General features: G+C 64.6%; 113 protein-coding genes, 1 tRNA gene and 1 pseudogene (1 of these 115 cut by a window edge). 65 read left to right on the top strand and 50 right to left on the bottom strand.

Annotation, left to right across the window (positions count from 1 at the left end; all coding sequences use genetic code 11):
* Positions 1-43 precede the first annotated feature (43 nt).
* From ACGFNJ_RS07355 to ACGFNJ_RS07320, 8 genes are all read left to right on the top strand, one after another.
* The gene (locus ACGFNJ_RS07355) at positions 44-940 is read left to right on the top strand and encodes an aromatic prenyltransferase (protein ID WP_393444480.1); all 897 of its coding nucleotides are present in this window, start codon (positions 44-46) and stop codon (positions 938-940) included.
* Positions 941-1017: 77 nt separating this feature from the next.
* Complete coding sequence (locus tag ACGFNJ_RS07350; RefSeq protein ID WP_393444478.1) at positions 1018-2787, top strand: sugar-binding protein; 1770 nt, start codon at positions 1018-1020, stop codon at positions 2785-2787.
* A gap of 226 nt (positions 2788-3013) precedes the next feature.
* Positions 3014-3799, top strand: coding sequence for a Rossmann-like fold-containing protein (locus ACGFNJ_RS07345; RefSeq protein ID WP_393444476.1), 786 nt, complete (start codon positions 3014-3016; stop codon positions 3797-3799).
* 155 nt (positions 3800-3954) lie between these two features.
* A complete protein-coding gene (locus tag ACGFNJ_RS07340; protein WP_393444474.1) occupies positions 3955-4161 on the top strand; it encodes a hypothetical protein in 207 nt (68 codons plus the stop codon).
* Positions 4158-5351, top strand: a complete 1194-nt coding sequence (locus ACGFNJ_RS07335) for a hypothetical protein (protein WP_393444472.1) — start codon at positions 4158-4160, stop codon at positions 5349-5351. Before ACGFNJ_RS07340 ends, ACGFNJ_RS07335 begins: the two co-directional genes overlap by 4 nt.
* A gap of 161 nt (positions 5352-5512) precedes the next feature.
* Complete coding sequence (locus tag ACGFNJ_RS07330; RefSeq protein WP_393444470.1) at positions 5513-7765, top strand: TIM-barrel domain-containing protein; 2253 nt, start codon at positions 5513-5515, stop codon at positions 7763-7765.
* Positions 7766-7885: 120 nt separating this feature from the next.
* The gene (locus tag ACGFNJ_RS07325) at positions 7886-8545 is read left to right on the top strand and encodes an RraA family protein (protein WP_393444468.1); all 660 of its coding nucleotides are present in this window, start codon (positions 7886-7888) and stop codon (positions 8543-8545) included.
* 98 nt (positions 8546-8643) lie between these two features.
* On the top strand, positions 8644-9429 hold the full coding sequence (locus tag ACGFNJ_RS07320) for a VWA domain-containing protein (RefSeq protein WP_393444466.1): 786 nt from the start codon (positions 8644-8646) through the stop codon (positions 9427-9429).
* Between the two features lie 8 nt (positions 9430-9437).
* Here ACGFNJ_RS07320 and ACGFNJ_RS07315 read toward each other — a convergent pair whose 3' ends face one another.
* Complete coding sequence (locus ACGFNJ_RS07315; RefSeq protein WP_393444464.1) at positions 9438-10862, bottom strand: pyridoxal phosphate-dependent decarboxylase family protein; 1425 nt, start codon at positions 10860-10862, stop codon at positions 9438-9440.
* A 155-nt stretch (positions 10863-11017) separates the two neighbouring features.
* Between ACGFNJ_RS07315 and ACGFNJ_RS07310 the strand changes: the two genes are divergently transcribed.
* Both ACGFNJ_RS07310 and ACGFNJ_RS07305 read left to right on the top strand, forming a co-directional pair.
* Complete coding sequence (locus tag ACGFNJ_RS07310; RefSeq protein WP_393444462.1) at positions 11018-11497, top strand: MarR family winged helix-turn-helix transcriptional regulator; 480 nt, start codon at positions 11018-11020, stop codon at positions 11495-11497.
* 5 nt (positions 11498-11502) lie between these two features.
* Entirely contained in the window at positions 11503-12084 is a 582-nt protein-coding gene (locus ACGFNJ_RS07305; RefSeq protein ID WP_393444459.1) for a TerD family protein, read from the top strand.
* A 184-nt stretch (positions 12085-12268) separates the two neighbouring features.
* Here the strand turns inward: ACGFNJ_RS07305 and ACGFNJ_RS07300 are convergent, their stop codons facing one another.
* The gene (locus ACGFNJ_RS07300) at positions 12269-13021 is read right to left on the bottom strand and encodes a PIG-L deacetylase family protein (RefSeq protein ID WP_393444457.1); all 753 of its coding nucleotides are present in this window, start codon (positions 13019-13021) and stop codon (positions 12269-12271) included.
* Between the two features lie 564 nt (positions 13022-13585).
* On the opposite strand from ACGFNJ_RS07300, the gene ACGFNJ_RS07295 reads away from it, so the two are divergent.
* Together ACGFNJ_RS07295 and ACGFNJ_RS07290 are read left to right on the top strand one after the other, a co-directional pair.
* Positions 13586-15148: an ABC transporter substrate-binding protein gene (locus ACGFNJ_RS07295; protein WP_393445882.1), complete on the top strand. Its 1563-nt coding sequence runs from the start codon at positions 13586-13588 to the stop codon at positions 15146-15148.
* 198 nt (positions 15149-15346) lie between these two features.
* A complete protein-coding gene (locus tag ACGFNJ_RS07290) occupies positions 15347-16954 on the top strand; it encodes an ABC transporter substrate-binding protein (RefSeq protein WP_393444455.1) in 1608 nt (535 codons plus the stop codon).
* A 55-nt stretch (positions 16955-17009) separates the two neighbouring features.
* Here ACGFNJ_RS07290 and ACGFNJ_RS07285 read toward each other — a convergent pair whose 3' ends face one another.
* Positions 17010-17759, bottom strand: coding sequence for an SDR family oxidoreductase (locus ACGFNJ_RS07285; protein ID WP_393444453.1), 750 nt, complete (start codon positions 17757-17759; stop codon positions 17010-17012).
* A gap of 170 nt (positions 17760-17929) precedes the next feature.
* Between ACGFNJ_RS07285 and ACGFNJ_RS07280 the strand changes: the two genes are divergently transcribed.
* From ACGFNJ_RS07280 to ACGFNJ_RS07270, 3 genes are all read left to right on the top strand, one after another.
* Entirely contained in the window at positions 17930-18520 is a 591-nt protein-coding gene (locus tag ACGFNJ_RS07280) for a DUF6801 domain-containing protein (RefSeq protein ID WP_393444451.1), read from the top strand.
* A gap of 68 nt (positions 18521-18588) precedes the next feature.
* Positions 18589-19452, top strand: coding sequence for a helix-turn-helix transcriptional regulator (locus ACGFNJ_RS07275; RefSeq protein ID WP_393444449.1), 864 nt, complete (start codon positions 18589-18591; stop codon positions 19450-19452).
* 64 nt (positions 19453-19516) lie between these two features.
* The gene (locus tag ACGFNJ_RS07270; protein ID WP_393444447.1) at positions 19517-20695 is read left to right on the top strand and encodes an acyl-CoA dehydrogenase family protein; all 1179 of its coding nucleotides are present in this window, start codon (positions 19517-19519) and stop codon (positions 20693-20695) included.
* Here the strand turns inward: ACGFNJ_RS07270 and ACGFNJ_RS07265 are convergent.
* A complete protein-coding gene (locus ACGFNJ_RS07265; RefSeq protein WP_393444445.1) occupies positions 20692-21186 on the bottom strand; it encodes a GNAT family N-acetyltransferase in 495 nt (164 codons plus the stop codon). The genes ACGFNJ_RS07270 and ACGFNJ_RS07265 overlap by 4 nt on opposite strands.
* Positions 21187-21304: 118 nt before the next feature.
* Between ACGFNJ_RS07265 and ACGFNJ_RS07260 the strand changes: the two genes are divergently transcribed.
* Both ACGFNJ_RS07260 and ACGFNJ_RS07255 read left to right on the top strand, forming a co-directional pair.
* Complete coding sequence (locus ACGFNJ_RS07260; RefSeq protein ID WP_393444443.1) at positions 21305-21907, top strand: ClpP family protease; 603 nt, start codon at positions 21305-21307, stop codon at positions 21905-21907.
* A 2-nt stretch (positions 21908-21909) separates the two neighbouring features.
* The gene (locus ACGFNJ_RS07255) at positions 21910-22503 is read left to right on the top strand and encodes a ClpP family protease (RefSeq protein WP_393444441.1); all 594 of its coding nucleotides are present in this window, start codon (positions 21910-21912) and stop codon (positions 22501-22503) included.
* A 3-nt stretch (positions 22504-22506) separates the two neighbouring features.
* Here the strand turns inward: ACGFNJ_RS07255 and ACGFNJ_RS07250 are convergent, their stop codons facing one another.
* Both ACGFNJ_RS07250 and ACGFNJ_RS07245 read right to left on the bottom strand, forming a co-directional pair.
* Positions 22507-22905, bottom strand: a complete 399-nt coding sequence (locus ACGFNJ_RS07250; protein ID WP_393444439.1) for a helix-turn-helix domain-containing protein — start codon at positions 22903-22905, stop codon at positions 22507-22509.
* Between the two features lie 68 nt (positions 22906-22973).
* Positions 22974-23384, bottom strand: a complete 411-nt coding sequence (locus ACGFNJ_RS07245; RefSeq protein WP_393444437.1) for a pyridoxamine 5'-phosphate oxidase family protein — start codon at positions 23382-23384, stop codon at positions 22974-22976.
* 122 nt (positions 23385-23506) lie between these two features.
* Between ACGFNJ_RS07245 and ACGFNJ_RS07240 the strand changes: the two genes are divergently transcribed.
* The 7 genes from ACGFNJ_RS07240 to ACGFNJ_RS07210 all read left to right on the top strand — a co-directional run bounded on the left by ACGFNJ_RS07240 (position 23507) and on the right by ACGFNJ_RS07210 (position 28567).
* Positions 23507-23857, top strand: a complete 351-nt coding sequence (locus tag ACGFNJ_RS07240) for a hypothetical protein (RefSeq protein ID WP_393444434.1) — start codon at positions 23507-23509, stop codon at positions 23855-23857.
* 197 nt (positions 23858-24054) lie between these two features.
* Positions 24055-24963 (top strand): DMT family transporter, encoded by a 909-nt coding sequence (locus ACGFNJ_RS07235; protein WP_393444431.1) that lies wholly within the window; start codon positions 24055-24057, stop codon positions 24961-24963.
* Positions 24964-25039: 76 nt separating this feature from the next.
* Positions 25040-26188 carry a hypothetical protein gene (locus ACGFNJ_RS07230; RefSeq protein WP_393444429.1) on the top strand — a complete coding sequence of 383 codons (1149 nt, stop codon included), beginning with the start codon at positions 25040-25042 and terminating at the stop codon, positions 26186-26188.
* A 141-nt stretch (positions 26189-26329) separates the two neighbouring features.
* A complete protein-coding gene (locus tag ACGFNJ_RS07225; RefSeq protein ID WP_393444427.1) occupies positions 26330-26749 on the top strand; it encodes a hypothetical protein in 420 nt (139 codons plus the stop codon).
* A gap of 228 nt (positions 26750-26977) precedes the next feature.
* Positions 26978-27316, top strand: coding sequence for a hypothetical protein (locus tag ACGFNJ_RS07220; protein WP_393444425.1), 339 nt, complete (start codon positions 26978-26980; stop codon positions 27314-27316).
* Between the two features lie 121 nt (positions 27317-27437).
* Positions 27438-28094, top strand: a complete 657-nt coding sequence (locus ACGFNJ_RS07215) for a VC0807 family protein (protein ID WP_393444423.1) — start codon at positions 27438-27440, stop codon at positions 28092-28094.
* Positions 28095-28216: 122 nt separating this feature from the next.
* Positions 28217-28567 carry an HPF/RaiA family ribosome-associated protein gene (locus ACGFNJ_RS07210; RefSeq protein ID WP_393444421.1) on the top strand — a complete coding sequence of 117 codons (351 nt, stop codon included), beginning with the start codon at positions 28217-28219 and terminating at the stop codon, positions 28565-28567.
* 44 nt (positions 28568-28611) lie between these two features.
* On the opposite strand, the gene ACGFNJ_RS07205 is transcribed toward ACGFNJ_RS07210, so the two are convergent.
* Positions 28612-29073 (bottom strand): hypothetical protein, encoded by a 462-nt coding sequence (locus tag ACGFNJ_RS07205; RefSeq protein ID WP_393444419.1) that lies wholly within the window; start codon positions 29071-29073, stop codon positions 28612-28614.
* A 153-nt stretch (positions 29074-29226) separates the two neighbouring features.
* Between ACGFNJ_RS07205 and ACGFNJ_RS07200 the strand changes: the two genes are divergently transcribed.
* From ACGFNJ_RS07200 to ACGFNJ_RS07190, 3 genes are all read left to right on the top strand, one after another.
* Complete coding sequence (locus ACGFNJ_RS07200; protein ID WP_393444416.1) at positions 29227-30186, top strand: GlxA family transcriptional regulator; 960 nt, start codon at positions 29227-29229, stop codon at positions 30184-30186.
* Between the two features lie 94 nt (positions 30187-30280).
* Positions 30281-31003, top strand: a complete 723-nt coding sequence (locus ACGFNJ_RS07195; RefSeq protein WP_393444414.1) for a class I SAM-dependent methyltransferase — start codon at positions 30281-30283, stop codon at positions 31001-31003.
* 82 nt (positions 31004-31085) lie between these two features.
* Complete coding sequence (locus tag ACGFNJ_RS07190; RefSeq protein WP_393444412.1) at positions 31086-31700, top strand: dihydrofolate reductase family protein; 615 nt, start codon at positions 31086-31088, stop codon at positions 31698-31700.
* Here the strand turns inward: ACGFNJ_RS07190 and ACGFNJ_RS07185 are convergent.
* From ACGFNJ_RS07185 to ACGFNJ_RS07160, 6 genes are all read right to left on the bottom strand, one after another.
* The gene (locus ACGFNJ_RS07185; protein ID WP_393444410.1) at positions 31694-32407 is read right to left on the bottom strand and encodes an SGNH/GDSL hydrolase family protein; all 714 of its coding nucleotides are present in this window, start codon (positions 32405-32407) and stop codon (positions 31694-31696) included. The two genes, ACGFNJ_RS07190 and ACGFNJ_RS07185, sit on opposite strands and share 7 nt — an antisense overlap.
* A gap of 55 nt (positions 32408-32462) precedes the next feature.
* The gene (locus tag ACGFNJ_RS07180; RefSeq protein ID WP_393444408.1) at positions 32463-33395 is read right to left on the bottom strand and encodes a hypothetical protein; all 933 of its coding nucleotides are present in this window, start codon (positions 33393-33395) and stop codon (positions 32463-32465) included.
* 14 nt (positions 33396-33409) lie between these two features.
* Entirely contained in the window at positions 33410-33949 is a 540-nt protein-coding gene (locus tag ACGFNJ_RS07175; RefSeq protein ID WP_393444406.1) for a thioredoxin family protein, read from the bottom strand.
* Positions 33950-34053: 104 nt separating this feature from the next.
* Positions 34054-35001: a threonine/serine dehydratase gene (locus tag ACGFNJ_RS07170; protein ID WP_393444403.1), complete on the bottom strand. Its 948-nt coding sequence runs from the start codon at positions 34999-35001 to the stop codon at positions 34054-34056.
* A gap of 9 nt (positions 35002-35010) precedes the next feature.
* The gene (locus ACGFNJ_RS07165) at positions 35011-36405 is read right to left on the bottom strand and encodes a bifunctional lysylphosphatidylglycerol flippase/synthetase MprF (RefSeq protein ID WP_393444401.1); all 1395 of its coding nucleotides are present in this window, start codon (positions 36403-36405) and stop codon (positions 35011-35013) included.
* A gap of 213 nt (positions 36406-36618) precedes the next feature.
* Positions 36619-37389, bottom strand: a complete 771-nt coding sequence (locus ACGFNJ_RS07160; protein WP_393444399.1) for a dienelactone hydrolase family protein — start codon at positions 37387-37389, stop codon at positions 36619-36621.
* Between the two features lie 172 nt (positions 37390-37561).
* On the opposite strand from ACGFNJ_RS07160, the gene ACGFNJ_RS07155 reads away from it, so the two are divergent.
* The 3 genes from ACGFNJ_RS07155 to ACGFNJ_RS07145 all read left to right on the top strand — a co-directional run bounded on the left by ACGFNJ_RS07155 (position 37562) and on the right by ACGFNJ_RS07145 (position 39951).
* Positions 37562-38065: a hypothetical protein gene (locus tag ACGFNJ_RS07155; protein ID WP_393444397.1), complete on the top strand. Its 504-nt coding sequence runs from the start codon at positions 37562-37564 to the stop codon at positions 38063-38065.
* Between the two features lie 63 nt (positions 38066-38128).
* Entirely contained in the window at positions 38129-39085 is a 957-nt protein-coding gene (locus ACGFNJ_RS07150) for an alpha/beta fold hydrolase (protein WP_393444396.1), read from the top strand.
* A 59-nt stretch (positions 39086-39144) separates the two neighbouring features.
* Positions 39145-39951 (top strand): helix-turn-helix domain-containing protein, encoded by an 807-nt coding sequence (locus ACGFNJ_RS07145; RefSeq protein ID WP_393444394.1) that lies wholly within the window; start codon positions 39145-39147, stop codon positions 39949-39951.
* Here the strand turns inward: ACGFNJ_RS07145 and ACGFNJ_RS07140 are convergent.
* From ACGFNJ_RS07140 to ACGFNJ_RS07130, 3 genes are all read right to left on the bottom strand, one after another.
* On the bottom strand, positions 39882-40283 hold the full coding sequence (locus tag ACGFNJ_RS07140) for a VOC family protein (RefSeq protein WP_393444391.1): 402 nt from the start codon (positions 40281-40283) through the stop codon (positions 39882-39884). The genes ACGFNJ_RS07145 and ACGFNJ_RS07140 overlap by 70 nt on opposite strands.
* A gap of 71 nt (positions 40284-40354) precedes the next feature.
* Positions 40355-40768, bottom strand: coding sequence for an arsenate reductase ArsC (locus ACGFNJ_RS07135; RefSeq protein WP_393444389.1), 414 nt, complete (start codon positions 40766-40768; stop codon positions 40355-40357).
* 341 nt (positions 40769-41109) lie between these two features.
* On the bottom strand, positions 41110-42021 hold the full coding sequence (locus tag ACGFNJ_RS07130; RefSeq protein WP_393444387.1) for an oxygenase MpaB family protein: 912 nt from the start codon (positions 42019-42021) through the stop codon (positions 41110-41112).
* 124 nt (positions 42022-42145) lie between these two features.
* Here ACGFNJ_RS07130 and ACGFNJ_RS07125 point away from each other — a divergent pair, with 124 nt between their 5' ends.
* A complete protein-coding gene (locus ACGFNJ_RS07125; RefSeq protein ID WP_393444384.1) occupies positions 42146-42889 on the top strand; it encodes an NAD-dependent deacetylase in 744 nt (247 codons plus the stop codon).
* 3 nt (positions 42890-42892) lie between these two features.
* On the opposite strand, the gene ACGFNJ_RS07120 is transcribed toward ACGFNJ_RS07125, so the two are convergent.
* On the bottom strand, positions 42893-44188 hold the full coding sequence (locus ACGFNJ_RS07120) for a D-arabinono-1,4-lactone oxidase (protein WP_393444382.1): 1296 nt from the start codon (positions 44186-44188) through the stop codon (positions 42893-42895).
* Positions 44189-44240: 52 nt separating this feature from the next.
* Positions 44241-44915 carry a TetR/AcrR family transcriptional regulator gene (locus ACGFNJ_RS07115; protein WP_393444380.1) on the bottom strand — a complete coding sequence of 225 codons (675 nt, stop codon included), beginning with the start codon at positions 44913-44915 and terminating at the stop codon, positions 44241-44243.
* Positions 44916-45032: 117 nt separating this feature from the next.
* Here ACGFNJ_RS07115 and ACGFNJ_RS07110 point away from each other — a divergent pair, with 117 nt between their 5' ends.
* Positions 45033-46532, top strand: coding sequence for an MFS transporter (locus ACGFNJ_RS07110; RefSeq protein ID WP_393444378.1), 1500 nt, complete (start codon positions 45033-45035; stop codon positions 46530-46532).
* Positions 46533-46611: 79 nt separating this feature from the next.
* On the opposite strand, the gene ACGFNJ_RS07105 is transcribed toward ACGFNJ_RS07110, so the two are convergent.
* Positions 46612-47787, bottom strand: coding sequence for a lipase family protein (locus ACGFNJ_RS07105; protein WP_393445879.1), 1176 nt, complete (start codon positions 47785-47787; stop codon positions 46612-46614).
* A gap of 341 nt (positions 47788-48128) precedes the next feature.
* On the opposite strand from ACGFNJ_RS07105, the gene crcB (ACGFNJ_RS07100) reads away from it, so the two are divergent.
* The 7 genes from crcB (ACGFNJ_RS07100) to ACGFNJ_RS07070 all read left to right on the top strand — a co-directional run bounded on the left by crcB (ACGFNJ_RS07100) (position 48129) and on the right by ACGFNJ_RS07070 (position 54049).
* Positions 48129-48530: a fluoride efflux transporter CrcB gene (crcB, locus tag ACGFNJ_RS07100; RefSeq protein WP_393444376.1), complete on the top strand. Its 402-nt coding sequence runs from the start codon at positions 48129-48131 to the stop codon at positions 48528-48530.
* Between the two features lie 5 nt (positions 48531-48535).
* The gene (locus tag ACGFNJ_RS07095) at positions 48536-48898 is read left to right on the top strand and encodes a DUF190 domain-containing protein (protein WP_393444374.1); all 363 of its coding nucleotides are present in this window, start codon (positions 48536-48538) and stop codon (positions 48896-48898) included.
* Positions 48895-49257, top strand: coding sequence for a fluoride efflux transporter CrcB (crcB, locus tag ACGFNJ_RS07090; RefSeq protein WP_393444372.1), 363 nt, complete (start codon positions 48895-48897; stop codon positions 49255-49257). Before ACGFNJ_RS07095 ends, crcB (ACGFNJ_RS07090) begins: the two co-directional genes overlap by 4 nt.
* Positions 49258-49304: 47 nt before the next feature.
* The gene (gene pgm, locus ACGFNJ_RS07085) at positions 49305-50945 is read left to right on the top strand and encodes a phosphoglucomutase (alpha-D-glucose-1,6-bisphosphate-dependent) (RefSeq protein WP_393444370.1); all 1641 of its coding nucleotides are present in this window, start codon (positions 49305-49307) and stop codon (positions 50943-50945) included.
* 7 nt (positions 50946-50952) lie between these two features.
* Complete coding sequence (locus ACGFNJ_RS07080; protein WP_393444367.1) at positions 50953-52326, top strand: MFS transporter; 1374 nt, start codon at positions 50953-50955, stop codon at positions 52324-52326.
* 113 nt (positions 52327-52439) lie between these two features.
* Positions 52440-53141: a DsbA family protein gene (locus ACGFNJ_RS07075; RefSeq protein WP_393444365.1), complete on the top strand. Its 702-nt coding sequence runs from the start codon at positions 52440-52442 to the stop codon at positions 53139-53141.
* Positions 53142-53245: 104 nt separating this feature from the next.
* A complete protein-coding gene (locus tag ACGFNJ_RS07070; protein ID WP_393444363.1) occupies positions 53246-54049 on the top strand; it encodes an SAM-dependent methyltransferase in 804 nt (267 codons plus the stop codon).
* Between the two features lie 1103 nt (positions 54050-55152).
* Here the strand turns inward: ACGFNJ_RS07070 and ACGFNJ_RS07065 are convergent.
* The gene (locus ACGFNJ_RS07065; protein WP_393444361.1) at positions 55153-56553 is read right to left on the bottom strand and encodes a DUF222 domain-containing protein; all 1401 of its coding nucleotides are present in this window, start codon (positions 56551-56553) and stop codon (positions 55153-55155) included.
* 121 nt (positions 56554-56674) lie between these two features.
* Here ACGFNJ_RS07065 and ACGFNJ_RS07060 point away from each other — a divergent pair.
* Positions 56675-56747, top strand: a tRNA-Ala gene (locus ACGFNJ_RS07060).
* A 153-nt stretch (positions 56748-56900) separates the two neighbouring features.
* Here ACGFNJ_RS07060 and ACGFNJ_RS07055 read toward each other — a convergent pair.
* Positions 56901-58052: a helix-turn-helix domain-containing protein gene (locus ACGFNJ_RS07055; protein WP_393444358.1), complete on the bottom strand. Its 1152-nt coding sequence runs from the start codon at positions 58050-58052 to the stop codon at positions 56901-56903.
* Between the two features lie 457 nt (positions 58053-58509).
* Here ACGFNJ_RS07055 and ACGFNJ_RS07050 point away from each other — a divergent pair, with 457 nt between their 5' ends.
* From ACGFNJ_RS07050 to ACGFNJ_RS07035, 4 genes are all read left to right on the top strand, one after another.
* Positions 58510-58647 carry a hypothetical protein gene (locus ACGFNJ_RS07050; RefSeq protein ID WP_393444356.1) on the top strand — a complete coding sequence of 46 codons (138 nt, stop codon included), beginning with the start codon at positions 58510-58512 and terminating at the stop codon, positions 58645-58647.
* Entirely contained in the window at positions 58648-58842 is a 195-nt protein-coding gene (locus ACGFNJ_RS07045) for a hypothetical protein (protein ID WP_393444353.1), read from the top strand.
* Positions 58843-58935: 93 nt separating this feature from the next.
* Positions 58936-59442, top strand: coding sequence for a hypothetical protein (locus ACGFNJ_RS07040; protein ID WP_393444350.1), 507 nt, complete (start codon positions 58936-58938; stop codon positions 59440-59442).
* Between the two features lie 27 nt (positions 59443-59469).
* Entirely contained in the window at positions 59470-60507 is a 1038-nt protein-coding gene (locus ACGFNJ_RS07035; RefSeq protein WP_393444348.1) for a hypothetical protein, read from the top strand.
* A 466-nt stretch (positions 60508-60973) separates the two neighbouring features.
* Here ACGFNJ_RS07035 and ACGFNJ_RS07030 read toward each other — a convergent pair whose 3' ends face one another.
* From ACGFNJ_RS07030 to ACGFNJ_RS06995, 8 genes and pseudogenes are all read right to left on the bottom strand, one after another.
* Positions 60974-61231 carry a hypothetical protein gene (locus ACGFNJ_RS07030; protein ID WP_393444346.1) on the bottom strand — a complete coding sequence of 86 codons (258 nt, stop codon included), beginning with the start codon at positions 61229-61231 and terminating at the stop codon, positions 60974-60976.
* A 3-nt stretch (positions 61232-61234) separates the two neighbouring features.
* The gene (locus ACGFNJ_RS07025) at positions 61235-62146 is read right to left on the bottom strand and encodes a hypothetical protein (RefSeq protein WP_393444344.1); all 912 of its coding nucleotides are present in this window, start codon (positions 62144-62146) and stop codon (positions 61235-61237) included.
* Between the two features lie 114 nt (positions 62147-62260).
* Complete coding sequence (locus ACGFNJ_RS07020) at positions 62261-63040, bottom strand: hypothetical protein (RefSeq protein ID WP_393445943.1); 780 nt, start codon at positions 63038-63040, stop codon at positions 62261-62263.
* Positions 63041-63274: pseudogene (locus tag ACGFNJ_RS07015) on the bottom strand (HNH endonuclease); the annotation flags it as partial. It abuts the gene before it with no gap.
* 827 nt (positions 63275-64101) lie between these two features.
* The gene (locus ACGFNJ_RS07010; RefSeq protein ID WP_393444342.1) at positions 64102-64656 is read right to left on the bottom strand and encodes a hypothetical protein; all 555 of its coding nucleotides are present in this window, start codon (positions 64654-64656) and stop codon (positions 64102-64104) included.
* Between the two features lie 59 nt (positions 64657-64715).
* Positions 64716-64970, bottom strand: coding sequence for a hypothetical protein (locus ACGFNJ_RS07005; RefSeq protein WP_393444340.1), 255 nt, complete (start codon positions 64968-64970; stop codon positions 64716-64718).
* Between the two features lie 376 nt (positions 64971-65346).
* Positions 65347-65907 carry a hypothetical protein gene (locus ACGFNJ_RS07000; protein ID WP_393444338.1) on the bottom strand — a complete coding sequence of 187 codons (561 nt, stop codon included), beginning with the start codon at positions 65905-65907 and terminating at the stop codon, positions 65347-65349.
* Positions 65904-68822 (bottom strand): hypothetical protein, encoded by a 2919-nt coding sequence (locus ACGFNJ_RS06995; RefSeq protein WP_393444336.1) that lies wholly within the window; start codon positions 68820-68822, stop codon positions 65904-65906. The genes ACGFNJ_RS07000 and ACGFNJ_RS06995 overlap by 4 nt, the downstream gene beginning before the upstream one ends.
* Before the next feature lie 1153 nt (positions 68823-69975).
* Between ACGFNJ_RS06995 and ACGFNJ_RS06990 the strand changes: the two genes are divergently transcribed.
* Positions 69976-70458 carry an ester cyclase gene (locus tag ACGFNJ_RS06990; RefSeq protein ID WP_393444334.1) on the top strand — a complete coding sequence of 161 codons (483 nt, stop codon included), beginning with the start codon at positions 69976-69978 and terminating at the stop codon, positions 70456-70458.
* Positions 70459-70575: 117 nt separating this feature from the next.
* On the opposite strand, the gene ACGFNJ_RS06985 is transcribed toward ACGFNJ_RS06990, so the two are convergent.
* Together ACGFNJ_RS06985 and ACGFNJ_RS06980 are read right to left on the bottom strand one after the other, a co-directional pair.
* Positions 70576-70995, bottom strand: a complete 420-nt coding sequence (locus ACGFNJ_RS06985; RefSeq protein WP_393444332.1) for a hypothetical protein — start codon at positions 70993-70995, stop codon at positions 70576-70578.
* A gap of 109 nt (positions 70996-71104) precedes the next feature.
* Positions 71105-71326 (bottom strand): hypothetical protein, encoded by a 222-nt coding sequence (locus ACGFNJ_RS06980; protein WP_393444330.1) that lies wholly within the window; start codon positions 71324-71326, stop codon positions 71105-71107.
* Between the two features lie 41 nt (positions 71327-71367).
* On the opposite strand from ACGFNJ_RS06980, the gene car reads away from it, so the two are divergent.
* The 4 genes from car to ACGFNJ_RS06960 all read left to right on the top strand — a co-directional run bounded on the left by car (position 71368) and on the right by ACGFNJ_RS06960 (position 77915).
* Positions 71368-74862, top strand: a complete 3495-nt coding sequence (gene car / locus ACGFNJ_RS06975) for a carboxylic acid reductase (protein ID WP_393444327.1) — start codon at positions 71368-71370, stop codon at positions 74860-74862.
* 131 nt (positions 74863-74993) lie between these two features.
* Positions 74994-76202 carry a hypothetical protein gene (locus ACGFNJ_RS06970; RefSeq protein ID WP_393444325.1) on the top strand — a complete coding sequence of 403 codons (1209 nt, stop codon included), beginning with the start codon at positions 74994-74996 and terminating at the stop codon, positions 76200-76202.
* 247 nt (positions 76203-76449) lie between these two features.
* Positions 76450-76851, top strand: a complete 402-nt coding sequence (locus ACGFNJ_RS06965; protein WP_393444323.1) for a hypothetical protein — start codon at positions 76450-76452, stop codon at positions 76849-76851.
* Between the two features lie 476 nt (positions 76852-77327).
* Positions 77328-77915 carry a hypothetical protein gene (locus ACGFNJ_RS06960; protein WP_393444321.1) on the top strand — a complete coding sequence of 196 codons (588 nt, stop codon included), beginning with the start codon at positions 77328-77330 and terminating at the stop codon, positions 77913-77915.
* 37 nt (positions 77916-77952) lie between these two features.
* Here ACGFNJ_RS06960 and ACGFNJ_RS06955 read toward each other — a convergent pair whose 3' ends face one another.
* Positions 77953-78936: a helix-turn-helix transcriptional regulator gene (locus tag ACGFNJ_RS06955; protein ID WP_393444319.1), complete on the bottom strand. Its 984-nt coding sequence runs from the start codon at positions 78934-78936 to the stop codon at positions 77953-77955.
* A gap of 94 nt (positions 78937-79030) precedes the next feature.
* On the opposite strand from ACGFNJ_RS06955, the gene ACGFNJ_RS06950 reads away from it, so the two are divergent.
* Both ACGFNJ_RS06950 and ACGFNJ_RS06945 read left to right on the top strand, forming a co-directional pair.
* Entirely contained in the window at positions 79031-79819 is a 789-nt protein-coding gene (locus tag ACGFNJ_RS06950) for a VOC family protein (RefSeq protein WP_393444317.1), read from the top strand.
* 24 nt (positions 79820-79843) lie between these two features.
* Positions 79844-80176: a TfoX/Sxy family protein gene (locus ACGFNJ_RS06945; protein WP_393444315.1), complete on the top strand. Its 333-nt coding sequence runs from the start codon at positions 79844-79846 to the stop codon at positions 80174-80176.
* A gap of 7 nt (positions 80177-80183) precedes the next feature.
* On the opposite strand, the gene ACGFNJ_RS06940 is transcribed toward ACGFNJ_RS06945, so the two are convergent.
* From ACGFNJ_RS06940 to ACGFNJ_RS06910, 7 genes are all read right to left on the bottom strand, one after another.
* The gene (locus ACGFNJ_RS06940; protein WP_393444313.1) at positions 80184-80579 is read right to left on the bottom strand and encodes a PPOX class F420-dependent oxidoreductase; all 396 of its coding nucleotides are present in this window, start codon (positions 80577-80579) and stop codon (positions 80184-80186) included.
* A 30-nt stretch (positions 80580-80609) separates the two neighbouring features.
* A complete protein-coding gene (locus tag ACGFNJ_RS06935; RefSeq protein ID WP_393444311.1) occupies positions 80610-80930 on the bottom strand; it encodes a DMT family transporter in 321 nt (106 codons plus the stop codon).
* Between the two features lie 12 nt (positions 80931-80942).
* Positions 80943-81326 carry a VOC family protein gene (locus ACGFNJ_RS06930; RefSeq protein WP_393444309.1) on the bottom strand — a complete coding sequence of 128 codons (384 nt, stop codon included), beginning with the start codon at positions 81324-81326 and terminating at the stop codon, positions 80943-80945.
* Positions 81327-81395: 69 nt separating this feature from the next.
* Positions 81396-81779 (bottom strand): VOC family protein, encoded by a 384-nt coding sequence (locus tag ACGFNJ_RS06925; RefSeq protein ID WP_393444307.1) that lies wholly within the window; start codon positions 81777-81779, stop codon positions 81396-81398.
* Positions 81780-81841: 62 nt separating this feature from the next.
* Positions 81842-82216 carry a nuclear transport factor 2 family protein gene (locus ACGFNJ_RS06920; protein WP_393444305.1) on the bottom strand — a complete coding sequence of 125 codons (375 nt, stop codon included), beginning with the start codon at positions 82214-82216 and terminating at the stop codon, positions 81842-81844.
* 68 nt (positions 82217-82284) lie between these two features.
* On the bottom strand, positions 82285-83106 hold the full coding sequence (locus ACGFNJ_RS06915; RefSeq protein ID WP_393444303.1) for a VOC family protein: 822 nt from the start codon (positions 83104-83106) through the stop codon (positions 82285-82287).
* A gap of 271 nt (positions 83107-83377) precedes the next feature.
* Complete coding sequence (locus tag ACGFNJ_RS06910; protein WP_393444300.1) at positions 83378-83965, bottom strand: TetR/AcrR family transcriptional regulator; 588 nt, start codon at positions 83963-83965, stop codon at positions 83378-83380.
* 417 nt (positions 83966-84382) lie between these two features.
* Here ACGFNJ_RS06910 and ACGFNJ_RS06905 point away from each other — a divergent pair, with 417 nt between their 5' ends.
* Together ACGFNJ_RS06905 and ACGFNJ_RS06900 are read left to right on the top strand one after the other, a co-directional pair.
* Entirely contained in the window at positions 84383-86383 is a 2001-nt protein-coding gene (locus ACGFNJ_RS06905; protein WP_393444298.1) for a TPM domain-containing protein, read from the top strand.
* A gap of 474 nt (positions 86384-86857) precedes the next feature.
* Positions 86858-88042, top strand: a complete 1185-nt coding sequence (locus ACGFNJ_RS06900) for a lipase family protein (protein WP_393444296.1) — start codon at positions 86858-86860, stop codon at positions 88040-88042.
* A 237-nt stretch (positions 88043-88279) separates the two neighbouring features.
* On the opposite strand, the gene ACGFNJ_RS06895 is transcribed toward ACGFNJ_RS06900, so the two are convergent.
* Positions 88280-89227 (bottom strand): RimK family alpha-L-glutamate ligase, encoded by a 948-nt coding sequence (locus tag ACGFNJ_RS06895; RefSeq protein WP_393444293.1) that lies wholly within the window; start codon positions 89225-89227, stop codon positions 88280-88282.
* A 1758-nt stretch (positions 89228-90985) separates the two neighbouring features.
* Here ACGFNJ_RS06895 and ACGFNJ_RS06890 point away from each other — a divergent pair.
* Positions 90986-91951 carry a sterol desaturase family protein gene (locus ACGFNJ_RS06890; RefSeq protein WP_393444290.1) on the top strand — a complete coding sequence of 322 codons (966 nt, stop codon included), beginning with the start codon at positions 90986-90988 and terminating at the stop codon, positions 91949-91951.
* A gap of 320 nt (positions 91952-92271) precedes the next feature.
* On the opposite strand, the gene ACGFNJ_RS06885 is transcribed toward ACGFNJ_RS06890, so the two are convergent.
* On the bottom strand, positions 92272-93420 hold the full coding sequence (locus tag ACGFNJ_RS06885; RefSeq protein ID WP_393444288.1) for a LuxR C-terminal-related transcriptional regulator: 1149 nt from the start codon (positions 93418-93420) through the stop codon (positions 92272-92274).
* Between the two features lie 208 nt (positions 93421-93628).
* On the opposite strand from ACGFNJ_RS06885, the gene ACGFNJ_RS06880 reads away from it, so the two are divergent.
* From ACGFNJ_RS06880 to ACGFNJ_RS06870, 3 genes are all read left to right on the top strand, one after another.
* Positions 93629-94003, top strand: a complete 375-nt coding sequence (locus ACGFNJ_RS06880) for a grhN (RefSeq protein ID WP_393444286.1) — start codon at positions 93629-93631, stop codon at positions 94001-94003.
* A 6-nt stretch (positions 94004-94009) separates the two neighbouring features.
* Positions 94010-94816, top strand: coding sequence for an MBL fold metallo-hydrolase (locus ACGFNJ_RS06875; RefSeq protein ID WP_393444284.1), 807 nt, complete (start codon positions 94010-94012; stop codon positions 94814-94816).
* 1120 nt (positions 94817-95936) lie between these two features.
* Entirely contained in the window at positions 95937-97307 is a 1371-nt protein-coding gene (locus tag ACGFNJ_RS06870) for a cytochrome P450 (protein WP_393444282.1), read from the top strand.
* Between the two features lie 19 nt (positions 97308-97326).
* On the opposite strand, the gene ACGFNJ_RS06865 is transcribed toward ACGFNJ_RS06870, so the two are convergent.
* The 5 genes from ACGFNJ_RS06865 to ACGFNJ_RS06845 form a co-directional block, all read right to left on the bottom strand.
* Positions 97327-98166, bottom strand: a complete 840-nt coding sequence (locus ACGFNJ_RS06865) for an ABC transporter permease (protein WP_393444280.1) — start codon at positions 98164-98166, stop codon at positions 97327-97329.
* Positions 98163-98900, bottom strand: coding sequence for an ABC transporter ATP-binding protein (locus tag ACGFNJ_RS06860; RefSeq protein ID WP_393444278.1), 738 nt, complete (start codon positions 98898-98900; stop codon positions 98163-98165). The genes ACGFNJ_RS06865 and ACGFNJ_RS06860 overlap by 4 nt, the downstream gene beginning before the upstream one ends.
* Positions 98901-98916: 16 nt before the next feature.
* Positions 98917-99390 carry a hypothetical protein gene (locus ACGFNJ_RS06855; protein ID WP_393444276.1) on the bottom strand — a complete coding sequence of 158 codons (474 nt, stop codon included), beginning with the start codon at positions 99388-99390 and terminating at the stop codon, positions 98917-98919.
* A 103-nt stretch (positions 99391-99493) separates the two neighbouring features.
* Entirely contained in the window at positions 99494-100306 is an 813-nt protein-coding gene (locus ACGFNJ_RS06850; protein WP_393444274.1) for an SAM-dependent methyltransferase, read from the bottom strand.
* Positions 100307-100524: 218 nt separating this feature from the next.
* A complete protein-coding gene (locus ACGFNJ_RS06845) occupies positions 100525-101592 on the bottom strand; it encodes a hypothetical protein (RefSeq protein WP_393444272.1) in 1068 nt (355 codons plus the stop codon).
* Positions 101593-102128: 536 nt separating this feature from the next.
* Here ACGFNJ_RS06845 and ACGFNJ_RS06840 point away from each other — a divergent pair.
* Positions 102129-102416 (top strand): hypothetical protein, encoded by a 288-nt coding sequence (locus ACGFNJ_RS06840; protein ID WP_393444270.1) that lies wholly within the window; start codon positions 102129-102131, stop codon positions 102414-102416.
* Between the two features lie 8 nt (positions 102417-102424).
* Here ACGFNJ_RS06840 and ACGFNJ_RS06835 read toward each other — a convergent pair whose 3' ends face one another.
* Positions 102425-102757 (bottom strand): YnfA family protein, encoded by a 333-nt coding sequence (locus ACGFNJ_RS06835; protein WP_393444268.1) that lies wholly within the window; start codon positions 102755-102757, stop codon positions 102425-102427.
* A gap of 251 nt (positions 102758-103008) precedes the next feature.
* On the opposite strand from ACGFNJ_RS06835, the gene ACGFNJ_RS06830 reads away from it, so the two are divergent.
* The 3 genes from ACGFNJ_RS06830 (at position 103009) to ACGFNJ_RS06820 (ending at position 106051) form a co-directional block, all read left to right on the top strand.
* Complete coding sequence (locus ACGFNJ_RS06830) at positions 103009-103584, top strand: hypothetical protein (RefSeq protein ID WP_393444266.1); 576 nt, start codon at positions 103009-103011, stop codon at positions 103582-103584.
* 1348 nt (positions 103585-104932) lie between these two features.
* Complete coding sequence (locus ACGFNJ_RS06825) at positions 104933-105388, top strand: hypothetical protein (RefSeq protein WP_393444264.1); 456 nt, start codon at positions 104933-104935, stop codon at positions 105386-105388.
* A 390-nt stretch (positions 105389-105778) separates the two neighbouring features.
* A complete protein-coding gene (locus ACGFNJ_RS06820) occupies positions 105779-106051 on the top strand; it encodes a hypothetical protein (RefSeq protein ID WP_393444262.1) in 273 nt (90 codons plus the stop codon).
* 380 nt (positions 106052-106431) lie between these two features.
* Here the strand turns inward: ACGFNJ_RS06820 and ACGFNJ_RS06815 are convergent, their stop codons facing one another.
* Positions 106432-107004, bottom strand: a complete 573-nt coding sequence (locus ACGFNJ_RS06815; RefSeq protein ID WP_393444260.1) for a ferredoxin — start codon at positions 107002-107004, stop codon at positions 106432-106434.
* 126 nt (positions 107005-107130) lie between these two features.
* On the opposite strand from ACGFNJ_RS06815, the gene ACGFNJ_RS06810 reads away from it, so the two are divergent.
* Positions 107131-108006 carry an SGNH/GDSL hydrolase family protein gene (locus ACGFNJ_RS06810; RefSeq protein ID WP_393444258.1) on the top strand — a complete coding sequence of 292 codons (876 nt, stop codon included), beginning with the start codon at positions 107131-107133 and terminating at the stop codon, positions 108004-108006.
* Positions 108007-108539: 533 nt separating this feature from the next.
* On the opposite strand, the gene ACGFNJ_RS06805 is transcribed toward ACGFNJ_RS06810, so the two are convergent.
* The gene (locus ACGFNJ_RS06805) at positions 108540-108836 is read right to left on the bottom strand and encodes a hypothetical protein (protein ID WP_393444256.1); all 297 of its coding nucleotides are present in this window, start codon (positions 108834-108836) and stop codon (positions 108540-108542) included.
* A 22-nt stretch (positions 108837-108858) separates the two neighbouring features.
* Between ACGFNJ_RS06805 and ACGFNJ_RS06800 the strand changes: the two genes are divergently transcribed.
* Positions 108859-110625 (top strand): LGFP repeat-containing protein, encoded by a 1767-nt coding sequence (locus ACGFNJ_RS06800; RefSeq protein WP_393444253.1) that lies wholly within the window; start codon positions 108859-108861, stop codon positions 110623-110625.
* A 4-nt stretch (positions 110626-110629) separates the two neighbouring features.
* Here the strand turns inward: ACGFNJ_RS06800 and ACGFNJ_RS06795 are convergent, their stop codons facing one another.
* Positions 110630-111085: a hypothetical protein gene (locus ACGFNJ_RS06795; protein ID WP_393444250.1), complete on the bottom strand. Its 456-nt coding sequence runs from the start codon at positions 111083-111085 to the stop codon at positions 110630-110632.
* Positions 111086-111157: 72 nt separating this feature from the next.
* On the opposite strand from ACGFNJ_RS06795, the gene ACGFNJ_RS06790 reads away from it, so the two are divergent.
* Both ACGFNJ_RS06790 and ACGFNJ_RS06785 read left to right on the top strand, forming a co-directional pair.
* The gene (locus ACGFNJ_RS06790) at positions 111158-111340 is read left to right on the top strand and encodes a hypothetical protein (protein WP_393444247.1); all 183 of its coding nucleotides are present in this window, start codon (positions 111158-111160) and stop codon (positions 111338-111340) included.
* 304 nt (positions 111341-111644) lie between these two features.
* A protein-coding gene (locus ACGFNJ_RS06785) for a YrhB domain-containing protein (protein WP_393444245.1) crosses the window boundary here: on the top strand, positions 111645-112289 show its 5' portion. Its footprint extends 249 nt past the window's final position; only the first 645 of its 894 coding nucleotides appear in the window; it begins with the start codon at positions 111645-111647; the stop codon falls past the right edge of the window.

The raw sequence follows: 112289 nt of genomic DNA, 5'->3' as shown, positions 1-112289 counted from the left end.
ACCCGTTTGAATAACCCGACGCCGTTGGATATTCGAGGTGGCTATGAGCACGCCCGTAGACTTGACACTCGACCAGCTCCGGCACGACCTGCGCGAGCTCGCCGGTCTTGCCGAAGTTCGCTACGACCCGACGGTCGTTGATCCGGTGCTCGAGGTACTCGATGAGCTCTGGGCCAGCTCGTGGATCGGCACGCGCACCACCACGCAGCCGGCCAACCGCCGGGAGGTCAGCGCTCGGCTGATGAGTTCGGACGAATCCGCCCGCCCTGTGGCGGCACTGCGCGACGCGGGCCTGCTCGAGTTCACCGGCCACCCGATGGAGCGGTTGCTGGCCGAGGTCACCGCCGCCGTGCCGGTGCGGTGGGGAGTCGACCTGTCGGTCGTGCGCGGCGTGCAGAAGATCTGGCTGGTGTTCCCCGAGTTGGTCTCGGTGGACCGCATGCTCTCGTTCCCCGGCATCCCGGACGCGGCGCGCGACCATGCCGGGCACCTGAATCGCTACGGCGGCGAAATCGGCATCATGGCACTGGATTTCCTGAGCCACACGATGAACTGGTACTCCCAGGTCTTCGCGCCAGGAACGCTGACCGCCGCCGACATCACCGTGATACTGGCCGAACTCGACTTCGTCCCAGCGAGCGAGGAAGAGCTCAGCTTGCTTGCCAAGACGTTCAACGTCTACCGCACCTTCTCCTGGGACTCGCCGCGCATGCACCGCATCGCGTTCCCGGTGCGCACCGACGCCGCGCACTTCCCGGTGCACCTCGACCCGGTGCTCGACCGCTTCGTCGGCGGCGCGCCCTTCGTCGACACGGGCGAGCACGGTTTCGTGTTCTACACCGCGTACGGTCCGAACGATCGGTACTACAAGGTGCAGGCCGACTACCGCTCCGCCGCGCGCGCGACCTTCCCCGGCGGCACCGCCCCGCAAATCACCTAGCCCCGGTCCGTGTGCCGCCACCCGGGATGCGCGACGATGCCGTGCGGTATCTCGACGCGCGACGGATAGGGCACTGGATGCAGGCGACCGAACGTGGTGACTGGCGCAAGGTCAGCAGGCGCGCTGTTCTGACTGCCGCCGTTGCCGGGGTCTGGCTTGCGGCGGACGGCTCGGCGAACACCGCGGTCCGAACGGATCCACACACCGATGTGCTCTTCATCGGCGCCCATCCCGACGATGAATCGAGCCTGCTCGCCACCTTCGGCCAGTGGCGCGAGAACCTCGGGCTGAGCACGAGCGTCGTCACCGTCACGCGTGGCGAAGGCGGCGGAAATGCGGCTGGGCCTGCGGAAGGCCCGGAACTCGGGCTGATCCGCGAAACCGAGGAACGCGAGGCGAATGCCTTCGCAGGCATCGACACCATCTATTACCTCGACAAGCCGGACTTCTGGTACACCCTCTCCGCGCCGTTGACCGCTCGCATATGGGACGCGCAGGACACGCTGGCGCGGATCGTGCGCTTGGTGCGCGAGACCACGCCGCACACGATCGTGGTGATGGGTCCGCGTCCGTTCAATCAGCATGGTGGCCATCAACTGTCGGCACGCCTCGGCATCGAGGCGTTCCGAGCGGCCGCCGACCCGCTGGTCTGTCCCGAACAGATTGCCGACGAAGGGCTGGCGCCGTGGCAGCCGACCAGGCTGCTTGCCCAGTGCTACGCCTTCGAAACGGTGCTGGGCGCAGAGGCTTCCGTGCAGCGCCGCATCGATCCCGAGACCGGCCTGCCGGTCCTCGGTGTGTGGTCCGGTGTCCGGTCCCGCGCACACAACGCGACGTGGGCACAGGTCGAGCGAGACGCGCAGCGGATATATCGCACGCAGGGCTTCACGGCGATGCCCGCGCAGGTGCCGACGGATCCGAGCCAACTCGGCTCCGACTGGTTCACCGTGCTGGCCGAGCAGGGGCGTTTCGTCGAGGCGCCGGTGCATCGGCAGGCCGAGCTCAGACCGCTGTACGCCGAATTCGCGGCCTGGTGCGATCGAATTGGGTTGCCGTGGTTGGCAAATCAGGTGCAGCCGAACTATCCGCCGAAGCCGAGCACCACGATCCCTGCGGTGCCGAGCGCGCCGGTGCTCAACGGCATCGACGGACCGGGGGAGTATCCGGGCCCTGAACTGCCACTCGTGCGCTGGCAGGGCGAGGGTGGTGCGGCGACGGCCAAGCTGTCCAGGCACGACGACGACCTGTACGTGCTGGTGACGGTCGCCGACGAGCGAAAGGGTGCGGCACTCGCGACGGACGACATCAAACGGCATTGGCGCACCGACGCCGTCGAAATCGCGATCGATCCCGGCGGCAATTCCGTCGACACCTCGACCACCTTCAAACTCGGTGTCCTGCCTTTCACCGCAGACGGAACCGCCGCGGCCGAGCGGGACGCCGACAACCATCAGGGCCAGGCCCGCGACACCGCACCGGGAGTCCAGATCGCCGCACTGGTCACCGAGCCGTACCGCGGCTACACGGTGGAGGTGAAGATCCCGCTGACCGCGCTGCCCGGACCGGTCGACCCGACCGCGTTCGCGATGAACATCCTGGTCTACGACTCCGACACGACCGACAAGATCGGCCGCTCCCGCCTGGCCTGGTCGCCGTTCGGCAGCGCGCAGGCGGACCCCTACGTGTGGGGCACCGCAACACTGGACGGCTATCGCCCGTCCGCGCAGCACGCCGAAAGTCCGCCCGTCATACCGCAGACCGCGACACGCAGTGTGGACTCTCCTGCCTCGCGCGCGCAGGCCCGGCGCACCGGAGTTCCGCTGGCGGGAGCGCCGCGCGGCCGGTGAGCGGCGGCAATTCGTTGTCTCGCACTATCTTCGCCACGCTCCATGGCCGCCGACCCGACGGAGATCATTTGCCTGGAATGCCGAATCTTGTTGCGTTGAAACATAACCGACGGTTCGCGTAGCGAATTGCCTGCGCCGCAATGACATACGATCCTACACTGGATGCACGACCATTCCGGACACTGCTCGGAATGTGAACCTTCTTTGCAGAATCGCAGGTCTTCCCATGCGTGTAATCCTCTACGGCTGCGGCGATTTCTCCTATGTGATCGAATATCTCCAGGAAACGCTTCAGATGCTGAAGATGCCCGCCTTTCAGGCTTTCGACCCATCGAACTGGCGTGCGCACGTTCCGGTGGATGTGATGGCAACGGAGTTACGCAACGAAGAGCAGCTCAGGAGGCAGTACGGTGCGCGGGTGATGGAGAACATCGGCGCGCTCACCCGGTCCGGAGTCAACGTGCAGTTGGGTGTCGACGCGGTCAACCATCCCTTCTACGGCCCGTTCGATCTGGTGATCTTCCGCAATCCGCACACCGGAAACTATGGCAGCAGCGCGGATCCGTCGATGGTGTCCTACGTCGAAAGTATCGGCTCGAACAGCCAGCTGTTCGATGGCGTGCTCAAGCAGACAGCCCGCACGCGCGTACCCTACGGACTCGTGTTGATCACGGTCGTCGGCTGGCCCTACCTCGGCAAGAATCCGAAGGGTGGCCTCGGATTCCAAGGCCTGCAACTCGAAAACGCCAAGTACGCCATCGAATATGGTGAACGCGCAGGACTCGAATTCCTGCAACATATCAACCTCGGTCAGAAGTGGGTCGCCCGAAATACCGGCGGCACCTTTGTCGCCGACGAAATAGGCCTGCTGTATCGCGACGCCACGAAATGGCGTGATATTCGCGAACTCGAGCACACCATGCGCGCTTACGACGAAGCGCAGCTGCCCGAATGGACCCGCCTGCACCCCGAATTCGAGGCGATGAAACGCAAGCTCGCCACCGGACAGTAGGGGCAGAGCCCAGTCCGCGCCGCCTGTGGGCGAATCGGATGTTTCGCCCGCGGACAGGTCCGACCGTCGTCTACGGTGGAGAGGAATGTAGCCCGGATCTGCGAGGACGGGGTGGTGCCGGTGGGGAACGTGCGGGGGCACTACGAGCGGACGCCGTGAGCCCGCACGCCGTGCCCTTCTTCGTCCGTGACGACGAGACTGCCCTGGTCTACGACTTCTCCTATCTCGAGGTCGTCACCGAAGGATTTCGCGGCAGCCGGATCGGTGAGTGGGTCCGGTTTCTCATCGATCCCGATCGGTCGGGCGGCGCGGTCGACGTGGTCCGACTCGACCTCCCCGACGTCGACGAGTACTACCGGTGAGCGGCTGTCACGTCGTCATCGCCGTGTATCCGGTGACGCTGCGGCAGCCGCCGGACTGGCCGGTGGGTCCGTTGCCGGTGGACATCGTCGATCCGCGTCGGCCGTTGGTCGCTGATCGGGCCCGGCGCAGCATGTATTACCCGCCGCGCACCGCGCGGCTGTTGTACGGCACCGATGCCGTGCCGCGTCGCTGGCATCGGGTGTTGCAATTGGTTGTCGACGGCGTGGAGTCGATGGCCGCGGAAGTCCTTCTCGCGCAAGGAAATACCGGCCTGCTTGCGATACATCTGCGTGCCACGACCGGCACTCCGCTCGATATCGTCCGCAGCCTGGCGCGGCGCTGGCCCGACGATCTCGAGATCAGCGCGCAACGCTGCGTGCCTGGTCTGGCCATCGAAACCATCGGGGCGAAGCCGTATACGGTCGCGTTCACCACGGAACGTCCGATGCCGCAGCTGTATCGGCATCCGCGGTACCTGCACTGGGCGCACGTCGATCAATGGCTCTGGGCTCTCGCGTCTCGCACCGGACCCGCCGATCATCCGCCGGATCTGTTGCGCGACACCGAGAACAAGCTGCGTTTGTCCGCTGATTGGTCCGCGCTCGTGCTGCGCGACGGTGTCGCCTTCGTCGGGACCAGGGTCGACCTCGGCGCCGCCGACCCGTTCTACGGTTCGGCTGTCGGTTACGTCCGCAGCATCTATCTCGACGCCGTCCTGATCGGTCAGCTGCAGCTGCACGGTATCGCGGATCTCGAGGAGCAGTTGGCCTGCACCGTCATCGACACCCCGACTCCGGCGAGCATGAGTCATCTCGAACGTGCCGTGACGGAGTTCCGGCACCGCCTGTGGTGGCAGCACCTGAGCATGCACGGGGTGCCGAACGACTTGCTGACGGCGCATCGTCAGCAGCATCGCCTGCCCGAACGTTTCGAACAGATCCTCAGTGAGGTACAGGATTTCAATCAGAGTGTCCGCGACGCCCACAATCTGCACGCCGCGAACGCCGCCTTGCTGTTCAGCCTCGCGACGGTCCCCGCGGGCATCGCTGTCGCGACCCTCCAGATCGTCGGTCGCGCCACGATCTGGACCTACCTGGCGATCGCCCTCGTGGTAACCGGCATCACGGCCGCGTTGCTCACCACGCGCACCGGACGCCGCGCCATCCACGCTATTCGCCGCCCCAACTGATCATCGGGCGACATCCATTTCTCGAGGCCGCCAGCGTTTTTCATTTCCGTGCTATCGCTGAAACCTATTGTCATGCAGGGGATTTCGATGTTGGTGTGGTGTTTGGTGGGCTATACATGAGGCGGCACTGAATGCTCATCCGCGCGTGAAAGGCCTCTATAATGCGCAGAATTACGCACCTGGCGTTGGGGGTGCTGGTTGTTGCCTGCACCTTCGTCACGCCACCCGCTGCGCTGGCGGATTCGTCCGCCGGGCAATTGGGAGATCTCAGCAAGGTTGTCGACGACGGTCCTCGGGTCATGCTGCACGCGGGTTCGGCTGCGGTGGGGGTGAGTTTTCCGAATCCCGAGGCGGTACGCATCCAGCTGGCGCCGGACGGGAAGTTCACCGATCCGGCAGGCAGCAAAATCGTGCTGCCGCAGAATGTTTCGCCGACCAAGCCCAGGAGGACCAACAAGGGCGAGTACTGGGCGCTGTCCACCGGGAAGGTGACGCTGCGGGCGTACAAGCACCCGTTGCGGTTCGCGTTGTACGACGGCGCGAATGCCAAGCAGATCTGGGCCGAGACGGCTCCGCTGTCCTGGACGGACAAAACCGCCACCCAGAGTCTGGGGCGCGGCGAGCGGGAACAGTTCTTCGGCGGCGGGGAGCAGAACGGGCGGTTCAGCCATCGGGATCAGACCATCAAGATCTTCGCCGATCACAACTGGAACGACGGCGGTGCGCCCAATTCGCAGCCGTTCTATGTGTCCAGCAGCGGATACGGTGTGCTGCGCAATACCTTTGCGCCCGGCAACTACTCGTTCACGAATCCGGTGCGCACCACTCACGAGGAGCGCAGGTTCGACGCGGTCTACGTGGTCGGCGATGGTCCGAAGGGCGTGATTTCCGCCTACACCGGGCTGGTCGGGCGGCCGTTCCTGCCGCCGATCTACGGGCTGGAGATGGGCGACTCCGATTGCTATCTGCACAACGCCAATCGGGGCGAGCGGCACACCCTCGATGCGGTGAAGATCGCCGACGAGTACGTGAAGAACAAGATGCCGAACGGCTGGATGCTGGTCAACGACGGCTACGGCTGCGGCTACGAGAATTTGAAGCAGGTCGGCGAGGGACTCCGCAAGGACAACATGCAGCTCGGGCTGTGGACCGAGAACGGACTGCCGCATCAGGCCGAGGAGGTCGCCGCAGGCGTGCGGGTGCGCAAGTTGGATGTGGCCTGGGTCGGACCCGGCTACGAGTTCGCCCTCGACGGGTGCGATGCCGCGCACAAGGGCATCGAGGCGAACAGCGACGCACGCGGTTTCGTCTGGACGCCGGTGAGTTGGGCTGGGGCGCAACGCTGTGCGGTGCTGTGGAGCGGGGATCAGTCCGGCAGTTACGACTACATCCGCTGGCAGATTCCCACCTACGCGGGTGCGGCGATGTCGGGCATCGCGTACAACACCGGCGATGTCGACGGGATCTTCAACGGCAGCCCGCGCACGTACACCAGGGACCTGCAGTGGAAAGCGTTCCTGCCCACCATCATGACGATGGACGGCTGGGCGCCCAAGGACAAGCAGCCGTGGCGCTACGGCGAGCCGTACACCGAGATCAATCGAAAGTACTTGCAGCTCAAGGAGCGACTGCTGCCCTACACCTACACCCATTCCGTGGAGGCGCACCGCACCGGCGTCGGCCAGGTTCGACCGCTCGCGCTCGAATACCCGAACGACCCCAACACCTGGGGTGATCAGGCGAAGTACGAATTCCTTTCCGGCAGGGACTTTCTCGTCGCGCCGGTGTACACCGACGCCGAGGTGCGGGACGGCATCTATCTGCCGGAAGGCACCTGGGTCGACTACTGGACCGGCAAGACCTGGACCGGGCCGACCACGGTGAACGGGTACGCGGCCGGGTTGGACAGGCTGCCGCTGTTCGTCCGGGCCGGCGCGGTGGTGCCGATGTGGGCCGAGGGCACCCAGTCCTGGCAGACCCGCGACAAGACCGTGCTGAACCTGGATGTCTACCCGAAGGGCAAGAACAGCTTCACGCTCGTCGAGGACGACGGAGTGACCCGCGGCTATCAGCGCGGTGAGCAGTCCAGTCAGGTGTTCGCCGTGCAGGCGCCCGGATCCGGCCGTGGCACAGTCGAAGTGCGCATCGGCGCGACCGAGGGGTCCTACCCCGGCAAGGCGGCCGCCCGACGCTACGAGCTCGCCGTGCATTCGAGTTCCGCACCGAACGAGGTGCGCACCGACCTCGGCAAGCTGGACAAGCGAGCCAGCCGCGCCGATCTCGACAAGGCGCGCAACGGCTGGTGGTTCGACCCGAACGATCGCGGCGGTGTCGTCTACGTCAAGACCGATCCGGTGAACGCCACGTCGGCCTCGACTGTCACGCTCGTCGGCACGACCGCTGTGGGCGGCTAGCCTGGCGAACCCACGGAAGGCGAGCACCGGTCGGGGGCTCGCCTTCCGTGGTTGTCGGTCGCCTGCGTCAGTAGAGTCGACCCGACCGCACATTCTCCGAGCCTCGAAGGGGCGTCGCCGATGCTTGCCGATCATCTTGCCGCGAAGTTCCGATCCGTCGACACGACGGCGCTCTGCGACGCCGACAAGTCGACGCGGGTGCTGGACAGCGGTATTCGGCTCCGCTCTGCCGAACCGCGCATTGCCGGAACGGCTTTCACAGTGCGCTGCCGCGGCGACTTCTTCGGCGTGCTGCGCGCCATCGAATCCGCCGCGCCGGGTGACGTCATCGTCGTCGACGGTGGCGGCAGCGACATCGCCTTCGCCGGAGAACTTTTCGCCCGCGGCGCGCTCGTCCGGCAGCTCGGCGGCATCATCGTCGACGGCGGATACCGCGACATCGGGTATGTCCGTGACTGCCCGCTCCCGATCTACAGCCGCTTCGTCACCCCGATGGCTGGCACGACCGCCGATCTCGGCGAACTACAGATCCCAGTGGAGTGCGGTGGCGTTCAGGTGACTCCAGGTGAGTTGATCCTCGCCGACGAGGAAGGCGTCATCGTCGTCGATCCCGGGCGGATCGAGGCACTCCTCGATGCTGCGGCAGGCGTCAAGGCAGCCGAGGCCGGGGTCGTCGAGAAGCTCGACGCTGGTTCGACATTGAGCGAGGCGGTCAACGTCGTCGCACACGCCGAGGCGTTGCGTCGAGGGGAACCGTCTGCCCTTGCCTTCCTGGTCTGAGTACGACATGAGGCCCGGCTTTCGGCAGTGTCGACACTGGGCAGTGCGATATTCTCGAGGCGGGGGATAGGACGTTCCCTCGGAAGGACGTCGCATCAATGCTGACTCTTCGGCGCGCTCGCGCGCGGCAATTCCACCGGCGCCGCGCGGACACCTGGTCGAGGTCGGTGGCGCTGGTGTCGATCCTGGCCTTCGCGGTCGGGGCTTCGGCGTGTGGTCGAGAGGTTTCCGGTACCTACACCGCAGGCAAGTGCGACGCTACGGTGATCCTCCTGTTCGATGTGTCGCTCTCGATGCAGGCGACCGACGTTGCACCGACCAGATTGGTGGTCGCTCAGCAGGCGAGCACCGTCTTCGCGACCAAGCTGCCGCCCGAGACACTGCTTGGATTGGTCGAATTCGCAGGCACCGGCCTAACACTCGTGGCACCGAGCACGAACCGCGACACCGTCAAGGCGGCGCTCGGCAAGCTCGAGCTGAAGGAACGGACCGCGACGGGCGAGGGCATCTACCAAGCACTCGACGCCTTGTCCGCCGCGGGCCCGACGCCGCAGCCTGCTCAGATCGTGCTGCTCTCCGATGGCAAACAGACGGTCCCGGCAGGTCTCGACGAGCCGCGCGGCGCGTACCCGGCCGCGCGCGACGCCAAGCAGCGCAACGTTCGGGTCTCGACCATCGCACTGGGGACGACAGCGGGCGTGATCGAGTTTCCGCGAGGTGTGGTGCCGAACGAGGGCCCGCCGCCGCCACCGGATCGGGTCCCGGTGCCCGCCGAACACGACTCACTGCGCGAGATCGCCCGCCTGACGGGTGGCACCTTCCATACCGCGACCAGCCTCGACGAACTGACCAAGGCGTTCGATCTGGTGACGTGCCGCAGGTGAGCGAAACCCTATAGCCGCGGGCCGATCTCGCGGATGACGTGGACGAGCAGGTCTGCCTCCGGGTCGGTGATGCGCCAGTTGACGAAGGTGGGGCGCAGCGCGGTCATGCCCCGATAGGTGGTCGTGCCGACATAGACGCGTCCGTCCTCGAGAATCGCCGCGCCGAGCCGGGCGTTGAGGTCGTTCAAGTCTGCTTCCGCAACGCCGGGTGGCCGGTAGCGAAAGCAGGTGACACACAACTGCACTGGCGCGAGCAGCTCGAAATCCGGTGCCTCGTCGACGACCCGGCCGAGATGGGCCGCCACGTCGAGGTGGCGCTCGACCATTTCCTGATAGCCGACTCGGCCGTATGCGCGCAGCGTCGCCCAGATGGGGAATGCGCGAGCGCGGCGCGAGGATTCGGGGCCGTGCATGTTGTAGCTGATCTGCTCGTCGTCGAGCGTCGGTAGGTAGGCCGCGCCCCAACTGCCGAAGGTCTTACCGAGCGCGGTGCTGTCTTTGATGAACGAAAAGCCACTCTCTTGCGGCACATTCAGCCACTTGTGGCCGTCGCCGGTGATCGAGTCGGCCCGTTCGATGCCACGCGCCAGCGCCGCTGTGCGTGGCGACACCGCCGCGAACAGTCCGAACGCGCCGTCGACATGCAGCCAGGCGCCATACTTTTCGGCAAGGTCGGCCATCTCGCTGATCGGGTCGCTGTCGCCGGTATTGACCTCACCGAGGTTCGCGACCAGCACCGCGGGCGCACCACCGAGCTCATGCAATGCCTGCTCGAGCGCAGGCAGATCGACCCGCCCCGCATCGTCACGGGCGAAGGTGCGCACCGTATCTCGCCCGCAGCCGAGGATCTGCAAAGCCTTGCGGGTGCTCGCGTGTACCAGTCCGCTGGACAGCACCGGCATGCGCGGCAATCCCGCCAAGCCGTCCGCGACGACGTCGACCCCGTGCCGTTCGGCCCACCAGCGCCGGGCGGCGGCCAGTCCGGTCAGATTCGCGAAGGTGGCGCTCGGGGTGAGCACCGCGCCGAACTCCGGTGGCAGGCCGAACAACTCCTTGAGCCAGCCGAGCACGACGGTTTCGGTGCGCGATGCCAGCGGCGAGCTGACCCACAGTCCCGCGTTCTGGTCGAGCAGGGTGGCGATCCAGTCACCGGCCATCGCGGCGGGCGTCGCCCCGCCGACCACGAGATGGAAGAAGCGCGGCCCTGCGGTGTGGATGGCGGCCTTGGTGCCGACCGTGAGCAACTGTTCGACGGCCGCCATGGTGCCGTCGCCCTGCTCGGGCAGCGGCCCCGTGAGTTCCTCGATGAGCGGGTCGAGCGCGGTGTCGTGCACCAGTCGCTCCGGCAGACTGTTCAGATACGGTTCCGCCGCGTGGTGTACCAACTCCAGCGCGGGTGCCGCGATATCCTGTTCCTTCAGCGGATCGGCCATGCCTCACCGAACCGCGTGCTGGTCTAGTTTGTAAAGAGCCAGTTGGCCAGGGCTTTTGGCGAGTGGCCTGCGAGGCCAGCCGAAAGCGCGCCTGGCAATTTCGAGTGTCAAAGTAACTTTCTACGTGTCTCCAAGTAGCTGGCTAGACTGATGTCGTGACAGCGGAACTGCACGACGCGGACCTGGGTTACCTCCTGCTCGCCGGGCTCCGCTCGGTCACCGATCAACTCGACGCCGCGTTGGTGAGCGTGCTGCGGGAGTTGGATCTCACCGCGCCCTCTGCCAATGTTTTGTGGCACCTGGCCCCGACGGCGCCACCGCCCTCGATGTCCGAGCTCGCGCGCCGCACCTGCAGCGATCCGTCGACGGTCACCTTCATCATCGACAAGCTGGAGAAGCGCGGGATCGTCGAGCGCAGGCCTGGTCCCGGCGACAAGCGAGTGAAGGTCGTCGCGCTGAGCATCTCGGGCCTCGCGCACCGCGAAAAGCTGGTCGACGCGATGACCGCGCACTCCCCGCTGCAGCGATTATCCAACAAGGAACAGCGACAGCTGCACCGGTTGCTGGCAAAGGCTGCCTCGCTGCGTGCGAGAGTTGCTCTGCCCCTTGAAAATACCGAATCGCCGCTAGTCTGAGACGCATGATCACGCTCAAAAAGGAAGACGGCGCCGCGGATCTCGCAGGCGTCACCAAACTTAGTGTCGGGGTGAGCTGGGATCCGTCGGCGGGGACCAGTGGCGGGGCAATGGGCCTGTTGCGCCGCAAGCGCGGTGTCGACCTCGACCTGATCGCCATCCTCATGCAGGGCAGCGAGCCGGTGCGATTCGCCGGACTCGATTCGCTCGACCCGCTCGGCAACGGATCGGTGCTGCACACCGGCGACGAACAGACCGGTGCCGCGGTCGGTGACGACGAGACCGTGCACGTCACCTTCGAGAATGTGCCCGGCGGCATCGATTCCATCGTGTTCGTCGCCGCGGCGTTCAAGAAGGGTTCGTCGTTCGAAAAAGCGAACAACGTGTCGTTCAAGGTGTACGACGCGAGCGGTGGCAGCACCCAGCAGGTCGCCGACATCTGGCCGTCGCTGCTCGGCTCGGACAACGCCAACGCGATCGCCCGCGCGTTCCGCAACGGCGCCACCTGGCAGCTGGAGGTGCTCGACCGCAAGGGCAAGATCAAGCAGGGAGACAAGCAGGCGCTACTGCGCTTCGCGCTGCAATAGGCGGTCGCACTGCCCAGGTCGTCGTCGGGTCGGCTGATCGAATTCGCCGCAGGCCCAGCGGGAGCGAGATCAGCTGGCCTGCGCACGGCCGGCGGCCACGGCGACAGCGCCAATGTCGACGAGCGGGCGTACACCAGCGACCTCGAATACACCTACTTCATGCGCAGGCTGATGTGACGCTCACCTAGACGAAGAAGGTCTCCGTTGTGCCGGTGAAGCGGTCGATGACGTGCGGCGGCAGGATCGGGCGGTCGGCGGGGTCGGCCGACATCGGCAGGATCTGGCTGTGGAACTGGGCGATGGCGCGGACCTTGGCGTCCACGGCAGGACGCGGGAGCGACAGGGTACGGGCGCGGCTGCTCGGCACCACCGGATGTTCGGGGGTCGCCCAGTGCCACATCCACACCGGGAACTCGAGCAGCCGGGTCGCGGTGCCCGCGCAGGCCGCGGCGGCCGCGCGGCCGGTGGCTTCGTGATCGGGGTGGCCGTCGCGCCGCCAGCTCGTCGCGCACCACGCGCCGGTATGACCGCAGTGGGCGAGGATATCGCCGAGCGCCTCGGTCACCTCCGCCTCGTTGTCGGCGACTTTGCCGTCGGTGATACCTAGTCGAATCGGCGCCGAGACATCCAATTCCCTAGCGGCGCGGCGTGATTCCTGCACGCGCAGCTCGGCGATCCTGGCCGGGGAGTGCGACCGCGAGCCGGGATGGGATGCTTCGCCGTCGGTGACCGAGACGACGGTCACCGGCAGGTCGTTCGCGCGGGCCAGCGCGACTAGGCCGCCGACGCCGAGCACCTCGTCGTCGGGGTGGGGCGCGACGACGATCAGGTGCCGCCAGCCGGTGAGCGACAGTTCGGGCCTGCTGTGCCGCCACGGGTTCCAGACACGCTCAGGCGTGCCGCGTGCGGCAAGGTCGATGAGTGGTTCGGCAACCATGAGAACCTCCAGCTCTCGGCACGGCAATTACTGTCGAGTCGGCGCACATGAGCGGCAAAGCCTTGCGATGCACGCACTGTTCGGCGCGCGGAGGTGGGGATGAGGAATATCTCGTGGCCACTCTATCGGTGAACCGCCAACCAGCACGCGTGACACAAGGTCGAACTGCTGTCCGTTTTCGCAGGTGCCGAAAGTCTCCGAGCGCGGGCGTGCGCGCAGAGACGACTCGTTCATGGCCTCCGGCTACCCGCCGACGTCGCACGCAAACAACCCATGGCGCGATGTGGCCGGTGTCGCGCTACCGCACGGGCTGCGGGGTCCTGGCCGCGGCGGGCGCTCGATTCCAGCTCACCGAGGTGACAGAGCCGGTCCGGTCCGCGGCTGATCATCCCTGGATCCCATGACAATTGACGCCGGAATGGTTAATGTCCGAGGACATTCCAAGGCGGTCGGGTTGGCGCACGGTGAGGTTGGGTCGTGCGCCGGAGGGTCCCGACGGCCTGTTCGAAATCGGGAGAAGGCGTGAGATTCACAAGAGCTGGTGCGCTGCTAGCGGCGGCCCTGATGGCCACAAGCCTCGGGCTGACCGCGTGTTCGTCGGGCGATAGCGCTGATTCGAGCATCGTCACCACGAACGCGGGCGAGCCGCAGAATCCGTTGGTGCCGACCAACACGAACGAGAACATGGGCGGGCGTGTCGTCGACCGGCTGTGGTCCGGGCTGAAGTATTACGACGCCAGCGGTGCCGCGCACAACGAGGTGGCGCAGTCGATCGAGTCGACCGACCGGAAGAACTACAAGATCACGTTGAAGGACTGGAAGTTCTCCGACGGCACCCCGGTCACCGCGAAGTCCTTCGTCGACGCGTGGAACTTCGGCGCGCTCAGCACCAACGCCCAGTTGCAGAGCTACGTGTTCAATCCGATCAAGGGCTTCAAGGACGTCTCCGCGGAAAAGCCGACGGCCCAGACCATGTCGGGTCTGAAGGTGATCGACGATCGCACCTTCACCGTCGAGCTCGAGTCGCCGTCCATCGACTTCGAGACCGGCCTCGGCTTCGCGCCGTTCTACCCGCTGCCCGAGGTCGCGTACAAGGACATCAAGGCCTACGGCGAGAACCCGGTCGGCAACGGCCCGTACAAGTTCGCGAGCAACGGTGCCTGGCAGCACAACGTGCAGATCGACCTGGTGCCGAACCCGGAGTACAAGGGCGGCCGCCCGGCCAAGAACAAGGGCCTGCGGTTCGTGATGTACCAGACCTTCGAGACCGCGTACCAGGACCTGCTGGCAGGCAACCTGGACAGCCTCGACGTGATCCCGGACGGCGCGCTGGCCAGTTACAAGAAGGAACTCGGCGACCGCGCGATCACCAAGCCGATCGCCTACAAGGCTGCCATCGGTATTCAGACGAACACCCCGCACTTCGGTGGAGAGGAGGGCGTGCTGCGGCGCAAGGCCATCTCGATGGCGATCAACCGGGAGCAGATCTCCGAGAACATCTTCCGTGGCACCAGGGTCCCGGCCAAGGACTTCACCGCAGCCACACTGCCCGGCTTCGACGGCAACCTGCCCGGCTCCGAGGTGCTGAAGTACAACCCGGAGGAGGCGAAGAAGGTGTGGGCCCAGGCCAACGCTATTTCGCCGTGGTCGGGCACCTACGAGATCGCCTACAACTCCGACGGCGGCCACCAAGGCTGGATCGAAGCCACCGCGAACAGCATCAAGAACACCCTCGGCATCGAGGCGGTCGGTACGCCGTACCCGACGTTCAAGAACATCAGGGATCTGATCAACGGCAAGACCATCAACAAGGCGTTCCGCTACGGCTGGCAGGGTGATTACCCGACGATGCTGCAGTTCCTCACCGCGCAGTACTACAGCTTCTCCGAGACCAACAACGTCAACTACAACAGCCCGGAGTTCGACAAGCTGCTGAACGACGCGCTGGCGGCGTCGACTCAGGACGAGTCGTACAAGATCATCGCCAAGGCGCAGGCCCTGCTGTTCAAGGACATGGCCGACATTCCGATGTTCGACTACGCGGCCGCCGCGGGTCGCTCGGACAAGGTGAAGAAGGCCGAGATGGCATGGAACGGTCTGTTCGATTTCGAAGGGATCGAGAAGTAACAAGACACTGAACAAAGGCCCGCTGACGCGAACGCGTCAGCGGGCCTTTGTCTTTCGGACGTACCCGCGCCGATCCCGGGACAACGGTCGTCGGAATGGCTACTGTCCGAGGACATTCCAAGGCGGTCGGAGTGGGGCGCGCCGCGATCGGTTCGTGCTCCTGGAGTCCCGGTGGCCTTTTCGAAATCGGGAGAACGCATGAGATTCACAAGAGCTGGTGCGCTGTTCGCGGCGGCCCTGATGGCCACAAGCCTGGGGTTGACCGCATGTTCGTCGGACGACGGTGCCGACGCAGGCATCGTGACGGTCAATGGCGGGGAGCCGCAGAACTCGTTGGTGCCGACCAACACGAACGAGAACATGGGCGGCCGGGTGGTCGATCGGCTGTTCGCGGGCTTGAAGTACTACGACGCCAACGGTAAAGCGCACAACGAGGTGGCGGAGTCGATCGAGTCGCCCGACCGGAAGAACTACAAGATCACCATCAAATCCGGGTGGAAGTTCACCGACGGCTCGCCGGTCACCGCGAAGTCGTTCGTCGACGCGTGGAACTTCGGCGCGCTCGCCACCAACGCGCAGCTGCAGAACTATGTGTTCGCGGCCATCGTCGGTTTCGACGATGTGCAGGCGGAAAAGCCGGTGGCGCAGACGATGTCGGGGTTGAAGGTGGTCGATGACCGCACCTTCACCGTGGCGTTGAAGCAGCCGTCGATCGACTTCGAGCTCGGCCTCGGGTTCCACCCGTTCTTCCCGCTGCCGGAAGCGGCGTTCAAGGACCCGAAGGCCTTCGGGGAGAACCCGATCGGCAACGGCCCGTACAAGTTCGCCAGGCAAGGGGCGTGGGAGCACAACGTCAAGATCGACCTGGCGGCCAATCCGGACTACAAGGGCGGCCGCGTACCCAAGAACAAGGGCCTGCGGTTCGTGATGTACCAGTCCTTCGACACCGCCTACCAGGACCTGCTCGCGGGCAACCTCGACGCCCTCGACGTCATTCCCGACTCCGCGATGACCAGCTTCGAGAAGGATCTCGGCGAGCGGGCGATCAAGAAGCCGATTGCGTACAAGGCGGCCCTCGGCATCCAACCCAGCGTCCCGCACTTCGGCGGCGCGGAGGGTGTGCTGCGGCGCAAGGCCATCTCGATGGCGATCAACCGCGAGCAGATCTGCCGGAACATCTTCAACGGCACCAGGATTCCGTCGCTCGACTTCACCGCGCGGACCCTGCCCGGGTACAACGACACGCTGCCGGGCAACGAGTCGCTGAAGTACAAGCCGGAGGAGGCCAAGAAGCTGTGGGCCGAGGCGGACGCCCTCTCTCCGTGGTCGGGCCGCTACGAGATCGCCTACAACTCCGACGGCGGCCACCAGGCCTGGGTCGAGGCCACGGCGAACAGCATCAAGAACACCCTCGGCATCGAGGCCATCGGCACGCCGTATCCGACATTCAAGAGCATCAGGGACGCGATCGTCGGCAAGACCATCGGTAAGGCGTTCCGGCACGGGTGGCAGGGTGACTACCCGACGATGCTGCAGTTCCTCACCTCGCAGTACTACAGTTTTTCCGGGACCAACAGCGTCAAATACGACAGCAAAGAGTTCGATGGCCTGTTGAATGCCGCGCTGGCCGCCTCGAGCGAGGAAGAGTCCAACAAGATCGTCGCTCAGGCGCAGGCCCTGCTGTTCAAAGACATGGCCGACATTCCGATGTTCGACTATGTCGCCGCGGCGGGCCGATCGGACAAGGTGAAGAAGGCCGAACTCACCTGGAACGGCCTGTTCAGTTTCGAGGGCATCGAGAAGTAGTTTCAGCAATGAAGCGAGGCCCGCTGGTGCGAACGCATCAGCGGGCCTTCGCCTTTCAGCCCTGCGGGGTGGGGACGACAATCATCTCGGCGACATTCACGCGCTTCGGTGCGGCGACCGCGTAGGCGATCGCATCCGCGATGTCTTCGGCGACAAGGATTTCCATCTGGCTGCGCCATTCGGCGAGCTCGGTCTTCTGGTCAGGGTCAAGCATGCCCGCGCCGAGTTCGGTGGTGACGAAACCGGGTTCGACGTTCTTCACTCGCACACCGCGCGGCCCGAACTCCGCGCGCAGATTGCGCGTCAGATGGGCGACGGCCGCCTTGGTCGCGGTGTAGACGCCGTAGTTGGGGAACACCGTGTGGCCGCCGATGGAGCCGACGTGCAGCAGGTCGGCGCGCTGCCCTTGGTGCGCCGCGGCGAGCAGGTCATCTATGAAAGCCCGTCCAGTGTAGAGCAATCCGTTGATGTTGGTGCCCACCATCTGATCCCATTCGTCGGTCTGCGCCGACTCGAACGGTGCGGCGAGCATCACGCCCGCGTTGGCGACGACGAGATCGACCGGGCCGAAGGCCGCCCGCACGGTCGCGGCGGCGTCCAGCACCGACTGCTGGACGGCCACGTCGGCGGCGACCGCGAGCACCTCGCCGCCGATCTCGGCCGCCAGCTCTTCGAGCCGATCCTTGCGCCGTCCGAGCAGGGCGACCTTCGCGCCCTCCGCCGCGAGCCGCTTGGCGGTGGCGGCGCCGATTCCACTGGATGCTCCGGTGACGACCGCGACGCGGCCGGTGAGGTTGTTTGTCATGCCGACAACATTCGTGCTGGTCAGCCGCCCGTGCCAGGCTACGGACTTCCTGGGAGTGGCAGGGCCACCCAGGCCCCGATTTCTTGGGCGTGGTCGCCACCGGTGGGGAGGAGGTAGATTCGGCGGCCATGGAGGTCGGCTCGACCTATCGACCAAGCTGGAGTCGCTAAATGTCCAGGGTATCAACACCATTCGCGCGTATCGGGATCGCGACCGCCGGGGTGATCACGGTGGTGGCCGCTACGCTGTTCGGGACCGGAGTCGCCAACGCGGACACCCACGTGGACCGCACGTTCGACATGTTCTGTCAGGACCCGAAACTGGCAGGAACGATCTCCGCGAAGGTGACCGGAGACCTGCCCGACAGCGTGCCCGCCGGCGCCCAATTCGGCAGTCTGACTTTCGAATTCACCGCCGAATTCGGACCGGAGATGGCCAAGGCGATCCGGGCGAAAGGCGGAAGCAGCGCGGTCGGAATATTCGGCACGCAGGTGCACGCCAAAGACAGCGCAGGCAATTTCACGCCGTCGGCGACCGTCGATGTCCGCACCTCCGCCGTTCCGCTACCGCCGACCGACGTCCCGATGACGTTCGCGGGATCGGCAAGCTATCCGCTGCACGCCCCGAATACGCCGGGGCCTGCCTCAGTCGTGCTCGCCAGCGCGGCCGTGATCCGTGCCCAGCTCGACACCGGGACCAATATCGCCTCCCAATGTGGTTTCCGCGGCGACCGCGCCCTCGGCGGATTCACCGTGCGCTAGCTCGGGTACAGACTTCCTGGTAGTGGTGGGGCCACCCAGCTCGATCGGCGCTGACCTACCCTCGAAGGATGGATTCCGACAATCGACTCGGTGCGTTTCTGCGGGCCCGGCGCGAGCTGGTGCGCCCGGAGGATGTCGGGATGTCTGGTGGCGGTCAGCGCAGGGTCGCCGGATTGCGTCGCGAGGAAGTGGCGATGCTTGCCGGGATGAGCGCCGACTACTACGTGCGGCTGGAGCAAGGGCGGGACAAGCATCCGTCCGAGCAGGTGGTGACCGCGCTGGCGCGGGTGTTCGCGCTCGACGACGAGGCCACCGCGCATCTGCGCGAACTGGCAAGGCCGGTGGCGCGGCGCAGGCGCGCCCCGCATCGTCCCGAACGGGCGAGCCGGGGATTGACCACGCTGATGGCCGCGTGGCCGAACACTCCTGCGCTGGTGCTCGGTCGGCACTTGGACGTGCTCGCGGCCAATCCGCTTGCCGTCGCGGTGAATTCGTGCTCGGTGCCGGGTGTCAACCAGGTCAGGATGATGTTTCTCGATCCGGAGGCGCGCTGCCTGTATCCGGACTGGTCGGTGCACGCCGCGGAGACGGTGGCCAGCCTGCGGGCCAGTGCGGGCACCGACCTCGACGACCCGAGGCTGACCGATCTGGTCGGCGAGTTGTCGCTGAAGAGCGAGGAGTTCCGCCAGCTCTGGGCCAGGCACGATATTCGCGCGAAGACCGCGGGCGTCAAGCGGTTCGCCAACCCCATGGTCGGTGAATTTACGCTGTCTTACGAGACATTCGCGGTGAACGGTGCGCCCGGTCAGATGCTCATCGCCTACCACGCCGAACCCGGCTCGCCCTCCGAACGCGCCCTGACCTTGCTCGGCAGCATGATCGCCACCGGCGACCCGGAGTTCCAGGACGCCGCTGCGCGAGCACACGACTAGATAGTGGGTCCGGCTGGCGGACCGTGCCCTGGCCGGGGTGTGCGTTCGGGGGGATCGTGGACTGATGACTGCGGAAATGATGTCGTCCACCGCGTATCTCGAGGCGGCCCGCGCCTTCGCTCCCGAACTGGCCAAGCGGCGGTCGGAAATCGAAGCGGCGCGCCAACTTCCGGCCGACATCGTGGCCAGGCTGCGTGAGATCGGCATCTACGGCATGTTTTTCAGTGCCGAGCTCGGTGGGCCAGGGCTCACCTCGCTGGAGCAGATGGAGGTCTTGGAGGCGCTGGCCTACGGCGACACCGCCACCGGGTGGTGCGCGATGATCGGGTCGGCCACCGGCATCTACGCCGGGTTCCTCGACCAGCAGGCGCTGGCCGAGCTGATGCCGACCAGGGACCTGATCACCGCGGGATTCATCGCCCCCGCCGGCCGTGCGGAGCGCGTGCCCGGCGGATATCGGCTGACCGGTCGCTGGAAACTCGGCAGCGCCATCGACCACGCCGACCTCGTGGTCGGCGGCGCGCTGGTGTACGACGGCGCACAGATGGCGACCACCGAGGACGGCGCACCGATCGCCAAGTTGTACTTCATGCGACGCGATCAGGTCCAGGTGTTCGACACCTGGGACAGCACCGGTCTGCGCGGCAGCGGCAGCAACGACTACGCGGTCGAGGATCTGTTCGTCCCCGAGCGGCACTGCTTCGATCTCTACGAACCCAAAAGCAGCACCGGCAAACTCGCCGAACCCGAGACCCTGGCCAGGGCGATGCCCGGTATCCCGCTCGGTGCCGCGCGGGCCGCGCTCGACCACGTCCGCGACCTCGCCGCGGGCAAGGTGGTGGCGGCCACCGGCCAGAAATGGGCGGACAACTACCGGGCCCAGTACATTCTCGGCGAGTGCGAGATGGAATACGTTGTCGCGCGCGGTGCGGTGGTCGACAGCCTGCGCACCCTCTGGGATGCCTTGGACGACAAGCGATTCGCCGAACTTCCGGCCGACATCCGGATCCAGACGTTGCTGACCCGCACGCATTGCTATCGGGCCTGCCGACGCATCGTCGCCCGGCTCTGTGAGCTGGTCGGCACGGATTCGGTCTACAAGCCGAGCCCGCTCGACATCTGGCTGCGCGACACGACCACCATGACAACGCATCTCATCGCGCAGGACCAGATGATCCAGTCCGCGGGCGCCTTCCTGCTCGGCGGCAGGCCGGAGTTCCCGCTGGTGCTCGGCGAGCGCTAGGCGTCGGCGACGAACTTGACGTAGCGGTGGCACGGCACGTCGACGGGGCCTGCCGGGCCAGGGGCGTCGTGGACGAACAAGCCCTCGTCGGACCAACCGTTGCGGGCGTAGAAGGCGCGGGCGCGGGCGTTGCCAGGAACGACCGCGAGCCAGGCTTTGTCGTGGCCGTTGGCGTTGACGCGTTGCTCAGCGGCGCCCAGCAGGCGGACCGCGATGCCGCTGCCTCGGTGATCGCCGGAAACGTAGACCTGGTCGACCTCGTCGTCGAGGACCATGACGAAGCCGGCCACGACGTCGCGCACCGTGGCCACGGTGGTGTCCGGGATGCGTTGGGCCGCACGGGTGTCGAAGGATTCGCGCGGGCGGACCGCGATCAGCTCGTCGGGGACGTTGCCCAGGTGGGCGTCACGCCAGCCCGCATACCAGATGTCCGCGATCGCCGTCGCGTCCTCGGGGCGGGCCGGACGCAGCGCCACGTCACCGTCGATCATCCAGGCACTGTAGCAATTCAGACCGATCAGTCGGTGTGGAATGGCCCGTGGTCTCGGTGCCGTCTGCCCTCGGCAGACACAGCGTCATCGGCCCCTTGATCGGCACTACACCTGAACCATGATCGAAACATCGCACCTGGACTACCGGGGCCAACTAGCCGACCGATTGTTCCGCCATCGAACGATCCTGCTGACCGGCGAGGTCGACGACGCGATGGCCGAACGGGCCTGCACCGAACTGGTGCTTCTCGCCAGTGAGGACGACAAGCGCGACATCGTCCTCTACATCAACTCGCCCGGCGGATCCGTGCTCGCCGGGCTTGCCATCTACGACACGATGAAGCTGGTGCCCAACGACGTGGTCACCGTCGCCGTCGGCTTCGCCGCGAGCATGGGGCAGGTGCTGCTCGCCTCCGGCACCAAGGGCAAGCGAATCAGCTTGGCACACAGCAGGATCATGATGCATCAGCCGTCGGCCGGGATCGGCGGCACGGCCATGGATATCGCGATCCAGGCGGAGAACCTGGAATACATGAAGCTGCAGTCCGAGCAGATCCTGGCGGCCGAGACCGGACATTCGATCGAGGAGATCAAGTCCGACAGCGACCGCGACCGCTGGTTCACGCCGGCGCAAGCGCTCGAGTACGGCATCGTCGACCAGATCGCCGACAGCTTCGCCAAGATCGCGCCGTTCACCAACGCACGCCGAGCGGGGTTGTGATCATGGGCCAGTACACGATTCCGCATGTCATCGAGCGGACCCCGAACGGCGAGCGCTCCTTCGACGTCTTCAGCCGCCTGCTCAACGAGCGCATCATCTTCCTCGGCACCGAGATCGACGACGGCGTCGCGAATGTCGTGATGGCGCAGCTGCTGCACCTGGCGGCGGAGTCGCCGGACCGCGAGATCGGGCTGTACATCAATTCGCCGGGTGGTTCGAACACGGCGATGCTCGCGATCTACGACACCATGCAATTCCTGCGGACGCCCATCGAGACGTATTGCATGGGCCAGGCGGTGTCGGTCGCCGCGGTGCTGCTTGCCGCGGGCACGCCGGGGCGACGGTATGTGCTGTCGCACTCGCGGGTGCTGCTGCATCAGCCGTCGGCGCAGGGGCAGGGCACCATCTCCGACCTTGCGCTGCAGGCGGCGGAGGTGATGCGGGTGCGCGCGGAGACCGAGGCGATCCTCGGCAAGCACACCGGTCAGGAGCTCGCGCAGCTGCGCAAGGACACCGCGCGCGACCGCGTTTTCACCGCGCAGGAGGCCGTCGACTACGGTCTGGCCGACGAACTGATCCTGACCCGCGACCGGTAGCGGTCAGGCCGCTCGCAGTTCGACGCGCGACCCGGAGACCGGAGCGACGGGAGCAACCGGAGCGACTGGGCGGCGGCGCAATTGCCGCAACGCGCCCAGCCTCCGGGCGCCCCGGAACAGCAGGGACTCGACCGGCAGGCCGAGCGCGCCGCAGATCGAGTGCAGCATCTCCGAGGACGGCTCCTTGCGGCCACGCTCGATCTCGGACAGGTACTGCTTGGACATCCCGACCTGGGTGGCGACATCGGCGAGCGTGCGGTCCTGATCGCGCCGCTCGTCTCGCAGCACCTCGCCGTAGACGCTGCGCAGCAACGGCGGCGCCGCGTCGACGGGCTCCGGCCGGAGCTCCCGACGACGGTGCGCGGCGAGATCGACGACCACACCATCCTCTGTTGCTGCCATAGCGACGAGTCTGGCATCTCACGGGCCGGGGCCGAACAATGTTCACCCACGGCGGAACCGGACGCGGGTCAGGCGCCGTTGCGGCCGAGGTACTCGATGCCGGTGATGATGTCGGGATCGATCAGAATGAGCTGACTGTCCGCGATCGTCTCCGGATGCAGCCTGCGCTGGAAGTGGGCGAGCTCCTGTTTGTCGGTGACAGTGTCCGCGATGCCCGTGATGATGACGCACCTGCCGAGATGCGTCTGGTGATCGATGGTGTCGACCTCGTAGGCGACCACCTGTCTGTGCAGGGTGCGAATCATGGCCGGGTCCGCGGCGATCACGATGCAGCCGTCGATGACCGTGTGCCAGACAGGCCGGATGGCGGGTAAAGCATGCCGCGAGAACGCGATGCGGCCGAATCGAACACTGCGGAGCAGGTCCAACGAGTCTTCTACCGACAGCTCACGCGTCTCGCTTGCGCGGTGGGCGGGCATGCTCTCATCATCCCACCTGTTGCGGATCGGTTTTGGGGCATGAACCGTGATGGCAAGAATTGAGACAACGTCCGTAAAATGAGGATTGGCTGTCTAACCTACGCACTGACGAGGAGGCGGACATGCCGTACTCCGCGCGGATCGGGTACACGGGGAGTTCCACACGCGTGCTGCTTCCGCGTCGCCCCGTCCCGCCGCCCATCGAATCGTCCAGCAACAGCACGGAATTCGCGGAGGCGAGCGATCGGCTGGTGCGGCATCTCTTCGATGTCGGCCTGCAGCTGCATCACGTGCTCGATGCCATCGACCCAGCCGCGCCGCCGGTCGTTCGCGACACCGTCAACGCGCTCATCGACGACCTCGACATGCTCATTCGGGACACCGGACTCGCCATGCTCGCGCTCGCCGGGGAAAGCCAGGCGGCGCCGCAGATCGACGGCCGCTTGCTGCCCGGTCGGATCCGTCGCCGCTGATCCGCGGATCGGACGCTGAGCAGGCGCTTCGGAATATCGCTCTACCCTTCCGGCGTTCGTTGCTGTTGCGCATGTTTCCGCCTTCCGCTGAGGGCAACCCGATTCCTGTCGTACCGCTGTGTTTGGCTGGAGATGCATGGGGGAGCAGGGGTGCGCACGATGTTTTGATCTGTGCGAATCGGATGGAGGGTTGAGGCGTGGTCGCGATCGACGTCGAACGGTCGGCATCGGGCGGACGAGTAGGGCCCGCCTGGCGCGCCGTTGCCGAACGCGGGCTCGGTGGCGTGCCGCCGACCGCGTTGGTGCTTGCGGGCATCGTCAGCGTGCAGGTGGGTGCGGCACTCGCCAAACAGCTGTTCGCCGCGACCGGCGCGGCGGGGGCGGTCAGCCTGCGCCTGGTGTTCGCCGGGGTGGTGTTGCTCGTGTTCTGGCGGTCCGCGTTGCGGATCGGCCGGCGGGCGGTGCCGGTGGTGCTCGCCTACGGCACGGTGCTCGCGTTGATGAATCTGTCCTTCTATGAGGCGATCGACCGGATCCCGCTCGGGATGGCGGTGACCATCGAGTTCCTCGGCCCGCTTGCCGTCGCGCTCGCCGGATCGCGGCGGTGGATCGACCCGGTCTGGGCGGTGCTGGCGGGCGGCGGAGTCGTTCTGCTGACCCAGGCCGACGGCGAGGTCGAGTGGATCGGCGTGCTGCTTGCGCTGGCGGCGGGCGCGCTGTGGGCGGCATACATCCTGCTCAGCGCGGCCATGGGCGAGCGGACCGCCGGTGGCGGTGGGCTCGCCATCGCGATGGCGTTCGGCGGGGTGTTGATGGCGCCGGTCGGCATCATCGACGCGGGGAGTTCGCTGCTGGATCCGGCCGTGCTGGCGGTGGCATTCGGGGTGGCGATGTTGTCCTCGGTGCTGCCGTACTCGGTGGAATTGGAGGCGCTGCGGCGCATTCCGCCCCGGGTGTTCGGCGTGCTGATGAGCCTGGAGCCCGCGGTCGCGGCGCTGGCCGGACTGCTGGTGCTCGGCCAGTTCATGAACATCCCGCAGTGGGTCGGTGTCATCTGCGTGGTCGCCGCCTCGGCCGGCGCCACGCGCACAGCCGAGAAGAGTTGATACCCGGCCGATTTCGCGCCCGGTAGGCGGGATCGGTGCTCGACCGCCCTGCGCGGCGCGTGTTACGACGAGCGGTGTGAATCCGATCGGACCGCTCGGCCCCGCCGACGAAGGCTTCAACCATCAGATCGTCGATACCGTCGCCACGGTCGGCACCAGCGACCTGGCGTGGACCGAGAAGGTGTGCGCGATGGCGTGCGCGCCGGACGGGTCGCTGCAACTCGGTTTCGGCATGGGGCAGTACAAGAATCGCAACGTGCTCGACGGGTATGCGGGGATCTCGCGTGGCGTCGAGCAGATCACCGTGCGTGGCAGTCGCACGCTGGCGCCCGATCCGGAAACGCTCGCGGTGGGACCGATCGACTACGAGATCGTGCAGCCGCTGCGCACGATTCGGTTCCGGCTAGCCGAAAACGACTGCCAACCGGTGGCTTTCGACTGGGTCTTCGAAGCGGCGCTGCCCGCGCAGCTGGAAGACCGCACCCACCTGCGGCGTGGGTACCGGGTGATGTCGGATCTGGTGCGGTACCACCAGATCGGCACCGCCTCCGGATGGGTCAGCATCGACGGTGTGCGCACGACCTTCGACGACTGGGTGTCGACCAGGGACCACTCGTGGGGCGTGCGCTACGACGTCGGGTCGCCGCTCGGCGACGTGGAGTCGATGGACCTGCCGCCGGAGGTGTCGTTCCGGATGATCTGGGCGCCGATCCTGATGACGCAGCCCGACGGCACCCGCTACGGCCTGCACCTGCACTACCAGATCATTCAGCTGGACGGATTCTTCAGTAAGACGGTGATGGGTGGCGTCGAGCACGCCGACGGCCGGTTCGAGAAGTGGAAGGACCTGGTGCCCGACCTGTCCTTCGACCCGGACAATCGCCGGCTGCGCGGCGGGGAGATCCAGGCGACCACCGAGGACGGCACCGAGCGGGTCCTGCGGCTGGCGGCCGTGTCGGACACCGGGTTTCATCTCGGCGCCGGGCTCTACTTCGGTTTCGAGGGCAAGCACCACGGGTCGTGGCTCGGTCCCGGCGTGCACGTCGACGGTGAACGCATCCCGAATTGCGCAACACCCGAATCCGCGCGCCGCCTCCACCAAATCCGCGACACCGTCGTCCGGGTGACCGACTCCACCGGCGCCATTGGCATCGGCAACTGCCAGCCGATCATCACCGGCGGCGACGAGTCCCTCGGACTGACAAAGGAGTCGACGTTCATGTGAGCCGCCCCGCACGGCGCGTCGAGGCGGTGATCTGGACACGTTCGCCGGTTCGGCCCCGAGAACCGACCGTTCGGAGTGAGGATGCTAGCTAACTAGCTCGCCGGCGCGCGGTGCCCGGCGTCCAGAACGAGGACCGAGGACATGACGGATAGGACCAGTGGGATGCGCGGACGAGTCGGTGTCGTAGTGGGAGTGTTCGGGGTCGCGACGGCGGCGGCCGTGTGCGTCGCGCCGACCGCGGGGGCCATCGCGACCCAGGTGAGTATCCATCCGGGGCTCAACTTCGGCTCGTCGACGAACTACGGGACCGGCTGCACGTATCAGGCGCGTGCCGCGGTCACCGACGTGGTGCAGCCGGTGGCCTTCTACGACAACGGTGTGCGGTTCGCCGTTGTCGCGCCGTCCGGCGGCACCGCGCTGGTCAACTGGGTGCCCGCCACCGAGGGGCCGCACACGATCAGCGCGGTGCAGTCGCCCGACATCAGCATCGTTGCGAGCATGGACGTGCGCGTCGGCCGCGGCGTGCACGTGGCGGAAGGCTGCAACGTCTTCGGCGGCTGAACCGGATTCAGCAATCCGCACAGTCCTGTGAACCCACGGTTGGGCATTCGTTCACACCGGTGGTGAAGTGTTCGCGGCCACCGGATTTCGTTGGCTAGCCGCGGCGCCGAACCGGGGCTACCATCTCCCAAGCCGGGCGCCCGTGAGGAGAACAGTGATGTCGCACACTCCGCACGGGCCGGTCGATGCCGACCGAGGTCCCGGCCGCTCGGCGCCAGGGGAGTGGACGTGATCCGGATCGAACTCGACATCAATTCCGACAGACCGAATCCGAGGTGGCGGTTGGCGCCGGGGGACGAGGCGCAGCTGCACGGTTTGATCGCCGCCGCGCCGCGTTCGGCCGCGGGCAGCATTGAAAACACCAGTGCCTACCGAGGTTTCGTCGCGCAGCTGTCGGACGAGGAAGTGCTGCGAGTACAGCGTGGCGTCATCGAGATCGCCCGCGGCGACCAGCGCTCGTACCGGATCGACACCGATCGCGCGGTGGAGCGGTGGTTGCTGGCGACCGGTCGAGGGTCGCTGGAATCGAGCGACTATCAGACTGCCGTTGCGGCGTTGTGGGATTGAGCGCCATGGCATGACAACTGTCATGCCGCAGTCGTGATGGTTGACAGATCTGCGCGCGGGCCCGGATCCGTAGCGTCATTTCTCGTAGCGCACCGCTGAAAACGCCGACGAGGAGCATCCGATGACCACCACCGCAGTCGAAACCACCACGGTCGAGCAGCCCGCCCCGGCCTTCAAGCCGTTGCACCTGCTGGCCTCGATCGGCCGCGACGTCGCGATTCCGGTCGGCGCCTACTTCGGCATGCACGCCCTCGGCTTCAGCGATTTCGCCGGATTGCTTGCCGGAACGGTGCTTTCGGGGGCGCTGCTGCTCGTCGAGACGATCCGGTCGCGGCGCCTCGAGGCACTGCCCGCCATCATCTTGGCCGTTTTCGTCTTCGGGCTCGTAGCCTCGTTCATCAGCGGCGACCCGAGGATGCTGATCGCCAAGGACTCTGCGGGGACGGCGCTGATCGGCCTGGCGTTCGTGATCAGCATCCTGGTCGGCAAGCCGCTCACCTATCTGGCCGCCCGCAAAATGGCCACCGCAGGCGGCCCGGCTCGGCTGGCCGGTCTGGAGGATGCCTACCGGACCGAGCCCGCGACGCGCCGGACGTTCCGCGTGCTCGCCATGATGTGGGGCGGCGGCCTGATCACCGAGGCCGCGGTGCGGGTGGTGCTCGCCTACCAGCTGCCGATCCACACCATGGCGTGGCTGTCGCCGGTGCTCATGGTCGCCACGATCGTGCCGCTCACGGTGATCACCGCCCGCGTTGCCAAGCGCAACGCCCGCGGCTGAAAACCGCAGACACGGCCCGGGTCCGCCACGGACCCGGGCCGTCGCGCTATGACCCCGACCACTGAAGTGGCGGGGGTAGTGTCGGTTTCGTGGAGTTTGCTACCAACGGAATGGAGAAAGCTATGCAGATCCAGATCAACACCGGAAGCGGCATCCACGGGGGCGAGGGCCTGATCGAGAAGGCCGAAGCCGAGATCACCGCGGTGCTCGAGCGGTTCAGCGACCACCTGACCAGGGTCGAGGCGCACCTGACCGACCAGAACGGCGCCAAGGGTGGGCCCGACGACAAGCAGTGTGTGCTCGAGGCGAGGCCGACGGGTCAGCAGCCGGTGGCGGTCACCCATCGTGCCGAGACCATCGAAGAGGCGATTCGTGGTGCGGCCGACAGCATGGCGCACCTGCTCGACAGCCGGTTCGGCAAACTGCATCACGCCAAGGGCGGCGCGTCGATCCGGCACATGGCATCGGAGTAGCGCTCCGGTAGCGCGGCCGCCAGTGCTGTTGCGCCGCAGCGAGATCAGGCGCCGGTCGTCGATCCGGGGCGCACGATCATCAGCACCGTGACGGCGACCCACAGGATGTTGAAGATGCCGGTGTCCATGCCGAGACGCCGGATCAGCGTCGGCGTCGTCCCGGTCAGGTCGGCCAGGATCTTCTGCTGGCCGGGCAGGATGAGCAGCACGAGCACCGCGGCGGCGGCTGCGGTCAGGCCGATCGAGACGATGAGCCAGGTATCGGTCAGCACGCCGAGGCTGAGCGCGGTGAGCGCGCCGAAGATGGGCACGAGGATCCCGAGGTAGGCGTACACCCGGCAGATCCGGTGCAGGGTACCGAGGATGGCGGGTTCATGATTGATCTCGACCTCGGTGCCGGCCAGCGCGCGTCGCGTCGTTGGCGCGAACATGCTCGCCGCGACGGTCACCGGACCGACGGCAAGGATCACGGCCAGCACGTGGACCGAGAGCAAGAACTTCGTCACAGCGGCAGGTTAACGATGATCATGCCGTCAGGGAAATAGGCGAAACAGCCATACACCGGTCGATTCTCGCCAGCTGCTATGACATGGCGATTCAGCGCTGGTCTGCACTACAGAGGTATTGGCTGGAATCCGGTTGGCCCCTACTCTTGAGCCATGCACGTGGTGGCCGTTCTCGCGCTGGACCGGGTGATTCCCTCTGATCTGACGACACCAGTCGACGTGTTCGGCTGTGCCAGGCTTCCGGATGGCCGGGAGGCCTATCGAGTGCGGGTCTGTGCGCCGACGCCGACCGTGGATGCGGGGGCGTTCACCGTGCGGGTGCCATGGGATCTGTCCGGGCTGGTCGGTGCGGACACCATCATCCTGCCCGGCCGCGCCGAGGCCGCCCTGCCGGTGCCCGACGAGGTGCTCGACGCGCTCAGGCAGGCGGCGGCCGCGGGCACCAGGATCGCGTCGATCTGCGTCGGCGCCTACGTGCTTGCCGAGACCGGCCTGCTCGACGGCAAGCGGGCGACCACGCACTGGTCGGCCGCCGCCGATTTCGCGGCCCGCTATCCCGCCGTCGACGTGGATCCGGACGTGCTCTACGTCGACAACGGCAGAGTGCTCACTTCGGCGGGTGCTGCCGCGGGAATCGACCTGTGCCTGTACATGATTCGTCGCGACCACGGGTCCGCGGTCGCGGCCGACGTGGCGCGGCGGTCCGTCGTTCCGCTGGAACGCGAAGGGGGACAAGCGCAATTCATCGTGCACGACCAGCCGCCGACCCCGCGCGGTTCGGTGCTCGAGCCGGTGATGCGGTGGATGCAGGACAATTCGGCGAAGGACCTGACCCTCGACGACATCGCCGCGGAGGCCAGGATGAGCACCCGCACACTCAATCGCCGTTTCCGCGAGCAGACCGGAACCACGCCGCTGCAGTGGCTGTTGCGCGCCAGGATTCGCCAGGCGCAATACCTGCTCGAATCCACCGGGCACCCGGTGGACCGGATCGCGGACCAGGTCGGCTTCGGCTCACCCACCGCCTTCCGCGACCGCTTCAAGCGCGTCGTCGGCACCAGCCCGCACAGCTACCGCACCGCCTTCCACGGTTCCAGGTCGAGCAGCGGATAAATGTCGCGTTAAAACGGAGACCTTTTCTCCGTTTCTCGATAGGATTCATCCGTCGAATTTCCCGATCCACCATCTAGGCGAGGGACTGGTCCACATGACCGAGAGTGACGCAACACCTCAGATCGACCCATCAACCATCGATTTCGAACAGGCCTATCAGAGCGGGACGCTGGTCGAAGGCCTCGTCATGGACCGGCTGCCGTGGGAGATCGGCAGACCGCAGCCGCTGCTCGTCGACATCGAACGCGCGGGCCGGATCACCGGCGACGTGCTCGATATCGGTTGCGGCCCAGGCGATACCGCGATCTACCTGGCCGGGCTCGGCTATCAGGTCACCGGCCTCGACTTCGCGCCGACGGCCATCGAGAAGGCGCGCGCCAGCGCCGCCGCCCAAGGCGTGACCGTGGCGTTCGCCGTCGCGGACGCGACCGCGCTGACCGGCTACGACCAGCGGTTCGACACCGTCGTCAGCAGCGCGCTCGCGCACTGTCTCGACGCCGAGCAGCGGGTCGCGCACGTCGCCGCGCTGCTGCGGGTGATGCGGCCCGGCGCCCGGCTGATCCAATTCTGTTTCAGCCAAAGCGAATTTGCCGAGGCGTATGCACCGTTCGCGATCGCTGAGGAGGAACTGCGCGCCACCTTCCGCGCCCCGGACTGGCGCCTCACCGAACTGCGCGCGGACAAGCTGACCGCGATCTCGCCGCCTGCGGCGGTCCGTGACTCCATGCTCCCCGAGGGCGCGGGTGCGCAGTTCGCGTTCGATGCCGACGGTGGGCTGTTGCTGCCGATCTGGGTAGTGGAGGCTGAGCGGGTCTGACCCGACACCGCGACCGATGAATTTCCGCGCGGCGCGCCGTCGGATCAGGCAACACACACATCACTGATCCAGGAGTTGGGCGATGCGAAAAATCACCGCAGGTCTGTTCATTTCGGTCGACGGCGTCATCGAAGACCCGCAGGACTGGCACTTCCCGTATTTCAACGACGAGATGGGTCAGGCGGTCGACGCACAGCTCGGGAGCGCAGGGACCCTGCTGCTCGGCCGCAAGACCTACGACAGTTTCGCGGGTGCATGGCCGGACCGCGAGGCGGCAGGCGGCGAGGACGCGCCCTTCGCCAAGCAGCTCGGTGATGCCCGCAAGGTCGTGGTCTCGAGCCAGGATCTGCAGTTCACCTGGCGCAACTCCGAGGTGATCAAGGGTGATCTCGTCAGTGCGGTCACCGCGCTGAAGAACGAGGAGGGCGGCGATATCGGCATGAGCGGCTCGGTGTCGGTCGTGCGCCAGCTGCTCGACGCCGGGCTGCTCGACGAATTGCACCTGCTGGTGCATCCGATCGTCGTCGGCAAGGGTGCACGACTGTTCGAGAGCAGCGAGGCGGCGATACCGCTGCGGCTGCTCTCGTCGCAGACCTTTGCCACCGGGGTGCTCAATCTCGTCTACGCCCGGGCCGAAGAGGTGCGCACCGCCACCTACGACGATGCGAAAGTTCATCTGCCCGAAGGTGATCAGTAGGCGCCGTGGCGCGCGTCGTCCTCGACGGTGCGCGCCCCGGTGGCGGCGAGCCGGTGCGCGAGCTGCTTGATGGCCTCGCTGGCGAGGACCGCCTGTCCGGACGCGGCGAAGTGCAGGCGGTCCGCGCTCAACAGATTCGGGCGATCGTGGATCGGGTGGTCCCACATGTCGATCACCATTGCGTCGTAGTCCCGTGCCAGCGCGCGGGTGAGGTCATTGGCGCGGCGCACCCGGTCGGTCCAATCCGGAAAGACCGGAACCACATAGGCTTTGCCGAGGGTGAAGGTCATCAGCTCGGCGCCGGTGGCGGCCGCCATGCGGTACATCTCGCGCTGATTGCGCTCGATCTCGTCGTAATCGGGGGTGCGGCGGACGATGTCGTTGGCGGGGCAGGGCAGGTACAGCAGGTCGGGGGCGAACTCGCGGAGCGGATCTGATTGGAGCCGAAGGGTTTCCGCGGTGGTGGCACCGATCTGACCGGTATTGAGATATGCGAGTGTGGGATTCACCCGGCGCAGCACGTCGGCGACGCGATCGGACCAGCCGAGCGTCGTGTAGCCGGGGCTCGGATCGCAGGTGCCCAGCGAGAGACTGTCGCCGATCACCGCGAACCGCTGCCATGGTGCGTCGTGCAGCAGTGCCGCGGCCGCCAGGGGCGGCAGGCAGAACGGATCGGTCTCTTCGGTGGTGGGGAGCGCCAAGGTCATGAGACCAACATACGTCCGTATGTATGTTTATCTCAAGTGGTTTGTCTGCCTGCGTTCAGGACGCCAGCGCTTTGGCGACAATGCCGCCGGTGATCGCCTTCGTCAGATAGTGGGTGGAATCGTGCGGGCTCGCGCCGTTGTCCAGTGGCTCCTCGGTGACCGGTGCGATGTCCGCGCCGGGGAACGGCGGAAAGAACGGCGCGAGGTCGAGATGAGCGGCGACCAGATCGTCACGGTCGACCAGGTTGTGCCAACTGGCAACGGCTTTCGGCACCGTAGTCGGCTGCGGCCGGAGCCGGTCGTAGATGACGGTGCGCAGGCCGAGCGGCGAGCCCATGGTCAGCAACGCCACCTCCTGCTCGGTCCGATGCAGCGCTTCATACGCGACAACCGAGCCGAGGGAGTGCGCGACAACGAGTTTGGTTTCCGGGCCGACCAGGGCGAGGACCTGCTGTTGCGCGTACTCGCGCACGGCCTCGTCGGTGAAGTAGCGGGTGACCTGAGACAACGCGCGCACCACGAACTTCTCGGCGAGCCCGATCCCGAACGGCGCGAACCAGCGCAGCCGGACCAGCGCGTTGAGTGCCGGGCGCAGTGCGGCTTTGGGGCCCTGCGGGCGATCATCCGGCGACGGTTCGGCGACCAATCGCTGGGCGGTGAGCAGATCGCGCTGGTCGCCTGCGTGTTCGGCCGCCGTCGCCAGCCAGACCTCGGCCAGCCGCTCCATGAACTCGAGCTGCTCGTCGGTGAGCTCGCCCACCGCGGCGCCCTGCGCGCCCTCGGCAAGGAACTGATTGCCGTAGAACGCCATCCTGGTCGCGATGTCGCCGGGTAATCCGTTGCGCCACAGGCGATCGGCGAGTTCCAGGTCGCCGTGGTTGCGCACCCCGCCTGCGAGCCCTGGCAGCCATTGCGCCTCCAGCGTGTCGGCGGCGGCCTGTTCCTGTGCGATGCCGTGTACGAGGACGATTGTCGCCAATGTCCCCACCCCCTTTCAGTGTTTCAACGCCACTTGATGGAGCAGCCCATGCTCGGGCGCTGTGGATCCGGTACCGGTCTTCCGTCGAGCACGGATTCGATCGCGGCACGTAACTCGTTGCCGGTCACTGGCTTTCCGTTGCCAGGCGTGGATTCGTCGAACGCGCCGCGATAGGCGAGCGCGAGGTTCGCGTCGTAGAGGAAGAAGTCGGGGGTGCACACGGCGCGGAAGGCGCGGGCGACGTCCTGCGACTCGTCGATGAGATAGGGAAACGTCCAGCCCGCGCGAATGGCCTGGTCGCGGAGGCGAACCGGGGCGTCGTCGGGGTGGTTGGCGGCGTCGTTGGTGCAGATCGCCACCGTCGGCATGGGGAGTGCGTCGACGACCTCACCGAGTGCCGACTCGAGATGTCTGACGTAAGGGCAGTGGTTCGAGGTGAAAACAACCAACAGGCCTGGCCCGTTCTCGAAATCGGTGCGGGCGTACCGGCGTTGATCGAGGTCCAGCAGCGAGAAATCCGGTGCCGGCGTGCCGAGGGGAACCATGAGGGAGGTGAGCGCCATGACGGACGGTGCCTTCCGTCGGGATCGAAGACGAGACGAGCGTAGCCCCGCTGCCTCGGTCTCGCCGGACTTCCGTGGAGGTCACCGCCGTTCGCGCGACGCGGTTACCTCGCCAAATCGGACGGATCGGTATTCGCGCCGCACACGATGACGCAGACCCGCTCGCCGGGTTCGGGTCGGAAGACGGGTTGCCGCTCGCCGCCGCCCAGTGCGGCGAGCGCGGTCGCGGCGCCGTATTCGACGGCGAGGCGACGGTCGTCCCACAGGGCGCGGCGGCTCGCGACGATGTCCGCGTCGTCGACGAGCACGGAGGTGACGTCGTAGGTCTGCGCGGCGGTCAACGCCAATGCGGTGGCCCGGCGGGCGCCCAGTGAGTCGGCGGCGATCGAATCGACGTCGACATCGACCAGCTGTCCCGCCGCGAGCGCCGCGTTGAGTGCGCGGCAGTTCCGCGGCTCGACCGCGATCGTGCGGACGCCGTAATGGTCTGCGGCGGTGGCGATTCCGGCGAAGAGCCCGCCGCCGCCGACCGCGACCACCACGGTGTCGAGGTCGGGCAGCCGCTCGTGTATCTCCGTCATCAGCGTGCCCGCGCCCGCGGCGATCAGTGGGTTGTCGTAGGCGTGGGAGAGCAAAGCGCCGGTGTCTGCCGCGAATTCCCGACTGGCCGCGAGCGCGTCGGCGTACTGCGTGCCGACCAGCCTGACGTCGGCGCCGTAGGAGGCGAGCCGGTCGACCTTCACCTTCGGTGCGGTCGTCGGCAGGAACACCGTGGCGGTGACGCCCTGTCCGCGAGCCGCCCATGCGCAGGCCAAACCGGCGTTGCCGCCAGAGGCGATGGTCACGCCCGCGGCGGGCAGCGTGCCGTTATCCCGGTGCGCCAGCAGGAAATTCAGCGCACCCCGCACCTTGAAGGAGCCGGTGTGCTGCAGCATTTCCAGCGCGAACCAGAGCTGCCCCGCGCCCTCGTCGGCCGGTGCGAGCGCGACCGGCCGGACCAGCCCCGCGACCCGCTCGACGGCTGCCTTGATGTCGCTGTGCGACAGTTCCACGGGCGTTCCTCAGTACTCTCGGCGATGCGGCGCGAACTCGAGCGTGAGCAGTGCCGCGGCCGCGACGATGACCTCGCGCCAGCGGATCAGCACATACCGCTGGTCCGACAGCGCGTGGAACTTGCGCAGAAAACGATACAGCGACTCCAGCCGGATCAGCGGATCACCAAGGTGCACAAGCCGATAGATCAGCTTCGCGGTGCGCGACTTCTCCTTCTCGGCGAACAGCTCGGGAAAAGGCGCGAAGGCCAACGAGATCCGGTTGATGTCGTGCTCGCGCGCGTACTCGACCAGGTCGATGATCATCCGCTCGTCCAGGCCGTTGGGGGCGTCCTTGCGCCGCCACGGCACGTCGAGGCTGAGCTCGCGTCCGCGCCCGGAGATGCCGTAACGCTGGAAGCCGGACAGGGTTCCGTCCTCGTCCTTCGCCATGACCACCAGCATGTTCGGGTTCCGCCCGTCGAGCAGGTGATCGAGGATCATCGAGAAGCCGCGCGTCTGCCTGCCCCTGCCCCATTCGTCGACGATGGCGAGCAGGCCTTCGCGCTGCGCGTCGGTCAGCGCGGACTCGTCGACGATCTCGGTGCTCACCCCGAAATTGCGGGTGCGACTGACGGCTTGGCGCAGATTGCGGTAGTGCCTGCCGACCATGGCGAAATCGTCGACCTCGATCACCACGTCGCGTCCGATCGGAACCGCGTGCAGCCCACGGTGTTCCAGCGCCCGGCGGCGCCACAGATCGGCCAGGTGCGGGCTCGCGCCGAGCACCGCGATGCGCCAGCCCTGATTGATGGCGAATTCGGAGAACTCGGTGAGCAGCGCGGGGAACGCCACCCGGTCGCCGATCGGGTCGCCCGCCACCACGGCGATGCCGAAGCGGGTGCGGTAGCCGATCGCTGCGGTCGAATTCTCGTTGAAGAAATAGGTTTTCGAGGAGTGCAGGGCGAACGGCGCCAGCGGGTCCCGTTCGGTCCGGCCGACCAGCTCGGCGACGCGATATAGCTGTTCGGGCTGCGGCCTGCTCGACTGCGGCAGCACCAGCAGGAAGCCGCTGGAGGCGAGCAGCACGAACCCGTAGCCGGGATGTTCGGCGCGATAGGCGAGATGAGCGATTGCCAGCACCAGCACCGCGACCGCGACGTGCGGCAAGGTGATCGGCCTGCGCAGGTGCAACCCGCGAGCCACGAACACGCCGGCCAGCGCGACGCCGACGAACCACGCGTGGTTCACCCCTTCGTGCGCCGAATGATTGGCCGAGTACACCAGCGCCATGCTGACCACGAGGGCGGCGCCGATGAAGACGGGCCTGGTGAACGAGGTCGTGGTGAATGCGGCCTGTCGATACCCGGTCAGCGCCGAGTAGCGCGGCACGGCCGCGGCCGCGCTGGGTTGTTGGTCAGCCACGCCTGATCTCCGCCCCGTTGTCGCGTTCCTCCATCCACACCAGCTTCGCCATGTGGTCCTCCCGATGATCGCTTACCGACAACACTATGCGGAACCAGCGGTTCTGGAAGCAACGGGGTTTCCAAACCGGCCGGTTGGTCGCACGACGGCACAATCCGGCCGCACGGCTGGAGTCGGTACCGACTCCAGCCGAAACATCCGATGATGGGGGCTTTATTCCGCGTCGAAGCGGCGATGCAGCAGACCGAGGAGATCCCGCAGGTGCCGGTGGTACGCCTCCTCGCTGTACGCCGGGGTGTCCCGCATCGTGAAACCATGTGCCGCGCCCGGGTAGACCACCGACGTATAGCGCACGCCCGCTGCGTCGAGTGCCTTCTCGAGGCCGGCGATCTGATCGGCGGGCATCGACGAATCCTGGTCCGCGTGCGCGATGAACAGTTGCGCGGTGATGCCCGCCGCATCGTGATGCGGGCTGTCCGGCCGGTCGTCGGCCGCGAGGAAGCCGCCGTGGAAGCTCGCTGTGGCGCCGATCCGATCGCCGAGCGTCGCGGCGGTGCGCAGCGCGAGCCTGCCACCCATGCAGTAGCCCGCCGCGGCCAGCGGGCCGGGCGTCACCGCGTCGTCGGCGGCCAGCCAGTCGAGATAGCCCCGCGCGTCCTGCATCGCCTTGTCCGGCGTGAGCACTGCCCGCAGCGGGGCGAGTGCCTCGAAGAATGTGTTGTGCGCGTCGGGGATGTCGAAGTCGGGCATCGGGAGCACCGGGGCACGGCCGGAACGGTAGAAGATGTTGGGCGACAGCACGGCGAAGCCGTCCGCGGCAATGGTCTCCACCATCTCCCGCAGCCACGGTCGCAGCCCGAACGCATCCGGATAGAGCAGTAGTCCTGGATGCTTTGCGCCGTCGTCCGGATGCGCGAAGTATGCGTCGGCCGTGCCATCGGCCAGCGCGATATCGACGGTCCGGAACACGACAGGTGCAGTCATCTGCAGGCCCTCCACAAGAATGGTGACAAACGAACGAGCCAAGATTACTCCGGCAAAATACCGAATAAATTAGGTGTTTTCGGGCGTGTGTAGTCTGCATTCGTCTCCGAAGTTGTCATGCTCTATCTCCGTAGCAATCGCTTGAAGTATCGGCGCGACGAGAGGTTGACCTGTGAAACGGATCTGGCTGGTGGTTCCCGCGTTGGTCGTTGTCGCGCTAGCGGGCTGCTCCGCGGGCAAGTCGGCGAACAACGCCACGTCGAGCGGTGCGGCCTCGTCGAGTTCGGACGCCGCGACCACGCCGGATCCTGACACGGACACCGCAGCGGGCGATGGTGTGCGAATCGCGCTCGGCGAGACCAAGAAAGTCCCGATACCCGCCGACGCGGTGATGGATATCCGGGCGCCCGCGGACTGGGGGCAGGCCGCAAACGGGTTGCGCTGCACGGTGGTAGACAGTTCCGGCCGGAACGAAGATCTCCGGTCCTCGGACGTGAAGAAGACCGAATCGGTGAATGGCAAGGACTGGATGACGGTCTGGACATTTTCGTCCGCCCCGATCGGCGATGTGACCGTCGGTTGTAAAGATCCCGATTCGAAAATCGCGGCCGCCCACCCGAGCCCGGTTATCCGGGTCGTGCCGCGCGGCGTTTTCCCGGTCCCTGCCGCGCGCTGACCTGCATATCCGAACGCACGTTTTCGGAAGCGCCGCGCCGATCGTGTCTGTGAGGGTGAGGTCATGACCGAAGACATGGCACCGGGCGGCACCCCGGAAGAAGCGGCGGAGCTTGCCGCGCTGAGCGCAGGCATCGGCGCCGATCTGCGGCATCGTTTCACCGAGATCGACGGCCTGCGCATCCATTACGTCGAGGCGGGCAGCGGCGACCCGCTGATCCTGCTGCACGGCTGGCCGCAGCACTGGTGGGAGTGGCGGCACGTGATCGGCCCACTGGCAACGCACTATCGGGTGATCTGCCCGGACATTCGCGGAATGGGCTGGTCCGAGGGGTCGGTGGGCGGCTACCGCTTCGAACGGTTGGCGCGTGACCTGCTCGACCTCATGGATCAGCTGGGTGTGCGGCGGGCCAGGCTGGTCGGACGGGATTGGGGGCTGGTCGTCGGCTACCGCGCGTGCCTCAACTGGCCGGAGCGGTTCACCCAGCTCGTCGCGATGGCCGGGGTGCATCCATGGACGGTGGCCGGGGGCGCTTTGCCGGTCTACACCCGGCCGTGGCACGTGTATGTGCTTGCCGCACTTGGCCGCTCGCGACGGGTGCAGGCGCGGCTCGTCGCACGGGCATTCACCGCCTGGCGCCATCGCGGGCGTTACACGATCGACGAGACCGAGGTGTATCTGCGTCGCATGCGGACCACCGGCGCCCACCAGGCCACCCGCGGCTTCAACCGCAACCTGATGGCGCATGAGGTCCCGCACTTCGCGCTGCGCCATCGGCTGCTTCGGTTGCGCGTGCCGACGCTGCATTTGAACGGTGATCGAGATCCCCTGTCGGCTGGAGTGCCGCAGAGTTATCGCGACTATGCCGACGACATGCGCCTCGAGTCGATCGTCGACTGTGGTCATTTCATTCCCGAGGAGCAGCCCGCTGTGCTCGTCGATCGATTGCTGCGGTTCTTCGATGCCGGGACCGAGCGGACTCCGGCCTTGTCGGAACCTGAGGTCGTGTCCGCCGGTTGACATGTCGTTGCCCGGTTTTGCTTCGGACAGTGTCGGCGGGTGGCGGTAGCGTCGAGAGCGTGGACGATGCCTGGGATGGTCAGGGGTATCGGGAGCGGCCGTCGCGGTTCGGCCGCGCGGTGGTGTGGACGCGGACGGTGACCGCACTGGACGCGGGGATGCCGGTGCTGCCGGACGGGTGCATCGACCTGTTGTGGGTAGGCGGGCGGTTGGTGATCGCCGGGCCGGACAGCACGGCGCACCATCCGGAGGCTGCGGTGGGGACGCGATACGTCGGGATGCGGTTCTTTCCGGGGACGGCGCCCGCGTTGCTCGGGGTGCCCGCGCACGAGTTGCGCGATCAGCGGGTCGAACTCGCGGACGTGTGGTCGGCGGCGGTGGCGCGGCGGCTGGCGGACGAACTCGGCGACGCCGATGATCCCGTGGCCGGATTGGAGCGGCTCGCGCTGCGGCGCGCCCGCGAGGTGGCGCCGCCGGACCCGCTGCTGCGCCGAGTGGTCGCGGCGTTGGACAACGGCTGGACGGTCGGTGCGACGGCCGAGGCCGTCGGCCTGAATGCCAGAATGCTGCATCGGCGTTCGCTGGCGGCGTTCGGATACGGACCCAAGACGCTGGCGCGGGTGTTGCGGCTGCAACGCGCGGTCGCGCGGGTGCGGGACGGGATGTCGTTCGCGGAGACCGCGGCCTCGACCGGGTACGCGGACCAGGCCCACCTGGCGCGGGAGGTGCGTGACCTCACCGGAATGTCGTTGAGGGAGGTACTGACTCGATCGAGTGACGCGGTGTCCGAGGACGCTCAGTGTGCGGTCGGCAGTGCGGCGTACAGGTCGACGCTGTTGCCGTCCGGATCGAGGATCACGGCGTAGCGCTGGCCCCAGAAGGCATCCCACGGTTTGAGCTCGCCCGCGTAGCCTGCACCGACCATCTCGGCGTAGACCGCATCGACCTCGGCGGGATCCGCGCAGCGGAAGGCCAGGCCGACCCGGCCCGCACTGCTCGGCGGTTCCCACCCGGTGTGGAAGGACTTGATGGTGGCCTCGGTGTCGAGCGTCACCCGCAGTCCGTTGGCGAGCGCCGCATCGACGTGCGGCGCCTGCTCGGACCCTTCGGGAAAGTCGAGGCCGAGGCGGCGGTAGAAGGCGATCGAGGCGCTCATATCGCGGACCACGATGCCGATTACGTCGAGTTGTGGAGTCATGTCCCGACGGTAACCAGCCGCCGCGGGCGCGGTCTTGAACAAATCGGACCGCGCCGCGCTTCGACCGGCGGTCAGCGGGCGAGGGCAGGGACGAGTTCGGCGATCAGGTTCTCGACCAGGATCCGGATCCGGTCGCGGACCGGGCGCAGCACCTCGATGGTCTGCCCGGACGGATCGGGCAGCACCCAGTCGCGGTAGCTGATGCCGGGGAAGAACGGGCACGCGTCGCCACAGCCCATGGTCACCACCACGTCGGAGAGCCCGACCGCGTCCATGGTGAGCGGCTTGGGGACGTTGCCGGAGATGTCGATGTCGAGCTCGGCCATCGCGGCGACGGCGACGGGGTCGAGGGCGGCGGCAGGCTCGGTGCCCGCCGTTCTGACCTCGATCCGATCGCCGGCCAGCGTGCTGAGAAACCCGGCGGCCATCTGCGACCTGCCTGCGTTGTGCACGCAGATGAACAGCACGCTGGGCTTGTGGGGCATAGATGCGCCTTTCGGTGAGCAGAGCGGAGCGGAAGATGCGCAGCCAGATGAGGCTCATCCGGCGTGTTGGGACCGAAACGCTGTCGAAGCGTACGGGATACGTATACCAGCGTGGCGCGGATCGTTACGGGGGACTTGTGGTCGTCCGCACAGACGTCCGCCACGGTGCCCGTTGTGCACCGGCCGATGGCTCGAAGTTGTTGCCGCGCAGCGGTTTGCGAAGGTTGCCCCGCCGTGCCTGATTCCGAACTGGACGGTTCGTGTTCCGGCGGCGAAAGTCACTGCCACACAACGCATACAGCGCCGCGGCCGATCTCGGCCGCGGCGCGGACAGTAGCCGCTCAGATCGGGCGGAAGTCGATCAGCTTGCGCAACCGCAGCCGATCCCGTTCGAGGCGACGCGCCTCGAACGCGATGGGGAAGTAGCGCACCCGTTCGGGCAGCAGCGCAACGGTGCGCGCCAGCAGCCAGCCGAGCGCACGCAACTTGCGTTCGTCGGATTCGGTCCAGGTCAGTCCCAGCTTCGCGCGCGCGACGTCGGGGGTCGTGCCCACCGTCACGAAGTACTGCATCCGCCCGACCGGGGCGACGGCCGCGCGCCACAGCGGCGCGAGTGCCCTGGGCAACTGCTTCGGCGGTGCGACGGACCGGATCACCCGGAGGTAGTCGCGCGCGGTATCGGTGGCCACCAGATGATTCGCCACGGTGTCGGCGAAGAACGTCTCGAATTCGGCGTAGCTCGCCGGAATCTCCTTGGGCGCCACCGCGAAGTTGCGCATCAACTGCACCATCTCCTGGAAGACCGCTTCCTTCTCGGCGTCCGTGAGCGGGCTGCGGGAGAAGTACTTCGAGTTCTCGGTGAACGCGAACGTCCCGGTGTGCAGCACCCAGGCCCATGGGCCGGAGGCCAGCGCCTTGTGCTTGGTGCCGTGCGCGTCGGTGGTGTTGAGCGAGGCGTGCATGGCCCGCAGCCGATCCGCTTCGGCCAGCGCGTCCTCGCCGCCGTAGATCCACATCATCACCGACGCGATGCTGCGCACGGCCCGGCCCATCGGGTCGGTGCGGAAGGTGGAGTGCTCGTCGACGACCGCGGCGATGCTCGGCTCCATGGTCTGCAGCAGGAACGCCGATCCGGCGGTCAACGAGAAGGTGATCAGGCCGGTCTCGTCCCACAGGCGGCTGCCCGGTGCGAACGGTCGGCGCTGGGGCAGCGATCGCGTGCTGGTCGGCTCGAGTGCGGCGGACGCGGTCATCGTGATCTCCTTTGATCAACACTGCTAAATCGATGAGATGATTAGAGTAACATTCTCTCATCGTCTTTGTCGGGCGAACCGTGCGCTACAGGCGCGCTGATCGTGCGCGTCCTAAATTGGTGTCATGACGAGCGAGTGGCGCCGCCGCGACGGCCGCATCGGAGTGCTCACCGGCGCAGGCATCTCCACCGACTCCGGTATTCCCGATTTCCGCGGCCCACGCGGCGTGTGGACGAAAGACCCGATCGCCGAGCTGCTTTCGACCTACGACAACTACCTCGCCGATCCTGAGCTGCGGGAACGCTCCTGGCTGGCCCGGCGGGACAACCCCGCATGGCAGGCGCGACCCAATGCCGCGCACGCGGCGCTGGTCGAGCTGGAACGGGCCGGGCGCGCGGTCACGATCATCACCCAGAACATCGACCGACTGCACCAGCAGGCCGGATCCGCGGCCGATCGGGTGATCGAGATCCACGGCAACATGTTCGAGGTGGTCTGCGTCGAATGCGACTACCAGACCACGATGGCGGCCACGCTCGACCGCGTCGCGGCGGGCGAGGCGGACCCGCCATGCCCCAGCTGCGGTGGCGTGCTCAAATCCGCGACCATCATGTTCGGCCAGCAGATGGACCGGCGCACCACGGTCGCGGCCGCGCTTGCCGCGCAGACCAGCGACATCTTCCTGGCGATCGGCAGCTCACTGCAGGTCGAGCCTGCGGCGTCGATGTGCGCCATTGCCGTCGACGCGGGCGCCGACCTGATCATCGTCAATGCCGAACCGACACCGTATGACTCGATGGCCACCGAAATCGTCCGCGAACCCATCGGCACGGCCGTGCCGCGCCTGGTCGCCGAGATCCTCGGCTAGCGATCACACGCTGCCGAGCACCCGGTTGAGATAGGCGTTGCTGAACCGGCCCTTGGGGTCGAAGCGCTGCCTGACCTCGGCGAAGCGATCCCAGTCCGGGTAGCGCTCCCGCAGGGTGTCCGCGGTCTGGAAGTGGCGCTTGCCCCAGTGCGGGCGGCCGTTGAAGGTGTCGAACACCGCCTCGCAGGCGCGGAAATACGGCTCGTACGGCATGCCGCGGTACTGGTGCACCGCGATGTAGCAGGTGTCGCGGCCGCTTGCGGGGGAGAGGAACGCGTCGTCGGGCGCGACCCACCGCACCTCGATCGGCATCGGCGTATCGAACTTCGTGGAGAGGGCTTTGATCGCGCGGATCGCCTCGGCGGAATGCTCGCGCGGGATCGCGTACTCCATCTCGGTGAAGCGCAGCAGCCGCGGCGACGCGAAAACCCGGTAGGACCGGTCGACTTGGCGGCGGTAGCTGCCCGCGTAGGCGGCGCCGCGATGGATCCACGGCACCAGCCGCGGCTGCCAGCGGCCCAGTTTGCACAGCGCGTCGAAGGTGTAGTTCGACATCAGGATGTCGGCGAACCAGTCGACCGCCTTGCCGCGCGGCTGTTCGGGCAGGTCAACAGTGTTGTTGCGCTTGGTCATCGCCAGCGGGCTGTGCGCGAACATGTAGAACTCGAAGTGCTGGTTGTTGTCGATGTAGGTGTCCAGCTCGTCGAGGACGTCCTCGACCGGGACCGGCCGCTCGACGCCCTCGAGCACGAACGACGGCACCAGCTGCAGCGTCGCCGCGGTGACGACGCCGAGCGCGCCGACGCTGACCCGCGCCGCGCGCCAGCCATCGGGGTCGGTCTCGGCGTTGAGTTCCACCCGGCTGCCGTCGGCGAGCATCAGTTCGATCGAATGCAGTGCGGCGGAAAGGTTTTGCAGGGTGGCGCCGGTGCCGTGGGTGCCGGTGGCGGTGGCGCCCGCCACGGTCTGCACGTCGATGTCGCCCAGGTTGGGGAAGGTGAGGCCGTGCCCGTGCAGCGCGTTGCTCACGGCGTTGAGGGTGCTGCCCGCCTCGACCCGGACCAGGCCGGTGGCTGTGTCGACGTCGAGGACGCGGTTGAGGTTGGCCAGGTCGACCAGCACGCCGTCGGTGAGCACGGCGTCGGTGAAGGAATGCCCGGCGCCCGCGACGCGGACCGTCTGACCCGCATCACCCGCCTGGGCGAGGATTTCCGCGAGCTCATCGGACGTGTGGGGCGTCGCGATGGCTGCCGGAGCGCACCGTTGATCGCCAGCCCAGTTCACCCACGAGTTGGTCATGTGACCAACTGTAGGGGATAGCCCTGTGATAAGGGCTTCTATAACGCAGTTGTTACCTTCGGCGTCCTCCGCAGGCGCCTTTCGCCCGCTCTACCTCGTCGTCGGTGAGTGGCGGCACCAGCAGCGGCTGGCGTGGCGTGCCGTCCGCGCGCACGCCGTTGAGGACGATCGCCATGTATCGCTGCCAGACGTCCGGATTGACCGGCTTGGCGAAGTCGGCGAGGCCGTCGACCATGTGGATCAGCGCGAAGACGTCATGCGGCACGATGCCGGGGGCGAGCGCTCCGGCGTCGCGGGCGCGATCGACGATGGCCGTGACTCTGGGCTTGATCCGGTCGCGCACGGCGACGAAGCGGTCGATGTTGCCGTCCTCCAGTTCGAGCATCACCTCGCTGAAGCCACGATTCACGGCCATATGCCTGCAGGCATATTCGACGAATTCCACGAATCCGAACCACGGATCGGCGTTCTGCAGTGCCGCTTCGGTCGCCTCGGCAAAATCATCGATGTTCTGTTCGAAGACCTCGCTGATCAGCTCTTTTTTGTTGGCGAAGCGGCGATAGACCGTGCCGACGCCGACGCCTGCGCGTTCGGCGACGTCATCGAGAGTGATCTCGAGTCCGTGCTCGGCGAAGAGTTCGCGCGCGGCGGCGATGATCCGCTGCTGATTTCGCGCGGCATCGGCACGCAGGCGGCGGGGCGGAGAGACGGCCGTGGCGTGATTCACACTGTCATCCTACCTTGTATCGGGATTAACCGGAGGCGTTATCTCCGTTATGGTGGTAGCTTTTCTTGGTAACCGGAGGCGCGAACTCCGCATCAAGACTCGAGACAAAGGGGACACATGACTACCACGTTCGACCGTGGGGCACCCGCCCCCGCGAAACCGGATCAGGGCCGCCGCGGCTCGCATGCTCTGCGCTGGTGGGTGCTCGCCGTACTCGGCGTGGCACAGCTCATGGTCGTGCTCGATGCGACCGTCGTGAACATCGCCCTGCCCGCTGCGCAGCGCGACCTCGGCTTCACCGACGGCGACCGTCAGTGGGTGGTCACCGGCTACGCGCTCGCGTTCGGCAGCCTGCTGCTGCTCGGCGGACGGCTCAGCGACCTCTTCGGCCGGCGCAACACCTTCATCATCGGGCTGATCGGTTTCGCGGGCGCCTCCGCGGTCGGTGGTGCGGCAACCAGCTTCGAGATGCTGGTCGCGGCCCGTGTCGGACAGGGAGTGTTCGGCGCGCTGCTTGCGCCCGCCGCGCTGTCGCTGCTCACCGTGACCTTCACCGAGCCGTCCGAACGGGCCAAGGCCTTCGGCATCTTCGGTGCGGTCGCCGGTGCAGGCGGTGCGATCGGCCTGCTGCTCGGCGGCATGCTCACCGAGTGGGCGAACTGGCGCTGGGTGATGTTCGTCAACCTGGCCTTCGCCGCCGTCGCGCTGGTCGGCGCCGTGCTGCTGCTCGCCAAGCATGTGACCAACGAGCGACCGAGGCTGGACATCCCAGGCACCGTCGTGGTGACCGCGGCGCTGTTCGGCATCGTGTACGGCTTCTCGCACGCCGAGTCGACCAGCTGGACCAACCCGGTCACGTTGGCCTTCCTCATCGGTGGCGCGGTGCTGCTCGCGGTGTTCGTGGTGATCGAGACCCGGGTCTCGCATCCGCTGCTTCCGTTGCGGATCGTGCTGGACCGCACCAGGGGTGGTTCGTTCCTCACGGTGTTCATCATGGGCATCGGCATGTTCGCGATCTTCCTGTTCCTGACCTACTACATGCAGCTGAGCATGGGCTACTCGCCGATCAAGACCGGCCTGGCGTTCCTGCCGATGGTCGCGGCGATGGTGGTGTCCTCCACCACGGTTCCGTCGCTCGTGCTGCCTAAGGTCGGCCCGAAGATCGTGATGTCCGTCGGATTCCTGGTCGCAGCAGGCGGTATGGCGTGGCTGACTCAAATCGGTCTCGACACCGGTTACGTCACGCACGTGCTGCCCGCGCTGATCCTGCTCGGCCTCGGGCTCGGTGGCGCCATGTCGACCGCGTTCCAGGGTGCGACCGCAGGCGTGCACCACGAGGACGCGGGTGTGGCCTCGGCGATGATCAACACCAGCCAGCAGGTGGGTGGCTCGATCGGCACGGCGCTGCTGAGCACCATCGCGGCCTCGGCGGCGACCGACTACCTGGCGAGCCGGGCGCAGGACCCGCTGACCGTGGCGCAGTCCGCGATCGAGAGCTACACCACCAGCTTCTGGTGGGCCACCGCGATTTTCGTGGTCGGCGCGGTGATCACCGCGGTGCTGATGCCGAACACGGTGCCTGCGCCGTCGGAAGGCGAACCGGTCATCGTGCACTGAGTTCCGCCGGAAATACACAGCGCCCGCGTTCAAAGACGAACGCGGGCGCTGTGCTGTGTGTGGTCGAGCAGTGAACTCTCTAGCAGTTACTCGGTGCGGGCAGACCCGCGAAGCGATCGGCGAGATAGCCGAACGCGGCGGGCGCGCCCGCGATGATCGCGGTGCCATGATCGGCGCCCGGGACCATATTGAGCAGCACCGGAGTGCCTGCGGCACAGTACCTCCCGGTGACCTCTCGCACCAACTGTGGTGACACCTGGTCGGATCCGCCGTGCCATTCGAAGATCGGGATGCGCGGCACACCGGGGAAGGTCTCGAGGCTGTTCTCGTGCAGCACCCGGATCACCACGGGGTCGGCGTCCATGGCGCCGTAGAACACGTCGGTGAAGCTCTTGTTCGCGCCCGCGTCGATGATCTGCTGGGTGCAGGCGTTGGCGATCTGGTCGCGCAGGGCGAAACCGGCCGGGTTGAGGATGCGATCCATCTGGAGTTCGTTCGGGTACTCCCGTTCCAGGCCCATGGCCGCCGCGAAGCCGAGGCCGAACAGCGGGCTGCGCTGCAATCCGACATCCTGGGCCAGCTTGCCGATGTTCATCGGCACACCGCCCTGCGCCGCGCCGACGAGCGGCAGTTCCGGCGCGTACTCGGGGGCGAGCGCCGCGGCGAAACCGGTCGCCATGCCGCCGCCGGAGTAGCCTGCCATGCCCACCGGGCTGCCCGCGAGATCGGCTGGGCCGAAGCGCTTTACGGCACGGATGCCGTCGAGGGTCAGCCTGCCGCCGAGCTTCGCGGCGCCGTACGCGCTGACCGGTCCGAGATGGTCGGGCACGGCGACCGCCCAGCCGCGGGCGAGCAGCAGGTTCAGCGCGGGCGCTTCCTGCATGCTGCCATCGAAGATGCTGTGCGAGGGCGCGCAGCGCGTGCCGAGGGAGTTGACGAAGGGCTGGTAGGAGACCAGCGGACGGTTCATGCCGCCGCCGGGCGGCAGCAGCAGCGTGGTCACCGCACCGATCGGGGCGCCCGCCGAATTGCTCGACCGGTACAGCAGCTGCCACGCGGTGGCGCCGGGGAATCCGGCCGCGGGCACCGTCCTGCTGCGCATCACGTCGCCCGGCTGGTAGTTCCCGACATCCGGCGGCGCCCAGTAGAAGCCGTCGCCGTCGGCGATCGGATAGATGGGCGCCGCCACCGCGGGCGCCAGGTGGCCGAGTCCGGCCGCGGCCGCCGCGAGCGCGACCACCGAGAGTCGCCGCAGGGTCCTTCCGACGGTTAGCTGTCGTCTGCCAGGCGTTTGCTGACGCCCCGGGCGGCACGGATCAGCCGTCTCCGGGTGCGCTGTCGAGTGTGCTCGTCGTGCCGCCATCATTGCTCCGACCTGAGTAAGTGGGGGATGGAGACAACTTCGGCCAAACCTTCAGGGCATTCGTACGCGGAACTGCACGATATGTCAACGAACAACGCTGTTCGTTATTGTAGCGCGCCCGGGTCCTGCTGAACGGACCGTCCGGTACAACCGATAGCATTACGCAGGTGGCGTTCGGGTCGAGAGGTCAGCACGTGGGCCGTGCCCCATTGGTCGAACCGACAGTGCTCCTGGTGATCTCGCTCGGCGGCGGGCTCGGCGCGCTGGCCCGCTACGGCTTCGGCCAGTGCTGGCCGGTGCGGCAGGGGCAGGTGCCCTGGTCGACGCTGGCGGTCAATGTCATGGGATGCTTTGCCATTGGGATCCTGATGGTTCTGGTCACCGAAGTGTGGGTAGCCCACAGACTGCTACGCCCCTTTCTCGGAATCGGTGTGCTCGGCGGCTTCACCACTTTCTCCACCTACGCCCTCGAGGTTCGTAGACTTCTCGAATCGGGTGCCATCGCCAAGGCACTCGGCTATCTCGGGGGATCGGTGGTGGCATCGCTGGGGGCTGTCGCGCTCGCCATGGGCATGACACGGTGGACAGTTGGACTTGCTCGGCGGCAACGGCAACGGCACGACGGAAGGGGGTAGGGATAGTGAGCGAACGAACCGACCACGCGAGCGAAGCGGGACGGTGGCAGCCGGCTGCGCGGCTGACGGTGCTGCTCGACGAGGACGACAAATGGCGGCACTCACCCCTGTACCACGAGATCGTGCGCCGGGCCCGGGACACCGGGCTGGCCGGGGCCAGCGTGTGGCGCGGCATCGAAGGCTACGGCGCGTCCTCGCGCATCCACACCACCCGCATCCTCGACATGGCCGATCATCTGCCGCTGGTGCTGATGCTCGTCGACGAACCCGAGCGGCTGCGCTCCTTCGTCGAACAGAACGCCGAGCTGTTCACCACCATCAACGTCGCGCTCTCGCCACTCGAGCTGTGGCAGGGAGCCGCCCGATGACCGTTCTGCTCGTCCTGCTCGGCGGGATGCTCGGCGCGCCCGCCCGATACCTCGTAGATCGTGTCGTATCAGCACGTTTCGATTCCGTGCTGCCGCTCGGCACGCTGACCGTTAACATTGTCGGTTCGGCGTTGCTCGGTGGATTGATCGGCGCTGGTGCGGGCAACTGGCTGCTGGCCGCGGCCGGTACGGGTTTCTGCGGCGCGCTGACCACGTTCAGCACGTTCGGTTACGAGACGATCCGGCTGGTGGCGGACGGCGCCTACGCCTACGCCGTCGGCAACATCGTGATCAGTGTCGCGGTCAGCCTGACCGCGGTCTTCGCCGCCGCGTCGACAACGCAGTGGTTGTCGACATGATCCTGATGACGAGCAGGGCGCCGTCGATACGGAAGGGAGACCCGAGCGTGGCCCATGATCGAGCAGGGCGACTCGCGCGTCCCACCGACCTGGAGGACATCGCACACCTGGTCACGGCCTACTACAGCCGTATTCCGGATCCGTCGGATCCGGCGCAGCAGGTGGTGTTCGGTACCTCGGGGCACCGCGGGTCGAGCCTGGACACCGCGTTCAACGAGGCGCACATCCTCGCGATCACCCAGTCCATCGTGGAATACCGTGCGACGCGCGGGATTACCGGTCCGGTGTACCTGGCCAGGGACACCCATGCGCTGTCCGAACCTGCCATGACGACCGCGCTCGAGGTGCTCGCCGCCAACGATGTCACCGCGATGATCGACGCCCGCGACCGGTACACGCCGACGCCCGCGTTGAGTCACGCTGTGCTGCGCCACAATCGGGGCGGCACCCGGAATCAGGCCGACGGCATCGTTGTCACGCCGTCGCACAATCCGCCACGCGACGGCGGCTTCAAATACAATCCGCCGCACGGTGGTCCGGCCGACAACACCGCGACCGACGCCATCGCCGCCCGCGCCAACGAACTGCTGAGCAACGGGCTGGCAGGCATCAAACGCACCACCTTGGCGCACGCGCTGGCGACCAACGTCCAGCGCTACGACTACCTGGACCACTACATCGCCGATCTGCCGAATGTGTTGAACCTGGACGCCGTTCGCGGCGCGGGCATCCGGCTCGGCGCCGACCCGATGGGCGGGGCGAGCGTCGACTACTGGGAAGAGATCGGGCAGCGCTACGACCTCGAGCTCGAGGTCGTCAACCCGTTCGTCGACCCGACCTGGCGGTTCATGACGCTCGACGGCGACGGCAAGATCCGGATGGATCCGTCCTCGCGGTATGCGATGGCGTCGCTGATCGCGATCAAGGACGACTACGACCTGTCCACCGGCAACGACGCCGACGCCGACCGGCACGGCATCGTCACGCCCGACGGTGGGCTGATGAACCCGAACCATTTCCTCGCGGTCGCGATCGAGTACCTGGTCGCGAACCGGATGGGCTGGGACGCGCTGACCAAGATCGGTAAGACGGTGGTGACCTCGTCGATGATCGACCGGGTGGTCAGCGTGCTCGGCCGCGACGTGCACGAGGTGCCCGTCGGCTTCAAGTTCTTCGTGCCCGGATTGTTCAGCGGCAGCCTCGCATTCGGCGGCGAGGAGAGCGCTGGCGCCTCCTTCCTCCGGATGGACGGCACCGTGTGGACCACCGACAAAGACGGCATCCTGCTCGCGCTGCTCGCCGCCGAGATCGCCGCGGTCACCGGCCAGAGCCCGTCGGCGCGCTACGTCGACCTCGAACGCCGCTACGGCACACCGGCCTACGCGCGCATCGACGCGGCGGCGACGCCGGAACAGAAAGCACTGCTTGCGAAGTTGACTCCGGACATGATCACCACCAAGGAGATGGCGGGCGAACCCATCACGTCCGTGCTCACCCGAGCGAAGGGCAACGGCGCACCGCTGGGCGGGCTCAAGGTGACCACCGAGAACGCGTGGTTCGCGGCGCGTCCCTCCGGCACCGAGGACAAGTACAAGATCTACGCGGAGTCGTTCCACGGCCCCGAGCACCTCGCGCAGGTGCAGGCGGCCGCGGAGGAAGTGGTGGGACAGGCGCTAGCCGGTGAATAGTAGATCGGTGGGCAGCAAGGCGGCACGTGAGCAGGCGCTACCCATCGAGATCTGGGTGCTTGTCGCGGGCGCGTTCGTCATCGCCATCGGGTTCGGGCTGGTGGCACCGGTGCTGCCGCAGTTCGCCCGCAGCTTCGGCGTCGGTGTTGCCGCGGCCTCGGCGATCGTGAGCGCGTTCGCGTTGATGCGCTTGCTGTTCGCGCCGATGAGCGGGCAGCTGGTGCAGAAGCTGGGGGAGCGGTCGGTCTATCTCGGCGGGCTGTTGATCGTCGCGGTGTCGACCGGTGCCAGCGCGTTCGCGCAAAGTTATTGGCAGCTCATGGTTTTGCGGTCGCTCGGCGGGATCGGGTCGACCATGTTCACGGTGTCGTCGCTGGCGTTGGTGATCCGGATGTCGCCGCCCGCGGCGCGGGGCCGGGTGTCGGCACTGTGGTCGACCAGCTTTCTGATCGGGTCGGTGAGTGGTCCGCTGGTCGGCGGTGTGTTGTCCGGGCTCGGGCTGCGCGTGCCGTTCCTGATCTATGCGGTGGCGTTGCTCGCGGTGACGGTGGCTGTCTATCTGGCACTGCGGAACTCGCAGCTGGCCGCGCCGGAAACGGTGGGCGGCGTGCGGATGATGTCGTTCCGGGAAGGGTGGGCGCAGCGGGAGTACCGGGCGGTGCTGTTGTCGAACTTCGCCAACGGCGCCGCGGTGTTCGGGGTGCGGATGGCGTTGGTGCCGCTGCTTGTCGTCGAGGTGCTGCATCAGTCGCCCGGCATGGCCGGGGTGGCGTTGACCGTGTTCGCGGCGGGCAATGTTGCGGTGCTCTTCTTTGCGGGCCGATACTCCGACCGGTGGGGGCGCAAGCCGTTCCTGATCGCCGGATTGCTGATCTGTGCGGTCGGCACCGCCGGGCTCGGGATCTCCCACAACCTGGTGTGGCTGCTGGTCACGTCCGTTATGGCCGGTGTCGGGGCGGGCCTGTTCACGCCGACTCAGCAGGCCGCGGTCGCCGACATCATCGGGCCGAACGCGCGCGGCGGGCCGGTGCTCGCCGGGTTCCAGATGGCGGCGGATCTCGGGACCGTGCTCGGTCCGGTCGCGGTGGGTGCGTTGGCTCAGCAGGCGTCGTATGGTTTCGCGCTCGCGGTGACCGGTGCGTTGCTCGCTGTTGCGGCGGTTGGCTGGGCGGTGGTGCCTGAGCCGATGCGTCAGCGGGCGACCGAGGAGGTGCCGGAGGCTTGCGAGCACATCTGTGGTGCGGATGGGGCCGATCATCAGTTGGTGACGCGTGAGGTCGAGCACGAGGTGGCAGGTACGCCGGTCGCGGACACCGCGGTTCCGCCGACGGTCGTGCAGGTCGAGGCCGAACCGACTGACCGCGATCGAATCGTCCACTGATCCGAGTCGCTGGTGCGACCTGTGATTTGTTCGGGCCGGAAGTAACGGCGCCGAGCAGTTGCGGCAAAGTATGCAGAGTGAGCGAATCGCGTTCGAACTACACCCCGAGGCCCATGTCCAGCACGACCACCTATGCACTGGGCGCCGTTGCCCTCGCATTGATCGTGGTGATCGTGATCGCGGCGATCACGTGGGGGCGCGACGAGCCCGCGGTGCGCAACGACGGATACGGGTCGGTGCACGATCCGGCGGTGACCGTGGTGCTCGAAACGGACGGTTCGATTCTGCTGCGCAAGCCGAGTGCGGTGAAGTCGATCGATATTTTCGAAGACCCGCTCTGCCCGGCCTGCGGGAATATGGAGCGCACCTATGGGCAGGAGATCGCTCAGCAGATCGACGAGGGCAAACTGGCCGTCCGCTACCGGCTGGTGAACTTCCTCGATCCGCGCTCGCGGAGCAAGGACTACTCCACCCGCGCTGTCGCCGCGAATCAGTGTGTGGCCGAAGGTCTTTCGAGCTCGGTGTACGCGAAGTTCCATACCGAGACGTTCACCACCAAGCGCCCGAGCGAGGGCGGCGCCGACCTCTCCAACGACGAACTCGCCGCGCTGGCCCGGGTCGCGGGCGCCGCCGAACCGGTGGTGCAGTGCATCGCCACCGGAGCCAAGGTCGACACCGCTCGCGCATCGGCGCAGGCCACCACCGACGCACTCGATGTGTTGACGGGTGGCAAGGCGGGTACTCCCTCCGTGTTCGACGGCAAGACCAAGATCGACGTGAGTAACGAGGACTGGGTAGCCGCACTCACGCGGTAATCCTGGTCGAGAGAAACGGCCATTGCGCCGCACGTCATCTGCTTGCGTAGCTAGGCTTTTCGAAGACGGTCAACTGTCCGAGTTCCACGCGCAAAGGGTGAACGATGACAAGCTCCGATTCGGCGCCAGTCGACTTCGACGTGTCCAAGCCGAGTATTTCGCGAGTCTATGACGCTCTGCTAGGTGGCAAGGATTTCTACCCTTCCGACGAACACGTCATCGAACACCTGCAGGAAACCATGCCTGAGGTCGATATGCTCGCCAAACTGAATCGAGCTGTGCTCGGGCGTGGCGTTCGCTATCTGGCCGGCACAGCAAAGCTGCAGCAATACTTGGATCTCGGCGCGGGTCTGCCGACCATGGAGAACACCCATCAGGTCGCGCAGTCGCTGCAGCCGAGTTCCCGTGTCGTGTACGTCGACTTCGATCCGATCGTGTTGGCGCATGGACGTGCGCTACTCGGCGAGAACGATCAGACGCGAGTCATCACCGCCGATCTGCGTGATCCCGCCAAGGTGCTCGCGCACCCGGACGTGCAGGAGCTCATCGATTTCGGCGAGCCGGTCGCCGTCTTGCTCGTCGGCATGCTGCATCACCTGCACGACGACGAGAATCCCGAGGACGTCGTCGACGGATACATGGATGCGGTGCCGGTCGGCAGTCATCTGTTCATCACGCACTTCCTCGACACAGGCGAGGAGTCGCGCGCGCTGGAGAAATCGTTCATCGAATTCCTCGGCACCGGGCGGTTCCGCACCGAAGCGGAGATCACCCGGCTGTTCCGCGGGTATCCGCTGGTCGAACCCGGTCTGGTGCCGCTGACGCTGTGGCGGCCGGATGGCATCGTGCGGGAGAAGTTGAGCTTGGTCGAACAGATCATCGTCGGCGGGATCGCCGTCAAGTCCTGAGTTCGCCGGTGCGTGAGCGTCGGTTGTTCTCGGCTGCACCGAGTTCGGGGTCTTGCCTGGGATCGCCGTCGGGTCTCGCGTTCGCTGTCGCATGTCGGCTGCGTATTCTCGGCTGGGTTGAGTCTCTGTCGGAGACTGTTGCCGGGTCTCGGCCAGTCCGGGTTCGGGGCGACACTGTAGGAGTACAGCCGCGCGACGAAATGTCGCACGCCGCACCGGGATAGGTGTTGTCGCGCCAGGTGCCGCCGATCGCATCGCCGCGTTCGAAGACGGCGAAATCGTCGATGCCCTGCTGGCGCAGACAGCTCGCGAGTTTGTGTGCGTAGTGGTTACGCGCGGTGTTCGCACCGCGGAGTGCGGGGGCCGGGCCGGACACACCACCTGCCCCGGCCCGGCCCGCTCGACGGGTGGTCCGACTCCTCGAGTTTCCCCGGGACCACGAACGCCGAGCATTCCGTTGGTCGAATGGTTCTCGGCGGCGTGGGCTCGAGGGCCGAGCCACCGAACACGTCGACGACTCGGCCCGCTCGGCGGGCGATCCAGCTACCCCAGTCAGCCGGGACCGCCGCAGGCCGAGCATTCGGGTGGTCAGCGGGGCTGGACCGCCGCAGCCACCGCCGGACGGCCCAGCCCCTTCGGCGGCGCGGCCTGACATCCCGGCCCCCGAGACCGCCGCACGCCGAGCCGACGATGCAGGGCCGAGCCGTCGACTCCATTCAGCCGACGGCTCGGTCGTGCTCGATGCCGCACTCCCGCTTCCCCAGCCAACGGGACTGCCGCACATCGAGTTCGGGTGGGCCGGGCCGTCGTATCCACCACGGGACGGCCCGGCCCGCTCGAAGGCGCGGTCGTGCATCCCAGGTCGGCCGGGTCCGCTGCGCGTCGAGCTGTCGGTTGGTCTTCGGGCCGAACCGTCACGTCCACCACATGCCGGCTCGGCCCGTTCGATGGCGCGGTCCCGCCTACCCAGTCGGCGGGACCGCCGCGCATCGAGATTTTGTTGGCTGGTGGGCCGGGCCGCCGACTGTCGACGACCCGGCCGGGTCGCTCGATGGTGTGCCTCCGATGCCCTCATCTCCTCGGACCACATCTCGAGCCTGCTGTCAGTACGCGGGATGGGCCGCGGGAGTCGTTGCCTCGTCGGGGATTTCGTCCTCCGGCGCGATCCGGCACAGTTGCCGGTGCACCAGGACGTGGCCGCGCAGCGGATAGGCGATCTCGTCAGGGAACATGCGTGTCTGGCGTTCCGGCTGCTCATCGCTCGTCCCGGCAAGCGCATCGATATCCCTGTGCGGGAACAGATATCGCGCACCCTCGCGAACGGTCACTTGCACCTCACCGGTCGGTGCCGTCCACCGCAGCCGATCCTGGTCGGCCGGCGTCGCCGACCACGGGACTTTCTTGTTGTCCGCCAACACCTTCAAGCGATGATGCCGCGAGCACAACACTGTCATGCCCGCGCGAGAGCCCGACTGGTCGTGCTGGTCGATGTCGGATTCGGCGGCAGGCATCGTGCACCCCGGAAACCGGCACATGCCGTCCATCGCCCGCACATCCCGATCCACCCGCGCGCCGCTATCCGGCTGCTCCGGAATCACTTGGAACCGAGCATGTTCGGCGAGCAGCCGCGCCAGCGCCGCATCGATCGGCCCGTAACCGGCCAAAAACGCGGGCGCCTCGGTGATTCCGAGCATCGTGTCCGCCGGAATCCCGATCTGGATCAGCGGCCTGCGCGGCGCGTCACTCGCGACATCGGGTTTCGGACAGCGCTCACCCCGCCCGCACAGACATCGCAACCGCCCCGACCCATCGGCCAGCGCCACCAGCGCATCCGCCCGCCGCTGCGGCATCGTCCGCGGATCCGCCGCACACACCTGCAAGCTCATCTCCCGCAGCCGCATCGCCACCGTCTGCGCACCCGGCGCGGGCAACACCCCGTCGAACGCGGCCATGCTGTCCTGCATCGCCCGAATCCGCACATCGCGATCCTCCTGCCGTCGCTCCCGACGCCGTTGCGCCCCAGCCGGATCCAACCGCGCAGTCCATCGTCGCGCCGCCTGCCGCAACCGCGCAGGTGTCGTCCGCGCCGCGGTCTCCAACAACCTCGGCTCCAGCTCGGCGAGCACATCCCTGGCCACCGCACGCGTGTTCTCGATGATCACCCGTACCTTCGCCAGATCGATCCGCCCCGCCGCGAACTCCGTTCGCGTGCGCGGCAACCAATCCTCCAGCGCCAGACCGACATCGATCATCGCGGCAACCGACCCCTCGTCGATCCGCAACGCCACCGCCGCCTCCGACGCCGCGAACTCGCCCGCCCGCACCCCGCCGGGCCCAGGCTCCGCGCTCACCGCCCGATGCCGCCGATACAACTCCCGCACCGCAAACACCTCCGCGGCCTGCGCGGCCGCCGAAGTCCCATGCGCCGTCCGAAGGGCATCGATCAGCCCCTCGTCGCTCATGGCCTGAAAGTCCATCGCCGAGAGATCGTTTCCTTCGAACATGCGTTCGAGTCTACGACGCCACCCGCCCCGCCGCCACCCCCGATTCATGGCGATTTGGCCGCCGCCACACCCGTGGTGTAACTTCGTTCAGGCAGTCAGGGAAACCTGAAAGCAACCGTTCGGGGCTATGGCGCAGCTGGTAGCGCACCACACTGGCAGTGTGGGGGTCAGGGGTTCGAGTCCCCTTAGCTCCACTTAAATCCCAGCTTAGGCTGGGATTTTTGCTTTCCGGACCGTCCTCGTGACGGCCGATCTCAACGCGTTAAGCGAGCACGACGCCTCCTGCAACGGCACCCAGTCCAGCTTCACCACGCTGGTTCGTGATTTCACCCGGCGGGGAAACGCGCTTATATCGGATAGGTGTCTCGGAACGCTTCGCGGATGGTCATGGCGTCAGCCGCGTCGCGATCTTCGATCCCGGAGACAACCTCGGACACACGCCAGTAGTTCGACGGAACCAATCGGCCTGACGTGACAGCGGCGAGTGCGACGTTTGCCGCTTCGTCCGGCTTGTCGGCCGCGACCAGAGCCAGCCCCAAATCCAGGTTGGCCGAAGCGATTCGGCGCGGCCGGACGGTCGCTGCGCTCGCGAGATCGGCGAGCACGTGCCGGGCGTAGGCCTCCGCCGCTGGATCGCCTAGCCACGCCAGTGTGGTCGCGACGTAGGCATCGGATTTCGCTGGGTCGTAGCGAAAGTGGTGCTCCGGCCGCTCGGGAGTGTTCAGTCCGGACACTAATCTGGCGACCCGGCGCAAGGCGCTGTAGGTGCCCTTGCTGTCGCCGAGCCGTGCCAGTGCACGACCCTCCTGGGCTGTTGCTTGGATGAATGCCGAGCAGCCCTCCGGCGCGCGCGCCTGTGCGACGCGGGATAGCTCAGCTGCCGCCGCATACTCGCCATTCGTCAACTGGTGCCACGCCCGTGTCTCGAGGCACCACGCTGCGATCTCGGGGTGTCCAGCTTCGTCTGCCAGTTTCCACGCGAGGTGACCTCGTGCCGCTGCGGCGGATGATTCACCCAGGTCGATGTGACATGTGCTCGCCAGCAGCGAGAGCCAACCAACTATGACGAGCAACCGGCGGTGCTGTGGAAGGGTCTTGCGGCTGTCCATCAACCGTCCGGCGTAGCCGAGATGCTGTCGAATGCGGACCAGCAATTCGCTTGGAGGAGTTGTCGAGTACGCCGCAGCCAAGTCGTCCACCGACAACTCCAAGCGGTCCAGGGTGTCTCCACCCAGATCTGATGCTGCTACCCGATGAATCCATTCGGCCGCGGCCTGTTCGCCGTCATCCGGTTCGACAAACAGCGCAGAGCCAACCCCCAGCGCCTGTGCGTAGGCGCTGACATGCTCGGGGTGGATTTCGCGCTGTCCCGTCTCCAGCAGACCAAGTAATGGCTTGCTGTAGTGCGTGCGAGCTGACAGCGCCGACAAGCTCAACCCGGCCGCCTCACGGGCAGCACGGAGCTGAGCGCCGTCGGGGATGGTGGCGTCAGAGTCCACAGGACCAGCCTAAAGCTCATGCAGAGCCTGTAGACGCATGTAGACGCCAATTCGTGCGGTTCCGCACTTACCCGATGGTTGTCTGAATGGATGCCTGGTAGGGGCTCCGTCCCTCATCCGCTAATCCGCCAAGGGCCGGGCCGTCAGCAACCAACGCGACCAGAGGGTTGAGCGTGACCGCGAAAGGCCTGCCGCAACGAAGCCCGTTTGGAACTCCAGGATCGTCCCGGTGCTGGGGTGTTACGTCCTCCAGCGCCGGGCGTACCAACGACGGGATGGTGTGATGAGTCGAGATCGGTTGCGTACCACCGAATCACCAGACGGCCGGAAGACCGCGACCTGGCGGCTAGTAAGTCGCCACTGCCAAGTGATCAACTTCCGGAACCGCGCCGATGCGTCGCCCGCATACCGCTGGCCTAGTGGAGACGAGATCGCCTCCGCGACAACGGGTTTAGTGGTGCTCGATAATCTTCCGAACCTGTGGGAAGCCCGTGATGAGTTTCCTGGTCATTGTGACCTGTGGGACGCGGTGCGTGCCGACTACTGGGCAGCACTGCTGAACGTCACCGATCTGCCGAATCCGATGGGGGCGTAGATGAATACCTTTGACGCACAACGTCAGCGAGTGATCGCACAGGCGGCACGTATCGGGTTGGCGGTGCGGCGCAGGAATAAGCACCCGTACGGATGGGAGCTGTTCGACAGGTCCGAGTATGTACACGCGTCCGGCGATCTAGACGAACTGATGACCTGGCTTGCCGACAACGCCATCCATCGCGAATCGCGATGAATCCCAACCGCTACCGGCAGCACTGTCACCTGACATGGGAGACTATCGTGCTCAGTTTGATGCGAGCGGCAGCCGACTACAGGAGGAGCTTTCATGGGGCAATCGGACGAACAGATCGGCTTCGAGATCGAATTCGATGACAAAACTCAAGGTTTCCTGAATTGGGTTGCGCCAGAGCGTATGGAAGCAGGCGTGCGAGCCTTCCTTACCGAGACTGTCCCCCATGTCGCCGACTACACGGACAGGTGGTGGGAGTCTCCCTTGACCTTGCGAATCCTCAAGGCCGCCAAGGAGCTCTTCGGCGATCGGGACGGATTACTTGACCTTGAGAACCGAGAAGCGGCAGACCAGTTCATTCGGTTCTATGGAGAATGCTTCGTGCGGCGGGCAGGTATGGAATGGACCAACCGCCCCGAATGGAGCAGCGCGCCACTGTATACAGATTTCAGTCCAGCAGTTCACGACGGTCACGGCGACGAACTTCGCAACATGGTGTCGATGACAGATTATCTGCTGGGCAACAACTCTGACGCTGATATGGCGGACTACGTGATCACGTCGGCCGCCCGCGATATCCGCAAAGCCAAAGAAGACAAGTAGTACCTTGTAACCGGGGGTGGGCACATCATGCCCGACGAGTATGACGTCGTACGCAAGAACTTAACCCCATACGAACGCGGGTTGTACTTCGAGCTGGGCAGGGCGCACGAGATGGGGGAAACACCGGATAGAGGGTGGGTGAAACAGTTCAGAATCCAGACCCCTAAAGGTCCGCGCATTCTGGACAACGCAGTGACCGCAGGTCGCGCCATCGAATCCGTGGAACGCAAATCGGGCAGGGTCAACGAGCGCGAATCTCGTGAGCAGATCGGCAAAGAGCATGCCGCGATCGATGCGGGACAGATTGCTAAGTCCCGCTGGGAAACCGTGGTTGGCGAGAAGGTGCCCGAGAAAACACGCGAGCTAATGCGAGACACAGCCCGCGCAACCAAAGGCAAGTTTCAGCACGTCGAAATCAGCCGAGAGGCAGCGGCCCGCGCCATCACCATCGGCCAGTCGCTGGCATCCGAGCAATTGGAGTTGATCCGTCCGCACGAACTGATACGAGCCGACCGTGCTCGCGAGCGGCTGGAGAACGTACGCAGAATCGAGCGAGCGAAGCAGAAGGCCCAGACATTCCGGAAGGCTCAGGAGTTCACAAAAGCTGCCGTGCGTGCCCGTGCCGACGCCCATGAGCAAGCAGCACGGGCCAAGTCAGCACCCGCACCCGTCCCGGAAACAGTGCGGGAGAAAGTCGCACGGGAGTCAGCTGAGCGTGCAGCGCGCGACTTCCCTACGGCGAGTGAACTGTTCAAAAGTCAGGATGCGGCCGCAGCTGACCATGCTGCACGGGAGGCGGCAGACGAAGCTGCACAGCACCGGGAAGCGGAGATACGTGAAGCCGCCGCCAGAACCCAGGCCGAGCAAGACAAAGCACGAGACGCCGCATACCGGCTGCGAGAAGAACAGGGCCGCCTCACCGAGAACGAGAAGCTGTTGTGGTTGGGGCAAGCCCAGCATCCATCAGCGGCAGTCAGGCAGGCACCTGGCCACACACCGCAGGTAGAGCGCGGCGGCACCGGACAAGGTCAGGGCCGCGACCGCGGTATCTCCCCCGAACGTTGACACCTACCAACGTCTCGCACCGGCACAAACCAGTGCTCGCCGCGCGGACCTCATCGGCAGTAACGCGCCGGATTCGGTTCCCCACTCCCGGCCCCACGCACCAGGAGTGCTGCGCGTCGTGTCGTGAGCAGGCGGGAACATGGACAGATTCGCGAAAAGTGTTGGGCCGCAGTCTTTGATGAGCCGCCAGAAGTAGATGGAAAGAGTTAGGGGACCCGGAAGGGGAAGAAAAGGAAAAGAGAACCGGAACCCAACTCAGAACTTGCCGAATTTACCTCTACTGGATCAAGAGCGGCGCGCTACGCGCGCCGCCCAGGGTGCCCGCCCTCCGCTCTGCTCCGGGCAGCACCCTGGCACGCAGCCAGGATGGGACCAATCAGCGAACAGCGTACGCGGCATACTAAAGAAAGCACGCAGACTGCGGCCGAAGCGGATTTATAAGACCCCAACTGCACTTATCTAACGCTCAGCGGCCGTCACCGTTATCATTCTGCTCGATGAACTGGGCTTTCTCGCCATTGAAGTACCGAGAGTGTGTCTTCCTTACGCTATCAAGTGAATCAGAAGAAAGCGCAGCAATTTCTATATCTCCGTCCGCAAAGCGAGCATCCGACTCGAGACGGAGGCGTTCACGCAAAGCTTCCCGATGGCCATCTTCGCCGTCGAATTCGATCACCTGATATTCGCCAGATATTCGCTTATAAAAGATCAGAAAACCAGCCACAGGCTATTCTCCCTTCTTGCGCATATTGCGGATATCGCTCTCTAACGACTTCAACTGCCTTACGATCATTAAGTCATTCTGAGCATTAGAAGAGTCGTTTGCTTTCCACTCGCGATGCTCTACGTCCCAATCAATTTTGCACTTCTCCAATTTGGCAAGATATACATTGCGGTTAATGTAGTCTTCGGCCGGTGTAAGGCCCAGAAGATGATGTATCGAGTCCTCCAGAATTTGATAGGATTTGTCAGTTTCGAGTCGCCTATCTCTGAGTAACTTCTTGCGATCCTCCACAACGGCCAGCCGTTCGGAGATCTTGAGCGCCCTCTCGACTTGTTCGCGTTCTTTTCGGTCTGTGGGCAGATTTCCATATCTGATGTATCGACCAAGATGGTCAGCAAGCGCCTCGAATAGATTCGCCCAAGCGCCTTGGAGTGCTGTACGTATCTGTATTTCAACCCTACCGGCCGGCATCTTTGCGCGAATATGCAAGGCTCGATACCCAGAATGGGGAGAATGCCGCGTATCACTGATTACCTTGTCGAATTCTTGACCCAGTTCAATCGCAATCAGTTTCGCCAATTCACCTTGATCGTCCAGATCCATAGCAGCCTCAACACGTACGCCAGCGATGTCGACGATACTCGGGAGTTGCAATGATGGCGTAGCTACTAACTTGTCCCGAAGTGTATGGATCGTTTTTGGCCGTGAAGAAACTTCAGGTCGTCGTTGGCTAAGAATGGGCGAAAATTCCATACGCTTTATGCAGTCTTCCACGGCAACTGCCAGGTCTCCATACCACATAACAACTTCGTCATAGGATATTTCGGTAGCCTCACGTTCCCGACTCTCGCGAATTGCCCGCCCGAGTCTTTTCAGCTGACTACCCGTCCAAGGAGGTTCGTCCGTGAGCTCCATCATGCAACTATAGCTCGGTAATCAGGGCGGTCCCTGCCGCGCCCCTGCGGGGCTTGCCGCCTACTCCCCGACGCCTGCCTGCCCATAGACGTCCTCCGACTCAGTTCTCGATCTCTACCGGCTGTGATTGATGCGTTCCAGCTCCCGAACAATATCATCTTGAACCTTTTCATCGAGATGAATGGTGATCTTTAGGGCGATCACGATCGGCTTCCCGGACCACGCTGCGCCAGTGTCCAAAAGATTCTGCAATTCGGAGATAATTCGGCCGATGGATTCTTCCATACTATGCACGGGTTTATCGGGAAGCCTGGCAAAACAAGAGACAAATCTCTGCAGCCTTCGAGGCGCAGTCACATATTTGGCCGAATCGCACCATTCTAGTAGCTGCTCGTACACTGCGAGAACCCTCCGGGCGATCTCGCCAATCAATCTAAAATCTCCTGGAGGATTTCCTTGTCGTCCAAAGGCTTGGACGTGGAAACTCTGATCCAAGGCAAGATTCAAGTTGTGAGTTATCTGATTGTACTCGTCGTACAACATTCGTGCCCAGCTCAATGCTTCGCCTGAGTTCTCGATCACTGTGCGCCGAGGTTGGCGCGAGCTAGTCCTCCGCGACTTGATATCTCGAACTCCAATGTTCAGGTAACCGGCCAAGAGAAAGTATTCCCACAGCCATGGACGGAAGGCGATTACGTGATTTATATCGTTCTCGGTCCGGGGTACGTGCGACAGGACTTCGGGTACGATTGTGTCAACGCTCGTGTTACTGCCAGCTGAACTGATGCCTTCTTCCTCGCAAGAACCGAACTTGGCGGCCGCCCAGTGTTCGTGATCATCCTTCATTTTTCGGACACGATCGACGGTGTAGAACGTGGGCTGATCGTCAATCATCTTATGGTGCACTTTGCACAGAAGAATCAGATTCTCGTACCTATCGAGCTCTGACGTTGCAATCATCCCTCCGCGGGGACCGCCGTCTGACCGGGCAACGATGTGCGCCTCGTCCCCAACGACCGACTCTCGGTCGGTCTCCGTCGCGTTCAGAACCAGCGGCTGCCTACAGACTGCGCAGGCGTTATGCGCGCGCGCCCACAGGATCTTCCGATCCCGAGCTTCGATGGCCATAGTCAAGTCTCGCAGCAACTCCCGACGTTTCGCATCCGAGGCTCGACCGTCGAGCCCCGGACGCCAGGTCCCTGCGAGTGCACCCGGTTGCTGTGCCGCGGCCCGGATGATAGCCGCGTAGTTGCTCGGAGCGTTTGAGTCTGGCGTGTCTCTGCGGTGACACGCCAAGCTGGTGCCGCGATGGCATACAACGAAATCCCAACAAATTGCTCTCAAGCCAACGCTTCTCGAACCCTGATTCGGTTGTCCAAAGTCGTGCGTGGTTGCCATGTTGCCTGCTCAGCGCCATTTTTGGCAAGTTCATGACAGTCGATAGATGTCCGTAGTAGCGCTGCACCGCGCCAGTGTGGGGGTCAGGGGTTCGAGTCCCCTTAGCTCCACTCGTGAGGGAGTAGGCAGAGTTCTGCCTACTCCCTCACTCTGTTTCAAGGGCGACTTTCAACATAGGTCCGTGATGATTTCGGCCGATGGTCATCCCAAGGAGTAGTGGACAGTCGCAGCTGGTGCCTTCTGCCGGTGTAGTCGTCATGCCTCGAGCGTGAGTGGTTCACAGAACGACGCCATCTTGGCGACAATCAGCCTCGGTGGGTGATCGCTCGAGGCACGGGTTGGCCCGGCGCGATTCCTGAGGGAGGCGTAGTGGCAGCGGGTTGCGGAGTCGGGCGTTGAGCTGTAGGTCACCCCAGACGGGGGATGTCCCGGCTCGGCGTCAGGGATGGCTCACTGCTTCTCATCGAGTTCGGACTCGCAGGGCTGGCCTGTGGTTCGAACGCTGTCAGACGTGACCTGAAAGCCGACGCCCCAGTTTGTGTCCGCTGAAAGGGACTTCAGTCGATGTCGAAATACTGTGACCATTCGGGGTCGATCGAACGGCCTTGTTCACGCCTGAACTCGAGCCGCTCGCGCTGCGCCTGAATGTTTGGCGCAGTGCTGTCGAACCACGATGTGGTGGTGGGCCAGCCGACGCGGGCATACTCCTGTTCGCTGAGCGCCCACACTGGTGGGTTGGGGAGGCTCAGGTCGGCACCGTCGATCATGCAGTACCAGTAGGCCTGATGGTCGACCAGTACGAGCATCCCGGCCGGGTCGACCATCGTGTTCTCGATCTGGGACAAGGAAGCGATCGCACCACGTTTGCTCTTGGCGCCTACGACTTGCACGCCGAAGGCGCTGCCTGCATGCCACAAGCCAGGGGTGAACCCGATCAGCCGCAACACTTCTCGCACGGCAACGGGTGTGGCCGTGATTCCCTGTTCGGCAGCCCAAGAGTCGATCTGCTCGTCGGAAGCACCGAACATCGAGGTGGGTTTCAGGCCGTCGGCGATGACCCTGTCGAAGGTCGAGTGGATCGCGTCGATGACGTCCTGGTTGGTGTCGGTCATGGGGTCAGTTCTCCTGAGCGAGGTTGCGGACTTCTTCTCCTGAGCGAGGTTTGCGGACTTCAAAAGCGGATACCGGGAAACGCAGTCTGGTACGACTCCATCACATCCGCGCACGAGTCGCAGACCTGCTCCAGTCGTGGGAAGTTACGGCCGGCCGGGTAGTCGACTATCAAGCGGACGTCGCCAGTGATGTCATCAACCGTGAATGGGATGTATTGGTAGCCGGTCTTTTCGGCTTTGAGTTTGCCGATATGGTTGAGGCGCTTGATGGTTTCCAGGACGCGATCGCGAGCGCGTTCGGCTTCGCCGGCCAAGCCTGGGCGATAGGTAGTCTCGGTTGTCGTTGTCCTCCAACAACTCCTGCGGCGGCGATTGAGCCGAGTTGAGCAGCAACAGCGCCAGCTGTGCCCGCAATCGCTGTTGCGCGCGATCGGTGTATGTGAGCCGTGCATAGATGCTCCATCATCAATTGCGGTGATCAGACTCAAGGAATCTCGGAGAGTGCTTTGATACGCATTGTTCCGGATGATGAGTTCGCAAACTGTCATGAAAATATCGTTGGCGTTCTGGATATCGCAGTATTGCTCACTCAAGGTTTAGGCCCTTTGATTAATGACTCTATCTCGCGTAGCTCGTGAGTAAGAAATAGATCTAATCAGAGTCTCGGTAGATTGGCGGATAACCCGATCATCATGGTTTCCCGCCAGTGGCTCGGCTCAACGTTCTGACTGTATCGCTCGCGAGTAGGTTGGATGTGAGAAATCTCCGGGTAAGGAATCGCCACAGATGTGTATCGGCGAGCTCGGAAAACCTCACGAAGTCTCCGAACGGGTTGGTGTGTTCGCGGAGATCCTGGAGTTCGGCCGTCAGCGCCTCCCATTCCGCCGCGCCGACATACCAGACGACGCCGAGTTCCGGGTCGTCGTCCGGGCCCGTGGATTGTCTTGGGAGCAACGGTATTTTCTCCGCAGTGCCGTCCAACCTCGGATTCGGAGTAACGGAGTAATCCGACACGCGCACGGCCCACGCTCTGGCCTCGCGTGCGGACTTGATGGGGTCATCCGGGTTGTATTCATGAACGGGCCAGGGGGGAGCCACGTCCGACGCATCGGGAACAAAGCTTATCTCGACACGCCGGTTAAGTCCGACGACATAGCCGCCCTGCAGCAGGTCGGGTTCATCGAATGCGATCGCCGACTGAAGCTCTTCTGCATGGATCAGGAAGTCGAGTTCGTTGGGAACCTTACTCATCGATGTCCTTTCAAAACACGGCCAGTTCGTTCGTACATGTACACGAGAAAGTCTATATCCGGGAAATATTCTTCGGCCCAAGCCTTATCCTGGGCACCCTTCGAGCCGCGGGCATCGACCACCTTTCGGTATTCACCCCATCCCGTCTCGACCAGATCGGCCTGTTCATCGAGAACCTCCTTGGGTGCGCCTCGATTGGCCAACCAAAGATACTCTTTCAAGCGGATGTGGATCTCTACGATCTTGTCATTTCGTCCGGTGAAATCGCCCGGGGTGTGCGGCAACGTCCTATCAAATTTCTTGCCAGGTATTCGCTGAATTCTTTCGTGGATTGGTGGGTTGTCACGGAATCGATATAGAATCTGGTCGAGATGTCCGAATTCGTGCTCGAGGTCGAGGAAGCGCATACCGCTGATTCCGCGCACGTATTGCTCAAATTCGATGATGTTCTTGTCCTTGTCCACGATCGCGTTTCGCACCACCCGCGGTGACTGCCCAACGTAATCTTCGATTCTGAGTGGGTAGCCGATCCTTTCCAGTTCTGCCGTGATCGCCGGGAAGGCTGGGTGTTCCTCCATCCGGACGGTTCCGAGGCGAATGCTGTCGGGTGTCGGGTCCACTCCGTCGTAGAGGGATGATCTGGATTTTGCCATGAAGCCGGGACCTACGGCATCCTCAGCCATTGTCCTTGCGCCGCTGGTTGGGCCGGGTAGCTTCGTGGACGGGCTGTGTAGAACAGTCGTCGTATTGCGCGGGTTAAGCGGCAAGCCGTCGGCAGTGATAGTCGTGCCGGTCTCTAGCGAGGCGGTTGCTGGCTGATTGGCGACAGGCTTCGGTGCTACGGGCGGTTCGGCTGTAGGTCTGACCGGGGAATTGACCTTGGGGGAAACGTCGCTGGCTGCATTGCCGGAACCTGAGGGGATGGTCTCGTCGGCTGCTTGTCTTGCTGCGGATGGGGCGGTGTCATCGAGGATTTGGCCGGTTTTGGTTGCCTGTGTACCTGCCTTGCTTGCTGCTTCGTCGAATTTGGCCGCGATTTTGGGGAGTATTTTTGCGCCAGCCCGGACAGCGACGTAGCCGAGTCCTTCTCCGGCGACGGCCCAGATGAGTTCTGTGGCAATGGCTTTGCCGATGTCGTTGCCGATTTGTTCGCCGGTGCGGATCTTGCCGGGGTCGGTGGCCCAGTGCAGGCCGGTGGCGTCCTCGATGAGTAGTCCGCCGCCTTGGACCTGGTACATCCGATCAGCGTTTACCCCTGCGGGGACGGGGATTTCCTGGATCGCGGCAAGGTCGCTGTTGTTCATCGCTCCGATGGCGCTGAGATCTCCGCTGGGGAGTTCGACGAAGAACAGGCCGTCTCCGGCGGGGGTGACCGGGTAACGCAGGGGTCCGTTGTAGGTGGGTGCAGTGGTGGGGGTGGAGGGTCCGTAGTCCGGGCCAGGCAGTTGTGAACCGCTCGGGGCCAGGATGGCTCCGTGGGGTCGGTCGGTGCGGACACCGTTGCTGCTGAGGACTCCCGCGGTTTGGGCGAAAGGATTGTCCGGCAGGACCGGGACTCCGTTGTTGTCGACACGGATGTACTGGTCGCCGACCAGGACGATCCGGTACCCGTCAGGGGTGGTGATCGCACCGTCGAGACCGCGGTAGAACTCGAAGTACTTCTTGGTGTCCTGGTCGTAGCTCACGTTGCCGGTGTTCAGGGCCATGACGTGTTCTTTGCCGTCGGCGCCGAGCACGCTGAGGCTGGTGATCTTGCCGTCGTTGTTCTTGACGACTCGGATTGGGGCGTTGGGGTTGGCTTTGAGCCGTTCGATTGCCTCGACGAGTTGGTCGGCGTCTGCGGCATCGGTGATGGCTGAGCCGAATACCGATGGTGGAGTCTTGGTGGTGGGGTTGCCCGGCTGGTTCTGATGGGGGTTCAGCATTTGCTGGGTGATCCGCCCGAGTTCGGTGCGGGCTTGGGTGGCTGCGTCTTGATAGGACAGTGTTGTGGCGGTGCGGCCGTTGTCGAGTTCCTCGACGTCGATCCCGGGTTTGCTGCTGATGGTGGTAGTGGACCCGTTGGCGAGGGTGACGGTGTTGTTGACCTGCCAGCCATCGGTGGTTGCGGTGATGGTCTTTTCGACCTTGCCGCCCCCGCCCAAGGGAGTGACCCCGGTGCGGTTGTCGGCCAACGCATTAGGCAGGTCGACGATGTCTTGGGCGGTTCGCTCGCTCGCTTGCTGCTGGGGTGTTTTGCGTGTCCCGTCGCTGTTGTAGATGCTGCTCAAGCTCGGCATGGTTTTGAGCAGGTCGGGATCGATGCGATCGGGGATCTGGGCCGACTGGTCCGGCCCCGGCTCGACCGGTTGTTGGGTGTTCGGTTGTGGCGGTGGAGAACTCGGCTGCTGCTGGGCAGGGGAGGGAGGGGGTGTGGCGGGAGGCGTGGCCTGCGTGGGAGGTGTGACCGGGGGTGGGTTCGTGGCGGGTCTGGGTGGAACTGGCGCGTCAGGGACGGTGGTCTCGGGGTTGGGTGTTGTGGGCCGGTTGGGTGGTGAGGTTCCTGGTTGTCCGGGTGCGTTGGGATCGGTGGGTAGGGCGATGTCTTTGGCCGATGTCGAGACACCCGCTGTGACAGTTGGTTGTGCGGTGCTGACGAGGGGTCGGCCTTTGATGTCGTCGTTTTCTGAGATGGCGAAGAAGTCGTAGGGCTCGTAACGGGTTTCGGTGGTGGTGGTCGCGGTGGCCATCATTTGCTTGGCGGCCCAGATCCGCTCCAACCGGCCAGCTGCCCCTTGGGCGCCCATTCCGTGGAAGGTGTACACCTTGCCACCGGCCTCTCCTGAGCGGCTAGCGGAGGCAGCAGAATTCGCTGGTGGCCCGGGATTGGACGGTGGTACAACGGACCACAGCCGCTCGTTGTCGCTCCCGGTCATTTCCGCCTCCTTGCGCGAAAGCCATTACCTACCAATGCGGTTGCCGAATGTGGGAGTGATGTGGTTGCTTCGAGACTTTCGGTCTCGGTGCAGGGGAAGGGCATGTCGGGTCGCCTCGCGGGTTGGGAATGTGGTCGCGGCACGCTGAACGGCGTGATGGTGGGTGCACATGTGCGCTGAGCGCCAGAGGTCACGGCCGCCGTGCAGGCATGACCTAGGACCCGTCCGATGGCCTGTCTTGCCGCGACAGCCTTTCGAAGCGAAGCGGGGATAGGCAGCCTGTAAACGAGCGATGCCCTGATCCCGCGGTGGGATCAGGGCATCGCGTCGAAAGTGGTTGGGGTGAAAAGATTTCGACGCATATCAGGGCCAGGGCACAGCTGTGCTACTGCTGTTATGTTCACCGAAGAGGGTCGATCTTGTCAACGAGCTATGGCCGCACTCACATGACACCATCAGTCAGGTCCGGCACTCAGTTGCTCATCATGAGACGCTGCGGCGTCGCAGCGGTCCCGTCGGTTTTCAAGCATCGGGGACTGCGTAGTGCGGCTTGTGGGAGCCAGCGTGTTGGCAGCGGCATGCTCGCGCGGGTGACGATACCGACCGGCTTTTACCGCTGACCCGCCACCGGTCGACGAGCACCGCAGTTCAGACCCGCGGTCCAACGCTCGGCTATCGGCCACTTCAGAGCGGACGTTCTGCGCCGCAGTCGATCTCGCGGCGCGGACCGCGTGCCATGCGGCAATTCCGGATGCTCGGAATCGCAGCGCGCCTTAGCTCGTGGCAAGCAGCAACGCTGTGCGTTTGGTCAACATCGTCCGAGATGCATTACTGGACAGGCGATCACGGGGAAACTATGTAACTGGCCTCTCGGCCGATGCCGCCCTCAGTTCCCCATGATCACCTGACCGGCCGCGGTCGGCGCGCACATCGGCGAGAGCGGAGATCAAAGCCCCATAACCCTGACGCCAGCACGCGCCAGCCGCGCGATCGCCACCGATCCGATGACCACACAGGAAGATCAGGTGCGCCTCGCGTATTAGACCGTGGAAATTGAGCATTGTACGAATCGCCGTAGGTGGCGCATGCTGGGGAGGTTGATCTCATCCACGGAGGAATTCTCGGTGTCCTCCACGGCGAAAGGTGAGAACCCGTGACTGCCGCCACAACGATGCCGGTGACCAGCACAACGACTCGGAATACCGCCAGCGAAATGGTCCGCAACGCCAAGACCACGGAATTGCGGGTCGCCAGCCGCATGTACGAATTGTTCGACGTCGACAATCTCGCCGGAGTCGATGAGATCTACGCTCCCGATCTGCTCGACCACGACGGCGTGTACGGCGACCCGTCCGCCTCCGGAATCGACGGCGCGCGCAGATTCCACGACGAGATCCACAACGGGTTCACCAACTCGGTGCACCGTCTCCTGTTCCAGGCGCAGATGCCGGGCGGATGGGTGGTCAGCCATTGGGAATGGACCGCCGAACACACCGGACCCGCGTTCGGGTTCGAGGCCAGCGACAACAAGGTCCAGATCCACGGCACCGATATCGTTCGAATCGATCACGAGAAGATCGTCGAGATCTACCACGTCGAAGAACTGCAGCAACTGTTCGAACAGCTCGGGAAATAGAAGCACCCGGTTTCGTTGCGGAGCGTGCTCGTTGGGTCAGCGCGGGGAGCGTAGGTCGCTCGCGCCCGAAACAAGGTCAGCAGGGGATTCTGACGACCCGTCGTTCGCATTGCGTGATCAGTCGATGATCTCGGCCGCGAGCCGGGCGCGCATCAGGTCACTGAATGCGGTGACGGCCGACATCGGCCTGACCATGTAGGTGAGTACGGCGATGCGATCGGAATCGTCGACCTGTAGCAAGGCGATGCTTTGCGCCACGACATTGTCGACGCGTCCGCGGAACAGCAGGGCGTGCGCCTCGGCTGGGCCGGTATGCCAGACCGCCCCGGCCAATTCACCCAAATAGCGGGCATCGTCGAAGGTGTCCATCAGCGCGGAGATGATCGCTCGGCCGGCGGTGTACCCGCGGTATGGCTTGTCTTCGGCCGCTGGATACATGTCGCAATCCGGCGCCAGCAGCGCCGCCATCTGATCCAAGTCGTGCGCGAGGAATGCGGTCCGAAACCGGGTCGCGGTGTCGGGAGCTACAGCGGTCAAGGCAACCTCCTGTTCGATAGGGGTCGACACCTTGCAGTGCACTCGTGGCGATATGCCGTCGCCGGTCCTGAATCTTCGTACCCGAACCAGATTCGATGCCCGGGCTGATTTACTCGCGCGCTATTTCGTCGTCGGCCGCGCCTGTGAGTGACCTTAAGCCCATGTGGATAGGTGAATAGCGTACATCGGCCGGGCAGTGTGTCGCCGCAATCGCAGCTGATCGCTGAAAAGTAGCCTCGACTTTCTCGATCTCGCCGCTGGCGATCAGGGGTACCGTGATCTTGGTCGATCCAAGCCATATCGAAGCCGCGGGATATTTGCTCACTGCCATGCGTCACACCCTCGAATCGCAGTCGAAGCAGGAGGTCGTGGATGGACAGCGAACGGTCTGCGGAGCTCGGTCGCAAGGTCGCCGATCTGATCGCTTGTGATGAGCAGATACGCAAGGCCCAGCCCATCGAGGAGATCAGCGCGGCCATCGCCAAGGAGGGCACGCCGCTCGCGCAGATCGTGGCGACCGTGCTGGAGGGCTATGCCGACCGGCCGGCACTCGGCGAACGTGCGGTCGAATTCGTCACCGATGAGAACGGTCGACGGCGAGCACGAGCATTGCGCTGGTTCGACACCGTCACCTACGGGGAGCTGTGGCGGCGGGTGTGCGCGCTGGCCTCGGCGTGGCATCACGATTCCCGACATCCGACGCGGGCAGGCGATTTCATCGCCATTCTCGGTTTCACCAGCATCGACTACACCATCGTCGATCTGACCTGCAACTATCTCGGCCTGGTTTCGGTGCCTTTGCAGGCCGGTGCATCGGAGGCTCAGCTGACGCCGATTGTCGTCGAGACCGAGCCGCGGGTACTGGCCGCCGATATCGAACAGCTCGAGCGGGCGGTTGATCTGTTGCTGGTCGCCGATTCGGTGCGATCGCTGGTGGTCTTCGGCTACCGCGCCGAGGACGACGATCATCGCACGGCCGTGGAAGCCGCTCGCCAGAGGTTGAGCGATGTGCCGGTGCAGCTCGAGACGGTCGACGCGGTGATCGCCCGCGGGCAGGATCTGCCCGCCGCGCCGCTGTACACCGGCGGCGATCAGGATGCGCTTGCGCTGCTCCTCTACACCTCGGGCAGCACCGGAACACCCAAAGGGGCGATGTACCCGCAGCGGCTGGTGACAGGTTTCTGGCTGCGCGCCTTCGGTGCGCCGATACCGAGCATCGCAGTGAGTTATCTGCCGATGAGCCATATGGCTGGACGCGGTTCGCTCTTCGCGTGCCTGTCCGTCGGCGGTACCGCGTATTTCGCGGCCCGCAGCGATATGTCGACACTGTTCGAGGACATCTCGCTGGTGCGTCCGACGACACAGTTCTTCGTGCCCCGGGTGTGCGAATTGGTGTTCCAGCGCTTTCAGAGCGGAGTGGACCGCAGGCTGGCCGACGGCGGTGATCGGGACGCAGTCGAGCAGCAGGTGAAAACCGAACTGCGCGAGCAATTGCTTGGCGGACGCTTCTTGTCCGTCACGGTGGGTAGCGCGCCGCTGTCGGCCCAGATGAAGACGTTCATGGAGTCCGTGCTCGACACCGAGGTGATCATCGGTTACGGCGCAACCGAGTCCGGCGGCATTCTGGTGGGAAACGAGATTCAACGCCCGCCGGTGATCGACTACAAGCTGGTCGACGTGCCTGAACTGGGCTACCTCAGCACCGACAAACCCTTTCCACGCGGCGAGCTACTCGTCAAATCCGAGACCATGTTCCCCGGCTATTACAAACGACCCGAGCTCAACGCCGAGGTCTTCGACGCCGACGCGTTCTACCGCACCGGCGACATCATGGCCGAAATCGGGCCCGACCAGTTGCAGTACCTGGATCGGCGCAACAATGTCCTGAAGCTGTCGCAGGGCGAGTTCGTGACAGTGTCGAAGCTGGAAGCCATCTTCACCAGCAGCCCACTGGTCCGCCAGATCTACGTCTATGGCAACAGCGAGCGTGCCTACCTGCTGGCCGTGATCGTCCCGACGGAGACCGCTCTTGCCGCGCACTCGGATGTCGCCGATCTGAAGGGGGCGATCAACGAATCGTTGCAGCAGATCGCCAAGCATGCTGAGCTGAACCCGTACGAGATTCCCCGTGATTTCCTGATGGAGAACGAACCGTTCAGCATCGACAACGGCTTACTGTCGGGGATCGGAAAGGTATTGCGCCCCAAGCTGAAGCAGCGCTACGGCGAACGTCTCGAACAGCTGTACATCGAGCTGGAGCAAGGACAGGAAGAGGAGTTGCGCGCCCTGCGCCGCGAGGGTCGCGATATGTCGGTGCGGTTACTGGTTGGCCGGGCCGTGCGCGCTCTCTCGGGGTGCGCGACAACCGACATTCGTCCGGATGCGCATTTCATCGATCTTGGCGGTGATTCACTGTCGGCGCTGTCGCTGTCGAATCTGCTGCAGGAGGTTCTCGGGGTCGAGGTGCCGGTCGGTGTGATCGTCAGTCCAGCCATCGACTTGCAGCAGTTGGCGAACCTCGTTGAGCAGCAACAGCGGTCGGGTGACGCGCGGCCAACGGCAGCCTCGGTGCACGGTACCGGCACGCAGATTCGTGCGACCGATCTCAGCCTGGACAAGTTCATCTCTGCCGAAACATTAACGGCCACAACGGATCTACCACGTGCTGGGCAACTGCCGCGGACAGTGTTGCTGACCGGCGCCAACGGATATCTCGGCCGGTTCCTGTGTATGGAATGGCTGCAACGGTTGCACGACGTGGGCGGCACCGTAATCTGCCTCGTGCGTGGCAACGACGCGACCGCGGCCCGCAAGCGCCTGGACGACGTCTTCGACAGCGGTGATCCGGAACTGCTGCGGCGCTATCGGGAATCGGCCGATGGCACCCTGGAGGTGCTCGCAGGCGATATCAGTGACCCGAGTCTCGGTCTGACAGAACAGGATTGGCGTCGGCTGGCCGAGACCGTCGACCTGATCGTGCATCCTGCGGCGCTGGTGAATCACGTGTTGCCCTACAACCAGCTGTTCGGTCCGAACGTAGTCGGAACCGCCGAGATCATTCGGCTGGCGCTGACATCGCGGATCAAGCCGGTGACCTACCTGTCCTCGGTGTCGGTCGCGTCGCAGTCCTCCGGAGCGTTTACCGAGGACGGCGACATCCGAGAAATGAGCCCGCTGCGGTCGATCGACGATGGCTACGCGAACGGCTACGGCAACAGCAAGTGGGCAGGTGAAGTGTTGCTGCGCAACGCGCACAGCCTGTGTGGGCTACCGGTGTCGGTATTCCGATCGGACATGATTCTGGCCCACAGCCGTTATGCCGGGCAGCTGAATGTGCCGGATATGTTCACGCGACTGATCCTGAGCTTGCTCGCGACCGGTCTGGCCCCGAAGTCGTTCTATCAGCTCGACGGCGACGGCAATCGACAGCGCGCCCACTACGACGGTCTGCCGGTCGACTTCACCGCGGCAGCCATCACCACCCTCGGTGCCGAGCCGACCTCCGAATTCGAAACCTTCGACGTGCTCAATCCGCACGACGACGGAATCTCCGAAGACGAATTCGTCGACTGGCTGATCGAGGCGGGACAACCCATCGAACGGGTCGACGACTACGCCGAATGGTTGTCGCGCTTCGAAACGGGGCTGCGTCACCTGCCGGAACAGCAACGCCAGCATTCGGTCCTGCCGTTGCTGCGGGCCTACCAGCGGCCAGCGGCGCCGATTCGCGGTTCGGTCTTGCCTGCCAAGAACTTTCAGATCGCGGTACAGGAGGCCGAGATCGGACCCGACCGCGACATCCCGCACCTGTCGCCGGCACTCATCAACAAATACGTCAGCGACCTGATGATACGAAAACTGTTGTAACTGGTCGCCCGGGCACCGCCAGGTGGAGGTGCTCGCGTCGCAGCGGGTGTGCGCGAACTCGCGGACGTCTGGACACCGGTTCACTGTCGCTACGGCGGTGCAGCTGCCCTTGCCTACCTACGGAGGTTTCTATGCTTGCGCTGGCGCAACGCTATCTATCGCCTGGTGAGGCCAGTCTCCTCAGGGAGAACGTCGGCGCGGTGGTCGCCCAGGCCCGCATCGGCGGCGTCGTCGAGCCCTCGATTCTCGAGCAGGCGCTCGCCACCCTGGCCGACGCGTATCCCTTGCTGCGCAGCCGGATCGTCGACGAAGCGAAGGGCTATCTGTTGCAGTACGCGGCCGGTGCGGGCCCCTCGCTGCGGGTCGTGGACACCGACGACGATCCATTCACCCTCGAACTCAATACCGTGCTGGCTCACGAGCGCGAGGTCGCACGCGCAGCGTTGTTCCGGCACGCGGGCGACAGCGTGGTGAGCCTGGCCATCCATCACTCGGTGGCTGACGGCCGACTCACCACCACACTGCTGCACACGTTGCTGGGCTACTACACCGCCGCCGCCGAAGGCCGAGCGCCGACTCAGGTGCGCGGCCGAGGCTTGCAGCCCTCCCTCGACGAACTGCTCGCTGGACACCAGAGCACCGAGGAATTCCCCGCATCGCCCAGCCAACTCACCCCCGCGCTGCTGCCGACACTGGCTCTCGGCTTGCCGGTTCCCGCGCAGCGCTTCGGGGTCGGCCAGCTGTCCATGGACCGGCGCACCACCACCGCCCTGAAACGGCAGGCGCACGCCAACAACATCACGGTGACCGGCCTGCTGAGCGGAACAGCCGCGGCGGCGCTGTCGGTCGTGGTGGACGGCACGATCAGCATTACGTTCCTGGTCGACCTGCGATCACGACTGCAGCCCCCGCTGCGCCCCGACGACGAGCTGCTGGCGATCGGCTACGCGATGGCCGTGGTCTCAACCGCGCAGGCCGACAGTGTCGAATATGCGCGGGAGATCGCAACCCAGCTGAAGGCAAGCGTCGACCAGGGTTTGCCGCAACGGTTGATCCTGGCATTGAACACCGAACCCGATCAACCGACGCCGGGAATGGCCTCGATGGCCGTCTCGAATCTGGGACTACTCGACACACCCCCGCTTCCGACCGGTGCCGAGTTGCGGTCGGTCCGATTCGGCACCACCGTCCCGCAGCCGAGCCCGTTCCTGTTCGCCTCCACCACCGATGGTCAGCTCGAGCTCGATCTCGTCTACGACAGAACGTACTTCACCGACGAGCAGATGGCCCAGTTCGTGACGGGTATCCGCACCGGCTTAGCGCAATTCACCGGCCTCTGAGACTGGTTACTCAGGGTTCGGTGTGGTTGGTGCGGTTTCGAACGTGTCGCGTGATTGGCACGATCTGATCGGAACGTGGCGCTTGCTGTGCTAGAAATGCGATCATCAGGCGCCGACTATTGGGCATGGCAAATAACTAGCAATTTTGCTGAGCAGTGATTTTCCTGTCACCTCCTCGCTATTGCCGGACTGTCGGTCCAATCAGTGCACAGGTCAGCGGGTCCGCACCTTCTATCAAAGGAGAGTCATGCGTAAAGCAATCCTTGCTTCGGTCGCTTTCGCCACCATGATCGGTGGATACCCCCTGGTTATCGCCGCGCCCGCAAATGCGGTGAGCGACGCGGATTCCTGCGTAGAGGTAGGCAAGATCTCCAATAAATTCAACGACGACATCGACGCCTTGAACGGCGAAGATCCCGAGTACAGGGCCAAATTGAAGGGTGTGTACAAGGGCACCAGTGCGTCGTTCGCTGCGGTGGCGTCCAAGGCGGACGACGGCGAACTGAAGGGCACCATCGGCAACGCCGCCGACCAGATGGATCGGGTCAGTTCGGAACCTGACGACGTTTTCATCAAGACCCCGCAGGACAAGAACTCCGATTTGATGAAAGCCCTGACCAAGCTCGACAACGCATGTCCGGCCCGCTGATCAGGCATTCAACGAGGTGTGCCGGGTCTCCCCGGAGGCGGAGACCCGGCACCTGCGCGTATTCTGGCCCAATTGCACCGCAGATTGGCAGACGGCCCAGCTCGTCCGAAGCACTCCGCTCTGTACACCATCGGTAGGTGTGTTGCACACAGTCGATCCGAATGCTGGGCATTGTCGCAGCGTCGCGACTGCGGACGTGACCGAAATCGGGGCTGCCCTCGAGTCCTTGGCCGGAGTAGAATTTTGACGAATTCTTATTGTGCAGAGCCCTTTTCCTTGACGGATTCCATGCGCCCGGAATCATAGTCTGGAAAATCGTGCGTCCCACTCCTTGGCAGACCAAAGATTCTCGACACGAACAGGTTGACTCATCTGGTGGGGTACGACAGCGGGGATGGGATGGCGCGCAGTTACGGGTCGTTCTGAGAGCCGTGCTCCGCGGCAACTGGGTTCACTTGGCTGTCGCGGCCGGGTGCGTGATCACCTTTGTCCTGCTGTTCCAGCCGTGGCTGACCACAGGCACAGGCGGGACGGACGGCGTGATCCAAGCAAACGCCTTCGGCCGCATCCACGTGACGACCTTCTGGGTCGATCTCTGGGCGCAAACATCGGCGCCCAACCCGAAAGTCAGTGGAACATGGGGGATCCTCACGAGCGTCGCGATCGTCATCGCGGTGTGCAGCGTTGCGGTCAACAGTGTGGCAAGTACCGAGGCGTTCGCGCGCCTGGCGATGGTTGCCACCGTTTTTGTTGCGATTTTCGCGATCGCCACCGCGCTATATCTGAACAGCAAAGGCGATGACCTGACGCAAGTGGTGTCGTATGGGACGGCCCGAGATCCGGGGACGCAGATCGGATTGCTGATCCGATGGGCAAGTGGAAATGGCAACTATCCGGCACCCGGGTTCCGCCAGGTTTCGTACTCGACCCACAGCCTCACCTGGTCTGCGATAGTCGCCGTCGGGATTTCGCTGCTTTCCGCTATGGCTGCCATTGCGCAGTGGAGTCGCGGACGCGATAGCGGCCTACGCCGAACGAGAGTGCAGGGCGATGCGATTCGATGAACCGTCGGCTGGCTGCTTGGTGGTGTCCGCTTGGCGGTTATTCGGATTCTGTTCGGCGGGTGAGCGTTTCGGCGGTGTCGAGCAGTAGATGTGCCCATCGGATCAGGTGGGGTGCGAGGTCTGGTGAACCGTTGATGGTGGTGGCCTCGCCGAGATCGATCAGGTGGACGGCGATGTCGCGCGGGTTGTCTGCGGCGAGGTCGACGGTGCAGGTGTTTTCGTCAACGGGCTGGACCCGTTCGGCGAGGATCCAGGTGCGGGCGCGGACGGTGGCGGCGTCGGTGGCGATGGTGGCACGGAGCTGGAACGTGGCGGTTGCCTGTGCGAGGGATTCGGCGACGTAGGTGGCCGGGTCGCGGGCGGGCAGGTCGCGGGGAGCGACGCGGTGACCGGTGGGCATGAGGTCGGTGATGCGGTCGACGCGCAGGGTGCGCCAATCGTGCGCCTCGGTGTCGTAGGCGAGGAGGTACCAGCGGTCGGTGCCTGCGACCAGCGCGTGTGGTTCGACGCGACGGCGACCGGTGTGGCCGTGGCGGGTTCGGTAGGTGAAGGTGACGCGCTCGTGGTCGCGGCAGGCGACGGCGAGTGCTGCGAGGGTGCCGGGGTCGACGGGGTGGTCGCGGGTCATTGCCCACGAGGTGGTCGCTGCGTGGAGCGCCGAGACCTGGTGACGCAGCCGGGTGGGCAGGATCTGCTGGAGTTTCGCCAATGCGCGCACGGCGGCATCGGTGATGCCGGTGACCGCGCTGGACGCAGTGCTCAAGGCGACGGTGATGGCGATGGCCTCTTCGTCGTCGAGCAGCAGCGGGGGCATGTGGGTGCCCGCGGCCAGGTGGTAGCCGCCCGCGTGGCCGGTGGTGCCTTCGACCGGATAGCCGAGTTCGCGCAGGCGCTCGATATCGCGGCGGATGGTACGCAGCGTGACCCCGAGTTGTTCGGCGAGTTCGGCACCGGAACGTTCGCGCCGTGTTTGCAGCAGTGAGAGCAGCCGCAGCATCCTGGCGGGCAGGTCTTTGGTCACGAATTCATGCTGCCAGCTATTAGTGACAAAAGGCGTCCTAAATGGCTATTAACGTCGGCGCGGTCAGAATCGGATAGCTACGGAAAGGGTAGTCATGGACGCGATTCCCGCTGGCAGCGTGGTGTGGGTCAACATCGAGAGCACCGACGTCGACGCCATCAAGGACTTCTACGGTTCGCTGTTCGGGTGGACCTACATTCCCATCCCCGCCCCGGGTGGGCGGACAGATCACCTGTTCACGGCGCCGGGTGCGGCCTTCCCGATGGGTCACGTCGAGCCGAGTAGCAGCGGTGCGGAGTACGTCGCCCTCGGCACAGTCTCTTACGACGTGCCCGAGGACGCTGCCCGGCTGAAGAATTTGGGCGCGCAGGTGGTCGTGGCGCCGGGCAAGGCCGCCGACGGCGGAGACTATGCGCTCATGCGAGACCCGCGCGGCAATGTCTTTGTCATCTGGACTCCGCCCGAGCTGCCCGCCGATGCGCCGCCGCCGGACCCGAGCGCGCTGGCACCGAAGCCCGGATCCGCTGCTTGGTTCGAGATCGGCACCCGCGATATCGAGGCAACCAAGTCGTTCTACGCCGAGGCGCTCGGGTGGCGTTACGAGCTGGATCTCAGCGTGCCTGGCGGGCCGTACTGGAGTGTCTGCACCGGCACCCCGCTGCCCGCCGGTGGCTTGCGTGACCTCAGTGGTAGCCCGGAAGCGGCGGAGTACAGCATGCATTTGTTCCTGACCGCGGATATCTCCGCGAGTGCCAGAAAGGCGGTTTCACTCGGCGCTAGCATCGAGCAGGCCCCCACCGGCGACGGGCGCAGCTTCGCCCGCCTGCGCGATCCACGCGGCAACCGCTTCGGCTTGTTCAGCCCGGGCACATCCACGGATTGACGGCTGCTGGAAGGACGGAAGGTTATGGCGTACGACGACGTGCTGGCAGACCGGGTCCGGGAACGGCTGGCCAGCTCCGGCGGGGTCACCGAGCGAAAGATGTTCGGCGGCTTGGCATTTCTCACCAACGGGCACATGATTGCCGGGGTATACGGCGATGACCTCTGGGTCCGCATCGCCCCGGAGGACCTGCTCATCGCGCTGATGACCCAACCCGGCGCCCGGCCCTACACCGTCGGCGAACGCCCACCGGCGAAGGACTGCCTCTACGTGGCCGGTGAAGTGCTCGACGACGACGCCCTCGACCACTGGCTGGCCGATGCCTGGGAGGCAGTCCTCGAACTCCCACCGAAATAGTGACCGATCAGTCGGCCGCCAGGGTGCGCCTGATGGCGATGCCGACCGAGGTGTTTTTGCCGCGCAGTATTCGGTTGGCGTAGAGGGCGAAACGTCCACGCAGGCCATACTTCTCGGCGATCAAGTGGCGAACTTGCTCGGTGCCGTCCATATCGAGTACCTCTGCGGTTGCGGCTATTTCCGGTCCGCGGTGATTGCCGCGCAGGTCGCAGGCCGCCACGGTGACGTTCGGATTGCGCCGCATCCGTTTGACTTTCCAAGTGTCGATGTTTTCCACCCACACCACGAGGTGATCACCGTCGCGGGCTACCCAGATGGGGATCCCCACCGGCGTGCCGTCTTTGCGGTAATGGGTGAGGTAGATGTAGGGCCTGTCGCCGAGTTCGGTGAACGCGTCACACACAGCTGGACTCCTTCGTGACTGACGGCTCCGTCAGTGCGCGCCACAGAGATTGAGCACTACTACACCGCTGATAACCAGAAGAATTCCCGCGCATTTGGCCAAGGAGATCGGTTCGCCGAGTAACACGACACCGACCGCCGCGACCAGGCCGGTACCCACGCCCGCCCAGGTCGCATAAGCCAAACCGACCTGCAGCTCTTTCAGCGCGAGCGTCAGCAGACCGAAGGCGCCGAAGTATCCCACCGCCATTCCCAATGTCGGTAGTGGTCGGGTGAATCCGTCGGCCAGCTTCATACAGGTCGTGCCGAACACCTCGAACAGGATCGCGCCGATCATGAATAGCCATGTCATGGCCTGCCCCGGCTACTCTGCTCGGCTCGGCGTCGGGCTGATACAGAATGGTTGCCCCGATGGGTCGAGCAGAATGACCAGGGAGCCATAGTCGTTCGGCTGGAATGCGGGCTTTGTGGCACCGAGTTCGATCAGGCGCTGCTCGGCGTCGTCGATGCTGTCGACATAGAGATCGATGTGGAAGGGCAATTCATCGTCGGGCCAGTTGGGCACCTGATAGTCACGCGAGCGACAGAAGACAAGCCCAGTGCCGCTGTGCTGTTCGGCCGATATCCACGCGAACTCCGGCTGTGCGGTCAACACCGTCCAGTCGAGTGCGGCAGCGTAGAAGCGGGCGAGCCGCACCGGCTCGTCGCACATGATCGCCGTGGTCGCCAGCGTGGCGATTCCAGTCATCGATGTCGTTCCTTTCGTCGAAATATGGCTCCCGCCATGCCGATCCGGTCACGGCGATGTCGATCGCGGTCAGTCCAGGTTGAAGATCTGGTTGACGCCGATGATGTAGCCGTTGAGGTCTTTGAAGTAGAAGACGCGGCCGAAGTCGAACTGCACATCCTTGACCACCTCGACGCGATCGATGATGGAGTCGATGAACGACGCCGTGTTGTCGAGGTTCATGTACAGCCAGCCGGACATGGTGCCGATCGGGATATCGGCTTGCTGCGGCATGAATGCGTGTGCCTCGCCGGCGCCCATGACCTGAGCGACGGCCTCGCCGTCTTTGACCAGCAAATGCAGGTCGTCGGGGGCGAGGTCGCGCACGACATCGAAGCCGCGCTCGGCGTACCAATCCAGCGTCGCCGCGCTATCGGTCACGATCATCAGCGGGCATACTCGACGCATCTTCATGGTGTATCTCCTTCGGGTTCGGGGGTATTCGCTGGAACAATGTGTGTCGGATTCGTGCGGGATCATCGCCCGCCGAGGTAGTCCTCTTGCCCGGCGATCCGGCCGCCGCGCAGTTGCAGAACTGTGCAGAAAGTTGTGCTGATCGGCTCTCCTGCTGCGGGCAGGACTGGAAGTAGCCCGGAGCTGGTCCCGGCAAAGTCGTATTCCACCGCGATCACTGCACCTTCGCCGATGATTCGGGTCACGGTCAGCTTTCGATCGGGGACAGCGCGGCCGTACTCCTGCACATGCTCTACAAAGGCGTCTCGCCCAGCAAAGACCAGCCCGAACGGCCCGCACGCGTAGGTGACGTCATCGGTGTACATCGACGCCAATCCGCGGAAATCCTGGTCGTTGTACAGCCTCACCCATTCGTCAACGAGCTTCTCAGCACTCATGGTCTACCTCCTCAATTGTCGTCAATCCGATTGCCGACAGCGCTAAACCTGGAGAATGCAGGCGGGCGCTAATGGCCGCTGATAGCGGAACACTCCTGCGGAGTCTGGGCGGCCGGGCGTTCCAGCAGGCCAATGGCATTGCCGCTGGGGTCGGTGAAAAACGCGTACGCACCACCGGATTCGAGCGGCGTCCTCGGCAGGAAGGTCTTTCCACCGCCCTGTTCGACGGCGCGCAACCTGGTCTCGATATCGCAGGTGTGCAGCAGCACAACCTGTTTGCCTACCCGATACAGCGGTTCGGCTGGCCCGGCTTCCGGGTTACCTTCGCGGGCTATTCCGATATCCGGGCCGATTCCCGCCGTGAGAATCGGGTATCCGGGAGACTGTTCTTTGAGCCGCAGACCGAACAGCTGCTCGTAGTACCGTCGAGTGCCGTCCACATCCGGTGTCGAAATCGCCACGAGCGCAGCGGGATCAACCTCGCGGCCAGCGGTCACCGTTGTTGCGGGAGTACCGTACGCCGGGCGGTTGCGGTCATCGTGCACCACTGCGATGGCATTCCCCGCAGGGTCTTGGAATACCCCGAACGAGCCGCCGGTGGGTACCGCACGTTCGGCGTGTAGCACCTTCCCGCCGAGCCGATCGGCCTTGCGCAGTGCCTCTTTCACATCTGCAACACCGAAAAACACCACTACCTTACCGATTCGGTAGAGCGGTTCGACCGCCCCCGCCTCTGGGTTGCCGAGCATGGCGATTCCCATCTCGGGGCCGTTGCCCGCGGTCAGGATCGGGTAGTGCGGATAGTCCTGCGCCAGCGTCCAACCGAAGGCGTTCTCGTAGAAAGGCCGATCGCGAGTGATATCGGCGGAGGTGACGTCGATCAACGTCACTGACGAAATGGGAGACGGGACCACCGTGTCACGGGCACACGCTGCCGAACCAACCGTGATGCTCACTATGACCAGGGCGGAGAGAAGTACTCGTTGCCACCCGGTTGGGTGCACAGATTCGTTGCTCATGAGCCGCACCTCCTCGTTGAGCTGTCCGTCCGGCCATCGGTCGACGACCGCGAATGTTCAGCTATCCTAGCTCATTGTTACGGACGTCCGTACCAATGAATGCGCAAGAAGAGATGCAGGTCACAATTGGCCAGGTATTCGGTCAGGCGGGTTTCGCGTCCACGACGTAGGCGATGACCTGCCGGATCTCCGCGCGGGCCGGTGGCGCGGGGGAGGTCATAGCCTGCAGACACAGGCCGTTCATTACCGCCTGGATAGCGGCGGCGGCGACGGGCCCGACGACCGGTGTCATCGCCGCAGTCCCTTCCTGCTCCAATCGCGCTGCGGTATCACGCAATTCGGGACGGCGAAGCGCGGCAAGAAACAGTTCGTACTCCACCGTCGAGGCGGTGCGGCCCTCGCCGCAGCAATACAGGACGGCATCGGTGAGGGCGTCGGTCAGTTGCGCCGGAGTATCGTGCGCATGCTCGGCAGCCCACCCCGCCATGTACTCGGCGAACCGATCGGCAGTGCGCTGCAGGCCAGCCCGGATCAATGCCTCGCGGTCTTTGAAGTGATAGGTCGTCGAGCTCAGCGAGACATCGGCCCGCTCGGCAATCGCCCGGTGACTGAGTCCCTCGATCCCACGTTCAGCGATGAGCTCCTCCACCACCTCCGCGATGCGCTCGGCCCGATCCGGGTCGTGCCGCCGCGGCCGACGGCCCGTCGCCGTCGTCTTGTGTGAACTCATCGGTCTCCCTATTCGGCATTGGTACGAACGTCCGTAACATTACCTCTGCCGACCACCCCCAGCGGGTAGCTCGTCCAGTCAGGTGCCCGTCATGATGCCGAATACATGCTCGCCCTGACCCAGCGTCTCGGCGATCGACGCGGGCAGTACGAAGGTCGCCGCCAACCGCAGGGCGCTCGGCCAACGGGTCCGATACCCGTGACGGCGAACAACTTTCGCAGCGCAGGCATCGGCTGCGGGACGGCGTGGGTGTCTTCGCGTGGACAGGGTCGGGCACGTCTTCATGCAAGCACGATTGCCCAATGGCACACTCCCGGCTACGGAGGTTTGTGGACTCTGACCGCGCTGTAGCAGGCGCGGGTCATAGGCACTGGCGCGTTTCTCTGTTGTCAGCATCTGTGCAGCTACATTCGTGAGATGTCGACACCGTTGTCAAGGGCGCGCCGCGTGGGGTCGCTGCTGTTGGTGCTGTTCGCCGCGTTGTCGGTCCTGTTGTCGAGCGCGGCGGGGTTACGGTCGGCGACGGCCGCGGCGGAGGAGCCGTTTCGGTTGCCGCTACCCGTCGCCGATGTCGCACGAGTGCTCGATGGTGGGCAGCGTGATCGGGTGGGAAAGGCCGTGGACGAACTCTACGACGCGCAGGGGGAGCGGTTGTGGATCGTCTACGTGCGCGACTTCGGCGGACTCGACCCGCAGACCTGGGGGGACCGTACGGTCGCGGCGTCCGGGTTCGGTGATCGTGACCTACTGCTGTCGATTGCGGTCACCGATCGAGCTTATGCGCTCACCGGCACCCGGCCGTCGTCGGTCAGCGATGCAGAAGTGGAGTCGCTGCTGCGCGATCAGGTGGAGCCGCGGTTGCGTACGGCGCAGTGGGCCGAGGCGGGAATCGCTGCGGCGGAGGGATTGTCGCGGGTGATGAGCGATTCCGGGGATTCGGATCTGTGGCCGGTCGTGGTGATCGTCGTGCTGGTTGTGGCAGTAATCGCGGGTCTGGTGCTGCTGTATCGGTGGCGGCGCATCGCGCGGGACCGTGCTGGGCTGGTCGCGGTCCGGCAGATCGACCCAGCCGACACCGTGCGGTTGGGTGAGCTGGATCCCGATGTTCTCGACATCCGGTCCAAGGAGATCCTGGTCGACGTCGACAATGCGATTCGCACCAGCGTCGAGGAACTGCGGCTGGCCACCGACGAGTTCGGCGCGACCGCCACCGCACCGTTCGCTGCCGCAGTTGACGGCGCAAAAGACGCTATCGCACATGCCTTTTCGATTCGCCAACGGCTCGACGACGATTTCCCTGAAACCCATGACGAGCGCCGCGATCTACTGGTGGACCTGATCTCGGCCTGTGGGCGGGCCAATCGGGAACTCGATGCCAAGGTCGCCGAGTTCGATGCGATGCGCAATCTGCTGATCGATGCCCCTCAGCGACTGGACGCGCTGACCCGTGACGTGGTGGAGCTGACCGCCAGGACACCGCGTTCGGAAGACCTCCTGGCACGGCTGGTTCGCGAGTATCCGGCCTCGGTGATCGCGTCGGTGCGCGAGAACGTCACTATGGCGCGCGAGCGAATCTCGTTCGCGCAAAGCAAGATCGAGGACGGGCGCACCGCGGTAGCCCGGCCGGTAGGGGAGCAGGGTGCGGCAGTGGCGGCGATTCGCAGCGCCGAGTCGGCGATCGCGGCAGGCCGGACCCTGCTCGACGCGGTCGACAGCGCGGCCACCGATATCGAGCAGGCGCGCGCCGGGCTGCCCGGCGCGATCGAGGAGCTGAGTCAGGCAGTGGATTCGGCGGCGACGCTGTCGAGCCCGAGCGATCGGGAGTTGTCGAAGGCAGTGGCTGCCGCGCGGAAAACGGTGAAGCGCGCCGCGGCGAGTGGGCAGACCGACCCGCTCGGAGCCTTCCAGAAGGTGGTAGCCCGTGCTGTCGCCCTGGATCATGCGTTGGCGGCGGCGACGGATCACACGCTCGCCGACCAACAGCTACAGCGCCGCCTCGATCAGGCGTTCGCCGCCGCGGACGGTCGGGTACAGGCCGCCGCCGATTACGTCGCCACTCGCCGAGGCGGCGTCGACGCGGCGCCGCGGACACGGCTCGCCGAGGCCCGGCGTCATCTCGATCGCGCGCACACGCTGGCGAACACCGATCCGCAACGGGCACTGCGGCATGCCGAGCGGGCCGTCGACTCGGCCGGCCGAGCCCTGCACACGGCGCAGTCGAGCGTGGGGAAATGGCGGGCCCGGCAATCGGTTCCGCGGTTGGTCAATTTCGGTGCGGTACTCGCGGGTGTTCTCATCGAAGGGGTCGTCGAGGGTTTGCTCGGCGTGGACGACGACTCCGACAGCTCCGGTTGGGGCCCAGGGTCGTTCGGCGGCTCCGGTAGCTCCGGCCGAATCAGCCGCGGGGGACGATTCTGAGCCGAGATGTCAGCCGACCTCGGCTGCGCAGTTGTGGACTTTCGCCCCGCTGTTCTCCGATACCGGGCGAGCTTTCCGCCGATGAACGGCTCCGACCCTCATAGCAAGCTCCGAGGTGCAGCAAACCCTCGCTATCGCAGAGCTTTTCGGTTCGTGGCACCCGGTCGAATGCGGGACTGGAAATGGCGTAGCGAACAATCCTTCTGCGCGGAAACACGGCAAGGAACTCTGCGTAAACTATACGGCTGGCGAGAAGTGCTGAATCGCATGAACAGTCAGTTTCGTACTCGGCGGTGTCGAGAACCTTCGGTCGCATTCTTGCTCTCCTTCCTGCTTATAAATGAAAATCCTGCACCTGCCCGATATCGGAGTACACTCAGCTCCTGCTGCCCTATTTTTCTTTCGTCGGTTTGGCCTCAAACAGGTTGATTTGTCGAGCCGCCGTCTCTGCACATTCGAGTCGATCGAAAAGTGATGACGTTCGTCGAGAAAGTGCTGAACGATCGGAAAACAAGCGAGAGGAGTGGTGTCACCATGCGCCGTACGCTGATCGCCCTTAGCGCGGCGGTTCTGCTGGCCGGTCCGTTGGCCGTGGGTGGGTCGGCCGAACCGCCCGCGGATACGCCGGGAACCGTGGTGGGTACCGACGCGCTGTCGCGGGACTTGTGGATCGAGGGCACGGGCACGGCGCGGCGGTTGACCTACTGGACGCAAACCTCCGACCACACGCCAGCCCTGTCGACCGGCGCGATCTTCATTCCGGCGGGCACACCACCGAGGGGTGGCTGGCCGGTGGTGTCCTGGGAACACGGCACCACAGGTCTCAGCGACGACTGCGCACCCACGATCATCGGCCGCATCGACATCGAGATGACGTACCTGGCCACCTGGATGAAGCAGGGCTACGCCATCGTCGCGACCGACTACATCGGAGTGGGCTCGCCGCGTCTGCAGCCCTTCCTCGATGGCCACGCCGAGGCATACGCTGCCATCGACATGGTGCGCGCCGCCCGCGCGGTCGACGATTCGCTGTCGACCAAATGGGTCGCCATCGGCGCGTCCGAGGGCGGCGGGGCAGCGGTGTTCACCGCCTCACTAGCCACCAGCTACGCCCCCGACCTCGACTATCGCGGCGCGGTGGCCACCGGCCCCGCCTCCCAGATCGCCGAGCTGCCCATGCTGCTCACCCAACCGCAAGCGCCTGATCTGCACAACTGGCACACCACCGCCTACGGGGCCTACATCGTGGGCGGGTTGAAGGCGGCCCGGCCCGCACTCGACGTGGACAGCTACCTCACTCCTGTCGGCAAAGACATGGTCGAGGCCGCCAAGACGCTGTGTTTCGACGATCTGGCCGCACGCGCCCATGGCGTCGAGGTCAAGCAGATGGTCACACGACCGGTATCGGAAGGCGATTTTCCGGCCATCGCCCACGAGGTGTTCGACATACCGATGTTCGGCTACGACCGGCCGCTGTTTATCGGCCAAGGTCTGCAGGATCAAGACGTGTTCCCTGAGATGACCGCCAAACTGATCGCCGATCTCGAAACTCACGGCGCGCGTCTCGATGTCCATATCTACCCGGACAAAGATCACCTCGCCACGGTCCTCGGTTCCCTCCCCGACAGCCTGCCGTTCGTCGCTCGCCTGTTCGCCTGACCCGCCACGTCTGCTCGACTCCGGCGATGGGCTGCCGAGGAATGCTTCTGGCGGGGACTATCGGCGTTCCGCGTTCGACTTCGACGAGTGGGATGGCGGCGGCAAGTCGATCGGACTGACCGTCACCCGGAACTGGCTCGCGGATATGGCGCGCATCGTCGACCACATGCCATATCGACTCAGCGAGCCGATCCCAAGGTTCGGCGTGTGCCGGAGGCCATGTTGCTCGCACGGTTGTCACCGGGCTGCAAGGTGTGCCGCGACGTACGGGATGGCAACGGTGGCAAGGCTGTTGCCGGGAGCTATGGTCGGGTGCACGTTGACCTCGAAGACCACTCCGCCACTCTCGGGGACGAGGTCGACGCCTGCGAACGGCAGTCCGAGGGCCTTGGTCGCTGACACCGCCAGCTGCGCCAGTTCGGCTGGTAGTTCGTCGGCAGATAGTTCGGTCGAGACCGCGCCCTGGCCTTCATTGCACGGCGCGTCGTCATCGGCCTGTATGTGTTCACACACGCGCAGGATCTGTCCGTTCAACACGACGACCCGAAACTGGTGACGCCGCCCTGTGCTGTCGAAATTCTCGGCGTCTCTGGAGATTAGCCAGTTCTGCTCGGTTTCGGCGTAGTACCGGGACGCCTCCAACAGTCGCGTGCGGGTGGTGATGTGGAAGACATCGTTACCGCCCATGCCGACATTCGGTCGGGCCCAGACATTCCCACCGAGACGATTGAACGCCGAGCACGCCTCCTGCGGCGTCGGCCGCGTCAACCCGATCGTCTGCATATGCGGAATTCCCTCGCGGGCAAAGACTTCCACGGTGATGTCCTTTTCGGTCGCCGCACGCCAGGCTTGCGTGTCGGTGCCAAGCGATCGGACGCCGTGGCGTCGCAACAACCCTTGGAATCCCTCGAAAGCCCTGCGCCGGGTGGGCGGGATCTCGTAGATGATCACCACAGACGGTGCGACTGTTCGGTTTTCGTCCGGCATCTCGAATCCGAGCCTGCCGCCATCGACGCGGACAGCGCCGGAGTCCGTCATGAAGTGCCGAGCGTCCAGCAATGCGGGCGGGTGGCCGGTGAGCGCCTCGATCGCGGTCGCCAAGACCGCACCGCTGCCTTCCCGCGAGCTGTGATCGGTCAGCAAGACGACTTCGCCGCGCACGCCCGCATGGGATGGTGCGTCCACGGGTTGGAAAGGCAAGGCGGGTCACCACTTTCGACGATGTGCTGCCCAATTGACCACACCTGAGCGAGGTTACCGTGGTGATTCGTCGAACTCGGTTGCGTCGACCGAACAAGCCAACGGATGCGGCGCCGAGCCGCAGTTCGACGTGCTCGCCGGGCGGCAGGTCAACGCCGGTGGCACCGGTCTCGTCGTCGGCTGTCCACCGCCAGTATCGTCGCGATCCCTCGGGTGTGCTCCTGGCTCGGGATCAACGGATCAATAGAACACCAAGCTCGATCTGAAACCGAACCAACAGTGCGTCGGCGAACCACCCACCACGTGATACCGCCAGTCCCGCCGCGGTGATGCAATCGCGCGTTGACAGCGATCCGGAAGTCGCGGACAGGTTCACGTACGCAGAGCAAGATCTGTTTCGTGCGGCCGTTGTCTTCGCTGGTGCAGGTGCTGGTTCTGTGCTGAAGCAGGCGGTCGGATCCTGGGTACCGGGTTGCACGGTCAGAGCCAGCTCGCGACAAGTACCTGGACTTCGTTGGCGAAGCGCATACGGTCTGGTCCCCAACCCGTCGACGGTTCTCATACACTGCGATGCCCGGCAAGCCTTCTCGCTGGTGAGAACAGGTGTCCGAGTCGGCCATAATCAGCCCAGGAGCAATGATCTGGCAATTTGGGAGGTGAGCGGCCCGGTAGTGACGACCCATGCAAGCTAGACAACCAACCACCCTGGGAACCGCCGATCCACATGTCCTGCCAACGTTCCCTCGGAGCACGATCACCTCGCATCCAGCCCGGCATCGCGACCAACTCAACCACGAAGACACTCACTTCGGGATGGCCCAAAACCTGCAGCGACTGAACGGTTCGGAGCCCCCGCGCGCTGCTCTGGCAGACGCCAGCCAACGCACACCAGGGACGGCGAGGACCCATTACCGATAGGCACGCCTGAGAACTGATAACGCCGATTGAATGCGGTCGCATTTCATCGATCTAGCGGTATTCGACCCTCTGTAGCCGATCTCGGCATTCACCGACGAGTGACGTCGGAATTCACTGGCGCGGCCACGCACGCTGAAGCCATGGCGTCGATCTGCGATGCAGTTCGACAATTTAATGCAGTGCGAACTAATCGCGTGCCTTCATCGAGAACGAAGGCGTAGCCACCTGCCCTCAGGCGTTTTCTGATGCACCCAAAGTCGCCGGTAACTCAAGGCGTTGTTTGTTGTAGTTTAAAGATTGACAATGTCGCTCGACGGCGTATATTCAGGACCGTCCTCGACGATGAAGGTGCGTCGGCAAGCTCGAGGGCGAATAAAGATCCGGGAAGGAACTGATCATGATCACCATAACCTCCGCTAAGACAAGAAAAGTTGTTGCCTCGGTGGCCGTGGCTTTGGCCGCCGTCGGAGCCTTCGGGTTCAGCGCGACCGCAAATTCCACCACTCACCAACAGCCCGTCGGCAATTTCTCCGGTGGCCTTTACTCCGGGCCCATCTGTTGTTGACGATCCGCTGGCCAGCGGCATAGCCGCTGGCCAGCGGACATCCGATGCTGCCAGACCGCGCTCAGCTCCTTGTCCAGGTATCGCAGACCCGCGCCGAACCCTCGGACTCTGTGAATAGCGGTCGCTCACGACGGCAACCTGGGTACACATGACCTGAAAGCGCGAAATTCGGGTCCGTCGTTGCCCGCCAGAAATCCTTGCCGAGTCGCGCGAGGGCTCGGCCAGCCCGGGCCCTTGACTTTTGGATTGGAGTATCGGCGATGATTTGGTCTGTCGTCGACGCATTGTGGAATGCTGCAATTCAGCCATTTCGGATGATACTCAGCGCGAACCTCGACGTCGGTGTCTTGTTCTACCCTTTTTTGCTGGTCGTCATGATATGGGCATACCGGCGTCAGCCGCGGGATGAGAGCCTGATCAGCTACGTGACCTTCCAGCGTGCACTGCGCGGCCGGTCAGGAGGGCTGGATATCAGATTTTACTTCACAAACATCATTTTGATGACCTTGCTGTATACCTACAGTGATCCCTGGTACCGGCAGGTTCCCCATGCGGTGGAATCGGGCTGGGCGTGGCTGCTCCAGGAACCTCGTCTATACCTGATCAACGGCGGATTTCTCGCCAGCACGGTGGTGACCGTCCTCGTCTTCATGGCGGCCGATCTCTCCTTCTTTCTTTTCCATATGCTGATGCATCGGGTGTCGTGGTTGTGGGAGTTCCACAAGATCCATCATTCGGCAACCGAGTTGAATCCACTGACTAGCTTTCGCGCCCACCCGGTGCAGCTTTACCTGACCACCACCGCCGGGGTCGTCTTCTCGGGCATCGTCCTCGGCAGCGCCGGGTACTTCTCCTCGGGCACGGTACGGGTGCTGTCCTGGCTGGGCTCCAATGTCCTGGCCATAGGCAGCGGAGCATTCCTGCTTGCCGCGCTCCGACACTCCCACGTATGGATACATTTCGGTCCCCGGCTCAACCGAATCCTCTACAGCCCGGCCCATCATCAGATACACCACAGCGGCGACAGCGCCGACTACAACGCGAACTACGGGGGCCTGCTCGCGCTGTGGGACTGGATGGCGGGAACCCTCGTCATTCCAGGTGGCGAACGCCCGATCTACTACGGGCTGGGCAGCACCGAACAGAACAACCAGTACACCAGCATCGCAATGCTCTACACGCGGCCGTTCGTCAATCTGTGGCACAAGGTCCGCAGCCAAATTTGAACAAGAGCACGGTCTGGGAACGCACGGTCTCGATCTCGGGCCTTGTGATCCCCTTCAACTCCGCCGCTAGTTCCGGCCCGGCACTCGCCAGCACTTTCTAGCCGACCGTCCCGCCGACGGGGTGGGAGGTCAGTCGAGCGGGATGCTCATGGCGTCATCGGACAGGTTGTCCGGGTCGGCGGCGACGGCCCGTCCGACAGGTCCTCGCCCGTCGATCGGAGGATGCGAAGCTCAGCTTCGTGACCGTCGCAAACACGGCTCCTGGAATGACGTCGTCCGCGCACAGCTGCGCCGACGTCGAAATTCTCTCCCAGATGCGCTTATGCGGAGTGATTGGCCTGCGGCCAGGGTTCGCCGCGGAGCGGGTGGTGGTCGCGGGCTCGTTGTTCGTTGTCACGGAGCCGAGGTTCGTAGTGCGCGAAGAACACCTTGCCGACGAGGTCGCGGCGGCTGTGGACACCGGTTTTGTCGAAGATGCTCTTGAGGTGCTGCTGAACGGTGTGTGCGGAAAGCACCAGATCGACCGCGATCTCGGAGGTCGACGCACCCCGCAGGACAAGTCTGGTGATGTCCTTCTCGCGTTCGGTGAGGCCGTAGGCGGACATCAGCAGCGGGTACAGGCGGGCGGGATTGGCCGGCTCGATGATGACGGCGACGCGTGGGGCGGTCGTCGAGCTCAGGCAGGCGCCGTGCAAGACGACCCAGGTTCCGCTGCGCGAGAGGACCCGGGACACGGCGATGTCGCCGCGGTGCGGATGTTCGGCCATGCTCAGCGTCCGACCGGCGAGGGTGAGCACCGAGGAGGGGAGGCGGCCGGAATCCCAGTCGCCGTCCGGAAGTTCGGCCAGCCAGCGCTCGACGCCGGGTGTCGTGGATTCGACATCCCCGTTGTGATCGAGGATCAGCAGGCCCGGTGAATCGGCGCAGTCGGGCTCGCGCGCCTGTCCCAGCAGCAGTGCCGCGCGTGCGCCTTCGGCGAGTAGCGGCGCCACCGACTGCACGAAGGTCTTCTCGTGATCGGTGAATATCGGTGCGCGGGGTTCGCGGTAGAGAGCGAGCGCGCCCCAGACCTCCCCGGAGCGGGTCCGTAGCCGGGTGATGAGCTCCTGGTCGCCGCCCATGACCATGTTGCGGTGCCACCGCGGGCTGCTCGCGGGATTACCGTTGGTCGCCTCGTGCAAAGTGGCGATGCCCGACTTCGAGCGCACCACGTCCACGAGTTGGTTGACATCGTCGGCGTAATACTCGCTGACAAGCCACTCGCGGGGGAACTCGTCGAGGCCGTGGTGGAAGTGACTGGTCATCAGCAACGAGGCCGGATCCAGGGTGTAGAAGCACGGCGTCCAGTAGTGCGGAACGGCGCGCGCGAGGACCTCGGTCGACTCCTGCCAGAGGGACACGAGATCGCGCGGCTCGGCACACAGCCGGGTGATCTTCTCCGCCGCGCGCCGCAAGGTTTCCGCGCTCATCAACCCACGGTACGGCGGCCGGTCGTGCCGCGGAATGCCATGTTTGTGGTATTCCGGGGCACCCGGTACGTCCCTAGCGTCATCGGTAGCAGCACGTTAGGAGCCGATGATGACAACGACGACCACGAGAGTCCGGTTGGCGCCGCCACCCCCGGCCCTCATGCGAATGATCAATCCGCTTGTCCGGTGGGCTCTCACGAATCCCCGCTTGGGCCCGCGGATCGCACTCAAAGCGCTCCTGGAGTTCACCGGCCGGCGAAGCGGCAAGATGATCCGGGTGCCGGTGTGCCTGCACGACATCGACGGCGTACCAACGGTTTTCACCGAGCGGCCGTGGCGGCTGAACTTCACCGAGTCGACACCGGTCACTGTCACTGTGCAAGGACGGGTCCGGCACGGCCGAGCGGTCCTGGTGCGGACCACGCCGCAGGAGCTCGGCACCGCGATGCGGAAGGCGCTGGACCACGGAGCGTCGCCGTTCGAGCTCGGGCTCAAGACAAGTCGCGGCTATGACCCGACCATTGCGGACCTGTCGAGGATCGCGCGCTGGATGATCCGCGTCGACTTCGCCGACGAGGAGTGAAATCCCATGGACGTCAACCACATCGGACGCGACATCAGCGTTCTCGCTGACTACATGGAGGTGCCCGGAATCGGGTTCGTCCCGGTCAACGCCTTCGTCCTGCATGCGGCCGAGCCCGTGGTCATCGACACCGGATTGAGCCTGCCCGGCCGCGGTTTCATGGACGCGCTCGGTTCGGTGCTTGATCCGCAGGACGTCGAGTGGATCTGGATCACCCACCCCGACCGAGACCACACCGGAGCGCTGCGCGAACTGCTCGACGCCGCGCCGCGCGCTCAGGTGATCACGACGTTCCTGGGGATGGGCATCATGTCGATGGCGGATCCCCTGCCGATGAACCGCGTCTACTTGCTCAACCCAGGGCAGTCGCTCGACGTCGGTGACCGCAGGTTGACCGCCTTCCGGCCGCCGCTGTTCGACAACCCGTCGACTACCGGCTGCTGCGACGATCTGACCGGTGCCTGCTTCAGTTCGGATTGCTTCGGCGCCCCCATGCCCTCCGCGGAGCTCGCTACCTGCCCCGACGTCGGCCATGTCGACAAGAACGAGCTGCGTGGCCGCCAGCTGTTGTGGGCCACCGTGGACAGTCCATGGGTGCACACCGTCGACAAGACCAAATACCTCGAAACCTGCTCTGGGCTAAGGGCATTCGATCCATCCCTGATCCTCGGCACCCATCTGCCTCCCGCAGCAGGCCGCACCCCCGATTTCCTGGACATGCTGGCCGCGGCACCCGACACCGACCCCTTCCTCGGCCCCGACCAGGCCGCCCTCGAACACCTGCTCGCCACTTTCGAACCTCAAACGAGCTGAAACGTCAGGGGATTCGAGTCCCATCAGCTCTACCAAATGGGAGGCGCGTGCTCGCGAAGAGCGCGCCTCCGCTGGTTCCGCGTCTCTTGTGGGGTGCCACGCCTGCTGCCTTTGGTCTTGCGTGATGTCGGTTCGGCCGAAATTGCCCGAGATACATTGCTGGACAGGCGATCAGGAGGCGCTGAGGTAACTGGCCTCTCGGCCGATGCCGCACACAATGCCTCCTGATCGCCTGACCATTCGCGGTCGCTGCGTGCGCATCGGCACATTGGTGCGTTCGCCGACAGTCGTGTTGACCGGTTCGGGCAGTGCGCCACGCGGCAGGAGAGGACCTCGATGTGTGACAACCGTGCGGGCTTGCGGGCAAGTTGCTGGATGTGTTCCGGATCCTGTCCGATCCGACCCGTCGTCAGATGCTGGTATGGCTCGTGGAGTCGATGAATTTCCCCGGCCAGGAGCCCGATGACGTCGAGATCGCGACGACGCGGACATCGCCCGCCTCCTGGAGACCCTGCGCGACGTGTTCTGGATCCAATGCCGTTCGGTGCGGACATGGTTGGACGAGTTGCCTGATATTGCTTGCAAAGCCCACTCCAGTTACGTGACAGCGATCGACGCCAGCAGAAAATGTGGCTTCTACCGTGAATGGTGCTCGGGCCGTTGGCGGTTCGACTGGAAAGTCGTGGTCCATCGTGGAACCCGGCTAATATAACGTGTTGATGGACAACAGGCCTCAGTGCTCCAGCTCGGTTGTCACCGTTCCGTGCAGGAGTCTCTGTGCGGACGATCCGAGATGTCTGGGACCGAGGCGGGTTTGTCGAGAGTTGTGAGGAGATCGTTGCCCGACACGCTGATCCAGGAGTTGGCTATGACTGACCTAGTCGGAAGACCACTTCTCGTGGCCGGGATATCCGGCGGCAGCGGCCGGGCCATCGCTCAGCGTCGTCCCGCCGACCGGTGCGTGGCAACAGCTATGACGCGGTGGCGGAGGCGGTCGTCGTGATCGAACAAGCAGGAGTACCTGCCTTTTCGGCACGAGCCGACCCCACCACAGTCGGCGGCGTCGACCGATTGTGCAGCGACCTCACCGCCGGGCATCAGGGAAGGAGTGGGATCGCTGATGTCTGAAATGTGTTCTGATCACTCGAAGTCTGTGGCCTCGAACCTGCCGAATGAAAGGCAACATGCAGTGGATCTCCGTGACGTCCCGTGTGGTCCCGGGCGTTTGCCGGTTCTCGGACACGGCTGGAAAATGTGGCGTGATCCAGTCCAGTTCATGGTGGATCTGGGCAGCGTCGGGAAAATAGCACGTGTCGATATCGGCAGTCTCGTTGTCTACGTCATTACCGATTTCGAAATACTGCACAGGGTGTTGGTCGAGAACTCCGATGCCTACGAGCGAGGGCTACTCTTCGAACGCATCCGTCTCGTGTTCGGAGAATCGTTTATCGTCGCAGATGGTCAGCAACACAAGTATCTTCGTCGTCTGCTGCAACCAGCGTTCCATCGGCCGGAGTTAGAAGGCTACGCGCTGACCATCAAACGGAACGCGGATGCGTTGGCGAGTTCGTGGCAGCCAGGCCAGATTGTCGAGGTCCGTTCCGCACTGGCGCAGGTGGTGATCGCCAATCTGGTGGCGTCCATGTTCTCGCATGAAGCCGATGCCGATGAGCTGCAACTCATCTCGGGTCTGATCGAGGACATCGGCGCAGGCGCCATCGTGGGCAGTGTGTTGCCGCCGAGACTGGCGAGCCTGCCGTTGCCGGTGAACCGCAAATTCTTCTCGGCTGGAGCACAACTGCGGGACTTCTGCAGGAAGCTGATCGTCGCGCGCAGGCTCAGTGGTGACCGGCGGGACGATCTGATCGACATTCTGCTGGATTCGCCGGATGCGGAACAGCGTGGTGACGAGTTCCTGGTAGAGCAGGCGATGACCATTCTCTTCGGCGGGATCGACGCCTCGACCGCCACGCTGACCTGGGCGCTGTACGAGTTGTCACGGCATCCAGAGGTGGCTTCGACACTGAGCCAAGAGATCTCCGCCGCAGGGGATATCAGCCCCCGAAGCCTCGACAAACTCGACTACCTGAACCGGTTCCTGAACGAACTCACGCGAACCCATTCGGCACTGCTGCAGACGAGGCGTACCGTAACCACCGTCGAACTCGACGGCTTCACATTTCCGCCGGGGACCAATATCGGCTACAGCCTTGCCGCTATTCACCACAACCCGCATATCTTCCCCGAGCCGAACACCTTCGACCCCGATCGGTGGGCGAAGTCGAAAACCAGGAGCTTCGTTCCGTTCAGCATGGGCAATCAGATGTGTATCGGTAACAACTATGCCTGGTTATCACTGCAAACGACGCTCCACAGTTTGCTGTCGAAGTGGGAGTTCCTGCCGGTCAAAACCAAGAAGCTCCCGCGAGCCATGGGTCCGATCCCCGGAATGAGAAGGCTTCCGCTCGAGGTTCGTCCAGTCTCTGTGTAATCGCACGGCGGGGCCTGGCTCAGGTCGCGCCTGATTTGGTGAGCGTCGTTCTGCGGCGCCCGGACAGCCGGCGAATGAGGATGGGCAGGACGCCTGTGATGACGAAGAGCGCAACGGCGACGGCGATGAAGTAGAGCAGAGATCCGTTGCGGCCGAAGCGAGGAAGGAAGGCGACTTGCTGGCCGGTTGCGGCGACGGCGTTGAGGAACGGGGCGTAGGCCTGCAGCGTGAACCCATGCGGCAGCAGATTGAGGGAGTTCTCGGCCACATAGACCCAGAACAGGAGCACGGCGACGGCGGCGGACGGACTCCGAATCAGTGACCCGACCGCGACACCCACTCCGCATGCGGCGAACGCGTAACTCGGGACGGTCCAGAGGAACCGGATGCCGGCGGAGTCGGTGATGTCCACATTCCCGTAGATCTGGGGGAACTGGTGCGGCAGCGTGACCATGACGACGACGAGCAGCACAACTATCGAGATTGCCGTGATGATGCCGTAGTAGATCCACCGAGCCAACGCGACCGTCCAGGTGCGGGGGAACAGGAAAGCATTGAGATCGCTTGTCTGACCGCGCCATTGGGTGGCATGGGCGTAGGCGGTGGTGACCATCATGACCGACACGGACAAGGTGATCACCCAGTACACGGAATTGGTTGTGCTGACTGCGGCTACGTTGCTCTGTCCGGGCAGGGTGGCGAGTCGTTCTGCGACAGCGGCGATTCCGAAGGTGACGACCAGCGGCAGCAGGAAGGTGAGTGGAACGGAGACGGTCCACAGGAAGCTGCGTCCGGTGGTGCGGGTCCATTCGGCGGCGACACCGCGTCGGATCAGGGTGGCTGGACCTGGATTGCTCATGGGGCCACGCCGGACGTGACGTGGGTAGGCAGGCCTGCGATGCGCAGGTAGGCGTCCTCGAGGCGGGTCTCGCCAGGACCCAGGGTGTCCATGAGGTGTGTGAATGGCTGGTCGGTCAGAATGCGCTGGTTTCCGAGGATGACGATGTGGTCGGCGTTGCGTTCGACCTCGTCGAGCAGGTGCGAGGCAACCAGGACACAGGTCCCGGCATCGGCGAGGTCGCGCAGCAGTCCGCGTATCCAGCGGATGCCCGCGATGTCGAGGCCGTTGAGCGGTTCGTCGAGCAGCAGGGTTCGCGGCTCGGAGAGCAACGCGGCGGCGATGCCGACCCGTTGGAGCATGCCGAGCGAATAGTGCCCGAGGCGGCGATCGGCGACCCTGGTGAGGTCGACGATCTCGAGGACGTCGGCGACCCGGCCGGTGGACAGTCCGCGGGCGCGGGCGATCCACCGTAGGTGCCGACGTGCCGTGTGGCGTGGGTCGAAGGCTCGGTAGTTGAGGTGCATGCCGAGCGTTGCCGGTGCGGTGTGGTGGGCCCGGACAAGCGTGTCGTCGACTCGGACGGTGCCGGTCGCAGGCGCGATGACACCGCAGATACACCGCAGCAGCGTGGTTTTTCCGGTGCCGTTGAGACCGATCAGGTAGGTGAGTGCCCCGTCTGCCACGGTCAGTTCAGGGACCTCGAGCACCGTCACGCCTGGGTAGCTCAGCGTGAGGTCACGGATATCGATCACCGGCGCTCGCAGCTGGTCAGAAGTCGCAGCCCATCGCCAGTCCGACGGCCTTGACGCCTTCGCACACAGAGCTGTTGGACAGCTTCCAGGCACCATCGATGCGCTTCCAGACCACGCGCGCGACCAAATCCGGTCGTCCCGCTGACTTGCTGCGCAGCATGGCGGTGTGCACGTTGCCGTCATGGGTTTCGGGGCCGGTGATGTCATTCGACCCGATCGGGGCGCGGAACAGGCCGGTGTTGTAGAGGGTGCGCGCAACCACGACCGCCCGCATGCCGCCTTCCATATTGGCGGCCTTGGCCTCGTCGGAGCCGGGTTGTTCGATCAGGAACGCGACCTGGGCGTCGAGATCGTCGACGGTGGGTACTTCTTTGGTGATGAGGAAATCGTCGGCGGCGGAAGCGAGAGGGGCATTGACAACCGAGGCGCCGGCCACGGCGACCGCTACGATCGTCGACGCGACACCAGCGACAGTTTTGAGGGTCTTCATTCTTTCATCCTCTGATCGACTGGGACAGCACCTGACGCACGCTCGAATGTGCAGGCGGCCAACAAATTGGCGTGTTCGAGATTACTCTTGTTCAAGTCGGATCTCAGCGTTTGAGGCCGATGACAGCGTCCATGCCCATGCGAGTTTCCGGCAAGTCGGGGCGGAGCCACTCCTGTACCGGCACTACACCGGGTTCTAGCAACTCGAAGCCAGCCATGAATGACTCCGTCTGTGCCTTGGACCGAAAGGAAACTTGGGCGGACGTACCCCTTGTGCCTTCGAGCACCTGGAGTATCTCCGGGGTGGAATCGAGGGAGCCATGGGTCATCGCCAGGTAACTGCCTGGTGCCATCGCATCGCGGAAGGCGGCGACGATGTCGGCGGGGTGTTCCTCGTCCATCACGTAATGCAGCACACCGATGAGCGTTATTGCCACCGGCTCGTTGAAATCGATCTGGGCCTCGTTCTTCAGCTGATCGAGGAGTTCGCTGGGCCGACGAACGTCGCCGAGCAGGGCTGTGACACCGTCTGGCTTGGTCAGCAGCGCGTCGCAATGGGCGTATACGACCGGGTCGTAGTCGACATACACCACCCGTGCCGACGGCTGGATCTTCCGAGCCACCTCGTGCACGTTGGGCGAGCTCGGGATCCCCGAGCCCAGATCGACGAACTGACGGATACCGGCGTCCGCGGCCATCTCGACCGCTTTGAACATGAAACTCCGGGTGAACCAGACCAAGGTCTTGAGTTCGGGTGTGCGAGAGAGCATTTCATCGGCGATATCGATGTCGGCCTCGCGACTGTCTTTTCCGCCCAGCAAGTAGTCATACACCCGGGCAGAGTTCATCTGATCGAGGTTGAACGGTTGCGGCATTCGGTTGTTCTCCGACACAGGCCCTTCTGTTCCTTCGACCACAGGTGTAACGGTAGCCGATCGCTACCTCGGACGGGTGCTCCTTCAGAGATCTGTCGTGTTCGGATGTGGGGGAGTACGCGGTGCCCGAACGGGGCGATGCTCCGCCCGCCCGAACCGAGTTGTCGATCAACCATGTTCCGACACAACGCGATCCAACCCTCCACGACAGTTCTACCAGCACTTACTACCCATTGGCTGCGCTGGTCGTTGCTGCAGTGTTACGGATCCGTTTCAGCCAACGCGACTGCGTGCGCTACCGCGGATCGTGCCCGGTCGACGGTCGAATAGCGGCCGAGGCCGCATGGGGCCGCGACGTCCACCGGGCCGCCGTAGGCCGACTCCGCCGCTGCGAGCGCCTGTCGTGCTTGCTCGAGCGGTTGCGTCGGAATCGCGAGCCCGGCGACAAAACGTGTAGTGGCAGGCAATTCGAGGCGCGCCAGTGGGGCGTAATACCGCGGCCGCACCGGCGCCTGTTTGCCGTCGCCGATGGGCATGTGGACGAAATCGAGATGCCGCCCAGCCGGCCAGTAGCGCGCTATCGCGTTGGCCAGCGCGACGACCGGGGCCGCCGATCGCGGCCTGATGGCCGGCTTGTCGTCGAGGCTCCCGTAGCACAGGTGTACACCGAAATGGGCATCATGGGGCGCCCGTGCGACGAGGCGTGCGATCGCTCGACCCGCCACTGCGGCCGGGCCCTCCCGCAGGCCCGGAGGTGTCGCCGCGCAGAGAAGCGTCTCCGCCGGCAGTTCGAGTTGGAATACGACGTTGTCCCGCAACGCCTCATGGATACGGACGATCTCTCGGACAGTGGCGTCGACAATCGGGCGGTAATAGGGGAAGCGTCGGTCGCCGGGATTGGCCGAGCCGCGACGCAACCTGAGCATCCGCGCCTCGAAGGCGATGAAACCGATGACAAAAGGCGTCGGTATGCCTACCTGCAAGCGAAGCCCGGGATCGGTTCGGTGTAGATCGACCAACGCGTCCCAGGCCTGTCTGGCCTCCGCCGCATAGCCGAGCGCGGTGTCGACATCGGCTTCGGCCATCGATCGGCCTGGCCGAAGTCGAAAGGTGTCGCGGGAACGCAGCGTCGACCAATCGCCCTCGCGCACGGGCACCAGCGCCGGGGATTTGCCGAGCCGGTCGATGATGGGTCTGACATACCACTGGGCCCGAACTGGCTCCGCTTCACCGCCCGGAACCATGCCGTCCAGGAATTCACCGGCTGTGTCGACGGCGAACGCCATGGCCTTCTCTGGACTGTCCAACTGTGCGGGCAAGCTGCCCACAAAGTGAATCCTGCGCTTGGGCTGCACAGCGTCAGTCTCGCACATCGGTTGCCCTCGAGACGTGGGCGTTCCCGCAATTCCTGCGTACATCGGAGTGGCGCAGCATCACGCAGGCTCCGTCGATGTCCTACGCGGCCTTGTTCACCGCCGAATGGCGCCAGCCCGCACATCGATCATGCGCGTGAGCAGATGCCGACCTTACGACGGTTGGCGAACGATGCATGGATTTGCCTGCTGCAGAGGCAGTTTCAGCCCAACCGCACGGCATCAGCGGATGTCCTTGGCGCGCGGCCGTTTTGGCGCCGACCACCGGATCGGAGGAGTCTTGTACCGACGTCCAGGTATAGGCTCCGACGGCGTGGACGTCTATCTCTTATGGCACATCCATCACGCGCGCCCGCTGTGAGCCAGGATGGATCGTCACCCAACCTGCTCTCGCGCAGCACCGCCGCACCAGCTGGCAATGATCGAAACCTGATCCGTCGAGGCGCAAGCGATCTCGTGGGATGCCCAAACGCGCTGCATCCTGTGCGATCATGGTCGTCGTGGGGTCGGTCGAGATCGAAGACAATCTGAGATATCTGCTTAACCAGTGGGATCCGATCGGCGTTGCCGACCTGGTGGATGACGAGTACGAATGCCTGGTCGGGCCGTTGCTGTCCAGGCTGAACGCCGGAGCGAGCCGGAGCGAGATCAGCAAGTTCCTCTGGAGTGAACTAGACGACCACTTCGGACTGAACCCCTATCACGCGCCAGACCATTACGGAGTGGATCCGCTAGCTGACCAACTCGTCGCATGGTGGGCCACAGTCGATTCGGTGTGATAGCGCGGTCAGGTGCGTGGTGCGTACATGATGATCGCGACTCCGAGTAGGCAGATCACCGCGCCGGTGATGTCCCAGCGGTCGGGGCGAAAACCGTCAAAAGCCATGCCCCAAGCCAGGGAACCGGCGACGAACACCCCGCCGTAGGCGGCGAGGATGCGCCCGAAGTTGGCGTCCGGCTGCAAGGTGGCGACGAATCCGTAGATGCCGAGGGCGATGATTCCGCCGCCGATCCACGCCAAGCCGCGGTGCTCGCGCACGCCTTGCCAGATCAGCCAGGCGCCGCCGATCTCGGCGACGGCGGCCAAGACGAACAGCACGATCGAGCGAACAACGGTCATGGAGTGGGACCCTACGCAACGAAGATCAGTGCCCAGCAGCGCCGCTGCCCCACACGAGGTACTGCCGTGCGTGCAGCGCTGTGCCGACTGTCGAGTGTTCAGCCGACAGACGTCAGATGGCAAGGCTGCCAAGCTGTTCGAGAGGGTCATTCGGCGTCGGAGCTGAATCTTCGTCCGCACGAGGATGCGCAGCATGTGGGTGCCTCCGGCGAAGCGGACGAGGCGCCTCCTGGATTCGAATCGAGCGGACGATGGCTTACGACGCCGACGCATATCGAGCGAGTATCACCCCATCGGCAAAGCAGGAGATCGCACGGCTTGCAGGCGAGGTAGCGGCGGCGCGACGGGGGAATGTCCGCCCGCGGATCGCGGAGGGCGGCGTCACTGGCTGGGTTATCGATGAAGAAGAGACCCTGGACTCCGACGAAGATTATGAGGCCTGCAGTCATTGGGACTTGATGATTCTCGGAACTGACGGCACCCTCCACGAGGGTAAGCGTGAACGCACCTACATCAAGGGGCCGCGAATCACCCTCGACAGATTGAGTATCAGTTCCTTCGACCCCGAAGCCTGGGACAACCAGTACGACAAAACTCGTGCATACGACGGATGGCATGCGCGCCGCTGCGGCTACTACGCCTTTCCCCGCTACGGGGATCGAGTTCGTGGCGCACTGGCGCAATTCGGTCGAACCGGGCACAGCGTCGGCGGCTATGCGACGCCCGCGAGCTCGGTCGGTCGCGAGCGCAAGAGGGGTGCTCCGACGGGGGTTGTCGTGGCGGCTGCCCTGATCGGAGTGATCGTGCTGATATTGCTGATTCTCTGAACCGGTTGCCGCTTACACGATGAGCCGCTGATCGTGGGTTCGCTGGTATTACGCACAAGCAAGTCCTCGAAATATGTGCATCTGCACTGTATTTCACGATTGAACCGCCCGGCGTGCTCCTCGGTGGCGCATGCGCCAAGTGCTGCCCGTTGGCGGCAAAGTGTTGTGGTCGGGCGCGAAGGCTTGTAGTTGGTCTGCGAGCGAACAGCCGAGGTTGGTGGCGAAGCTCAGTGCGTAAATCCTCTGTCCTAGAAGAGGTTTCATCCTTCTTGGGCGAATGCTCCCGAGGTCTCCGGTTGAGTCTGTACCTGGTCGAGCCGAGAGCCGTTAAGCATGGATTAATTGAACGGAAGCACAGCTTAAGAGTGATCTATCTCATGATTTTTAGGTGGGTCGACACGGTGATGGCGTTGATGTCGAGTCTTCGGCGTCAGTGGGCGTTGTCGTTGCCGGTGGGTGCCGACGTGGTGGAATCGGGGATGGGCGGTTCGGTAATGCATTGTGTAGCAACTGGTTACCGCCACTCGTAGCTGAGATGTGGAGATATGTGTCAGGAGGAGGCAGGGCGAGGTGGGATCTCGGTGAAAGCTGAGAGCAGGCTGAGCAAATCGCTGTGGTTTGACCAGCATGTGGGATGAGGTTTTCCCGGCTGCTGTGGGCTGAGCGGCTTGCTGCGTCGAGAAGGTTGTTAGATGTCAACTTGCGCAGAGGGTTTCGGCGCCAGTTGGCGGTAGACATGTGCGGATCTCTCGATGGTCCTGCGGTGAGGTTTCGACCGCGTGAGAGTGTCCGGTCGTCTGCGGGTCTGGAGGGAAAGTCGTCGTCACGCGATGTTGTGCGGTCCCGCCTGGATGGCCTCAGTATTGACTGAGGGGTAACAGTTTTGGCGACAGGGTGCACTATCTGTTCGGGGACACTCCCGCGCGTGGTGCCGAAATAGGCTGTGTGGCAGCAGTCTATCTGAATTATTGAGGACTACTCTTCTTCGTCATTTCTACGCATCTCGTGAGACATGCTGTGTAGCAACGTAATTGACGTATCGCAAGTGAGATGTCGCTACGGCCATTCTCTCCCATGTCCCACTGTGACCTGTTTCATAGTTCAACTGGTTCGCGTTCAACTGGTTCTGTCTGGAAGTGGTTTGTCGTGTTGTTACGCTTCCGCCCGATTTCGGGGATGCCTATCAAGGGGATGGGCTCAGTTGTTGTGGAGTGTGATGAGGTTTCGTCGTCAGGGCGACGCGTTCGCGCGTTGGTTCCCTGCCAGTTGGTATCGGTTGAAGGTGGTCCTGGGGAAAACCCAACCAGGATGTCACCTCGGGTGGACCACGCTTGCTGGGATCGCGCGTGTGGAAAGCGATCACGGTCGGCATCGGGGTGCGAGGATCGGCGCCGACGGACAGGTGAAACCACCCATCCGAGGTGTTGCGCTCGACGGCACCAACGGCAACGCTCGCATCATCGATCCCGACGCCTCGGTACGTGCCGGGCACACCGTGTATGCGACCGCGGCAGGCCCGTTCCAATTCATCCCTGACACCTGGAAACGGTGGGGCGTGCGCGCCGACTCCGACTACAAGACCCTGTCGAGCACACTCTCCAAAGGTAAACCTGCAGTGCCGCAGGAACTTACGGGAAGTCCTGACAACATCGACGACGCAGCGTTGGCAGCCGGACGCTATCTGTGCGCGTCCGGTGGCGATCTGTCCACCGCCGGCGGCTGGAGAAAGGCCATCTTCGCCTACAACCACTCCGACACCTATGTGAGGCAGATTCGCACTGCAGCAACCAGCTATGCCGGATAAAGCGGCAGCTGAACACGATCAGCGAGTCAATAAATCGATGCCGCTAGTTTCTGGTTATGAACATCCGGCGCTGATTCGGAAAATCCTGGGTGTGATCGACGTGTAGTCCTTCGAATCACTCGGATTCGTTGCCGGGGGAGAGCGATCGGCGCCGCATGCTACCCAGATGCCAAGTGGCGCAAGCATATAGAGACTAACCCTTTCCTGACTACGGGAACGGTCTATTCGGCGCGCGTGGAATTACTATTGCAGTGTTCAGTTTCTCTCCTATTTGTCAGCTTCGGGAAGATATGTTAGAAATTCGTCGCCGCAGCTTCGATGACTGGGCCGCCACCCATTCGGTGGGGACCATTTGGGTGGCGAGATGAATTCCGGATGAGGAGAAATTCGATGAAGAAGGTTCGTGCGGTCGGTGCCGTACTGGTCGCGGCATCTGGTCTGATGCTCGCGGCGGTGGGTGCAGCCTCGGCCGCGCAGACGGCTGCTCCGGAGCCGGTCGCCGGCACCGGATCGGCGAGCGCCTCTGGCGGCGTGGTCGATTCGATCGTGAGCGGTAGCGGCGGCACCGGTTCGTCGTTCAGCCTCAAGGTCGGCAACGGCAATGTCGCGGACACTCCGCCGGCGACAGGCAGCGCGGGAAGCGGCAGCGCAGCAGCTGGGTAGTTCTTCCCTGTGCGTCACCAATCCGCCTGCAAACGACTGTCCGAAGTGGCAGGCCCCTCAGCGTTGGGTCGGTTGGGTTCGAATTGGCTTCTGGTTGAGGCTGTTCGGGGTTGTCGCGGGAGGGAACGACGTTGGTGCATGGTGAGCTCGTCAATGACGGGTGGTGGATGTGTGAACGGTGTGATGGGTGCTTGTGGCAGGGGAGTTGAATGCTCGACCGCACGGTGCGGTTGAGCGTGGTGAAGCATTCTCCGGCCGAGAGAATGCGGTGTGAGGGCCCGGGGTTGTCGGGCCCCGTCAGCGGTTGTGGTGTCGCCGACCTTGCGCAGCCTCAGGATCCAGGCTCGACGGAGGTCGGCGGCGAGCCGCGAGTGTCGGGGTTATACAAGCTCAGGCAGAGCTTCAGTCGGTGCTGCCGGGCGACGGTGCTCGAGCCAGAATCCGTACTGGCGTAGGTCGGTTTCCAGACCATTGGCCACGTATGCCGCGTAGTCGCGGAGTCCCGCTGCAGCGTCGCGATCTTCGGGGCTGGTTCCAGCGGACCATTCTCGTTTCGCGCTGTCGATCCAGGCGAGCAGACGGTTCCGGTCGGCCCACCACTCCCGGACCTTCGACAGGGTCCAGTGTTCGTCCCCGTCGCAGGCGTAAGCGCCGAGGGGGTCGTCGTAGGCCGCGCTCAGCAACAGCCGCACTTCGTGAGGGTTGCGCGGTTGGCGGTAGACGACTTCGGCGCCGAAGTCGTCCTCGTAGATCACGTGCTCGGGGGCGATCAATCTGCCTGTCCAGCAATTATCGGTTCCGGCGCCGTAGAACGGGCCTGGCACGTTGCGCCAGTCTCTATTGGCCCATTCTCCGCGCAGATAATCTGCCGGGGATCCGAGCCGTTGATTTTCATAGTTGGCCCTAGACAAACTGGCCGAGGTCGTGACGGTTGGGAGCGGGTTCCAGTACACGCCCGCGAGAGTAGCGAAACTGGGTAAGGCTCGCTCGAGAGGTGGTCCAGCCTCGACGGAGGCCTGGCGCCGCCGCATTCACCGTCATGGAACACCGATAGTTATTGGCGCTCAAATCATTACGAGTTGAAAGCGAAATCTGAAGAAGTGATGAAGTTATGTGCCGCGGTTCTGCTTGCGGTGGCGGCGTTACTGTCGCCGGCAGCGTCCGCCAATGCCGTTGCCGGCGACACCTATGTGGCCTTGGGTGACTCTTACACGGCGGGACCGAATGTCGCGCCGACGGATCGGATGGCTCCGCCAGGTTGCACCAGGTCAGCGGCGAACTATCCGCACCTGGTCGCGTCCACGCTCGGGCTGCGACTCGAGGATCGCAGCTGTACCGGCGCCAAGACCGAAAATGTCACCACCACAGCACAATTCCCTGATCAGCCGCCGCAACTCACCGCCCTGACCAGTACGACCAAGGTCGTGACATTGGGCATCGGCGGCAACGACAACAACACCTTCCGCGACGTGGTCGCCGCGTGTATCGCCACTGACAGCCTGACTCCCGTCGGCACTCCGTGCAGGGACACGTACGGCTCGACCTTCGTCGATCAGATCCACGCCGACGCGCCGGTCATCGGTGCGGCCATCACTAAGATTCACCAGATCGCGCCTACGGCACAGGTTTTCGTCGTCGGATATCCGGCGATCCTGCCGCGCGACGGTGGCTGCTATCCGCAGGTCCCCATCACCGACGGCGATGCCGCCTACGTCAACGGCATCGAAACCGAACTCAACACCGTGCTGCGTGACCAATCCCGACTCAACAACGCCACGTTCGTCGATACGTACAACTCCAGCCTCGGCCACGACGCCTGCCAACCCATCGGTACCCGCTGGGTCGAACCGGTTGTGCCCGGCCAGAAAGCGGCCACCCTGCACCCGAACGCCGCAGGCATGCAAGCCGACACCGCAGCGGTGACTGCCGCGATACGAAACCCCAGAACCTCGTAGCGCGCGACCGCACTGGTTACGCCGCGATGTCGATGCGACATCGCGGGGCTCAACGCTGCCTTGGGGTAGTGAAAACGTCGAATCGCCAGCAAGGCGATCAAGTGCCACCTGTTGGGCCGGACGATTCCGGCTCGGACACGAATCCCGTTGAGCGACTGGTTAGCCCGGCGCTTCAGCGCACCAAAGACGGTATCCAACGGCGACCCGACAATGCGTCGCCACCGACAGAGAGAAGTGGCATTGACCCCATTCCAAGAACGACCCGTCTCTCGGCGTAGATCACGCCTGTATTCACGACTACTGGCGTTTACCGGCGCCGCGCTGTCGATTGTCACCCTCGCGGCCTCGGCCACCGCAGAACCGCCTACCGCTCCGAGCCCGTCTACGACGATAACCAGCCCAGCCACGGGCGCGCCGACCACGGGTGCCCGGCCGCCAGCTACTCCGTCGCCCTCTAGTCCAGGCCCGGCGACTCAGCCGAGCCGTAACCCTGCCCCGAGCTCGGTCCGGCCCACATCGGATCCGACGCCGAGTCAGGTTCGGCCGCAACCGAGTTCGACATCGGCGCCGACACCTTCGACGTCGAAACCAGCACCCTCGACATCGCTGCCCGCGCCGCCGGCATCGACCACCTCGCAGTCCCCGTCATCGACAACGGTTGCGCCGCAATCCACATCGGAGTCATGTCCGACCGCGCCGGATCCGGACAAGAAGACCAAGCCCGGCACCTGGAAGCCAACGGCGAAGCCGAACAAGCAGATCACACCGGGCAAGATGCGCTCGGATTGCGAACAGATCCCCGACGGATTCAGCAAAGCAGACGCCGACAAGGCAGAGACGATGGAGGCCGCGATGGCCTCACGGAACAGGCAGCTCCGGGTCTCCGATGGCTGTCAGGTGTACTGGCCCGCCCCGTATGAGGTGTGCGGCGCGATCCGCGACAAGTACAACGAGCTCGGCGGCCCCAACGGGTTTCTGTTGCACCCCAAAACAAATGAGCTGACCAACCCCGATGGACGCGGAAAGCGCACCGAATTCGTCAACGGCCCCATCTACTGGTCGCCTGAAGGTGGGGCTCATCCGGTGGTCAACCACTTCCTGGCCGCCTGGGCGCGATACGGCTATGAGGCCGGCTACATCGGCTATCCGACCACCGACGAGATCGTCAACCCAGACAAGGTCGGCCGTCGGCAGCATTTCACTGGTTCCACTATCTACTGGAAGCTGAACGAGGCTTATTCGATCGGCGGCAGGATCTTCGACAAGTGGGGCGAAACTGGTTGGGAACAAGGCTTTCTCGGCTATCCGACCAGCGACGAGACCGCGACCCCGGACGGGGTCGGACGGTTCAACCGGTTCGAACGCGGCGTGGTCTACTGGACATTCCCGACCGACGCGCATCCGGTCGCGGGCGCCATTCTGGACCAATGGTCCAAAGCCGGGTACGAGCGCAGCAAATACGGCTACCCGACCAGCGATGAACGCGGCGCGGGCAGCCGCCGCGAACAGGACTTCCAGCACGGGAAGATCACCTGGCCCAACGACGCTGCCGACGAGGTGTCCGAGGAAGTCCGAACCAGGGAGCTGTTGTCCGACGCGGTCGCGCCGAAGAGGCTGGTGCATATCTATGACCAGGACTCCGGCGGCGCGGATCCTCGGCTCGCGCCGCCTTCAGCCGGACAGCCCAGCGAGTGCGTGCAGGGCTTGAAGAACATCTCCCGGCAAGTCAGCTGCAGCGATCAGGAAGGCACCATCACCCGATACCGGATCCGAAACGGCACCAAAACCGAAGTAGGCCGTACGTGGTTCGTCGCGAAGACCTGGATCGCATTCAGCCTGTCTACGCGGTGGAGCACGACACCGACATGGGAGCTGGGTGTGCGGATCGAGACGACGAAGACGGACGGGGAATTCGAGAAGAACCCGACCGATTATGTGCTGTCGACGTTCTGCGAATCCGGCACGATGTGCAAGACCACGAGCGCGCAGGACAGTGAACGCCGTGTACTCAAGCAGGGAACGGTGGTCGAGTACACGTGGCGCCAGGAGTCCACAGGCCCGGCGACCAAGGCGGGCGGGGTTATCGATCCGATGAAGGGCTTGATCGGCGCCAAAATGCTGCACGGGCCCATACCGAATCCGTGGAGCGTCGAGCTGAACAACCTCGACGCACGCTGTGACAGCGTCGAATACAAAGTCGGCTGCGTCAACGACAAGGCGCTGGCCGGAGTCGGGTACAACGCCCAGAGAAATCCCAAGATCTCCGAGGTCGCACAACACGTTTTCGATGCTCAGGCCACATTGCCCTCACATTGGGGCGTGTACGAAGTGCCTATCGAGCGCACGTTGGACACGACGTTGAAGGACGCCAACCGGGCTGTGGCTTGCCCGGACGGATGGGCGACGCTACCGGACACGTGTGATGAGTACCCAATGGCCACCACCTACCAGGGCGCATCCAAAGTCGCTCCAGGGGATTGGTCACGACGGAAGGTACCGAAGGAAGCCAACGATTCGCAGGGCGGTGTCACGGGCGCTGCGTACTTGTCGGGGCGAATTCTGGAGAAGGAACGCTTTGTGGTTTTGGCGGTCCTGAAGGACGGCAGGACATCGTGGTGACTCGTCAGCGCCAGCGCTTCGGTGGCGGGTACTGCGGTGCGGTGTTGGCGTCGGTAGGCCACATCCGTATCCGCCACGTATCGCCTGGATTGGTGGAGTGGAGTTGACCCTCGAAACGTAGGCCACGCCCGCTGATCTCGATGTGGTAGGAACCGGGCGCGATTAATAGCGGGTCGTGCGAGGAGCTTGTCGCCGACGAGATCCACAGCTCACCTTGGTCGTCGATGGTGGTGGTCGCATCGATCACCACCTGCCACTCGTCACGATCTGGATGCTGCGGGCGGTCGAACAGCTCGAAGTCGATGAGCATTGCGGAGTTGTATTGATGAGGGCTCAGCACAACCATGTTGCCGCCGGCGGTGGTCGCGTACAACCCGTCGTCTATCGCGCGGTCCACTACATCCGGCAGGTCCACGCCGTCTTCGGCGCTGCCGACCAGGTAGAACTGTCCGTAATCCATGGAAATGGTACGAGCTTCACGCCGAATCGGCTGGTCCGAATACATCCACAACCCTCTCCATCGATACGCCGCTTGTTGCTGCTGTCGTTGCCGGACTGGCCTGTCGGGACGGTAACAATCACCGTCTTTATCAACAAATCGACATCTAGCACCCTGAAGGAGTACTCCGTGGCCGACAACGCCAAGCCTGTCAACGAGCAAGCCGACGATCTCGAGGAACCGAACATCGACGGCACGACACCGAAAACCGTGTAGGACTTCGTCGACGATTCCCAGCCTGGCCCCGGCACCGCACGATCCGAGACGCTCGCCCCTGTGAGCGAAGGCCCCGCGGTCAGCGAAGTCGAAGGCGGGTGGACGGCGCACAGCCCAGGCATTCAGCCAACCGATCACGAGTCTCAACGGTCATCGGCTGCCGCGACTGACACTTCGCGGGTGTCACAGAAATCGGGGTCTTGTGTTGGCGCGGTGAAATGCGTGACGCTGCAAGAGAGTTCGATCGGACTCGCGGTGTGGCTGTGGAGGACGGTCCGGCAGGTAGAGGGGGCAAGGAATGTCTGTGCGGTACGAGCTCGGTCCGGCTCGGATCTCCTTCGAGGATCTACGCAGCGTGATTGGCCTACTTCGCCGACACGCCGGCGGTGAGCCGAGCCTCGTTGCCGATGGCGCTGGACCGGGCCGCAGGATAGTTCGGGATCTCGACGACCTGCTGTGGCTGCCCGACTCCGTACGCCGGGATCTGTATTTCGAGTCGGCGGACGGCAGTATGGATATCCTGCTCAATCGGAGGTTCGCGTTCGCCGACGCGCATCGGAATGCGGCGCTCGCGCGCGAGATCACCGCGCTGTTCCGTAGTCGCCGTTCCTACAACCTGGCCCTGTTCACCAAGACGAATTGGTTGATGGGACTGGCCGGCCCGGCGTCGGGGGCGGCTTTTGTCGCGATCTTCTCGCTGTTCACCGACTACTCCTACTCCCGACGAGATGTATTGCTGCTCGTCATCTTTGCGGTCGTCATAGGTGTGGCGAACTTCTACTCCAGCGTCAAACGGCACGGCGCTCACGTCGTCATCGACTACGGCGAACCGGCGATGGCAACCGAACCTCTCGGTGCAGACGTGCAGGACGACGGCAACGTCGTCACCAGCCGTGCCGCGGCCCGCCGGATCGCCGAACAGGTACTCGCTCGAGTCAATACCCGTGCG

Origin of the sequence: Nocardia sp. NPDC049149, assembly GCF_043197455.1 — a bacterium.
In the GTDB taxonomy this organism is placed as follows: domain Bacteria; phylum Actinomycetota; class Actinomycetes; order Mycobacteriales; family Mycobacteriaceae; genus Nocardia.
Note: the sequence above shows the minus strand (reverse complement) of the source record. Positions and strands in the feature narration are given on the sequence as shown.

What these genes read in the sequence shown, in the direction of transcription:
- ACGFNJ_RS07185 (WP_393444410.1), bottom strand. Translation starts at nt 32,407, where the DNA reads ATGACCTTGGCGCTCCCCACCACCGAAGAGACCGATCCGTTCTGCCTG.
- ACGFNJ_RS07290 (WP_393444455.1), top strand. Translation starts at nt 15,347, where the DNA reads ATGAGATTCACAAGAGCTGGTGCGCTGTTCGCGGCGGCCCTGATGGCC.
- ACGFNJ_RS07045 (WP_393444353.1), top strand. Translation starts at nt 58,648, where the DNA reads ATGAATACCTTTGACGCACAACGTCAGCGAGTGATCGCACAGGCGGCA.
- ACGFNJ_RS07320 (WP_393444466.1), top strand. Translation starts at nt 8,644, where the DNA reads ATGCTGACTCTTCGGCGCGCTCGCGCGCGGCAATTCCACCGGCGCCGC.
- ACGFNJ_RS07285 (WP_393444453.1), bottom strand. Translation starts at nt 17,759, where the DNA reads ATGACAAACAACCTCACCGGCCGCGTCGCGGTCGTCACCGGAGCATCC.
- ACGFNJ_RS07265 (WP_393444445.1), bottom strand. Translation starts at nt 21,186, where the DNA reads ATGATCGACGGTGACGTGGCGCTGCGTCCGGCCCGCCCCGAGGACGCG.
- ACGFNJ_RS07135 (WP_393444389.1), bottom strand. Translation starts at nt 40,768, where the DNA reads ATGCCCCACAAGCCCAGCGTGCTGTTCATCTGCGTGCACAACGCAGGC.
- ACGFNJ_RS06865 (WP_393444280.1), bottom strand. Translation starts at nt 98,166, where the DNA reads ATGAGCAATCCAGGTCCAGCCACCCTGATCCGACGCGGTGTCGCCGCC.
- ACGFNJ_RS07125 (WP_393444384.1), top strand. Translation starts at nt 42,146, where the DNA reads ATGACGAGCGAGTGGCGCCGCCGCGACGGCCGCATCGGAGTGCTCACC.
- ACGFNJ_RS06945 (WP_393444315.1), top strand. Translation starts at nt 79,844, where the DNA reads ATGGCGTACGACGACGTGCTGGCAGACCGGGTCCGGGAACGGCTGGCC.
- ACGFNJ_RS06930 (WP_393444309.1), bottom strand. Translation starts at nt 81,326, where the DNA reads ATGACTGGAATCGCCACGCTGGCGACCACGGCGATCATGTGCGACGAG.
- ACGFNJ_RS07130 (WP_393444387.1), bottom strand. Translation starts at nt 42,021, where the DNA reads ATGACCGCGTCCGCCGCACTCGAGCCGACCAGCACGCGATCGCTGCCC.
- ACGFNJ_RS06870 (WP_393444282.1), top strand. Translation starts at nt 95,937, where the DNA reads ATGTCTGAAATGTGTTCTGATCACTCGAAGTCTGTGGCCTCGAACCTG.
- ACGFNJ_RS06795 (WP_393444250.1), bottom strand. Translation starts at nt 111,085, where the DNA reads ATGGATTACGGACAGTTCTACCTGGTCGGCAGCGCCGAAGACGGCGTG.
- ACGFNJ_RS07025 (WP_393444344.1), bottom strand. Translation starts at nt 62,146, where the DNA reads ATGGAGCTCACGGACGAACCTCCTTGGACGGGTAGTCAGCTGAAAAGA.
- ACGFNJ_RS06970 (WP_393444325.1), top strand. Translation starts at nt 74,994, where the DNA reads ATGCTTGCGCTGGCGCAACGCTATCTATCGCCTGGTGAGGCCAGTCTC.
- ACGFNJ_RS07280 (WP_393444451.1), top strand. Translation starts at nt 17,930, where the DNA reads ATGTCCAGGGTATCAACACCATTCGCGCGTATCGGGATCGCGACCGCC.
- ACGFNJ_RS06910 (WP_393444300.1), bottom strand. Translation starts at nt 83,965, where the DNA reads ATGAGTTCACACAAGACGACGGCGACGGGCCGTCGGCCGCGGCGGCAC.
- ACGFNJ_RS07200 (WP_393444416.1), top strand. Translation starts at nt 29,227, where the DNA reads ATGCACGTGGTGGCCGTTCTCGCGCTGGACCGGGTGATTCCCTCTGAT.
- ACGFNJ_RS06950 (WP_393444317.1), top strand. Translation starts at nt 79,031, where the DNA reads ATGGACGCGATTCCCGCTGGCAGCGTGGTGTGGGTCAACATCGAGAGC.
- ACGFNJ_RS07110 (WP_393444378.1), top strand. Translation starts at nt 45,033, where the DNA reads ATGACTACCACGTTCGACCGTGGGGCACCCGCCCCCGCGAAACCGGAT.
- ACGFNJ_RS07250 (WP_393444439.1), bottom strand. Translation starts at nt 22,905, where the DNA reads ATGGCAGCAACAGAGGATGGTGTGGTCGTCGATCTCGCCGCGCACCGT.
- ACGFNJ_RS07345 (WP_393444476.1), top strand. Translation starts at nt 3,014, where the DNA reads ATGCGTGTAATCCTCTACGGCTGCGGCGATTTCTCCTATGTGATCGAA.
- ACGFNJ_RS07120 (WP_393444382.1), bottom strand. Translation starts at nt 44,188, where the DNA reads ATGACCAACTCGTGGGTGAACTGGGCTGGCGATCAACGGTGCGCTCCG.
- ACGFNJ_RS06885 (WP_393444288.1), bottom strand. Translation starts at nt 93,420, where the DNA reads ATGAGCGCGGAAACCTTGCGGCGCGCGGCGGAGAAGATCACCCGGCTG.
- ACGFNJ_RS07245 (WP_393444437.1), bottom strand. Translation starts at nt 23,384, where the DNA reads ATGCCCGCCCACCGCGCAAGCGAGACGCGTGAGCTGTCGGTAGAAGAC.
- car (WP_393444327.1), top strand. Translation starts at nt 71,368, where the DNA reads ATGGACAGCGAACGGTCTGCGGAGCTCGGTCGCAAGGTCGCCGATCTG.
- ACGFNJ_RS06820 (WP_393444262.1), top strand. Translation starts at nt 105,779, where the DNA reads ATGAAGAAGGTTCGTGCGGTCGGTGCCGTACTGGTCGCGGCATCTGGT.
- ACGFNJ_RS07240 (WP_393444434.1), top strand. Translation starts at nt 23,507, where the DNA reads ATGCCGTACTCCGCGCGGATCGGGTACACGGGGAGTTCCACACGCGTG.
- ACGFNJ_RS07035 (WP_393444348.1), top strand. Translation starts at nt 59,470, where the DNA reads ATGCCCGACGAGTATGACGTCGTACGCAAGAACTTAACCCCATACGAA.
- ACGFNJ_RS07295 (WP_393445882.1), top strand. Translation starts at nt 13,586, where the DNA reads ATGGCCACAAGCCTCGGGCTGACCGCGTGTTCGTCGGGCGATAGCGCT.
- ACGFNJ_RS07020 (WP_393445943.1), bottom strand. Translation starts at nt 63,040, where the DNA reads ATGATTGACGATCAGCCCACGTTCTACACCGTCGATCGTGTCCGAAAA.
- ACGFNJ_RS07150 (WP_393444396.1), top strand. Translation starts at nt 38,129, where the DNA reads ATGACCGAAGACATGGCACCGGGCGGCACCCCGGAAGAAGCGGCGGAG.
- ACGFNJ_RS07190 (WP_393444412.1), top strand. Translation starts at nt 31,086, where the DNA reads ATGCGAAAAATCACCGCAGGTCTGTTCATTTCGGTCGACGGCGTCATC.
- ACGFNJ_RS06920 (WP_393444305.1), bottom strand. Translation starts at nt 82,216, where the DNA reads ATGAGTGCTGAGAAGCTCGTTGACGAATGGGTGAGGCTGTACAACGAC.
- ACGFNJ_RS06980 (WP_393444330.1), bottom strand. Translation starts at nt 71,326, where the DNA reads ATGGCAGTGAGCAAATATCCCGCGGCTTCGATATGGCTTGGATCGACC.
- ACGFNJ_RS07040 (WP_393444350.1), top strand. Translation starts at nt 58,936, where the DNA reads ATGGGGCAATCGGACGAACAGATCGGCTTCGAGATCGAATTCGATGAC.
- ACGFNJ_RS06875 (WP_393444284.1), top strand. Translation starts at nt 94,010, where the DNA reads ATGGACGTCAACCACATCGGACGCGACATCAGCGTTCTCGCTGACTAC.
- ACGFNJ_RS06830 (WP_393444266.1), top strand. Translation starts at nt 103,009, where the DNA reads ATGGCTTACGACGCCGACGCATATCGAGCGAGTATCACCCCATCGGCA.
- ACGFNJ_RS07210 (WP_393444421.1), top strand. Translation starts at nt 28,217, where the DNA reads ATGCAGATCCAGATCAACACCGGAAGCGGCATCCACGGGGGCGAGGGC.
- ACGFNJ_RS07070 (WP_393444363.1), top strand. Translation starts at nt 53,246, where the DNA reads ATGACAAGCTCCGATTCGGCGCCAGTCGACTTCGACGTGTCCAAGCCG.
- ACGFNJ_RS06840 (WP_393444270.1), top strand. Translation starts at nt 102,129, where the DNA reads ATGGTCGTCGTGGGGTCGGTCGAGATCGAAGACAATCTGAGATATCTG.
- ACGFNJ_RS07215 (WP_393444423.1), top strand. Translation starts at nt 27,438, where the DNA reads ATGACCACCACCGCAGTCGAAACCACCACGGTCGAGCAGCCCGCCCCG.
- ACGFNJ_RS07350 (WP_393444478.1), top strand. Translation starts at nt 1,018, where the DNA reads ATGCAGGCGACCGAACGTGGTGACTGGCGCAAGGTCAGCAGGCGCGCT.
- ACGFNJ_RS07010 (WP_393444342.1), bottom strand. Translation starts at nt 64,656, where the DNA reads ATGACCGACACCAACCAGGACGTCATCGACGCGATCCACTCGACCTTC.
- ACGFNJ_RS07355 (WP_393444480.1), top strand. Translation starts at nt 44, where the DNA reads ATGAGCACGCCCGTAGACTTGACACTCGACCAGCTCCGGCACGACCTG.
- ACGFNJ_RS07075 (WP_393444365.1), top strand. Translation starts at nt 52,440, where the DNA reads ATGTCCAGCACGACCACCTATGCACTGGGCGCCGTTGCCCTCGCATTG.
- ACGFNJ_RS07000 (WP_393444338.1), bottom strand. Translation starts at nt 65,907, where the DNA reads ATGAGTAAGGTTCCCAACGAACTCGACTTCCTGATCCATGCAGAAGAG.
- ACGFNJ_RS07140 (WP_393444391.1), bottom strand. Translation starts at nt 40,283, where the DNA reads ATGACTCCACAACTCGACGTAATCGGCATCGTGGTCCGCGATATGAGC.
- ACGFNJ_RS07175 (WP_393444406.1), bottom strand. Translation starts at nt 33,949, where the DNA reads ATGGCGCTCACCTCCCTCATGGTTCCCCTCGGCACGCCGGCACCGGAT.
- ACGFNJ_RS06835 (WP_393444268.1), bottom strand. Translation starts at nt 102,757, where the DNA reads ATGACCGTTGTTCGCTCGATCGTGCTGTTCGTCTTGGCCGCCGTCGCC.
- ACGFNJ_RS06935 (WP_393444311.1), bottom strand. Translation starts at nt 80,930, where the DNA reads ATGACATGGCTATTCATGATCGGCGCGATCCTGTTCGAGGTGTTCGGC.
- ACGFNJ_RS07225 (WP_393444427.1), top strand. Translation starts at nt 26,330, where the DNA reads ATGACGGATAGGACCAGTGGGATGCGCGGACGAGTCGGTGTCGTAGTG.
- ACGFNJ_RS06965 (WP_393444323.1), top strand. Translation starts at nt 76,450, where the DNA reads ATGCGTAAAGCAATCCTTGCTTCGGTCGCTTTCGCCACCATGATCGGT.
- ACGFNJ_RS07330 (WP_393444470.1), top strand. Translation starts at nt 5,513, where the DNA reads ATGCGCAGAATTACGCACCTGGCGTTGGGGGTGCTGGTTGTTGCCTGC.
- ACGFNJ_RS07195 (WP_393444414.1), top strand. Translation starts at nt 30,281, where the DNA reads ATGACCGAGAGTGACGCAACACCTCAGATCGACCCATCAACCATCGAT.
- ACGFNJ_RS07300 (WP_393444457.1), bottom strand. Translation starts at nt 13,021, where the DNA reads ATGGTTGCCGAACCACTCATCGACCTTGCCGCACGCGGCACGCCTGAG.
- ACGFNJ_RS07065 (WP_393444361.1), bottom strand. Translation starts at nt 56,553, where the DNA reads ATGTTCGAAGGAAACGATCTCTCGGCGATGGACTTTCAGGCCATGAGC.
- ACGFNJ_RS06800 (WP_393444253.1), top strand. Translation starts at nt 108,859, where the DNA reads ATGGCCTCACGGAACAGGCAGCTCCGGGTCTCCGATGGCTGTCAGGTG.
- ACGFNJ_RS06890 (WP_393444290.1), top strand. Translation starts at nt 90,986, where the DNA reads ATGATTTGGTCTGTCGTCGACGCATTGTGGAATGCTGCAATTCAGCCA.
- ACGFNJ_RS07275 (WP_393444449.1), top strand. Translation starts at nt 18,589, where the DNA reads ATGGATTCCGACAATCGACTCGGTGCGTTTCTGCGGGCCCGGCGCGAG.
- ACGFNJ_RS07305 (WP_393444459.1), top strand. Translation starts at nt 11,503, where the DNA reads ATGATCACGCTCAAAAAGGAAGACGGCGCCGCGGATCTCGCAGGCGTC.
- ACGFNJ_RS06905 (WP_393444298.1), top strand. Translation starts at nt 84,383, where the DNA reads ATGTCGACACCGTTGTCAAGGGCGCGCCGCGTGGGGTCGCTGCTGTTG.
- ACGFNJ_RS06995 (WP_393444336.1), bottom strand. Translation starts at nt 68,822, where the DNA reads ATGACCGGGAGCGACAACGAGCGGCTGTGGTCCGTTGTACCACCGTCC.
- ACGFNJ_RS07160 (WP_393444399.1), bottom strand. Translation starts at nt 37,389, where the DNA reads ATGACTGCACCTGTCGTGTTCCGGACCGTCGATATCGCGCTGGCCGAT.
- ACGFNJ_RS06925 (WP_393444307.1), bottom strand. Translation starts at nt 81,779, where the DNA reads ATGAAGATGCGTCGAGTATGCCCGCTGATGATCGTGACCGATAGCGCG.
- ACGFNJ_RS07270 (WP_393444447.1), top strand. Translation starts at nt 19,517, where the DNA reads ATGACTGCGGAAATGATGTCGTCCACCGCGTATCTCGAGGCGGCCCGC.
- ACGFNJ_RS06855 (WP_393444276.1), bottom strand. Translation starts at nt 99,390, where the DNA reads ATGAAGACCCTCAAAACTGTCGCTGGTGTCGCGTCGACGATCGTAGCG.
- ACGFNJ_RS07260 (WP_393444443.1), top strand. Translation starts at nt 21,305, where the DNA reads ATGATCGAAACATCGCACCTGGACTACCGGGGCCAACTAGCCGACCGA.
- ACGFNJ_RS07255 (WP_393444441.1), top strand. Translation starts at nt 21,910, where the DNA reads ATGGGCCAGTACACGATTCCGCATGTCATCGAGCGGACCCCGAACGGC.
- ACGFNJ_RS07315 (WP_393444464.1), bottom strand. Translation starts at nt 10,862, where the DNA reads ATGGCCGATCCGCTGAAGGAACAGGATATCGCGGCACCCGCGCTGGAG.
- ACGFNJ_RS07325 (WP_393444468.1), top strand. Translation starts at nt 7,886, where the DNA reads ATGCTTGCCGATCATCTTGCCGCGAAGTTCCGATCCGTCGACACGACG.
- ACGFNJ_RS06900 (WP_393444296.1), top strand. Translation starts at nt 86,858, where the DNA reads ATGACGTTCGTCGAGAAAGTGCTGAACGATCGGAAAACAAGCGAGAGG.
- crcB (WP_393444372.1), top strand. Translation starts at nt 48,895, where the DNA reads ATGACCGTTCTGCTCGTCCTGCTCGGCGGGATGCTCGGCGCGCCCGCC.